A 90,859-nucleotide genomic window follows, 5' to 3' on the forward strand; every position below is an offset into this window, starting at 1 on the left:
CGTTTATGGATCAGAAATTCGCACGTTGGACTCGCGGCAACGATGGCGCGAATTTCTGATCCACGACACTAGGGCCGGGCATGCTGCAACTGCAATCTGCGTTCGGAATCCTCGCATTGATCATGATCGCATTTGCGCTCAGCGAGCGGCGTGGTGCGGTGTCGTGGACGCAGGTGGCTGCAGGCCTCGCCGTGACGCTCGTCACCGCCGTCGTGCTTCTGAAAATTCCCTACGCCGCCAAGGCATTTGCTGTCGTCAACGACGCCGTCGGAGCCGTTGCGGACGCGACGCGGGCGGGCACCTCGTTCGTGTTCGGCCACATCGGCGGCGGCCCCCTGCCCTATGACGTGAAATCGCCCGGCGCCGACTTCGTGCTCGCGTTCCAGGCGCTACCGCTCGTGCTTGTCATGAGCGTGCTGACGACGCTGCTGTTCTACTGGGGCATCCTGCCGCCGATCGTGCGCGGCTTTTCATGGGTGCTCGAGCGCACGCTGAAGGTCGGTGGCGCGGTCGGATTGTCGGCCGCCGCCAACATCTTTCTCGGCATGGTGGAAGCGCCGCTGTTCATCAAACCGTATCTGGCGAAACTGACACGCAGCGAACTCTTCCTGGTGATGACCGGCGGGATGGCGGGCATCGCCGGAACTGTGCTGGTGCTCTATTCGGTAATGCTCGCACCGCACATTCCGGACGCATCGGCACATTTCGTGATCGCGTCGGTGATCGGCGCGCCGGCGGCCATCGTCGTCGCCCTGATCATGGTGCCGGAGACCAGCGAGACAAAAACCGAGGGCGACCTCGTGACCCCGCCCCCGCCCGCGTCATCGACAATGGATGCCATCGTCCAGGGCACGACGTCCGGCCTGCAGTTGCTGCTCAACATCGTTGCGATGCTGCTGGTGCTGGTCGCGCTGGTGCACCTGGTGAACGCGGCGCTTGGCCTGCTGCCCGCCATCGGCGGTGCGCCGATCTCGCTGCAGCGCATTCTCGGCACGCTGATGGCGCCCATCTGCTGGCTGATGGGGATTCCGTGGGAGAAGGCTGTCACCGCCGGAAGCCTGATGGGCACCAAGACCATTCTCAACGAGCTGATCGCCTATCTCGATCTTGCAAAGCTCCCGCCGGACACGCTCGACGCCCGCTCCCGCCTGATCATGCTCTATGCGATGTGCGGCTTTGCCAATTTTGGCAGCCTTGGCATCATGATCGGCGGATTGACGACGATGGCGCCGGAGCGGCGCGAAGACATCATTTCGCTCGGCATGAAGTCGATCGTGTCCGGCACGCTGGCGACTTGCCTGATGGGAGCGATTGTTGGAGTGTTGACCTGATCGATTGGTGACGAACAAGAACAACAGCGGGAGCAGCGCAAAATGGCACGGTTCGATGGCAAGGTGATCCTGATCTCAGGCGGCGCGCGCGGACAGGGAGCGGCGGAAGCGCGGCTGCTCGTCGCCGAAGGCGCCAAGGTCGTGATCGGCGACGTGCTCGAAAAGGAAGGCAATGCGCTGGCCGCGTCGCTCGGCCGCGCCGCCGTGTTCCTGCGTCAGGACGTGACGAGCGAAGCCGACTGGGACAAGGCGGTGAAGGCAGCGGAAGCTTGCGGCGGTCTGCACGGGCTGATCAACAATGCCGGCATCTACCAGCCGAAGTCGCTGCTCGAGACCGACACGGAGCTATGGGAACGCCACATCCGCATCAACCAGCTCGGCTGCTTTCTCGGCATGAAGGCCGTCGTTCCGGCAATGGAGCGTGCAGGCGGCGGTTCGATCGTCAACATCTCCTCTGGCGCGGGCTTGCGCGGCTCGCCGCAGGCCTTCGCCTACAGCGCGACCAAGTGGGCGTTGCGCGGCATGACGAAGTCGGCGGCTATCGACCTCGCGCGGAAAAGCATCCGCGTGAATTCGGTGCATCCGGGACCGATCGACACGGAGATGCTGAACGTGCGCACGCCGGAGCAGAACCAGGCGCGGCTGAAGATGGTGCCCATGAAACGCCAGGGGACGGCCGAAGAGGTCGCCCAACTCGTGCTGTTCCTGCTCTCGGATGAGAGCACCTACATCACCGGCGCCGAAGTCGCCATCGACGGCGGCGTCACGGCCTAGGCGGTCGACCAGAGCTCTCCACCGCCATGCCCGTGAAGGCGGGCTTGCGATCAAGGCTCATGAGCGCTCAAAGACGGTGCAGCAGGCGTCGTCCCGCTTTCGCGGTGACGACGTCCAGAGTGTGGTTGCGGCCTTCCCAGCTCAATCGTGGATCGCGGGCGCAACATCGGCGCCCGCCTGCGGCTTGTCTTTCTTCAGGAACAACACCAGCGGCATCGCGACCAGCGCCGCGATCATCAGGAACTTGAAGTCGTTGATATAGGCGATGACCGCCGCCTGTCCGGTGACGAGCTGGTCAAGCGCCGCGCGGCCAGCCGCGGTCCACGGGCTGAGCGTGTTCAGCACCGCCGGATTTTCGAAGGCGCGGTTGAACGGATTGACGTAGTCGGCAATCGTCGCATGATTGACCTGCGTGTTACGCGTCAACAGGTAGGTGACGATCGAAATGCCGACCGCGGCGCCCGTGTTGCGGGACAGATTGTACATTCCCGCCGCCTCGCCACGGCTCTGCGGCGGCAGTGTCGCAAAGGTCACGGTGGTCAGCGGCACGAACAGGAAGCCGAGGCCGGCGCCCTGCACGAAGCCCACCCAGGCGATGGTCCACTCCGACACCGCAGGCGTCCAACCGGTCATGGTGTGCATTGACCACGCCGTGAGGCCGAGGCCGATCAGCAGCAGAATGCGGGTGTCGACCCTGCCCATCATCCGTCCGACCACGAACATGCAAACCATGGTGCCGAGCCCGCGCGGTCCCATCACGAGCCCTGCGGTGACGATCGGATATCCCATCAGCGACTGCAGATACGGCGTCATTAGCGCCATCGAGGCAAGATACGAGATGCCGATGATGAAGATGAACACGACTCCGATGGCGTAGTTACGGTCAAGGAACAGCTTCGGGTTCACAAACGGATTGTTCGCCGTGAAGATGTGCACGAGGAAGATGTACAGCGCGCCTGCTGCAATCACCGCCTCGATGAGGATCTCGAGCGACGAGAACCAGTCGAGCTGGCTGCCGCGGTCGAGAAAGACCTGCAGCGCGGCGAGAAACACACTCAAAGAGCCGAAGCCGAGCCAGTCGAATTTCGGCGTGGTGCGGCTTCTCGTTTCGTACATGAAGATCGAAATGCCCGCGAAGGCAAGCGCGCCGAGCGGAAGGTTGATGTAGAAGATCCAGCGCCAGTTGAGATTATCCGTCAGCCAGCCGCCGATCACCGGTCCCGCCACCGGACCGACCATCACCGCGACCCCGAACACGCCCATCGCCGCGCCGCGCTCCTTCACCGAGAAGATGTCGAGCAGCACCGCTTGCGCAATCGGCACCAGCGCCGCGCCGAAGCAGCCTTGCAGCAGGCGGAACAGGACAATCTCGGTCAGCGACTGGGCTGCGCCGCACAGCATCGAGGTGACGATGAAGCCGCCGACCGAGATCAGGAGAACGCGCTTGCGGCCGAACCGGCTGGTGAGAAAGCCGGACGGCGGCGTCATGATCGCGGCGGCGACGATATAGGAGGTCAGCACCCAGCTGATCTGGTCGGCGCTTGCCGCCACGCTGCCCTGCATATGCGGCAGCGCGACGTTGGCGATGGTGGTGTCCAGCGCCTGCATGATCACGGCCAGGATGACGCAGCCGGTGATCGCGATACGATTGATCCCCGGCGGAATGACGCCTTCATCGTAGACGGCGCCGGCCATAGCTATGCTCCGGCCTCACCGAAGCCGAACAGCTGCTTGAGTGCCACCGGCACGCCGCGCGGGTGGCCGGTCTCGATGCTGAGCTCGACGCTCATGCCCATGCGCAGTTGCGGCTTGTCGGGCGCGCTGTCGAGCCGCACCCGCATCGGAATGCGCTGCACCACCTTCACCCAGTTGCCGCTGGTGTTCTCCGCAGGCAGCAGCGAGAAGCTCGACGCCGAGGCCGGGCTGACGCTCTCCACCGTGCCGGTCCATTGCACGCCGGGATAGGTATCGACCTCGACGACCGCTTTTTGTCCCGGCCGCACATAGGTCAATTCGGTTTCCTTCGGCGACGCCTGCACCCACAGCCGGTCGGTCGCGACGATGGCGATCGCGCTCGTGGAAGCGGCCAGATACTGGCCCGGCTGCAGCGACGGCACCTTGGTGGCAATGCCGGCGATCGGCGCGCGCACGGTCGTATGGTCGAGCTGGCGCGCAGCCTCATCGCGGGCGGCGAGCATTTCCTTGTACTTCGGATAGTCGTCCACCGCGGCGCTCGGCGCACCGTTCAGCGAGGCGGCGATACCCGCGAGCTGCTGCTGCAGCGATACGAGCTTCTGCTGGGCCACCTGTAGGTCCCGGCGCGCATTATCGAAGCTCGCCTGCGGCGTGAAGTTGTTCGCGGCGAGCTGCTGCTGCCGCTTGAAGGTCGCGCTGGTGTAGTCGATGTCGGCCTGCGCCTGAAGGATCTGCGCCTGCATGTTGCGGTAGTTCGCCTGCGCGGCGAGCAGGTCGTTGCGTGTCGAGCCGAGCTGCGCGTTCGCGCGGTCAAGCGCCAGTTGAAACGGTTTCTTGTCGAGCGTGAACAGCACGTCGCCGACCGCAACCTTCTGGTTCTCCTTCACCGCGACCGAGCTGACGATGCCGGCGACGTCATTGGCGACGCCCACCATATCCGCTTGCACATAAGCATTGTCGGTCGTCATCGTCGCCCCGCCCGTCACATAAAGATAGGCGCCGACGACGAGCGCGACGGGAAGCAGCGCGAACAGGACCGGCCGGATCGGAAACGACCGGCGCGACGGGCCTGGCGCATCAACGGTCGCCGCCTCCTCCGCCGGCGATTGCCGCGCACGGGCATGCGGCTGGCTCGCCTCCGGCTGGCTTTCGGCCACGGAGTCGTCCCGCGCTGACGCCGGCGTCAGACGACGCACGTTTTCGTCCGCCGCACTTACATCCTTGATTGCACTTTTCTCGGTCTTAGCCATTGCTCGCTCGCTCTTGCACAGGCGGCGTCGCACAGGCACTCGCCAAGTTGCTCTTGAGTGTGGTGAGAAGTTTCAGAAGGCGCTCGCGGTCCGCTTCGGCGATGCCGGACAGCGCTTCGCTGCGGGTGCGGTCGCCGAGCACCTTCAGTTCGGCGAGCTTGGGCTTCGCCTTCGCCGTCAGGCGCAACAGCCAGATCCGCCGGTCGGATGCGTGCGGCAGCCGCTCGACCAGCCCCATCGCTTGCAGCTTGTCGACGATGCGGCCAAGCGTGATCGGCTCGATTTCGAGCAGCTCCGCCAGCCCGCCCTGATGAATGCCCTCGTTGCGGTCGAGATAGGCCAGAACCTGCCATTGTGAGCGGGTCAGCCCGGAGCCGCGTGCGTTCTGCTCGAAGCGCTTGCGGAGCAGCCGTGCAACATCGTGCACCAGAAAGCCGAGTATCCGTTGGTGGTCGTGCATGAATTCAGGCCCCGGCGCGCAACCGGAGCAGCCGGGGCGCCATGGAAAAATGATAAGCATGCTTATAATCAGCGTCCTTAGGGACGACAAGCGGGAATGACGTCGGGTGGGAATCACGTTTTTATGACCACGAAACGCCTCGAATCCCCTGCAAGTCCGGCAATCGCGCGAGCGGCAGACACAGCATGGATGATGAGATGCAATTCGAGAGTGAAGGATGGGCGCTGTTGCCCCGCTTCCTCGATGCGAGCGGACTCGCAGAGCTCGCACCGGCTGTCGACAGGGTCCTCGCCCTCCAACGGCCGTCCTGCATGCAGCGTCCGGGAAACGATCTTGTGCCGCTGCGATGGAACGACGAGATCGTCGCGAGCGTGCTCGGGGCCGAGCACCTGATCGCAGCGATCCGCGACTTGCTTCGGACAAGGCAGCTTGCATGGATCTCCGGATACGTCTCGACCAAAGAGCCGCACAGTCCGGCGCTGTGGTGGCATCAGGACTGGTGGTGCTGGGATCATCCGGTCAGCTACACCCGGCCGGCCAGCCAGATCGCGCTTCTTTGCTATCTCGGCGAGACGGATGAGATGAGCGGCGCACTGCGCCTCCTGCCCGGCTCACACCATCGAAGCGTACCGCTGCATGCAACATTGCCGGAAGCGCATGGTGGCGACGCCAACGCGCTATCGTCCGCTCATCCGGCGCTGAATGACGATCCCGGACAGGTGACGGTCAATGTTCGGGCGGGAGATGTGGTCATCATCGACTACCGGCTGCTGCACGGTACCCATCCGAACGCGAAGCCGTTGCGCCGCGATTGCATCCTGTTGTCGTTCGTTCCGGACTGGGGGCGGCTGCCCGACGACATCAAGGCGCACCTCGCGATGCACCCGGCGCTTCCAACCGATGCCGAGCGTCAGCGCAGCGACGCATCCTCATATGGCGGTTTGCTGCCGGATTACGGTGGCACGCCGGCGAGCCTGGCGGTGAACCGCATGGCGCCGGCGGCCTTCGCTGCGAGCTAACGCCGCTACTGCAGGCGGAATACGCCGTCGACCGCCTTGAAGTCCGCCGGCCTGACCAGCCGCGAATGGGCAACCGTGACCGAGAACAACGGGCCGTCCAGCTTCTGCTGCCAAAAAGCGAGAAACTCCTGCAACTTCGGAAATGAAGGAAAGAGATCGTAGTTTTGCCAGATGTAACACTGCAGAAGCCACCTGCGGTCCGGCCGACGGTAGACGATCTCCGCGGTCGTCAAACCGTATCCTTGAAGCTGCTGGGTGAACTCCCTCGACGCAACGCCACCGGACGCCGTCGAGCCTTTCGAACCAACGTCATTCCCAATCATGCCAACCTCCGTTCCGGCATGAGAAAATACTGACGCAGTATCCGGGTTCATTCCAAGTAAAAAAATGTAATAAGCTGTTGATTTTCAAGGCATTAGCAGCACCTTCGGGCAGCTGCTAGCACTTCGCTGTCAGTCAGCTTTTTCCGGAGCGCGCTTTCACTTGGCGGTCACGGTTTGGCCGTTAAGAATGATCACAGGAAAGGCTGGCAACCGCAGCCGCCGAGTGCCAAAAAATTTCGCGATCCTCTTGATCGTTCCCAGCAACTGGCTTATCTCAAGAATAGTTGGCACTCACCATAGGTGATTGCTAACACCAGTCAAAATTCAAGCAATCACAACATCTTAGGAGAACAGCGATGAAGTTTCGTCCGCTTCACGATCGCGTCGTCGTCAAGCGCATCGATGCCGAAGAGAAGACCGCTGGCGGCATCATCATCCCTGACACGGCCAAGGAAAAGCCCTCCCAGGGCGAGGTGGTCGCAGTCGGTCCGGGCGGCCGCGATGAGGCCGGCAAGCTGATCCCAATCGATATCAACGTCGGCGACCGTGTGCTGTTCGGCAAGTGGTCCGGCACCGAAGTGAAGATCGACGGCCAGGACCTTCTCATCATGAAGGAGAGCGACGTTCTCGGCGTCCTCGAAGGGGAAGTTTCGAAGAAGAAGGCGGCGTAAGTCATCGCCAATCCTCATCCTGAGGAGCCGGCGAGACCGGCAACTTGATGGATGAGGCTCATTTTCAGCAAGCACGTCATCCTTCGAGATGCGGACAAACGCCCGCTCCTCAGGATGAGGTTTCGGTAAATCGAGAGGAACGAAAGTAATGTCAGCCAAAGAAGTGAAATTCTCGGTCGACGCGCGCGACAAGATGCTGCGCGGCGTCGACATTCTCGCCAACGCCGTGCGCGTCACGCTGGGCCCGAAGGGCCGCAACGTCGTCCTCGACAAGTCGTTCGGCGCGCCTCGCATCACCAAGGACGGCGTCACCGTCGCCAAGGAGATCGAGCTCGAGGACAAGTTCGAGAACATGGGCGCACAGATGGTGCGCGAGGTTGCCTCGAAGTCCGCTGACGCCGCCGGCGACGGCACCACGACGGCCACCGTGCTCGCCCAGGCGATCGTCCGCGAAGGCGCCAAGTCGGTCGCCGCCGGCATGAACCCGATGGACCTCAAGCGCGGCATCGACCTCGCGGTCGAGGCCGTGGTCGAGCACCTGAAGGCGAACTCGAAGAAGATCACGTCCAACGACGAGATCGCCCAGGTCGGCACCATCTCGGCCAACGGCGACAAGGAAATCGGTGACTTCCTCGCCAAGGCGATGGCCAAGGTCGGCAACGAAGGCGTCATCACCGTTGAAGAGGCGAAGTCGCTCGACACCGAACTCGACGTCGTCGAGGGCATGCAGTTCGACCGCGGCTACATCTCCCCCTACTTCGTCACCAACGCCGACAAGATGCGCGTCGAGTTTGAGGATGCGTACATCCTGATCAACGAGAAGAAGCTCTCCTCGCTGAACGAACTGCTGCCGCTGCTCGAAGCGGTCGTGCAGACCGGCAAGCCGCTCGTCATCGTCGCTGAAGACGTCGAAGGCGAAGCGCTCGCCACCCTCGTCGTCAATCGCCTGCGCGGTGGCCTCAAGGTCGCGGCCGTCAAGGCTCCGGGCTTCGGCGATCGCCGCAAGGCCATGCTGCAGGACATCGCGATCCTGACCGGCGGCACCGCCATCTCCGAGGACCTCGGCATCAAGCTCGAGAACGTCACGGTAAACATGCTCGGCCGTGCGAAGAAGGTGATGATCGACAAGGAAAACACGACGATCGTCAACGGCGCCGGCAAGAAGAAGGACATCGAGGACCGCGTGGCGCAGATCAAGGCGCAGATCGAGGAGACCACCTCGGACTACGACCGTGAGAAGCTGCAGGAGCGTCTTGCCAAGCTCGCCGGCGGCGTCGCGGTGATCCGCGTCGGCGGCGCGACCGAGGTCGAGGTGAAGGAGCGCAAGGATCGCGTTGATGACGCGATGCATGCGACCCGTGCGGCGGTCGAGGAAGGTATCGTTCCGGGCGGCGGCGTCGCCCTGTTGCGCGCCACCGAGGCGCTGAAGAAGCTCCGCACCCAGAACGACGACCAGAAGACCGGTGTCGAGATCGTGCGTCGGGCTCTTTCGACGCCTGCACGCCAGATCGCGATCAATGCAGGCGAGGACGGCTCCGTCATCGTCGGCAAGATCCTCGAGAAGGACCAGTATGCTTATGGCTTCGACTCGCAGAACGGCGAGTACGGCAACCTGGTCTCCAAGGGCATCATCGACCCAACCAAGGTCGTGCGCGCGGCGATCCAGAACGCGTCTTCGGTCGCGGGCCTGCTCATCACCACCGAGGCGATGATCGCTGAGCTGCCGAAGAAGAACCAGCCGGCGGCGATGCCTCCGGGCGGCGGCATGGGCGGCATGGACTTCTAAGTCCGGCCGATCAAGCGGTACAAGAATGCAAAACCCCGGCAGCAATGCCGGGGTTTTCGTTTGGTGGCCCTCGTTGCGGAGCCCCGCCCCTTCGCCACTGGAAACGTTCCATCCGCCGGTACAACGACGTTTGCGATTTCGCATGGGCCTACGGCAGCACTGCCGACACCGTTTGCCTTGCGTCCCCGCAGACGCGGCTACAAAAATAGCGCCACAACAATCGAGTCAGAACAGCCCGGCGGGACAACGGCAAGGAAACAGCAATGGCAGATACATCGGCAGCAACCCAGCCAGTTCAAGCGCCGGAGCCGGCAGAAGCCCGTCCATCCCGGATCCGGAACTTCGATCCGCTGAAGCCGCCGACCGACAAGCCGCAGTCCTACTACGACGACATCAAGAAGAAGTTCGCCGAAGAGCGCGATATTCGCCTCGGCTACCGTCCCGAAGGCAAAGCGCAGTTCATCACCGACCTGGAGAAGGACACGGACCTCGCGAGATATGAGGTCGATCCGTTCGCCGACAAAGTCGCCGACCGCGCCCCACTCACCGACCATGTCGAAGTTCTCTGTATCGGCGGCGGCTTCTCGGCACTCCTGACAGCAGCGCGGCTGCGCGAGCGCGGCGTCGAGAGCATTCGCATTGTCGAGCGCGGCGCCGATGTCGGCGGCACCTGGTACTGGAATCGCTATCCGGGCATTGCCTGCGACACGCCCTCCTACGACTACATTCCGCTGCTTGACGAGATGGGAAAGATTCCGCCGAGCTATTACGCCAAGGGACCGGAAATCTACGCGCACTGCCAGGACATCGCGAAGAAATACGACCTGTACAAGCTGGCCGTGTTCCAGACGACGGTGAACTCAACCGTATGGGACGAGAAGGCGAAGCTCTGGCGCGTCGGCACCGACCGCGGTGACAGCATGACGGCACGCTTCGTCGTCATCGCGAACGGCACCCTGTCGCAGCCGAAGCTCTCCAACATCGAGGGCATGAAGAGTTTCAAAGGCTACTCCTTCCACACCTCGCGCTTCGACTACGACTACACGGGGCACGATCTTTCGAAGTTGAAGGACAAGGTCGTCGGCATCATCGGCACCGGCGCCTCCGCCGTGCAGATCATCCCGCGCGTCGGCGCAGCCGCGAAGGAGCTCTACGTCTTCCAGCGCACGCCGTCGGCGATCGACATCCGCGACGACGTGCCGACCGATCCGCAGTGGGCGGCGAGCCTGCAGCCAGGCTGGCAACGTGAACGGCGCATGACCCACATGCGCGGGCCGCAGCGTACCGAGGAAGAGCTGATCGAGCTCGCCAAGCTGCCGCGCGAGGAGAAGATCCGGCGACAGGAGAACTTGAATATCGAGCACATGATGCGCATTCACCGGCGCGTCGACGAGATCGTCAAGGACAAGGCGACGGCAGACGCGCTGAAGCCCTGGTACATGCACCGCTGCAAACGGCCGACCTATGACGACGTGTATCTGCCGGCGTTCAACCTGCCGAACGTGCATCTCGTGCACACGAAAGGCCAGGGCATCACCGAGATCAACGAAAAGGGACCGGTGTTCGAGGGCAAGGCATATCCGCTCGACTGCCTGATCTACGCCACCGGCTTCGTCGTGCAGAAGACCGGCATCTACAACGAGATCCGCGGCGTCGGCGGGCTCGAACTGAACGACAAGTACAAGGACGGCATGCGCACCGTGTTCGGCGTGCATTCGAGCGGCTATCCGAACCTGTTCATCATGGGCGGCTATCAGGCCTCGTTCCAGTTCAACCTGACCTTCATGCTGCAGACCCAGGCCGACCACATTGCTGAATGCATCTCCTACGTCCGCGACAAGGGCCACGCCCTGATCGACGCGGCGCCGGAAACCGAACAATGGTGGGTGGACGAGGTCATCAAGAACCGCGGCCGGACCAACCGCAGCAAGGACTGCACGCCCGGTTACTACAACTTCGAGGGCGAGGACCAGCGTCGGCAGGACGGCAACTACAACGGCACGTTCCTGCAGTATTACGAGCACATGACCTTCCTCAAGAAGGACATGGAGAAGCACTATCAATTCGGGTGAACGCCGTCATCGCGGGTGAAGGGAAGCGGCAAGCGTCATTGCGAGCGTAGCGAAGCAATCCAGCTGCGCGCCGGCAGGCGCGCTAAAAGAAAGCTGAGTCGCGGCGACGTGCGCGTTTCTTAGCTTGCGCGCTTCGCGCGCGCTGGATTGCTTCGTCGCTTTGCTCCTCGCAATGACGAAAGCGCCCTCACTTCACCCGTCGCCAGAGCGGCTTTCGCGCGCGCACCGGATCGAGCAGCGACAGGTCGCCCTGCTCTACCATGTGGCCTTTCGGGAACGGCGCCCGCGGCTCCTGGCCGAGCGCGTGCATCACCCGGTCGTCGCGGTAGTAGCAGAGCAACACGATGCGAACGAGCGAGGCGAGCGGAGTTCCGCCCTTCTCACGAAAATCAGTGGCGACGTCCTTACGGCGTTCCGGTGTGAGATCAGCGAACGATCCGTCTGAGTATCGCCTCAGGTCCGCCAGTGCGCGGCGCACGTCGTCGATGTCGCGTTCGAGGCTCTTGCAGATGTCGCCGAAGATCAGATCGTCGTCAGCGCCCGGCACGCCGTAGGTCGCACTCGAAGGGATCATGTATCCGGCAAGCGCGCGCAGGTCGCGGGCTTCATCGGCGGTCAGATCGTGGTTTCGCATCTTCGGTCTCAGTCGAACAGGTTGGCGTTGGCGAGCCGCTGCTTGATGCTGTCGGCAATGTAGAGCGCCAGCGCCTGAATGGTCGAGGTAGGGTTCACGCCGCCCGACGTCACCCAGATGCTGCCGTCGACGATGAAGAGGTTTTTCACGTCGTGGCAGCGCCCCCACTCGTTGACCACCGAGCGTTCGGGATCAGTGCCCATGCGCGCGGTGCCAAGCAGGTGCCAGCCGCCGTTCAGGATCGGCACCTCGCCGCCGAAGATGGTGGCGCCGGCGGCCGTCAACACCTCCTTGGCGCGGGCGATCGAGTGCTCCATCATCTTCAAGCTGTTCTCGCTGATCGTGTAGTCGATCTTCGGCGCCGGGATTCCGTTTGAATCCTTCAAGGTGGGATCGAGCGTGACGCGGTTGTGCTCTTCGGGCAGGTCCTCGCAGATCGCCGACATGCTGATGCGATGGTTCAGAAGCCGCCGGTAGACGCGATGGTGGTCGTCGCCCCACGGCAAACGGCCGGCATTCGTGGAAACGATCGCCTCGAGAATCGACGGCACGCCACGGCCGAACTGAAACGTATACCCGCGCACGAAGTCACGGCTCGGATCGGTCTCGTAGAATTCCTGGCTCCACAGACAGAGCGGCGGGCCATGATTGCCGTCGAGCGGCTCATCGACGTAGCCGTATGTCTGCGCATAAGGATGAAGCATCAGGTTTTTGCCGACGAGGCCGGACGAGTTGGCTATTCCGTTTGGAAACTTTCCCGAGACGGAATTCAGCATCAGTCGCGGCGTACCGACGCCGTTGCAGGCGATGATGACGACTTCGGCGCCCTGGAAATGCTCCTTTCCTTCGCCGTCGTAATAGACGACGCCTGTCGCCATGCCTTGCTCATCGACCGTGATCTCGCGCACCCGACAGAGCGTACGCAACTCGATGCCCGCGCGGAGCGCATGCGGCCAATAGGTGATGTCGGTGGAGGCCTTGGCGCCCTGCGCGCAGCCGGGCGTACAGTGGCCGAGGTTGATGCAGCGTCCGCGACCATCGTAGTCCACGGTGGCTATGGTCGAGTCCGAGACCCACCAGTGCCAGCCAAGCTGGTTCATGGCCTTGCCGAAGCGCGCGCCGGACTTGCCGAGCGGCAGTGGCGGCATCGGCGGCTCCTTGGGCGGATAGGCAGGGTCACCCGCCAACCCCGAAACGCCCATCATCCGGTCGTTCTCGGCGAAGAAGGGTTCCAGCGTTTCGTAGTCGATCGGCCAGTCGTCAGCGACGCCATCGAGCGTGCGCACCTTGAAGTCCGACGGGTGCAGGCGCGGATAGTGCGCCGTATACATGATGGTGCTACCGCCGACCCCATTGAAATTGACGATCTTGATCGGCGAGTTGTCGTCGTTGATCGGATAGTCCGTCGGCCGCGCGCGGCGGTTCGGGCTGGTGGCGAAGTCGCTGAACAGCCGTGCCTCCCAGTCCCGCCCGTTGCTTGGATAATCGGTGGACTTCACCCAGTCGCCCTGCTCCAGGCAGAGAATCCGCATCCTGGTTTCGGCAAGGCTCCAGGCAACAGCTGCGCCCGATGCCCCGGACCCGATAATCAGCACATCGACTTTGTCGTGCATGGCGTTTCCCCCGGCGCCTTGTCGTCGACCATTATCATGAGTGCGCCGGCGGTCGCACACATTTCATTGCAAGCTTTTGGTCAATGCAAACTGTCTTGCGCTGCCATCACTGCGGCTCGATCGCTCTCAGGTCCGCTTCCCAGAATTTCGCGTCGGCCTTGAAATGCTCCGCGATCTTGTCCGGCGCGATGACCCACGGATCGTTGCCCGCGCCGCGTATCTTCGCCACGTAATCCGAATCCTTCGAGGCCTCGGTAATCATCGCCTGAAGCTTCTCGACCACCGGCTTCGGCGTATTGGAGCGTGCAAACAGTGCGACCCAGGCCTCCCCTGTGACGGACGGCATTCCAAGCTCCTTGAAGGTTGGAATATCCGGCGTCAGCGCCGAGCGTTCGTCGGTCGCGATCGCGATCGGTTTCAGCTTGCCGTCCTTCAAAAACGGTGCGCCGGCCGAATAGGCGAAGAAGCTCATTTGAATGTCGCCGGTCAGTAGCGCCGTGGCGAGCTCGGCCGCGCCCTTGTAAGGGATCTTCTCGATCTTCAGTTTCGACGCGCGCAGGAAGCGATCGGCAAGCAACTGGACCTGCCCGCCCGGTGACAGCGCGCCGATATTGAGCTTGTTCGGATTCTTCTCGGCATAGGCGACGAGCTCGGCGAGGTTCGAAACCGGCAGACTTGCGGGTACGAACAGGATGTAGGGATGCCGTGCAACCGGTCCGACCGCGACGAAATCCTCGGCCTTGTAGCCTGGATTTTTCATCAGGATGAGGTTCGCGGTGATCGGCAGGGTTGCTATCAGAAGCGTATGTCCATCGGCCGGCGCATTGAGCACGTGCTGGATGCCGACCAGCGTGTTGCCGCCAGGCTTCGCTTCGACGATCACCGGATGGCTCAGCTTCTGCTTGCGCAAGGCCTCGCTCATGAAGCGGGCGAGGATGTCGTAAGGGCCGCCCGCCGTGTACGGGGTGACCAGTGAAATCGACCGTGTCGGGAAATCCTGTTTCGAGAAGTCCTGGGCCGCCGCACCGACCTGTCCCGATATCAAACCCACCGCAGCCGCAGCAGCAGCAAGCCAGTGAACAACGCGCATGTAACCTCCCTTGCGACCGCTTTCAGGCCATTCTTTTGCGAGACGATGCTATCGCAGGCACGATTTTTGGAAAGGCCAAGAATCGGCAGGCTTGTGCCATAGATCGGAACGCAAGCCCCGTTGGTGATAGCTAGGAAACAAGGAGAACATGTTCAGGGACGATGAGGTCGGCGCACCGCTGCGTCAAAGCCTGTTCCGTCGTATCTGGCTCGCCAGCCTGCTGTCGAACTTCGGGTCGTTGATCCAGGGCGTCGGCGCGGCCTGGGCGATGACGCAGATGGCCGCGTCCGCGGAGCTGGTAGCGCTGGTGCAGACTGCAGCGATGCTGCCGGTCATGCTGATCTCGATCCCGGCAGGCGCGATCGCCGATATGTACGATCGCCGGCTGGTTGGGCTCGTCGCGCTGGCGATGACGTTTGCAAGTTCCATTGCCTTATCGGTGCTCGCCTGGTTCGACATGCTGACGCCGATCAGCCTGCTCGTGTTCTGCTTCCTGATCGGGAGCGGGATGGCGATGTTCGGGCCGGCCTGGCAATCGTCGGTCAACGAGCAGGTGCCGCCGAAGATGCTGCCGGCGGCGATCACGCTGAACAGCATCAGCTTCAACATCGCGCGCAGCTTCGGCCCGGCGATCGGCGGCGTGATCGTTGCGGCCGCCGGCGCGGTCGCCGCATTCGCGGCAAACGCCCTTGCCTACATCCCCATTCTCGCCGTGCTCTACTTCTGGCGGCGCAAGCAGGTGCCATCGCGGCTGCCGCCGGAGCGGCTGGACCGCGCGATCATCTCCGGCGTCCGTTACATCGTTCATTCGCCGGCGATGCGCACCGCGCTGATGCGCTGTACGCTGACCGGCGCCCTCGGCGGCTCGATTTTCGCGCTGCTACCGCTGCTGGTGCGCGACGTGCTTGACGGCGGCGCGCAATCCTACGGCGCAATGCTTGGCGCGTTCGGCATCGGCGCGATTCTCGGCGCATTCTACGTCAGCGATATGCGCGGCAGGTTCGGCAGCGAGGCCTCGCTGCGCGCGGCGTTGCTGGCGATGGGCATCGGTACAGGCATTGCCGCGCTGAGCCGCATCCCTGCGCTGACAGCTCTTGCGCTGGCTCTCGCCGGCGCCGGCTGGATGATGTCGATGGCGCTGTTCAACATTTCGATACAGATGGCCGCGCCGCGCTGGGTGTCCGGCCGCGCACTCGCCGGCTTCCGTTCCTCGAACTCGGCCGGTCTTGCGATCGGAAGCTGGGCCTGGGGCTACCTCGCCGTGCACACCAGCATCGACACGGCGATGCTGGTCTCCGCCGTTGCGATGCTCGCCTCGCCGCTGGTCGCGGTCTGGCTGCGCATGCCCGAGGTCGATGCCGCCACGCAGGATGCGTCGCGGCCGGTCGTCGATCCCGAGGTGCGACTCGACCTGACGCCGCGCAGCGGCCCGGTCGTGGTTGAAATCGAGTACCGCATCGCGCAGTCACGGGCGCGCGCGTTCTTCGAGATCATGCAGCAGGTGCAGCTCAACCGGCAGCGCAACGGCGCCTATGGATGGTCGATCGCTCGCGACGTCACAGATCCTGAACTATGGACCGAACGGTACCACTGTCCCACCTGGTACGATTACTTGCGCCAACGCAGCCGACCGACCGACGCCGAGCGCGCGCTGCAAAAGACGGCATCCGACATGCACATCGGCCCCGAGCCTGTCCGCATCCGGCGGATGCTGGAACGGCCGTTCGGCTCGGTGCGCTGGAAGGACGACACGCCGGAAGTCGGGGCCGCCGCCAACGTCATCCCGATCGCGGCGCAGACGCCATCCACCAGCGGGACGTGACCGGCATGTCGCCAATGTCCTCGCCGTAACCGTGCCAGCCATGACCGTGTTAAGAGGGACTGCGCTACGTTCGCACACCCCAAAAATGCCAACGACCACGGCACGATCCCATCTCGCGCGTACATCCGGCGCAGGGGATCAGAGCGTGGTCGTCCCGGCGACAGAACTTCTCAAAGCATCACTCCGCTTTTCAAAGCATCGACATCGCCGTTAGATGCCATATGGTCATGGAATTGCGGTTTTCAAGAGGCGACGATGGCAAAAAGTTCCAGCACGACGAAGGCGCCCAAAAAAGCCATCAAGAAGAAGACGGTCAAGGCCGCAGCCAAACCGGCGCCGAAGACCGCAAGCGCTAAACCCGTGGCCAAAGCCAAGGTCGCCGCTGAAGTCGTTGCGCCCGCGTCCACACCGAAACCTCAGACGATTGCCGGCGGCGGCAACGTCTACACCGGCATCGGTGGCTGGACATTCGAACCGTGGCGCGGCGTCTTCTATCCCGATGGTCTGCCACATACCAAAGAGCTGGAATACGCGGCAGCCTGCCTCACCTCGATCGAGATCAACGGCACCTTCTATCGCACGCAGACGCCGGCAACCTTCCACAAATGGGCTTCGGAGGTGCCGAACGGCTTCAAGTTTTCGGTCAAAGGCGTGCGCTATGTCACCAACCGCAGCGTGCTGGCCGAGGCCGGCGACTCGATCAAGCGGTTCATCGATTCCGGTGTCCTCGAGCTAGGCGACCGGCTCGGGCCCCTGCTCTGGCAAATGAACCCGTACAAAAAATTCGACGAGGCCGATTTCGGCAAGTTTCTCGAGCTTCTGCCGCCAAAGGTCGGCGACCAGCAGCTGCGCCACGTGGTCGAGGTGCGGCATGACAGTTTCAAGACACCCGCCTTCATCGCGCTCCTGCGCCAGTTCAATGTCGGCATCGTTTACTCCGAGCACGAGACGTACACCGAGATCGCCGACATTACGTCCGACTTCGTCTATGCCCGGCTGCAAAAGGGCGACGACAATCTCGTGACAGGGTATCCACCGGCCGCGCTGGACGCGTGGGCCGAGCGGCTAAAGGTTTGGGCGCAGGGCGGGCAGCCGGACGATCTGCCGCGCGTCGACGGCACGGATACGCCGCGAACACCGCGCGACGTCTTCGCCTACGTGATTCATGAGGGCAAGGTGCGTGCGCCTTCGGCCGCAATGGAACTGATCAAGCGGCTGGCGTGAGCGAATACTTCCGGAGCGATTGCGATGGCAAAGAATTCGAGAACGAAGCGCCTCTTCACCATCGGCTATGAGCAGACGCCTCCAAAGGCCGTTCTCGATGAGATCGAAAACGCCGGCGTAAAGCTCCTGGTCGACGTGCGCGCAGTCGCCTCCTCGCGGCGACCGGGATTCTCCAAGGGGCAGCTCGCCTCCGGCTTGAAAGAGCGCGGCATCGGCTATCTGCATTTGCGTGGGCTCGGCACGCCAAAGGAAGGACGGCTGGCTGCACGTTCCGGCGACATCAAGGCGCTTGAGAAGATTTATGCGAAGCACCTGAAGACACCGCAGGCGCGAGAAGGGATGGACGAACTCGCAGCGCTCGTCGACAAGTCAGGTCCGGTCTGCATTCTCTGCTACGAGCGCGATCATACAAACTGCCATCGCAGGTTCATTGCCGAGATCATCGAGGCGCGCGATGGCGTGGCGATCGAGAACCTGGTCGCGCCGCAGATTTAGTGCTGTGCCGCCCAAGTCATTGCGAGGCGCGCGGCGACGAAGCAATGACAAAAAGCGGCTAAGCGAGCCGCCAGACCGCCACCGGCTGGTCATAGCCGCGTACGGCGATTTCGCCGAGCGATACGGCGTTCCCGCTTCCGTCGCGCGCCGCCGCGTAGACGTTCGAGGACACCAGGAGCTGCGAGCCGTACTCCTTGTTCAGCGCTTCGAGCCGAGCCGCAAAATTTACCGTATCGCCAATCACGGTGTACTCCTTGCGCCGAGACGAGCCGACGTTGCCGGCCACGACCTCGCCGATATGAATGCCGATGCCGAGTCTGAGCGGCCAGTCGCTCGCAGCATTCTCCCGCTCCATCGCCTGCAGGATCTCCCGCGCCGCGGTGACCGCGCGATTGCCCGCATCCGGATCCTCGAGTGGCGCGCCGAACAGCGCGAGAAAGCCGTCGCCGAGGAACTTGTTGACGATGCCGCCATTACGATCGATGACATCGACCAGCACTTCGAAGGCGCGGTCGAGACGCTGCACCACCTCCTCCGGCTTACGCTGGCGGGCCGCCGCAGTGAAGCTGCGGATATCGACGAACATCACCGCCACGTTGTGTCGGTCAGCCGCATCATCGGATTTCGCGGTCAAAAGCCGCTCGACGACCTGCGGCGACACGTGCTGGCCGAACAGGTTGGTGACGCGGTCGCGGGCCGTCGCGGCCGCGATGCTGGAGGCGAACTGCCGGCGAAGCTGCGCCGCGACGGCACCCGCAAGCACACCACCTCCAAGCAGTACGACGCTTCTGGCAACGTGGAAACCAACCTCTGACCACGGATCGTAGGCCGACGCATGGAACGCCGGAAAGAACATCGCCATGGCGAACATCTCCGCGGCCGCGACGGCGCCCGTGAAGGTCGAAAGCCAGAAGTCGAGCCGCAGCGTCGAAAGGGTGATGAACATGAAGTAGAGCATCGGCACGATGAAACCGAGCGCGCGTTCGTCGCCCATATGCATCATCTGTACGCCGAGCACGATGGTCGGCAGGCTGGTTTCGACCAACGCGTTCAAATAACGCCGAATGTAGGGAATGTCGTGGCGGTGATCGCGCTCCCACGAGACGACAGCGAGCGCGATCGACTCGACGATGATGAACGGCACGAAGATCGCGTAGAGATAGAACAGACTGAACTGCTTCTTCCAGACTTGCTCGACGAACTGCGGGTGCAGCCAGGACACGGTCGTCACCACCGCGAGCCCAATCACCGAAGTGACAATCAGCGCCTTCATGCGCACACGTTCGGTGTTCAGCACCTCGCGCACGAACGCCCGGCTGAACTCCGGTGACACCTCGCCTCGCCATGCGGCCTGCGGCCGCCACCAGCTTCGCAGCCTGTCCGATGGATGTGCGATCGAGATCAAGTCTCGGGCCCTCAATCAAGGGTGCGGCGGAAACGCGTCACGGCGATCGTCATGGCGAAGAGGGTCAGCCCCAACAGCATCAGCGAATCGTACCGAAGATTCTCAAGCGTCGCTCCCTTCAGCATGATCGCCCGGACGATACGGAGATAATGCGTCAGCGGCAACGCTTCGCCGATCCACTGTGCCCAGCCGGGCATACCGGCGAACGGAAACATGAAGCCGGACAAGAGGATGTTCGGCAAAAAGAACATCATCGACATCTGCATCGCCTGCAGCTGGTTCTGCGCCAATGTCGAGAATGTGTAGCCGACCGCAAGCATCGAGGTAATGAACAGCGTCGAGAGCAGGGCCAGCGCCATCAGGCTGCCATAGATCGGCACGCCGAACAGCGACGTCCCGAGCCCGATGATCAGCGCCGCCTGCACGAATCCGATCAATACGTAGGGTATGATCTTGCCCATCATCACCTCGACCGGCCTGATCGGCATCGACAGCAGTGCCTCCATGGTGCCGCGTTCGAGTTCGCGCGTCACCGAGAGCGCGGTGAAAATCAGCATGGTCAAGGTCAGGATCGTGCCGGTCAGACCCGGCACGATGTTCAACTGCGACGCGCCGGCCGGGTTGTAGCGTGCGTGCGCCCTCACCTCGAACGGCGGCGGCACCACGTCCCCGGCGACACGGTCGTGCATCAGCGCGGTCTCGGTTATCCTGCCCAAGGCCGCCATCGCCGAGCCGGAGGCGACCGGGTCGGTCGCATCTGCTGCGACCAGCAGGGCCGGATGCTCGCCGCGCCTCACCGCACGTTCGAAACCGCGTGGAATCTCCACCCCGAACAGCACCGTGCCTGATTGCAGAAGGTTGTCGAACTCCTCGACCGTGCGCACCTGATGTGTGAAACGAAAATAAGCCGTGTTCTGCAGCGCCTTCAGCACCGAGCGTGCGAGGTCGCTGTCCTCCTGCAGCAGCACCGCGGTCGGCAAATGACGCGGTGTCGTATTGATGGCATATCCGAATAGCAAGAGCTGCATCACCGGGATCATCACGATCATCGCAAACGAGACGCGATCGCGCTTGAGCTGGATGAACTCCTTCACCAGCATCGCGAACGTGCGACGCAGCGCACCGAACGGCGGCTCGCGTCGCTCAGCCATGCGGGGCGTTATGCTCATCGGAAGTTGTCCTGCGCGCGGTTCATCAGCTCGATGAACACGTCCTCGAGCGACGGCTCGCTGCGCTCCCAGGTGAGATCGCTGCGCGCGCGATAGTGAGCAATGCTGGCCTCCAGCGCCTGCTCGTCGCGCCCTGACACGTGCAGGCTGTTGCCGAACGGCGCGACCATGTCGATGCCGGGCTTGCCGGCGAGCTCCGCCTGCAACCCGTTCAACTGCGCGCCGTTGACCGTGTAGGTGATCAGCGCCGAATGCGCGATCACCTCTTGCACCGTGCCGTGGGTGAGCAGCTGGCCGTAGGCGATGTAAGCGATTTCATGGCAGCGTTCGGCCTCGTCCATGTAGTGGGTGGACACCAGCACGGTCAGACCGTCCGCCGCCAGCGCATGAATCTCGTTCCAGAATTCACGGCGCGCCTTCGGATCGACACCCGCGGTCGGCTCGTCCAGCAGCAGCAGTTTCGGGCTCGGCAACGTACAGGCGCCGAGCGCCAGCCGCTGCTTCCAGCCGCCCGACAGCTCGCCCGCGAGTTGCTCCTCGCGGCCGTTCAGGCCGAGCCGCGTGATCATGTCGCGTGCAGCGCGGCGCGGACTTGTAAGCCCGTAAAGCCGGGCCACGAATTCGAGGTTCTCGCGTACCGAAAGGTCCTGATAGAGGCTGAACCTTTGCGTCATGTAGCCGACATGCCGCCTGATTTTGTCGGCCTCGGTGCGAATGTTGTAGCCGAGGCAGGTGCCTTCGCCACTGTCCGGCGTCAGCAGGCCGCACAGCATGCGGATCGTCGTCGTCTTGCCGGAGCCATTCGGGCCGAGGAAGCCATAGATCGCGCCGCGCTTGACCTGCATCGACAGGTCGCTCACGACCTTGCGGCTGCCGAACGATTTCGAAAGGCCGTGGACATCGATGGCGATGTCGGTGGCAGGGGTTTCGAGAGTCGCAACGCTCTGCATGGCGGGACCTGCTATTTGTCGCTCTCGCGTTTTCGCTTTTCGGTCTCGTCCTTGCCCGTCTCGGACGCGGCAATGGCGGCACCGATCGGAGTGATGCTCACGGGCTGGCCGACCCGCAGCAGATCAGGCTTGTTCGGACGCGCCTGCACCAGATAGACGAGCTTGTGCCGCTCCTCGAGGCTGTAGATGACAGGCGGTGTGTATTCCGCCGTGGTCGAAAGGTAATAGATCTTTGCGGTCAGATCGTCCGCGCATCCGTCGCAGGTGACGCGCACGTCCTGGCCGACGGCAACTTTTGCAAGCTCGGTTTCGGAGACAAAGAAGCGCACTTTCATGTTGCCGGGTGGCAAAATCGACAGCACCGGACGTTGCTGCTGCACCATCTCCCCTTCGCGAAAGTAGATCTGATGTATGGTGCCCGCGACCGGCGCGTTGGCGGTGCGGCGCGCCAGCCGCGTCTGCTCGCTGTTCACCCGCGCTTCGGCGATCCGCAAGGCCGAGACGGCCGCATCGTAATTGGCCTGCGTTCCGGAGCCGGTCTTGCTCAGCCACTGCGCGCGATCGAACGTCTGCTGCGCGTTGGCACGGGCTGCATACTGCTGATTGAGATCCGCCCGTTGCAGATCGTCGTCGAGGGCGTAGAGCGGCGCGCCGACCTTGACGATGTCGCCTTCGCGCACCGACAGCCGGGTCACCCGGCCCGCCTCGTCCGGGCTGACGAAAATAAGATCGGCCTCGACCCAGCCCTGGTAGCCGGCATTCTTGGGCTCGGCACACGCCGCGACGATCAGGCACAGCGCGGCGGCGGCGATGGATCTTGCGACATTCATACCGAACTCCTTCGGCCAAATATCAAATCGGCGTGGAGCTCGAGCATCGCGCTCACGTCCAACGGAGCGAGCTTGCCGAACAAGCCGTTCCAGATCACCGCGAGCATCGCCGGCGCGACCATGAGATGCGGGTATTTGATGATGTCGGGATTGACGATCTCCCCGCGCGAGATGCCGTATTGAATGAGCATCTGCATGCCCGCGACCCCGCGGCTGACCACCTCGCGATAATAGAACTCGGCAAGTGTCGGAAAGCGCGCGCCTTCGGCGACCATCAGGCGGATGATGTCGCCGCGCCGGGTCTGGTAGATCTCCTTCAGGAACATCTCGATGAACCGCTCGAACAGCATGCGGGCCGACATGCCGGCGGGCGGCGTGCCGAGACGGCCGACGATCGGGACGATCGCCGTGCGGACCAGCTCCTGAAACAGCGCCTCCTTGTCTGCGAAGTAGAGGTAGATCGTCCCTTTGCCGACGCCCGCGCGGGCTGCGATGTCGTCGAGCCGTGCCGCCGCAAAGCCATTGGCGGCAAACTCCTCCAGCGCGGCGTCGACGATCGCCTGTCGCCGCTCGGCGGCGCGAATGGCTCGCTTCGACGGTCTGACCGGCGCGTCCGGCTCGCCCGCCCGAGGCCTGGGGGGTCGTTCACGTCCGGAGCCATCTGACGTCCGCCCAGCGCCTCGGCTACCGCCTGTCTTCGATTTCGTTTTGGAGGTCGAGTCTTTCATTGCGATAATTATGACTGACTGGTCAGTCATTTTCAAGAGCAAAAAAGACGAAGGCCACATCCGCCTTCGGACCAGGTAAACGATCAAATTTGAGAAGAGTTTCCCGCTTTTTTTGCTGCGGCGCGACTTAACCGCGTGCGTCGCAGGCCCAGGCGCGGATGACACATTCCTTGCCGCCGAACCTGTAGCAGTTGCGCATCGCGCTGTTCTGGGCCGAGGAGATGCGCGGCTCGACGGCGTAGCCGTGGGCGCCGCACGGGTTCGCCATGTCGATCGACAATGCCGCACAGGCGCGCCGCATCGAAACGGTCTTGCAGTCGCCCTTGCACTGCTTGCGAGCCGCAACCATCGCCGCATTGGCGTCGCGGAAATCAAACGCGTGGCCGTACGCCCCGCATTTCCCGACGGCAAGCGCGCCGGCGGCGTGCGCCTCGATAGCACACCCGATCACCAGAACTGGAAATGCGACAGCCATAACCGTTCGAAGAACGGCGTCGCTTTGCTTGCCCATAGCCGTTCGAAGAACGGCGTCGCTTTGCTTGCCTATAGCCGTTCGAAGAGCGGCGTCGCTTTGCTTGCCTATGGCTGTCCGAAGAATGGCATCACTTCGCTTGCCTTTGACAAGCCGCGCAAAGAAGCCCGACACGAGCGCCCCCTCCCCCGAGTTGACGACGCGAAGCTAAGCGACAGCCGTTGCTGATTGGTGAACGACGAAGATCGCAACCTGTCACGGCGAGGACTTTTTCTTCGACGATCTTCCGGTTCGCAATCCGCCCCTCTTGTGCACCTTCGAACGGGGCTCGACCGACGTCGCGTGACTCCCACCAGGACCCAGAAGTCCGTTCAATGCGTTGGTGGCAGCGAGCCCGAAAAAGCTCGACCGGCTCATGCCGAGCTCCGCGGCACGCCGGTCGACCCGGCCGATCAGGCTCTTGGGAAGAAAGACGTTCACCCGCTCCGACTGGTCCGGCGGATCCACGCCCACGATAAAATAAGCAAGAAACTTGCAGCCCTTCGGGAGCACGACCTGCTCGATCGGCGTCGCCGCTGGAAGCGGCCTGTCATGCTCGACCAGCACGTCAACCGCTTGCGCCAGCGCGTTCTCTGCCTTCTCGATCGTTTCGTCCTGCGACTTTCCACCGGCAACACATCCGGGAAAATCGGGAAACCATGCACCGAACGTTCCCTTCGGACCGCGTTCGAGAACCGCGGGATAAAGCCTTTTCTTCATTTGGCCTCTTCACCTAGGTGTGCTATTTCACACACCAATGTGTTAAATGACACACCTATTATCATCCGCCCGCATACAGCGAAAGGCAACCGATGGATCGGCAGGGCGAACTCAGCATCATCCGGGCGGCCTACGCCAAGCAGATTCTGGCCGCGGCGCGGGTCGACGACGACCGCCTCGGCGCAGCGTTCAGCGCAATACGTCGGGAGGATTTTCTCGGGCCCGGTCCGTGGCCCGTCCTTCGCTGGTTCAGGGATTACGCGCTTACGCCCGATACCGACCCCGTTTATTTGTACACCGATGATGTCGTCGGCATTCTCCCCGAGCGACACATCAACAATGGACAGCCGTCGTTGCATGCGCACCTCATGCATCGTGCGTCACCGGCCACAGGCGAGCGCGTCGTGCATGTCGGGACCGGCACCGGCTATTACACCGCGATCCTTGCTCACCTCGCCGGGCCGTCAGGCCGGGTCACCGGCATTGAACATGATCCCGAACTTGCCGTACGTGCGAAAGTCAATCTCGCGCCCTGGCCGCACGTTGAAATCATCGAGGGCGACGGCGCCCAGGTTTCGTTCGGAGAAGCCGACGTCATTTACGTCAATGCGGGCTGCACGCGACCAGCCCAAAGCTGGCTCGATCGGCTGGCCGATGGCGGGCGTCTGATCCTGCCGATGACGTCAGATCAGGGCTTTGGCGCGAGGCGGTCGCCGGAACAGATCGCAAGTGCCGGGGCAGTTTTTCGCATCGAGCGTCGCGGGCACGACTATTTCGCAAGGTGGATTTCAGGGGTTGCGATTTTTCCCTGCGCCGGAAGCCGCGATGAGGTGTCCGAACGCGCGCTGGCCGAAGCCTTCGCGAAGCAGGGCTGGCAACAGGTCACACGCCTCTACCGCGATCAGCAGATTCCCGAAGACCGTTGCTGGCTTCGTGGATCGGGCTGGTGTCTCGCCTACAGCTAGCCTGTAGCCCGCATGAGCGAAGCGATATGCGGGGTTCTTGTCACAAAGTCTGTCCCCGCATGTCGCTACGCTCATGCGGGCTACGATCACCAGGACACCGAAAGGATCACCCCCTCGCCAACGCCAGCGCCTCCGGCGTGTCGATGTCGAGGAAGGCGCTCTGCCCGTCCGTCTCGACCTCGACGACCGCCTCGGCATGGCGCGCGATCATGTGACGCGCGCCGACATCGCCCTCGAGTGTCATCAGCTCATCGAAGAAACGGCGCGACCACAGCACCGGATTACCGCGGCGGCCTTCCGCGGCCGGCACTGCGATCAGCGCGCCCTTGTCCGGCGCAAGCGCGTCGATCAGGCGGTCAATCAGGTTGGCGTCCACGCGCGGCATGTCGCCGAGGCAGATCACTGCGCCATCGGCCTCGGCAGGCACGGCGGCGATGCCGACCTTCACCGAACTGGCAATTCCCGCGGCGAAATCCGGATTGGCCACGAAGTTGACGTTCAGCCCCTGCAGCGCCGCGCGGACCTTGTCGGCCTGGTGCCCGGTCACGACAATGACTGTTCCGGCGTGCGAGGCGAGCGCCTGCTCAGCGACGATCCGCACCAGCGGCTTGCCATGCAAGGTCTCCAACAGCTTGTTCGGCCCGCCCATCCGGCTCGAGCGCCCGGCTGCGAGAACGACCGCGGTCACATTGCGATTGCTGTCTGCGCCGGAAACGACGCGCGGCTGCGGACGAGTGACGATCTCCATCAACAACCCGCCGACCCCGAGACCCGTAATGTCCTCGCGCGTCACAGGAAGTCCCGCCAGGAGGCGCATGAGAATCCAGTCGAAACCGTTTTCCTTCGGTGAGCGCGCGCAGCCTGGCGCGCCCAGCACCGGCGCGCCGTTCACCTGCCCGACCAGCATCAGATTGCCGGGATCAACCGGCATGCCGAAATGTTCGACCGTGCCGCCGGCACGCTCGATCGCAGCCGGAATCACGTCGCGCCGGTCGGCGATCGCCGAGGCACCGAACACGATCACGAGCTCGGCGCCCGCGGAGAACATCTCGGCGATCGCAGCGGTCAATTCCTTCTCGTCGTGCGAGATGCGCTTCTCGGCGACGATGCCGGCCCCCGCGGGCGCCAGGCGCTGCGCCGTGACCTGCAGGGTCTTCTCGACGACCTTCGCCGCAAGCCCGGGCAGCAGTGTCGAGACGATGCCGACCTTCCTGATGCGATAAGGCGCGATCCGAAGCGCCTCGCGCGTCGCCGCACTGACGGCTTCGTCGCGCAACTGCGCCGGCATGCCGAACGGTACAATCTTGACGGTGGCGATCATCTCGCCTTCGACCACCGGCTTGAAGTTCGGAAGAGTGGCCAGCGTGATCGCCTCGTCGACGCGATTGATGCGGTCGACCGCGGCGCGGTCGACAACAAGCACGCCGGGCGCAGCCGCGAACAGGTTGGAACGGCCGGTGAAGGCCCGTTCGACGGTGACCCCCTCGCCGCCGATCGCCTGCGCGATGCTGGCCGCCGCCTCGTCCTCGGAGATGTCACCCTGCTCGAGCTGCGCAACGACGATTTCGCCGACGCCGGCCTTCGCCAGTGCCTCCACTTCGGCCGCGCCGATCAGCGTGCCCTTCTTCAGCACAAGGCCGTTCTGGCGAATGCTATGGACCGTGACGCCGCCGATCGCTTCGGGCGGCTTCATCGCGCCGAACTTCATGCGGGTTCTTTCACTTTAGCTGCAGCCGCGTCCTTCGGCATGCGCAAAGTCGCCGTGATCTCCGCCATGATCGCAACGGCGATCTCGGCCGGCGAGACCGCACCGATAGCAAGCCCGATCGGCGCGTGAATGCGCGCCAGTGCGGGCTCGGAAACGCCCTGCTGCTTCAGTCGCTCGATGCGCTTTGCGTGAGTTTTGCGCGAGCCGAGAGCGCCGATGTAGAAGCACTTCCTTTCGAGCGCGTGCGTCAGCGCCGGATCGTCGATCTTCGGATCGTGCGTCAGCGCGACAAAGGCGGTGTAGGGATCGACGTTGAGCTGCGGCAGCGCCACATCCGGCCATTCGGCGATCAATGGAATATCGGGAAAGCGCTCGGGGCTTGCGAATGCCGTGCGCGGGTCGACCACGGTCACGTCATAGTCGAGCGCGCGCGCCATCGGCGCCAGCGCCTGGCTGATGTGAACCGCGCCGATCATCACGAGCTTCGCAGTTGGCGCATGCACGGTGATGAACAGCTTGCGACCGTTCACTTCGACCATGCCGCTTTTGCCCATGCGAAGATGCCGGTCGAGCTCGCCGCTGAGCTCGTCGGCGGCGATATCCTTCGCCTTCACCAGCCGCTGCTCGCCGCTGGCCATGTCGGTCACGACAAGCGCCGGCCGTCGCGCGGCGCGCTCCGCGTTCAATTGGGCGAGCGTTTCTGCCTTCACGACCCGACCTTCTCGACAAACACACGAATGGTGCCCCCGCAGGACAGGCCGACGTTCCACGCGGTCTCGTCGGCGACGCCGAACTCCAGCATCTTTGGCTGGCCGCTCGAGATCACATCCAGCGCCTCGGTGACGACGGCGCCTTCGACGCAGCCTCCGGAGACGGATCCAAGGAATGTCCCCTCGTCGTTGATGACGAGATGCGAGCCGGTCGGCCGTGGCGCCGAGCCCCAGGTCTCGACCACGGTCGCAAGTGCAACGCCGTGGCCGGCCTTCTTCCAGTCTTCTGCAATCTTCAGGATATCGTCGTCGCGGCTGAGCATTGCTCTCTCCCACTTTGATGCGTCATGCCCGCGAAGGCGGACATCCAGTACCCCGCAGCGTAGTGATCCGTCCGCTGACGCTCTGGAATACCGGGTCCCCGCCTTCGCGGAGACGACGATAAGAGTGATACGGCTTTCTCCCAAACTATCTTAGGCGGCGGACCTCTGATCGAACCGTCCGCGCGGGGGCGCGGCGGACAGCGCTTCGATCAATTCGCCCATCGACTTTAGATTGTGTACCGGGCGGAATTCGTCAACATGCGGCAGCATCATTTTGACGCCTTGCGCCTTCGGCTCGAAGCCGGAATAGCGCAACAGCGGGTTGAGCCAGACCAGCCGGCGGCAGGAGCGATGCAGCCGGTCCATCTCGAAGCCGAGCCGCTGGTCGGCCTCGCGCTCCAGCCCGTCGGTGATGAGCAGCACGATGGCGCCCTGCCCCAGCACGCGGCGCCCCCACAGTTTGTTGAATGCATGCAGCGACGGCGCGATGCGGGTGCCACCTGACCAGTCTTCCACTAGCGCCGAGCAGCGCGCCAGTGCGTCGTCCGGATCGCGCGCGCGCAACGCACGGGTGATGTTGGTCAGCCGTGTGCCAAAGAGAAAGACCGAGACGCGCTTGCGGGCATCGGTGACCGCATGCAGGAAATGCAGGAACAGACGCGTGTACTCGCTCATCGAGCCGGAGATATCGAGCAGCGCCACGATCGGCACCGGCTTCTCGACATGACCGAGGCGGTGAAAGTTGACGATCTCGCCGCCGGTCCGCAGCGAGCCGCGCAGCGTCCGCCTGAGGTCCAGCCTTCGGCCGTGCGGCGTCGGCTGGAAGCGCCGCGTTGGCTTTTCGGCGAGCGGCAGCGTCATCCGCTGCACGGCGCGGGTCACGGCCTCGATCTCCGCCGCGCTCATCTGCGCGAAATCCTTGGTCTGCAGAACCTCCTCGTCAGAGACGGAAAGCTGCATCTCCTCCACGGTGCTTTCGCGCTCATGCACCATGTCGCGCTGCGCCAATGCCTCCTGCACGCGGCGTGAGGCCGGCGGCGGCGGCTTTTGCTCGGGCTGACCCGGCAGCGGCACGCTGTCGACGAGTTGGTCCCAGTCCTGCATCGCGCGGAAGAAGATATCGAAGGCTTGCGCAAAGATCGCTGCATGCTCATGCCGCTTGACGAACACGCTTTCCAGCGCCGTGAACACATCGGAGCGGTTGCCGAGACCGACCACCTGCAGCGCCTTCAGGGCGTCTATCGTCGCGCCCGGCCCGACAGGCATGCCGGCAGCGCGCAACGCGCGCGCGAAACCAATGATGTTGTCGGCGATGACGCCTTTCGTCTGTGGTTCTGCGACGCCGTCCGGCATGCGCGACCTACCTGGATTTGCCGGCGAGCGCTGTCTCGAGCGTCTTCGTCAGGGCCTCGCCCTGCATGCGGGAGATGTCGTCCTGATACTTCAGCAGCGCGCCGAGCGAGTCGCCGACGACCTGCGGCGTCAGCGTTTTGGCGTCGAGCTCGCGCAATGCTGTCGCCCAGTCCAGGGTTTCCGCAACGCCAGGGGGCTTGAACAGGTCCTCTTCGCGCACCGCCTGGACGAAGGCAACGACCTGCTCCGACAGTCTGGCCGAGATCCCCGAGACGCGCGACTTGACGATGGCGATCTCGCGCTCGGCGGACGGATAGTCGACCCAATGATATAGACATCGCCGCTTCAGCGCGTCATGGATTTCCCTGGTCCGGTTCGAGGTGACGATGACGATCGGCGGCTTGGGCGCTTTGACGGTCCCGAACTCCGGGATGGTCACCTGAAAATCCGACAGGATTTCCAGAAGGAACGCTTCGAACGCCTCATCCGCGCGATCGAGCTCGTCGATCAGCAGCACCGGCGCGCCGGCCGCATCCGGCTCGAGCGCCTGTAACAGCGGCCGCTTGATCAGGTATTGCTCGGCGAACACGTCGTGCGACAGTCGCTCGCGGTCGGTTTCGCCGGTTGCCTCCGCCATCCGAATGGCGATCATCTGCGCTGCGCTGTTCCACTCGTAGACGGCGGATGAAACATCGAGGCCTTCGTAGCACTGCAGGCGGATCAATTTGCGCCCGAGTGCGACAGACAACACCTTTGCGATCTCGGTCTTGCCGACACCCGCCTCTCCCTCGAGAAACAGCGGCCGCCCCATCTTCAGCGACAGGAACGTCACCGTCGCGAGCGCCCGCTCGGCGAGATAGCCGTGCTTCAACAACAGGTCGAGCGTCGCATCGACCGAGTTCGGAACTGCGGATGCCGCAATCATGGTTCAACCTGCGACGCCGGAGCGCCGCCTCAAGCGTTCGCCGCCTCGACGGCGCGGCGCGCGATCACGCCGATCAGATGCGCACGATATTCGGCACTGCCGTGCAGGTCGCTATTGAGCCCGTCGGCCGAGACGGTCAGACCGTCGAGCGATTTTGGAGAAAAGCGCTTCTTCAGAGCCTCCTCGAACTGCGGCACACGGAACACGCCGTCGCCGCCGGCGCCGGTGACCGCGACCCGCACCTCTGACGGGCGCTTGGCGACGAACACCCCGACGAGCGCGTAGCGCGAGGCCTGGTTGCGAAACTTGATGTAGGCTGCCTTCTTCGGCACCGGAAACTGTACCCGGGTGATGATTTCGTCCGGCGCGAGCGCTGTCGTGAATAGTCCTTGAAAAAACTCCTCCGGCTTCAGCTTGCGCTTGTTGGTGACGACGGTGGCGTCAAGCGCCATCACAGCCGCCGGATAGTCCGCCGTCGGATCGTTGTTGGCGAGCGAGCCGCCGATCGTGCCCATGTGGCGCACGGCCGGATCGCCGATCATCGAGGCAAGGTTGGCAAGCGAAGGAATATTCGCCTTGACGATCGCCGAGTTTGCCACGCTCGCGTGACGAGCCATCGCGCCGATCACCAGCGAGCGCCCCTTCATCTCGATGGTATCGAGACCTTCGACCTTCGACAGATCGATCAGTTGTGCAGGCCGCGCGAGCCGCTGCTTCATCACCGGCACAAGCGTGTGGCCGCCAGCGATCAGCTTCGCATCCTCGGTCTTGGCCAGAAGATTTGCAGCCTGACGCACCGTGGCGGGACGGGAGAATTTGAATTCGTACATCGTCGTATCCTTGAAGGACGGCTCAGTCGGATGCGGACTTACAACTTACCTATTCACCTAGCATTTACGCCGGCTTTGCCATTGCCTTGGCGCCGGCGGCGATCGATTTGACGATATTGTGGTAGCCGGTGCAGCGGCAGAGATTGCCCTCGAGTTCCTCGCGGATCGTGTGGTCGTCGAGATCATGGCCCTTGCGATTGACCAGATCCACCGCCGTCATGATCATGCCGGGCGTACAGAAGCCGCACTGCAAGCCGTGGTTCTCGCGGAACGCTTCCTGCATTGGATGCAGCGGCGCGCCGTCCGCCGCCAGACCCTCGATGGTCAGCACGTCGGCGCCGTCCGCCATCACGGTCAGCGTCGTGCAGGACTTCACCGCCTTGCCGTTCACATGCACAACGCAAGCGCCGCACTGGGAAGTATCGCAGCCGACATGCGTACCGGTCAGGCGAAGGTTCTCACGCAGGAATTGAACGAGCAGCGTCCGCGGATCGATGTTCGCGGAATGAACAGTGCCGTTCACTGTAATCGAGACTTTAGCCACCAGCATCTTCCTCCCTGCGGCGCTCGGGACGCGCAGCAACTGATCTTCCGGCAATCCGGCTTTTGGAAAGAGTCTAAGCTATGATAGGGGGCAATTCGGCGCTGGGCAACCGCAGGTCACGGTTGCTTGCCCTGCACGGCTTCGGCGAAATTCGCGAAGAACTCATCCGCCAGTTTCTTGGCCGAGCCGTTGATCAGGCGCTGGCCGAGTTGCGCCAGCTTGCCGCCGATCTGCGCCTCCACGTCATAGGTCAGCGCGGTACCACCGTCCTTCTCGGCAAGCGCCACCGTCGCGCCTCCCTTGGCGAATCCGGCGACGCCGCCCTCACCCTCCCCAGAAATCTTGTAGCCGTTCGGCGGATCCAGATCGCTCAAGGTGACGCGCCCCTTGAAGCGGGCGGACACGGGCCCGACCTTCATTTTGGCCGTCGCGCGGAATTCGGTGTCGGAGACTTTCTCCAGCTCCTCACAGCCGGGAATACACGCCTTGAGAATTTCCGGATCGTTCAACTTGGCCCACACGACGTCCCGCGTGGCAGCGAGTTGATACTCGCCATTCATGGTCATCGCCATTGCGTCGGTCTCCGCCTCTGGTGCCGCCGATTGTCATCGCGCCGCGAGCAATCAGTCAATGGACCACTCGCCTCAAGAAAAGACAATCGCCGAAAAGTGTTGAGGGCAAATTTCTTCCACGATCTCCGCCACCGGCGAGACTGTCGACGTTCGGCGGGGTAGAATGGCGGCAACCGTTGAAAAAAACAGATTCGGGACGGAAGCAATCATGCCCATCATCGACGCCGACGGCTGTCCCCTCCATGTCGCCATCGACGGCCGGGAAGGCGGACCGACCGTCATCTTCTCCAACTCGCTTGGCTCGACGATCAGGATGTGGGAGCCGCAAGTAGCGGCGCTGGGCAGCCAGTTTCGCGTGATCCGCTACGACCGGCGCGGTCACGGCAGGTCCGGCACGGACGGTCCCTACTCGTTCGAACGGTTCGGACGCGACGTGATAGCGATTCTCGATGCGCTCAACATTCGCACTGCGCACTGGTGCGGTTTATCGATGGGCGGCATGGTTGGCCAGTGGCTCGGCGCCAATGCCGCCGAGCGGTTCGACAGGATCGTGCTTGCCAACACCACGTGCCACTTTGCCGACCCGGCGCGCTTTCAGGACCGCGTCAGGGCGGTGACCGAAAACGGCATGGCAAGCATCGCCGATTCGGTGATGGCCTCGTGGCTCACGAAGGATTTCCGCGAGCGCGAGCCCGGCATCACCGAGGAGATCCGGCGCATGTTCATTGCGACACCCGTGGAAGGATATGCCGGGTGCTGCGAAGCGCTGAGCCGCCTCGACCAGCGCGACCTGCTGCCGCGAATTTCGAGGCCTGTCTTGATCATTGCCGGCCGCCACGACACGAGCACGACCGTCGAGCAGGCCGAATTCATGCGCAAGGCGATCCCGAAAGCCAGCATGACGCTGCTTGACGCCGCGCACCTTTCGAACGTCGAGCAGCCTTACGCATTCAACGACGCGCTCATCGGCTTTTTGACGCAGCGGTAGGCCGAAGCCTCACTGCACCCCGCGCCATAATTTTGCGACTCGACCACGAGCAGCACCAGACCGCCGAGCAGCAGCAGGGACTCGGTCGCATGCAGACGCAAGGCGGCGGCTTCGGCAACGGCTGCCGCCGCCGCCATGCTTGCGACGCTGACGATGCTGCCGAATAGAAGCGCCAACGTCAGCACTTCGTCACCGCCGTCGTGCTTGCCGTTCTTGCCGGGGACGGTTTGCGCGGTGAACAGCAGGAGGCAAGCCACAACGACGAATTTCACAAGCGCCAGCAGCCAGGCAAAGCGTACGGTACCAAGCGTTGCGAGATGAAAAGTGTCGTTGACGAACAGCGCCGGACCGATGTTCGCGGGCGCGTAAATGCCGCGGATGGGAAACACGACAATCTTCAGCGCCGCATTGGTCCAGGCCGGTACGAAATAGAGCGCAAGCAGCAGACCATTGATCGTCGTGATGCGCCAGCCGTGAAGCATTTTCGTTGCCTGTTGATCGGACCGCCAGCTAGCGCCCGTTCAATTGGGCGGGCAATTTGAACCTTTCGTTTACCTTAACTGCGCCCGCCGATGTGGATAACCCGGCAGGCGCAAAAACAAAGGCCCCGCTCGTTGCAGGGCCTTCGTTTCAATTTCGCCTCGGGTCGCCGCCCTACTTCTGACGCGGCTCTTGCTGGCCCTGCTGACCGGGCTTGTTCTGCTCCTGCTGCTGCTGGCCGGGTTTCTGACCGCCACCCTGCTGCTGGCCGCCCTTGTGGCCGCCACCCTGCTGCTGCTGACCGGGTTTGCGATCCTGCTGATTCGGATTCTGGTTCATACGCAACTCCCTTGTTGAGTTGATGGTCAACGCGTCCACGCCACCTTGGTTGCTGAAACTGCCGGTTCCGCAGGCAATGGACCCTGGCGGAACCCGCCAGGAGGCTTGTTACCGTGGACAGTTCGACTACGCCCTTCGTCAAGGTTGCCGCTGAAAGTTCCCACTGTTAACAATTTTCCTGATCCGGACCTTCAGCGTCCGGCCAATCTCTCGCGGCGGCGCATGGAATATTTCGCACAGCAGCTCATCAACGGTGTCGCGCTCGGCTCCATCTACGGCCTCATCGCCATCGGCTACACGATGGTTTACGGCATCGTCGGCATGATCAATTTCGCCCACGGCGATATCTTCATGATCGGTGGCTTCATCGCGTTGATCTCCTTTCTGATCTTCGTCTCGATCGGTCTCACCGCCGTGCCGGTGATTTTGCTTCTGGTGTTGCTGGTAGCGATGGCAACTACCGCGCTCTACGGCTGGACGATCGAGCGGATCGCCTATCGACCCCTCCGCCAATCGTTCCGGCTGGCTCCGATGCTATCGGCTATCGGCATGTCGTTCGTGCTCGGCAACTTCGCGCAAGTCTCGCAGGGCGCCCAGGTTAAGCCGGTGCCGCCGATCATCACCGGCGGCCTTACCCTGTTCGAAAGCAACAATTTCGCGGTTCAGCTGTCCAACGTGCAGATCATCGTCGTGGTGACGACGGTCGTGCTGCTGACCATTTTCTCCTTCATCGTCGCCCGCACGAGACTCGGACGCGACATGCGCGCCTGTGCGCAGGACCAGACGATGGCGGCACTGCTCGGCGTCGATACCGACCGCACGATCTCGATGACGTTCGTGATCGGCGCGGCACTCGCGGCGGTCGCCGGCGTAATGTACCTGCTCTATTACGGCGTGGTCGATTTCTACATGGGCTTCATTGCCGGCATCAAGGCGTTCACTGCTGCCGTGCTGGGCGGCATCGGCTCACTGCCGGGCGCGATGCTCGGCGGCCTTGCGATCGGCCTGATCGAGACATTCTGGTCCGCCTACTTCTCGATCGAGTACAAGGACGTCGCGGCGTTCTCGATCCTGATCGTGGTGCTGATCTTCATGCCGACCGGAATTCTCGGCCGTCCCGAGATCGAGAAAGTCTGATGGCGACCGACACGGCCGCACCCATTTCCGTCCGGCCCACACCTGCGCTCAACGTCGGCTTCGTCTTCAAGAGGGCCTGCATCAGTGCGCTGATCGCATTCGGCATGTTCGCCTTGATGATCGGCGTACGCACAGAAGCCGGCGGCACCAGCGCGCAACTGGTCTACTGGACGCGGTTCGAGGAGCTTGCCGCCATCGTCGCTGCGGTGTTCGTGGGCAGCATCGTGGTCGAACTGCTGCGGCACCGATTCCGTCACTTCGAACCCGCGAACCTGGTTCCACGCGCTCTCGAAGGTCCGCTGGCGACGATCCGCCGCCTCATCGCGCCCGCCCTGCTCGGCTTCACCGTGCTGATACCGGTGATCTTCTACGATCAGCGGTACGTGCTCGACCTCAGCATTCTCGTGCTCACCTATGTGATGCTTGGCTGGGGGCTGAACGTTGTGGTCGGCCTCGCCGGGCTCCTGGACCTCGGCTACGTCGCCTTCTACGCCGTTGGCGCCTACTCCTACGCGCTGCTGGCAACGACGTTCGATCTCTCGTTCTGGATTTGCCTGCCGCTCGCCGGCATCCTCGCCGCCTTCTGGGGCGTGCTGCTCGGTTTTCCGGTCCTGCGGCTGCGCGGTGACTATCTGGCCATCGTCACGCTCGCCTTCGGCGAGATCATTCGGCTCATCCTGATCAACTGGCAGACGGTCACCGGCGGCCCCAACGGCATCACCGGAATTCCGCGCCCGACGTTCTTCGGCATTCCATTCACTGCCGCTGACGATGGATTTGCGGCGGTGTTCGGCATCGAGTTCTCGGCCACGCACCGCATCATCTTTCTGTTCTATCTGATCCTGGCGCTGGCGCTCTTGACCAACTGGGTCACCATCCGCCTACGCCGACTGCCGATCGGCCGCGCCTGGGAGGCGCTGCGCGAAGACGAGATCGCCTGTCGTTCGCTCGGCATCAACACGACGACGACGAAGCTCACCGCCTTCGCCGTCGGCGCGATGTTCGGCGGTTTCGCAGGTGCGTTCTTCGCCACGCGGCAGGGCTTTATCAGTCCGGAATCATTCTCGTTCCTGGAATCGGCCTTCATCCTCGCCATCGTCGTGCTCGGCGGCATGGGCTCGCAGCTCGGTGTCGCGCTGGCTGCAGTGGCGATGATCGGCGGTTTCGAACTGTTCCGCGGGCTCGAGCAGTACCGCATGCTGGTGTTCGGCATGGCGATGGTGCTGATGATGGTCTGGCGGCCGCGCGGCCTGGTCGGTCATCGGGACCCGACCGTATTCCTGCAACACAAAACCGCAATCTCGTCTTCGCTCGTCAAGGAAGGGCACGGATGAACGGCCCGAGCGACGCCATTCTCGAGGTGACGCATTTGTCGATGCGCTTCGGCGGCATCGTCGCGGTCGGCGATCTCAGCTTCAGTGCGGAACGCGGCAAGATCACCGCGCTGATCGGCCCGAACGGCGCCGGCAAGACGACGGTGTTCAACTGCATCACCGGATTCTACAAGCCGACCGCGGGCATGCTCCAGCTTACTCATGCCGACGGCAAGACGTTTCTGCTCGAGCGGCTGTTCGACTATCGGATCTCAAAGCTCGCCAAGGTCGCCCGCACGTTCCAGAACATCCGCCTGTTCGCCGGGATGACGCTGCTGGAGAATCTTCTGGTGGCACAGCACAACATGCTGATGCGCGCCTCCGGCATGACATTCCTTGGCTTGATTGGCGCACCGGCGTTCACCAGCGCCGAGCGGCGCGCGATCGATCTCGCGCGCTACTGGCTGGACCGGATGCACCTGCTCGATCGCGCCGACGAGGCGGCCGGCAACCTCGCCTACGGCGATCAGCGGCGGCTGGAGATCGCGCGTGCGATGTGTTCGGAGCCGGCTCTGTTGTGCCTCGACGAACCTGCCGCAGGATTGAATGCGCGAGAGAGCGGCGCGTTGAACGAATTGCTGCTGGCTATTCGTGCCGACCACGGCACGTCGATCCTGCTGATCGAACACGACATGTCGGTCGTGATGGAAATCTCAGATCACGTCGTGGTGCTCGATCATGGCGTGAAGATTGCCGACGGAACGCCGGAGCATGTGCGGAATGACCCGAAAGTCGTCGCCGCCTATCTCGGCGTCGCCGACGAGGCCACCGCTGTCGCCGTCATGGAGGGCCAGCGATGAGCGCCCTCCTCAAAGTCACAGGCCTGCGCGCCGCCTACGGCAAGATCATCGCCCTGAAAGGCGTCGATCTCGAGGTCAACCGCGGCGAGATCGTCGCGCTGATCGGCTCGAACGGCGCAGGCAAGTCGACGTTGATGATGTCCGTCTTCGGCCGGCCGCGCGCGCAGGCCGGTCACATCATCTTCGACGGACAGGACATCACGCAAGTTCCGACCCATGCCATCGCGCGGCTCAGGATCTCCCAATCGCCCGAAGGGCGCCGCATCTTTCCGCGCATGAGTGTGATGGAGAACCTGCAGATGGGCGCCGACGCCGCTGACGGCGGCGGCGACACGCGCGCCGACCTGGACCGGGTGCTCTCGCTGTTTCCGATCCTTCAGGAGCGGCTGACCCAGCGCGGCGGGACGCTGTCCGGCGGCGAGCAGCAGATGCTGGCGATCGGCCGCGCGCTGATGAGCCGGCCGCGGCTGTTGATGCTCGACGAGCCCTCGCTCGGCCTTGCCCCGCTGATTACGCGGCAGATTTTCGACGCCATCCGCCAGCTCAATCGCAGCGACGGACTGACCGTGCTGATCGTCGAGCAAAACGCCAACCACGCGCTGCGGCTCGCCCATCGCGGCTATGTCATGGTGAACGGCCTGATAACGCTGAGCGGAACCGGCGGCGAATTGCTGCAGCGACCGGAAATCCGCGCCGCCTATCTCGAGGGGGGACGCCACTGATGCCCCAGCTCTACGCGGAAGGTTCGTTCCTGCACGTGCTGTTCCTCACCTTCGTGCTCGGCTTCGGCTGTGCCTGGGCCGCCGGGCGCGCCATTGCACTGTCGTGGCGGCCGGCGTGGATTGCCACCGCCGCGATGCTGCCGTTGGGTTTCGCGTTGCGGTTCCTGCATTTTGCGCTGTTTGATGAAACGCTGCTGGAGCCCATGACCTGGATCTTCGAAACCGGCTGCCTGATCGCCGTCGCACTGTTGTCTTGGCGTTATGCGCGCGCCGGCCAGATGGTCCGGCAGTACTATTGGCTCTACGAGCCGGCCGGTCCGTTGAACTGGCGACTGCGCCAAGATGTACCGGCAAAAGCCCCCTGATGCCCAAAGATTGTCGGTGACTTGCGCCAAAAACCGTCCGACAATGTGATCCATCTTGCGTCGGAATTCGATCCGACGCGTGCTGCAAGGAGAGGCGAATGAGACATCTCAAATTGGCCGGCCTGGCGTTCGGCGCATCGGTCGCCCTGACGACTTGGACGGCCGCTTGGGCGCAGGACACCAGCATCGCAGTCGTGGGACCGATGACAGGCGGCGAAGCGGCGTTCGGACGTCAGATGAGGAATGGCGCCGAGCAGTTCGTCGCCGACTTCAACACTGGTCCCGGCCTGATGGGCAAGAAACTGAAACTGGAAGTGGGTGACGACGCCTGCGATCCGAAACAGGCCCGCTCGGTCGCCGAGAAGATGGCGGGCATGAAGATCCCGTTCGTCGCCGGACACTTCTGCTCGTCGTCATCGATCCCCGCCTCCGAAGTCTATTCGGAGAGCAACGTTCTGCAGATCACGCCGGCCTCGACCAACCCGCTGTTCACCGAGCGCAAGCTCGCGAACGTGCTGCGGGTCTGCGGCCGCGATGACCAGCAGGGCATCGTCGCTGCCGACTACATCGCGAAGCACTTCAAGGGTAAGAACGTCGCGATCCTGAACGACAAGACGACCTACGGCAAAGGCCTCGCCGACGAAACCAAGAAGGCGCTGAACAAGGCGGGCATCAAGGAGAAGATGTTCGAGTCCTACAACAAGGGCGACAAGGACTTCGCTGCGATCGTCTCGCGCCTGAAGCGCGACAACATCGACCTTGTCTATGTCGGCGGCTATCACCAGGAAGGCGGCCTTCTGATGCGCCAGATGCGCGATCAGGGCCTCAAGACCGTGCTGATGGCCGGCGACGCGCTGAACGACAAGGAATATGCTTCGATCGCCGGCGCAGCCGCCGAAGGCACGTTGTTCACCTTCGGTCCCGACCCGCGCAACAAGCCGACCGCCAAGGCCGTGGTCGACAAGTTCAAGGCGAAGGGCATCGATCCGGAAGGCTACACGCTCTACACCTACGCTGCGATGCAGGTGTGGACGCAGGCCGTGGCGAAGGCGAACACCACTGACGCCAAGAAGATTGCCGATACGATCAAGGGCGGCACCTGGGATACCGTGCTCGGCAAGCTGTCGTTCGACCCCAAGGGCGACCTCAAGCTAATCGACTATGTCGTCTACAAGTTCGACGCCAAGGGCGGCTACGCCGAGGTCAATCCCGGCAAGGGCTCCTGAGCGAACTTGGCGCGCAAACATCAAGCCGCCCCTCCGGGGCGGCTTTTTTTCTGCCACTATCCGAACTTGGCCAGCGCCGGAAACGTCTCCAGCATCCAGATGCTGACATGGGTGATGGTGCCGGTGAGAAACGCGATGCCGGTGACGAGCATCAGCACGCCCATCGCCCGCTCGACGTTGACGAGTTGATGCTTGAAACGCGCAAGCAGCTTGGAGAACCGCTCGATCGCTAGCGCCGCAAGCAGGAATGGAATGCCAAGGCCCGCTGAATAGACCGCGAGCAGTCCCGCCCCCTTGGCGACCGTCGCCTCCGAAGCTGCCACCGCGAGGATCGCCGCCAGAATGGGACCAATGCACGGCGTCCATCCGAACGCAAAAGCAAGCCCCATCGCATACGCGCCCCACAGCCCGACCGGCTTGGCCATGCCGAGCCTGCCCTCGCGCATCAAAAGGTCGATGCGCGTCAGGCCGAGGAAATGCAGGCCCATGACAATGATGATGATGCCGGCGACGATCGACAGCTCCGCCGACCAGGCCCGCACCAGCGCGCCGACGACGCTGGCGCTTGCGCCCAGTGCGACGAACACGGTGGAGAAACCGAGCACGAACATCGCCGCCGCGATCATCACCGCGCGGCGCGAGCACGCGCGCGGCTCCCCGGAAGCGACGTGCTCGACGGTGGCGCCGGTCAGGTACACGAGATACGGCGGAACCAGCGGCAGCACGCAGGGCGACAGGAAGCTGATGACGCCCGCGACCAGCGCCGCGAGGATGGAAACGTCGGAAATCATAGGGCTAGATGCGACGTAACGGGCTTGCTGCGCAAGAGCGCCTGCTCATCTTCCGCGCGTTGTGAAGGGCTCGTGATCTCGCATGGTTGACCGGCAAGCTGCCATGCGCTCATCTGCGGGTCGAAGGTGGAACAGATGAACAACCTCCTCACCGATATCGAAGGCGTGCGCGTCGGCCATGTCGAGGATCGCAGCCTCGGATCCGGCACCACAGCCGTCATTTTCGATGAGCCTGTCGTCGCCTCGATGGACGCGCGTGGCGGCGGCCCCGGAACACGCGACACCACGTTGCTGGAGCCCGGCTACACGGTCGAGGCCATCCATGGGCTTACGCTTTCGGGCGGCTCGGCCTTCGGCCTCGATGCCGGCGGCGGAGCGATGGCCTGGCTCGCCGAACAAGGCCGCGGCTTTCCGATGGGTCCGGTGCGCGTGCCGATCGTGCCCGGCGCCGTCATCTTCGACCTGCTGAACGGCGGCAACAAGGATTGGGGCCGGTTCTCGCCCTACCGCGACTTCGGCTATGCCGCCGCGGCGGCCGCGCGCGACGGCGTCTTCGCGCTTGGGAGCGTCGGCGCCGGGCTCGGCGCAACGACGGCCAATCTCAAAGGCGGTGTCGGATCCGCCTCCGCCACGACAAGCCGCGGCGTGCAGGTGGGCGCGCTTGCAGTGGCAAACGCGGCCGGCAGCGTCGTGGTCGGCGATGGCCCCTGGTTCTGGGCTGCACCGTTCGAGCTGAACGGGGAGTTCGGCGGTCGTGGGCAGCCGGCATCGTTCACCGCCGACATGCACGCGCCGCGCCTGAAGGGCGGCCCGCGTGCGACACCCTTGCAGAATACCACTCTGGCGGTGGTCGTCACGGACGCTCAGTTGACGAAGGCCGCGGCCCGGCGGCTGGCGGTCGTGGCTCAGGTGGGGCTCGCACGCGCCATCAATCCAGTCCACGCACCGCTCGACGGCGACGTGGTGTTTGCCGTAGCGACTGGCAAGAAACCCATCGACGGGCCGGTCGACATGAATGAGCTCGGCATGCTGGCCGCAAACGTCGTCGCCCGTGCGATCGCGCGCGGCGTTTACGAGGCGACGGCCCTGCCCTTCCCCGGCAGCCTGCCCGCATGGAAAGACCGGTTCGCCCGCTAAGCCTGACGGATGCATGAGCCAAAGCCGTTCGCGCGCAACACAAGCAGCTGTCCACGCCGTTTTGCGACTGCGTCCGGGAGCTTACATTGCCCCTCCGCGACGCCCATGTTAGGCGGTCCGTGACATCCGGAGAGGGTCAAAAATGCTTCGCCCGCTGGTCATCGCACCGTCAATTCTTGCCTCCGACTTTTCCAAGCTCGGCGAGGAAGTCCGCAACGTCGATCGCGCCGGCGCCGACTGGATCCATCTCGACGTCATGGACGGCCACTTCGTTCCGAACATTTCGTACGGCCCGGACGTCATCAAGGCGATACGACCGTATTCGAAGAAAATCTTCGACACGCATTTGATGATCGCCCCTTGCGATCCCTATCTCGAAGCCTTCGCCAAGGCCGGCTCGGACATCATCACCGTACATGTTGAGGCCGGCCCGCATCTGCACCGTTCGCTGCAGGCGATCCGCGCGCTGGGCAAGAAAGCCGGCGTCTCGCTCAATCCGGCGACGCCCGCACTCGCCATCGAGCACGTGATCGACCTCGTCGATCTGGTGCTCATCATGTCGGTCAATCCGGGATTCGGCGGGCAGACGTTCATCCCCTCGGCAATCGAGAAGATCGCAGCCGTTCGCGCGCTGGCCGCGGGTCGGCCGATCGACATCGAAGTCGACGGCGGCGTGACCGCAGACAATGCCGCGGCGATCGCGGCGGCAGGAGCAAATGCTCTGGTCGCCGGCTCCGCCGTGTTCAAGGGAGGAAACGAAGCCGCCTACAAGGCCAATATCGCAGCGATCCGGCATGCTGCGGCCGGTCCACGCGGCGAAGCCGTCTGAACGACGTGACGCTGCAACCCATCGTCGACCGTGCGTTCGAACCCGTCAGAGGGGCGATCGCGGAACGATGCATCCCGGGCGCCGTGCTCGGCCTCGTCGACGCAGCGGGCGACCGCGTGGTGGCGTTTTCCGGCCAGGCGCAAATCCAGCCGACCGCGATCGCAATGCGGCGGGAAACGGTGTTTGATCTCGCCTCGCTGACGAAGGTCATCTTCACCACGACGACGATCCTGCGGCTTGTCGAACAAGGTCGCGTGGCGCTGGACCAGCCGCTATCCGAATTGATTCCGGATCTGCGGCAGTACGACCTCGACGCGGCCGAACGCACTCTGACGGTTCGCCAGTTGCTTGCGCACCAGACGTTCCTGCCGGCGGTCGAACCCCTCTATACCTACGGCCAGGATCCGCAGACCTTGCGCGCGTTTGTCCTGCAACGCGTGTGGAAGCACGGGCCGCCAGTTTACTCGGACATCAACTTCCTCCTCTTAGGTCTCGCAATCGAGCGCGTCACAGGCGCGCCACTGAAGAGCTATCCGCTGCATGCCGGATTCACGTTCGCGCCCGATGCCTCGGCCTGCGCGGCGACGGAATACTGCCACTGGCGCGAGCGGATGTTGCGCGGCGAGGTGCATGACGAGAATGCCTTCGCGCTTGGCGGTGCATCAGGGCACGCGGGACTGTTCGGTGCCATCGACGCCGTGCTCGACTTCGCAGCCTCGATGCTGAACAACACGGCATTGCAACCCGACACCATCAGCCTCTTGCGCACGCGGCAAAGCCCGCAGCGCACGCTCGGCTGGGAGATGAAATACGACGGCTGGTCTGGGGGCGCAGCCTGCTCCGAAGAGACGATCGGCCACACCGGCTTCACCGGGACCGGCCTCTGGATCGATTTTCCCCGGCGCATCGCCTGGTCGCTCCTCACCAACCGCGTCCATCCCACCCGTCATGTCGAAACGGGGATCGCTCAACTGCGTCAGGCGGTCGGGCGGCTGGCCGGCGACTTCAGCCCAGCGACGCGCCAGGGCGTCGACGCGAAACGCTCGGTGAGGAAATCGAGAAACACCCGCACCTTGGGCAGTCGGTGACGGCCCTCGAGATACACGGCCGACAGCCGCAGAGGCTCGGCGTAGTGGACGTCGGTCAGTAGCGGCACGAGCGATCCGTTGGCGATCAGTTCGGCAACGATCATGTCGCCCAGGCGGATGATGCCGCCGCCGTTCAGCGCAAGGCGCAGCGCGGCCTCACTGTTGTCGACCGCGACGCGCCGTGTCGTCTCCCTATGCACGATCCCGTCCGCTGTACGGAAAGGCCATCCACGCCCGGCCTGACTGGCGATGACAATGCAGACATGGTTCGCAAGATCTGCCGGCGTACGCGGCGTGCCTTCACGCGCGAGATATGCGGGCGACGCGCAGACCACGCGCTCGAAATCGGCGATCTTGAACGAGAGTGCCGCGACATCGCCCACCGGGCCCGCGCGGACGATCACGTCCGCCGGATCGGTGCCGATATCGACGATGCGGTCGGTGATCGAAAGATCGATCTCGATATCCGGATAGCGCGCGATGAAATCCGGCAACGCCGGCGCGAGCTGATGGATGCCGAAGCCGTTGCTGGTATTGATGCGCAGGCGCCCACGCGGCGCGCCCCGCGACCTTGTCACCTCAATCTCGGCCTCGGCGATGTCGGCGAGGATTTGCCGGGCGCGAGCCAGATAGACGTCCCCTTCCGAACTGAGCGAGAGACGCCGCGTCGTGCGATGGAGAAGCTGCACGCCGAGCCGGTCTTCCAGACGCGTCACAAGTTTCGAAACCGCGGACGGGCTCAATCCCAGGGCTGCCGCGGCGCCGGCAAAACTCTGGTGCTCGACCACCGTCACAAATGCGCGCATTTCGCCGATCGCATCCATTACTCATTCCTATAATTCATGAATGTGCACTAAAATGAGATAATTATGCCGCCGGCAAGCGCAAATAACATGCACGGCAACTCAAGTCCTGGATGCGCGCCATGTGCTTGCCTTCCTACGTTCGCCGCAACGCCGACGGATCGATCGACTTCGATCACTACCGCCGCGCCGCTGCACGCGAGCGGACGCGAACGATCCGCCATACGTTCGGCCGCTGCGGCGCGGCCCTCGGGGCCGTCGCACTCGCTGGCCGCCGATTGAAGCGCGCGTTGTCCGGGCGGCCGTCGCGCACGCTGGCCAATCGACCGTCGCGCTTTCCTTCATGAGTGCACACGCTCGGACATCAGAGCACGCGCTGCGCCCTGGCACTCGAATCATTTATTGACAAAACACGCTTGCGGATCAGGCATCTTCCAGCTCCGGGAATCCCCAATTGCCGCCGCTTTCCCCCTCTGCTACAGGCCTCTTTTAAGCGAGAGAGCCGCCCATGATCCCCCGCTACTCCCGACCTGAAATGGCTGCCATCTGGGAGCCCCAGACCCGTTTCCGCATCTGGTTCGAGATCGAGGCGCACGCCGCCGATGCGCTGGCCGAGATCGGCACAATTCCCAAGACCGCCGCGAAAACCGTCTGGGACAAGGCCAGGAACGCAACCTTCGACGTGGCGCGGATCGACGAGATCGAGCGGGAGACCAAACACGACGTCATCGCCTTCCTGACCCATCTCGCCGAGATCGTCGGGCCTGAGGCGCGCTTCGTGCATCAGGGCATGACATCGTCCGACGTGCTCGACACCTGCTTCAACGTGCAGCTCGTGCGGGCGACCGATATCCTGATCAAGGACGTCGATGTCTTGCTGGCCGCGCTCAAGCGGCGCGCCCTCGAGCACAAGATGACGCCGACCATCGGCCGTTCGCACGGCATCCATGCCGAACCGGTCACCTTCGGTCTCAAGCTTGCACAGGCCTACGCGGAGTTCGATCGCGCCAGGCAACGGCTGATCGCGGCGCGCGAGGAAGTTGCCACCTGCGCAATCTCCGGCGCCGTCGGCACCTTCGCCAATATCGATCCGCGCGTCGAAGAGCATGTGGCGAAAAAGATGGGCCTCGCCGTCGAGCCGGTCTCGACGCAGGTGATTCCGCGCGACCGGCACGCGATGTATTTCGCAACCCTCGCCGTCGTCGCTTCGTCGATCGAGCGGCTGGCGACCGAAATCCGTCATCTGCAGCGCTCGGAAGTCTACGAGGCGGAGGAGTTTTTTTCGGAGGGGCAGAAGGGCTCCTCGGCGATGCCGCACAAGCGCAATCCGGTGCTCACGGAAAATCTCACCGGCCTTGCCCGGATGGTGCGGGCCTATGCGACTCCGGCGATGGAGAACGTCGCGCTGTGGCACGAGCGCGACATCTCGCACTCCTCGGTCGAGCGCATGATCGGTCCCGACGCAACCGTGACACTCGACTTCGCGCTGATGCGGCTCGCCGGCGTCGTCGACAAGCTCCTGGTCTATCCCCAGAACATGCAGAAGAATCTCGACCGCCTCGGCGGGCTGGTGCACTCGCAGCGCGTGCTGCTGGCGTTGACGCAGAAGGGCGTCAGCCGCGAGGATGCCTATCGCCTCGTGCAGCGCAACGCCATGCCGGTATGGCGCGGCGAAGGCGACTTCCTGGCGCTCTTGAAGAAGGACGCGGAGGTAAAGGCCAAGCTGTCCGACGCGGAGCTCGAAGAGCTTTTCGACCTCGGCTATCACCTCAAGCACGTCGATACGATCTTCAGACGGGTATTCGGGACGGCGTGACGCCCTGCCGGTGTCAGAAGTTGGATCAGAGCCGTCGCAATTTGATTACTGAATGGTAACCGCGGATCGGGTAGATAGCTTCCCGTGGCGCAGCTTCCCACCATCCTCGTCTTCGATTCCGGCCTTGGCGGTCTGACGGTGCTGCGCGAGATCGTCGAGATGCGGCCCGACGTGCGCTGCATCTACGTCGCCGACGACGCCTTTTTCCCCTATGGGCACCATGCCGAGGATGTGCTCGCCGCCCGCGTCGTGCCGCTCATCGGCGAACTGATCGAAGTCCACGATCCCCGTCTCGTGGTGATCGCCTGCAACACAGCTTCCACGCTGGTGATGGCGCACCTGCGCGCGGCCTACAGCACGCCGTTCGTCGGCACGGTGCCGGCGATCAAGCCGGCCTGCGCCTCCTCCAGGACGAAGCGTGTGTCCGTGCTCGGGACCAGGGGCACGGTGGCCCGCGAATACACACAGCGGCTGATCCATGATTTCGGCCAGGGCTGCGAGGTGACGCTGGTCGGCGCTGCCAATCTGCCGTCGCTGGCCGAAGCGGCGCTTCGAGGCGAGCCCGTCAGCGACGCCGACATTGCCGCCGAGATCGCGCCCTGCTTCCTCGACGGCCAAGCGCTGACCGATACGGTCGTGCTTGCCTGCACGCACTTTCCGCTGCTGAAAGACAGGTTGACGCGGCTCGCGCCGTGGCCGGTGGACTGGGTCGATCCGGCGCCCGCGATCGCCCGGCGAACCTCGGACCTGCTCGGGCCTCCCCTCGGCAGCGAACCGGCGCCCCCACCGCGGATGCTGTTCACGTCCGGCCGTCCCGCGCTGCCTGATCCGGTGCTGGCACCGTTCATCAGGGCGCGCGTCCCGGCTTGATCGCGGGGCATGCACCGGGCGCGCGGCATCGTGGATGTTGATTGACCCTCCTGCCGTTTTGCCCTAGAAGCCACCTCGCTCGCGGGCCGTTTCGGCCCGCGTTGCGTTTCGCGACCCGTGGTTCCATCCTTTGCAGGCTTTAGGATTGGAACCTGTCGGCGCCGGATACCATTCCGGGGCAACAGGAGGGCGCGTTTCCTCAAATCTATCAATGTCTTAAGAGGACGCGATGACAAAGCGCAGTGAGTCGAAATACAAGATCGACCGTCGTATGGGCCAGAACATCTGGGGCCGCCCGAAGAGCCCCGTGAACAAGCGCGAATACGGCCCCGGCCAGCACGGCCAGCGCCGCAAGGGCAAGCTCTCCGACTTCGGCGTGCAGCTCCGCGCCAAGCAGAAGCTCAAGGGCTACTACGCCAACATCTCCGAGCGGCAGTTCCACGGCATCTATGTGGAAGCGACCCGTCTCAAGGGCGACTCGGGTGAGCACCTGATCGGCCTGCTCGAGCGCCGTCTCGACACGGTCGTCTATCGCGCCAAGTTCGTGCCGACCATGTTCGCCGCACGCCAGTTCATCAACCACGGCCACATCAAGGTGAACGGCAAGCGCGTCAACATCGCGAGCTACAAGGTGAAGCCGGGCGACGTCATCGAGGTAAAGGAAGCCTCCAGGCAGCTCGCGATCGTGCTGGAAGCGAATGCACTCGCCGAGCGCGATGTGCCGGACTTCCTCGAGGTCGATCACTCCAAGCAGTCGGCGAAGCTGGTGCGCATTCCGAACCTTTCGGAAGTACCCTTCCCGGTCATGATGGAACCGCACCTGATCGTCGAATACTATTCGCGCTAACGACGCGGCATCGGAAATTTGCTCGAAGGCCCCGGCGCAATCCGGGGCCTTTTTGTTTAGTCTCGCCATTTCGGATTGCTAAGGTCGCTTGCACGAGGTCGCCATGGTCTACGCCCCTGTCCCGTTCGAGACGAACGCCGCTCCCGTTCGCATCAACATGCTGTCGGATACCCAGAGCCGGCCGACGCCGGCAATGCGGGAGGCGATCGCACGCGCGGAAGTCGGCGACGAGCAGATCGGCGGCGACCCGACGATCAATCGCCTCTGCGAGCGTGTCGCCGATCTGCTCGGCAAGGAAGCTGCGGTTTTCCTGCCGTCGGGCACCATGTGCAACGTCGCGGGCATCCTCGCGCATTGCCGGCCGGGTGATGAAATCCTGGCGCACGCGACCGCGCATATTCTGACCAGCGAGGGCGGCAGTCATGCGGCGCTTGGCGGCTTTCAGATCACGCCGCTTGGCGGCGACAACGGACAATTCTCCATCGACGGCCTGCGCGCCGCTTTTCGCGTGCCGAGCCGCTATGCGCCGCCGCAAACTCTGGTCTCTGCCGAGCAGACGGCGAACATCGGCGGCGGCACGATCTGGCCGAAGGCTGTCCTCGACGAGATCGCGCGCGTGGCGAAGACGCAGGGCATGGCGACGCACATGGACGGCGCGCGGCTGCTCAATGCCTGCGTCGCGACCGGTATCTCCGCTCGCGAGATGGCCGCGGGCTGGGACTCGGTCTGGATCGACTTCACCAAAGGCCTCGGCGCACCGATCGGCGCGGCGCTGGCCGGCTCGCGCGACTTCATCGACCAGGTATGGCGCTGGAAACAGCGGCTCGGCGGCGCCTTTCGCCAGGGCGGCATCGCCGCCGCCGGCTGCCTTTACGCCCTCGATCACCACGTCGAGCGACTTGCGGACGATCACGCCAACGCGCGAGCACTGGCGCGCGGTCTCAGCCAGATTGAAGGCCTTCAGGTGCAGCAGCCGGAAACCAACCTAGTCTACATCGACACGCGCGGGTCAGGCCTCGCCCCGACGAAACTCCAGTCGGAGCTGCTCGCACGCGGCGTGCTGGTCTCCCTGCTCGGCGGCCGCATTCGCGCCTGTACCCACCTCGACGTCAGCGCCGCGATGGTCGAGGAAGCGGTCGCTCTCACACGCGAAATCGTGCGCGGAAACGGATGACGCAAAGCCTCGTCATTGCGAGAGCAACGCCACTCCGTTCCTCGGACGGCTGCCGCTCGTCGTCGAACGTCCAATGTCAGTTCGGCTTCTCGAGCGCGGTGTAGACGAGGTTCTTGATCACGTTGCGATAGCGCAGGCGCTGGGTCGGGCTCTGCATCATCATCACCGCAAACATTTCCTCCTTCGGGTCAGCCCAGAAGAAAGTGCCGCCGGCGCCGCCCCAGTACAGTTCGCCGATCGATCCTGGCACCGCGCTCGCCCCCTGCTCGACCCTCACGCCAAAGCCGAGGCCAAATCCGAACCCTGGGCCGGGCAGAAACGTCCTCGTGGTCAAGATACCGGTCGAAGGACCGATGTGGTTCGACGCCATCCAGGCGAAGATCTTTGGGCTGAGATAACGACGGCCGTCCAGAGTGCCGCGATTGACGATCATCTGCGCAAAGCGCGCATAGTCGTGGATGGTTGAAATGAGGCCACCGCCGCCGCTTTGCCAGGGCTTTTCGATACGAGGATTGAACAAGGCGTTCGCACCCGAGCCGCCGTCATTCGCCAGCGGTTCGGCGATCAACGCCTGCTTGGCAGCATCGGTCACATAGAACGACGTGTCCTTCATGCCGAGTGGATCGAACAGCCGCTCCTTGAACACCTGGATCAGTGGCTTTCCTTCGACGACCTCGATCACACGTCCGAGCACGTCGGTGGAATGGCTGTACTCCCAAGTCGTGCCGGGCTGATGCGCCAGCGGCAATGCGGCGATCCGCTCCACGAACTCCTCATTGGTCGGTCGCGTCACCTCGAAACGCTGCTCCCCATAGCTGGCGTAGACGAGGCCATGGCCTGAAAACGCGTATGTGATGCCAGACGTGTGGCGCAGCAGATCCTGAATGGTCATCTGCTTGCGTACCGGCACCAGATTGAGGACCGGTTTGCCATCTTCGCCAGGCTGCTCGACGCCGACCTGCGACTTTCCGAAGCTCGGAATGTACTTCGCGACCGGCTCTTCGAGCGAAAGCTTGCCGTCCTGCACCAGCATCAGAGCTGCGACCGACGTGATGGGTTTGGTCATCGAATAAATGCGGAACAGTGTGTCCGCCGTCATCGGCGCCTTGGTCGCGGCGTCACGCACGCCAAAAGCCTCGAAATACGCCGGCCGACCGCGCCGCTGCACCAGCACGATCGCCCCGGGCACCTTGCCGGCGGTGACCTCGTCCTGGAAGAAGTTGGTCAGTGTCTTGAGCCTCTCGCGCGAGAAACCGAGTTGCTCCGGCTGGCTCTCGCCGATGCCTTCGGCGGCGACAGGCCCCGCCGCAAGCAGCAATGACAGGGCCGACGCGATCGCAAATGAACGCATTGAAATCCTCCCCTTCCTTCCGGCTCGGTTCGAGATGTCAGTCACCGGTTTTGCGTCAAGCGTAGCTGCACTTTGCAACAGCGCAAGGACGAAGGTTGCATCAAATGCGATGCAGAGCGTCGCGATGCAGGCGCTCGCCCGCGTCCGAAAAGCAGCAGAAGATCAAGTGTTTGATGGACGACGCTGCGCCGATGGCTTCAGATGAAGTTTTCACTGCAATCATTGCGGCGCGATCGGGCGGGAACGCATAGATCCCGGTTGAGATCGCTGGGAAAGCGATCGAGGCGAGCTTGTGCTCTTCTGCGATCTCGATCGCCCGCCGATAGCACGACGACAACAATGCGTCCTCGTCATGACTGCCGCCGTGCCACACCGGCCCGACCGCATGGATCACATGCTTGGCCGGAAGCCTGTAGCCCTTTGTAATTTTCGCGTCGCCCGTCGCGCAGCCGCCGAGTGTGCGGCATTCCTTCAGCAGTTCGGGACCCGCCCTGCGATGGATGGCGCCGTCCACACCGCCGCCGCCAAGCAGCGAGGTGTTGGCTGCATTGACGATGGCATCGATGGCGAGCGTCGTGATGTCGGCGACAACGACCTCGAACTGGGTGCCACCGATGATGCGCGTCGGGGTCATTTGGCGGCTGCGGCAGGCGCCGACGCAAACGCCCTGCACGCCTTTGCCGCCTCGACATAGGCCGCTGCATCGGCGAGCAGCAACAGCCGGTCAGCCACAAGCCGATCCACACAAGCCTTCACTTGCGACACGTAGTCGTCCAGTGACCGATAACGCTCGGCAAGCGAAAGCCTGGTATCGGCGGTGGCCTCGCGCTCAGCCTTGGTGCGCGCGAACAGCACGAACGAGCCGTCGCGGTCGGCAAACTCGTCCGGCAGATCGCGGAAAACGTTCCAGCCGGTAAAGGTCGCGAGTGGCACCGCCACCGGCGGCAGGCGGATGCCGGCTACCTCGTTGCCGTCCGGATCGACGGCGGAAACCAGGGTGACATAGGCGCCGTCGGCCTTCCCGCTTTCATTGTCGGGGCTGCCGGGCGGATCGATCCAGTCGACCGGGGTCGTGCGGTTGCTGCCATGGACGCAAGGGAGCGCGAAATCCGGCGCGGTCGGAAAGCGTATCGTGGCGGGATCAACGGCCGTGCCATCCGCAATCGACGGTACATGGCTTTCCGGCGGCGCGATGCCTCGCACCACCCAATCCTCCATGGCGACCAGCAACGCGCGCACCGCCGGCAGCGGGCTCTGCCAGTTGACGGCGTTGGCGTTCGGCCCGCGCGGCGCGGTCGGCAACGCGCCGGCGTGCTGCGTGCCGGCGATCAGATAGGTCCGGGTCGTCGCAGGCATGACGAGATCGGTCTTGCCGAGGCCGTCGATCGTGAGCAACGATGCCCCCTTCTCCCAGTACTCGGCCGACGTATTGCTCTGGATCAGCAGCGGATCGGTCCCATCGCCTTGGAACAGCGAGCCGGTCCTGCCGCTGAAGGGATCGGTGCCAGGTGCCGCAGCGAACGGAAACCAGGCTTCGGGATATAAGTGATCCACATGTTGTGAGATCGTGCGGTTCGGTTCGGCAAACGAGTGATTGATGAACGTCTTGCCGTCACCGCCAGTGTGCGCATGCACGCCATCGAACACCCGCCGGCCGGCGAGATCGCGGTTCATGTGCAGATCAAGAAAGTGCCGAAGGTATCGTCCGCTTTGAGAAATGCCGAAGGCGATGGCGTGGCGCGGCTTGCTCGCAGCCAGCGGCGAGTCCGGCGCGTAGCGCAGGAACGACACGAGATCGCGCACGGCAGTGAATGCGATTCCGGCGACGTGCGAGTTGGTTGCCTCGTACCAGAATTCGTAGATCGTCAACGGCGTTGGCTGTGTCTCCTCAGGCAGCAGACGAACATGTCGCGCGTCGGCGAATTCCCACTGGTCGCGCGGGATTTCGATGCGCTTGTCCGTCTCGCGCCGGCGCATCATCAGCCGCGCCCTGTCCTTGTCGAGTGAGGCCGCCGGATAGGTCAGCACGATCGAATCCGAGGACGGGATGCGCTTGCCGACCTGGAATTCCTCGCGAATGCGCCGAACCATCGGCTTGCCGTCCTCGAACGCAAGCGGAAAGCGGACTGTCATCAACGCATTGCGGCTGGCCAGGGTCGGGTCCCAACCCGACCAGATGAGTGTCAGGCCGCGCTCGAACAACAGGCCAGTGCCTGCATGCGCGCGTGAAACCGGATCGTTCAGTTCAAAAGGATTTGCGGGATCCGCCGGCGTCACGCCGTTGAGCCGACCGATCAGCTTGTTGCCGCGATTGGTGACCTCATAGAGAATGACACCGTTGCCGCGCTCGGGTTCGATAGGCCGGAGTATCTCAAGGTCGATCTCATAGACGACGCGGCCGTTGGCATCGCGCGGCGCCTTCTCCAGATCGACGATTGGTGTGTTCTGCGGGTCGTTCGGATCGAGGGTGCCGTGCGCGACACCCTTCAGCCGTTCATAAACGCCGGTTTTGCCGAAAGCATGGCCCTCGGCAAATGGCTGTATGCTATCGATCCTGATGTCCATCCCGCGCCTCCCCAGTGCGCTGGATCTGACGTTCGCACCAGCCTTTGCCCATCGTTAGAAGCCGGACGCGAGCGTCCGGCCCCGCGACAAACTACTCGGCGGCCTGGCGGGTGGCGATGCCCTTGTCGGCGAACAGCTTCTGCAACTCGCTCGCTTGAAACATCTCGCGGATGATGTCGCAACCACCGATGAACTCGCCCTTCACGTAAAGTTGAGGGATCGTCGGCCAGTTCGAATACGCCTTGATGCCGTTCCGCAGCTCATCCGAGTCCAGCACATTGAGGCCTTTGTACGGTACGCCGACGTGGTCGAGGATCTGCACCACCTGACCCGAGAATCCGCACATTGGAAACTGTGGGGTGCCCTTCATGAACAGCACCACATCGTTGGATTTCACTTCATTGTCGATGAATTGTTCGATGCTCATGGCTCGTCCTTAACTAGACGCCCGGCTGATGCCGCGTGTCGTGTCATGCTGACAATATATGTCACCATGATCATATATGCAGCATCTTAGCCTGAAACATTCCGGCATCCCAAGCGAATTTGAGGGCGGGCAATGGGTTTGAAATGACGGCCACCATATTGCCGTTAACGACGAATCGCATGTCAGCCGGCCAGGCCTGAACGTTGAAACCAAGTCTTTCTCCGGAACGCATCTGCGAGAACGACGTTCTTCTGTCAAAATGGGGTTCCGTGTGACGAATATAGCTGCGACCGCCAAGGCGTCCCCGATAGGGCCGGCGGCAGACGAACAAAGCAAGGCGGAGCAGTTGGTGGACGCTTTTCGTGCGGTTCGCGCGGAGACCGAGCGCCGCGCCGCTCCGCTTTCGGCCGAGGACCAACTTGTCCAGTCGATGCCCGACGCAAGTCCTGCGAAGTGGCACCGTGCGCACACAACCTGGTTCTTCGAGCAGTTCCTGCTCGTGCCGCATGTCAGCGGCTACAAGCCCTTCCATGCGGACTTCGCCTTTCTCTTCAACTCATATTACGTCACCGCCGGCCCGCGATATGCGCGCACGCACCGCGGCGTCGTCACGCGCCCCTCTGTCGCCGAAGTGGCGGCCTACCGTGCCCATGTCGATGCTGCCATGGAAACGGCGCTGCGATCGGCGGACGACACCCTGCTCGCGACGCTGGCGCCATTGATCGAGGTCGGCATCAATCACGAGCAGCAGCATCAGGAGCTGATGCTCACCGACGTCCTGCACGCTTTCTCGCTCAACCCTGTGGCACCGGCTTACGACCCACAATGGCGTTGGCCCACGTCCAAACGCAGCGGTGGTGCCCTCGATCTGCCGGAAGGCATTCACACCGTCGGCCACAGCGACGAAAGCTACTGCTTCGACAACGAGCGGCCAGCACACCGCGCGCTGGTCGGTCCGGTCAAGATCGCACGCGACCTCGTCACCAACCGTGAGTGGCTCGCCTTCATGCAGGACGGCGGCTACGCCACCGCAACGCTCTGGCTGATGGACGGCTTGGCGACGGCGACATCAGAGGAATGGAATGCACCCGGTCACTGGCGCGAGATCGACGGTGAATGGCACGTGATGACGCTGGCCGGGTTGAAAAAGCTCGATCCGGACGCGCCCGTCTGCCACGTCAGTTACTATGAGGCCGACGCGTTCGCGCGCTGGAGCGGCAAGCATCTTCCGACCGAAATGGAGTGGGAGGTGGCCACCCGCACGGGCCAGCTCAACGACGCCTTCGGCATCGTCTGGCAATGGACCCGCAGCGCCTATTCGCCCTACCCTGGCTATGCGGCCGTCGAAGGCGCGCTCGGCGAGTACAACGGCAAGTTCATGGTGAACCAGCTCGTGCTGCGCGGCAGCTCGCTGGCGACACCCGCCGGACACAGCCGCCTCACCTACCGCAATTTCTTTTATCCGCACCAGCGCTGGCAGTTCATGGGACTGCGGCTTGCGGATTACGGCTCCTGAACCCTTCCATCATACGTCGTGTCGCATTGAGGACTCACGCATGAATCTTCATATCAATCGATTGCAACGCACGCCGCAGCGCGAGCAGCAGAATTCCGCATTTGCGCTCGATGCGCTGGAGGGCCTCACGCGAGCGCAGAAAAGCTTGTCGCCGAAATATTTCTACGACGCGACAGGCTCAAATCTGTTCGAGCAGATTACGCTGCTGCCGGAATACTATCCGACGCGGACCGAGCTCGGCATTTTGCGCGATCAGGGAGCCGATATCGCGGCGCTCATTCCGAAGGGCGCGGCCTTGGTCGAGTTCGGCGCGGGCGCGACCACCAAAGTTCGCCTGCTCTTGGAGAAGTGCTCGTTCGCCGCATATGTGCCGGTCGACATCTCCGGCGAGTTTCTCAAATCGCAAGCCAGCGGGTTGCGGAAGGATTTTCCGGAGCTGGCCGTGCATCCGGTAGCCGCGGATTTCACGCAAGGCTTCGAACTGCCGGCCGAGGTCCGCGAGCTGCCAAAGGTCGGCTTTTTTCCCGGCTCCACGCTCGGCAATTTTGAACCCGAGGAAGCATCACGCTTCCTTTGTCGGGCGGCAGAGATCCTCGGCAAGGGTGCGCTCCTGATTCTTGGCGTCGATCTCGAAAAGGATGAGAACTTGCTGCAAGCTGCCTACAACGATGCGGCGGGCGTCACTGCGCAGTTCAATCTCAACCTTCTGGTGCGGATGAATCGCGAGCTTGGAGCAAACTTCGACGTATCGTCGTTTGCGCACCGTGCGATCTACAATCGCGAAAAGCACCGCATCGAAATGCATCTCTTCAGCAGCAAGGCGCAGAAGGTGCGGCTGTGCGGACGGACGATCGCCTTTGCGGCCGGTGAAAGCATCCACACCGAGAACAGCTACAAGTACAGCGTCGCAAGGCTCGGCGCTCTTGCGCGCGCGTCGGGCTGGAGACTCGATACGTCCTGGACCGACACGAACCGCATGTTCTCGGTTCATGCACTACGGGCGAATCTCTGAGGTCACCTCAAGCGTTCGTTTGTCGCCGATCGAGATCGCTTCCCACACGGCCACGATCAGCAGAATTGCGGTCGTGACCGATGACAGGATCAGCGGCGACAGCAGCCGGCCGACCGGCGCCACCACGATCAGCGCTGCAATCCCCACCAGATGCGACAGCTGCAGCCGGCCATGGATCGTGCGCTTGAACAGGATCACGCCCACAAGAAACAGCAACGGCCCACCGACGAGGCTCATCACCGCCTTCACATCCGAGTGTCCTGATGGATGGGCGAGCACAAGTTCGTCACCGACAGCGACCATGACGATGCCCGCGACGATCGGCATATGCAGATAGGTGTACGCCAGCCGGGCGACCCGGCCCGGATTCTGCGCATGCGAAATGCTATGCGCGCCCGCCTCTGCGCCTTTATGGAAGTAGATCCACCACATCGCCAGGCTGCCGACGAAAGCGACAAGGAAAGCGCCGACCGCCTCTGGCGTCCAGGTAAGCTTGGAAAAGGTCGCGCCGGTCACAAGGATCGATTCGCCGAGCGCGATGATGATGAAGAGCGCACACCGCTCTGCCATGTGACCGCCTTCAACGGTCCAGTCCTGCGCGGATGAGCGGCCAAGGCCCGGCGTCCAGAAGCCGGCCGCAGGCGACACATACTCGATCGCGAGCGCCAGCCCCCACAGCAGCAGGCGATTTTCGCCGTGGGCGAAACCTCCGGCAATCCAGAGAACGCCGCTCGCCGACAGCCAGACCAGAATGCGGAGGAAGTTGCACTTCAACGCCGGTTGCGTGTCGGGGACGGACAGGTACATGAAAAGCGTTCGGCCGACCTGCATCGCCGCAAACGCAATGCCAAAAGCAAGGCCGCGCTCCTCGAACGCTTTCGGAATGGATGTCGAGAGCACAAGGCCTGCCAGCATCAGCACGAAAAGGCCGATGCGTACCGGGGTCCGCTCGGGGTCGAGCCAGTTGGTGATCCACGACGTGAAGATCCAGACCCACCACACGGCCAGGAACAGGACAGCGACCTCGATCACGCCGAGCGGCGTGAAGTGTTCCAGCAGTGTGTGGGAGATCTGCGTGACCGCAAAGACGAACACGAGATCAAAGAACAGTTCGACATAAGTGACACGATGATGGCCGCCGGCCGCGCGCTCGCGCATCAGCGTGGCGCGGGTAGTCATGTCCGTCATCGCCTGCTCGCGTTACTTTTCCGGCGCGCTGGTCTGCAGCGCCAGTGCATGCAACACGCCGCCCATCTGGCCCTTCAGCGCCTGATAGACGATCTGATGCTGCTGCACGCGCGACTTGCCACGGAACGATTCGGAAATCACGGTCGCGGCATAGTGATCGCCATCGCCGGCCAGGTCGCGAATGGTAACTTCCGCGTCCGGGATCGCGGCCTTGATCATGCTTTCGATATCCCGGGCATCCATCGGCATCAGTGGGACCTCCTGTGATTGGACTTTACAGCCACTATATTCGCTTAAGGTTCCCTTGGACACAGGATGCATCATGAAAACTCCCGGCCCCGATCACCCGATCACGATTACACCAAATCCGCGGCGGGTCCGCGTCATCGTCGGCGGCAAGGTCGTTGCAGATACAACATCGGCGCTGGCGCTCAAGGAAGCGACCTATCCGGTCGTCAACTACATTCCGCGCGAGGACGCCGATATGTCGGTATTGAAGCCGACGGCACATTCAACGCACTGCCCCTACAAGGGCGACGCGCGCTACTTCAGCATCGAGGTCGACGGCAAGTCGATCGAGAACGCGGTCTGGAGTTACGAGGATCCTTTTCCAGCGATGACCGGAATCACGAAATATCTCGCCTTCTATCCCAACAAGGTCGACAAGATTGAAGAGCTGTCGGCGTAGGCTCTAGGGCCGTGGATGAGTGGGAAGCTGCGCCCGCCGGAGCCTGGAATGGGCAGCTTGCACCTGACTGGCACCGAACCTGCATGAGGCCCGGGCGGGCTCACATGCAGGAAACCATCTCATGTTCACAGGTATGGCAGGCCTTTTGGTGGGAATGGCGCTCACCCTCACGCTCCTGGTGGCGATTGCCGACATGGACGTGAGCTAGGCCGTCTCGCCCCGCATGTAGGCAGGGAACCAGTGTTCGAACGTCCGCTTCAGGGTCGCGACCGCAACCGGATGTTCCCCGGCGACCGCGAGCGCGTCGCCGCCCGTGGCGCCGATCCGCACGCAGGGCACGCCGACAGCCGTGGTCTTGGTCAGGATCGTTTCGACCTGATCCTCCGCCACCGTGATCACGTAGCGGCCCTGATCCTCACCGAACCACCAGGCGTGCGGGACGATTGACGGTGGCGGCGCGTCGAGCGTAGCGCCGATGTTGCCGGCGATTGCCATTTCGGCCAGCGCCACCAACAGACCGCCATCGGAGAGGTCGTGCACGGCTGTCGCAGTGCCCGCATGGATCATGCCGCGTACCACTTCGCCATTGCGCCGCTCGGCGGCAAGATCGACCGGCGGCGGCGCACCCTCCTCGCGCCCACAGACCTCGCGCAGCCAGATCGATTGACCGAGCCAGCCCTGCGTTTCGCCGATCAGGAGGATCGCCTCACCGGCGCGCTTGAAGGCGAGCGTCGCCGACTTGGTGAAGTCGTCGAGCAGGCCGACGCCGCCGATGGTCGGCGTCGGCAGAATGCCGCGGCCATTGGTTTCGTTGTACAGCGAGACGTTGCCGGACACGACGGGGAAATCGAGAACCTTGCAGGCCTCGGAAATGCCGCGCAGGCAGCCGACGAACTGGCCCATGATCTCAGGCCGCTCGGGATTGCCGAAGTTGAGATTGTCGGTCAGCGCCAGCGGGCGTCCGCCGACCGCAGTGATGTTGCGCCACGCCTCCGCCACCGCCTGCTTGCCACCCTCGAATGGATCCGCTTCGCAGTAGCGCGGCGTCACATCGGCGGTCAGCGCCAGCCCTTTCGGCCCGTCCAGCACCCGCACCACGGCGGCATCGCCGCCGGGGCGCTGCACCGTGTTACCGAGAATGACGTGGTCGTACTGCTCCCACACCCAGCGCCGCGAGCACATGTCGGGCGAAGCGATGATCTTCTCCAACGCATCGACGTTCGGCAGCGGAGCCTCGATATCACGCGCGTGGATGACCGGCAGCTTCGGCGTATCGATGAACGGGCGATTATAGACGGGCGCCTCGTCGCCAAGCTCCTTGATCGGAAGGTCGGCCATCACGTCGCCGCCGTGCTTGACGACGAAGCGTTTGGTCGGCGTCGTGTAGCCGACGACAGCGAAGTCGAGCCCCCATTTGCGGAAGATCGCCTCGGCCTCCTGCTCCTTCTCCGGCTTCAGCACCATGAGCATGCGCTCCTGGCTCTCCGACAGCATCATCTCGTAGGCGCTCATGCCGAGTTCGCGGGTGGGCACCTTGTCGAGATCGAGATCGACGCCGAGATCGCCCTTCGCGCCCATCTCTACCGCCGAACAGGTGAGGCCTGCAGCGCCCATGTCCTGGATCGCGATCACGCAATCCTTGCGCATGATCTCGAGGCAGGCTTCGAGCAACAGCTTTTCGGCAAACGGATCGCCGACTTGCACGGTCGGCCGCTTTTCCTCCGAGGAATCGTCGAATTCGGCGGACGCCATTGTTGCGCCGTGGATGCCGTCGCGGCCGGTCTTCGAGCCGAGATAGACGATCGGCATATTCACGCCCGAGGCGGCCGCGTAGAAAATCTTGTCGCTCTCCGCGAGACCGACCGCCATTGCATTGACGAGGATGTTGCCGTCGTAGCGCGTGTGAAAGCGGACCTGGCCACCCACCGTCGGCACCCCGAACGAGTTGCCGTAGCCGCCGATGCCGGCGACGACACCTGACACGAGATGGCGCGTCTTCGGATGCGAGGGCGCTCCGAAGGAGAGCGCATTGAGGCAGGCGATCGGCCGCGCGCCCATGGTGAACACGTCGCGCAGGATGCCGCCGACGCCAGTGGTGGCGCCCTGATACGGCTCGATGAAGCTCGGATGGTTATGGCTCTCCATCTTGAACACCACCGCCAGCCCGTCGCCGATGTCGATCACACCGGCGTTCTCGCCCGGACCCTGGATCACCCAGGGCGCCTTGGTCGGCAGTCCGCGCAGATGGATGCGGGACGACTTGTACGAACAATGCTCGTTCCACATCGCCGAAAAGATGCCGAGCTCGGTGAAGCTCGGCACGCGACCGATCAGCTTCAGGATGCGCTCATATTCGTCCGGCTTCAGGCCGTGAGAGGCGACGAGATCGGGGGTGATTTGGGGCTCGTTCTTGCTCATCAGTCCCTGTCATTTCGGGCGGGTAGGCCTCCACATTCCAGGTTCGCGAGACCTGGAACATCAGCCTGGAAAGGCCCTTACTGCACGTCGAGCCCTGCAACCGCAAGCGTCCGTTGCGCGCAAATCACACTCCAGATCCGCAAATCCGGCGCCATTGCCTCCGGTGGCCGGAAGCCTCTAAGACGGGCTCGAAACCCATTGCGCCGTCAAGGAGATCCGTCGTGAATGCCGTTCCTCAAAATGCCGTTCCCCGCCACGACGGGGCCGTCCAGGCGGCCTCCGGCGAATTCGCCGGCTGGTGGACCTGGACCCGCGATCATTTCGAGGTCGCCAACGGTCCATTCTGGCACCGGGAGGAGAACGGCCAGATCCGGTGCGCGTTCCGCCTCGAAAAGAAGCACATCAACGGCTCGGGCGCCGTGCATGGCGGCTGCCTCATGACGTTCGCCGACTACTGCCTGTTTGCGCTCGGTAACAAGGCGCTCGAGGGCGGACGCGGCGTGACGCTATCGTTCTCCTCGGAATTCATCGATGCGGCGTATGAAGGCGAATTGATCGAGGGACATGGCGAGGTGGTGCGCGCGGGCCGCTCGATCGTATTCCTGCGCGGGACTCTCACCAGCACCGGGCGGCCGATCTTGAGCTTTTCGGGCACGGTGAAACGGATCAACGCGCCGCGGAAGCCGGCCTAGCGCAAGACTTCGGCGGAGAACATGCAGCAGCGCGACCCGTTCGCAGATTATCTGACACGCTGGCGTCTCGTGCCGGACGGCGCGCCGATCGTCACGCCCAGAGCGCAGCTCCTTCCTGTGCGCCGGAATGGCGAACCGGCGATGCTCAAGGTCTCCACCGAACCGGAAGAGATGTTCGGCGCGCGGCTGATGAGCTGGTGGAACGGCGAAGGCGCAGCGCGCGTGCTGGCCTGCGAGAACTGGGGGCTACTGCTCGAGCGGGCGACGACGGGACGCGCTTTGTCCGATCTCGTGCGCGGCGGACAGGATGATGAGGCAAGCCGGATCACCTGCCGTGTCATCGCCCAGTTGCACGCGCCGCGGCGCGAACCACCGCCCGATCTCGTGCCACTGGCACACTGGTTTCGCGATCTGACCGAAGCCCCGCAGGAGGGATTGCTGGCGCGCGCCAAGGCGCTGGCGCTTGTCCTTCTGTCGGAGCCGCATCAGCCGACGGTCCTGCACGGCGACATCCACCACGACAACATCCTGGATTTTGGCGAACGCGGCTGGCTCGTCATCGATCCGAAGCGGCTGATCGGCGACCGCTATTTCGACTACACGAACCTGTTCTGCAATCCGGATTTGGCGTCTGCGACAAATCCAGAGCAGTTCGCGCATCGCCTCGCAATCGTGTCCGAGGCCGCTGGCCTCGACCGCACGCGGCTGCTGCAATGGCTACTCGCGTGGTGCGGGCTTTCAGCCGTCTGGTGCCTGAACGATCCTCAGAGCATCGACGTCACCGACAAGGACAGATTGGACATCGATCTGAAAGTCGCCGAGCTGGCCGCAACCGAGCTCGATCGCTGAAAGGGCTATGCCGCGCTTTTCAGATGCTCGGCAAGGCCGGCAAACAGCCCGCGCCCGTCGGTGCAGCCCATGATGTCTTCGACGTGGTTTTCCGGATGGGGCATCATCCCAAGCACATTGCCCTTCTCGCTGACGATGCCGGCAATGGAGTTGGTGGCGCCGTTGATGTTGGAATCCTCGCCGAGCTCGCCCTCCGGCGAGCAATAGCGGTAGAGCACTCGCCCCTCGCCCTCGAGACGTTTGACGGTTTCATCGTCCGCTTCGTAGTTGCCTTCGCCATGGGCGACCGGCACGCGGATCACCTGTCCGGCGTTGTAGCCGCGAGTAAACGGCGAATCCGAGCGCTCGACACGCAGATGGACATCCTTGCAGATGAACTTCAGTCTCGAGTTGCGCATCAGCACGCCCGGCAAAAGCCCCGCCTCACAGAGGATCTGGAAGCCATTGCAGACGCCGAGCACAAGCCCGCCTTGCGCGGCATGGGTGCGGACCGCATCCATAATCGGCGCTCGCGCAGCAATCGCGCCACAGCGCAGATAATCGCCATAAGAAAAGCCGCCGGGCACGACCACGAGGTCGGTGTCCGCCGGCAACGCCGTGTCCGCGTGCCAGACCATTGCCGGTTCGCGACCCGAGGCGAGCGTCAGCGCGCGCGCCATATCCTGTTCGCGATTGATTCCCGGAAACACGAGAACTGCGGATTTCATCGGTCCCCTAGCCCACGACCTCGACGCGATAATTCTCGATCACCGTGTTCGCCAGCAGCTTGTCGGCAGCGTCCTTCAGCGCCGCCTCCGCTTTGGCCTTGTCGGCACCGGCGATCTCGATGTCGAACACCTTGCCCTGCCGGACGCTGGCGATGCCGTCGACCCCGAGCGACTTCAAGGCTCCCTCGATCGCCTTGCCCTGCGGATCGAGAATTCCGGATTTCAACGTAACGGTGACGCGCGCTTTCATGTCCGTTAATCAGCCCTTAACCAGCACCGGGCCGGTTCCCGTCGGACGCTCGTTCTCGGCCATGATACCGAGACGCTTTGCGACTTCAGTATAAGCCTCGAGCAGCCCGCCGAGGTCGCGACGGAAGCGGTCCTTGTCGAGCTTTTCGTTCGACTTGATGTCCCACAGCCGGCAGGAGTCCGGCGAAATTTCGTCGGCGACGACGATCCGCATCATCTCGTTCTCGAACAGACGGCCGCATTCCATCTTGAAGTCGACGAGACGAATGCCGATGCCGAGGAACAGGCCGGACAGGAAGTCGTTCACACGGATCGCCAACGCCATGATGTCGTCGATCTCCTGCGGCGTCGCCCAGCCGAACGCGGTGATGTGCTCCTCGGAGACCATCGGATCGTTGAGCTGGTCGTTCTTGTAGTAGAACTCGATGATCGAGCGCGGCAACTGCGTGCCCTCCTCGATCCCGAGCCGCTGCGACAAAGAGCCCGCTGCGACGTTACGCACCACCACCTCCAGCGGCACGATCTCGACCTCGCGAATCAGCTGCTCGCGCATGTTGAGGCGGCGGATGAAATGGGTCGGCACGCCGATGTCGTTCAGGTGTTGAAAGACATATTCCGAGATCCGGTTGTTGAGGACGCCCTTACCCTCGATCACCTGGTGCTTCTTGGCGTTGTAAGCGGTCGCATCGTCCTTGAAGTGCTGGATCAGGGTGCCCGGCTCCGGGCCTTCATACAGAACCTTCGCCTTGCCTTCGTAGATGCGACGCCGACGGCTCATTGGGATGTACCGTGTGTTGTTGAAGTCCATGGATTGGGTGTTGCTCCGCTTATTGGACACGACCCGCGACGGAGCTGCCGCGAAAGGCCCGGAACCGAAGGAAACGAAACGCGAACCAGCCCTGCCGGCAACCTACCCGATTGACCCGATCAGCACAATCGACGGAACGCTGTTTTACAGCCTTCCTGCGACCGCCCGGCAGTTGCTCCACAACGGGAAAGCCCTATATGGAATTCGCCAAGTTCCGCAGGGCTGCCCTTCATCTGAATGGAAAGAGATATATGACAACTTTCGACAAGCGCGAGGAAGGCTTCGAGAAAAAGTTCGCTCTGGACGAAGAGCAGAAGTTCAAGGCGGAGGCGCGGCGGAACAGGCTTCTGGGAATGTGGGCGGCTGAAAAGATGGGTTTGAGCGGCGATGCCGCGAGCGCCTACGCCAAGGAAGTCGTGGCCGCCGATTTCGAGGAATCCGGTGACGACGACGTCCTGCGCAAGGTCGAGCAGGATCTTTCGGCCAAGGGCCTCACCGTCGCGCAGGCGGAGATTCGGGCCAAGATGAACGAGCTTCTGCTCGAGGCTGTCGCCCAGGTGAAGGCCGGGAAATAGGCCGGAGCCTGGCTTCTCATCGCGAGCCAACGGGACACGCGAAGCGCCCCGTTGGCCCGCACAGGCTCACCCCTCCTTGAATCCATACTCCGGTACGTTGCCGGTTGCGCCGTAGTACTTGTACGGCAGAAACTTGCCAGACATCGTGATCTTGACGCGGTCGCCCTTGGGGTTCGGCAGGCGCTCCATCACGAAGTCGAAGTCGATCGCCGACATGATGCCGTCGCCGAACTCCTCCTCGATCAGCGCCTTCCACGCCGGACCGTTGACCATCACCATCTCGTAGAATCGATAAATCAGCGGATCGGTCGGCGGCATCGGCGTGCCGGCGCCGCGCATCGGGATTTCGTTGAGCAGCGCGACTTCGGCTTTCGACAGCCCGAACAGTTCGCCGGCATTTGCGGCCTGCGGCTTGGTCAGCTTCATCTGGCCAAGGATCGCGCCGACGATCAGCACTTCCGAATAGCCGCCGATCTTGTCGCAGATATGCTTCCACGACCAGCCCTTCTCGCGCTTGATGTCCAGAAGCTTTTCCGTGAGATCGCTGCGTTTCATTTTGGTTCTCCCGATTTGCAATGCGTGGTCGCCGAGCAGCCGATCAGGCGGCGGGCTCGTTGATGATGGCAGGCTCAGGTAGCGCCGGCCGGACGACCGGCACATGGCGCGGGTCGCGCCCTGTGACCGTCTGCGCGAACGTCTTGCTGCGGCTGACCAGGAAATCGATGATGTGGTTGCGCAGGCCGTAGTAGTGCGGATGGCGGTGGATATCGATGCGTGCCCTGTTCTTCGGCAGAGGATTTTCCAGGATCTCGGCCAGCACCGCGCCGGGGCCGTTGGTCATCAGAATGATCTTGTCGGCGAGATAGATCGCCTCGTCGACGTCATGGGTGATCATGAACGTCGTCTGGCCGGTCTCCAGGCAGATGCGCCGTACCTCGTCCTGCAGGGTGCCGCGCGTCAGCGCGTCGAGCGCCGAGAACGGCTCGTCCATCAGCATCATCTTCGGCGTGATCGATAACGCGCGGGCGATGCCGACGCGCTGCTTCATGCCGCCGGACAGTTCTGACGGTCGCTTGTGCTCGGAGCCGGTCAGGCCGACCAGGTCGATGAACTTCTGCGCCTGTTCACGCACCTGCTCGGCCTTCCAGTTGCGCCACTTCGACGACACGGCGAAAGCCACATTGCCCATCACCGTGCGCCACGGCAGCAGCGCGTGGCTCTGGAAGATCACCGCGCGGTCGAGACTCGGGCCCTCGATCGCCTGCCCGTCGACGATCACCGCGCCCTCGCTCGGCTCATCGAGGCCGGCGAGGATATTGAGCACGGTCGTCTTGCCGCAGCCGGAGTGGCCGATGACGCAGGAAAACTCACCACGCTTCATCGACAGCCACAGATCCTCGAACACCGCGGTCGACCCGCCTGCGGGGTTCGGGTAGCGCTTGGCGATCCCCTCGATGGAGATGAACTTGTCGTTCGACATTTTCACTATTCCGGAAAGGTGACCATGCGCGTGAAACGCGCGAGGATCTGATCAAGGATCATTCCGACCAGGCCGATCACGAGGATGGCGATGATGACGTTGGTGATCGAGAGGTTGTTCCACTCGTTCCAGACGAAGTAGCCGATGCCGGTGCCGCCCACGAGCATCTCGGCGGCGACGATCACCAGCCAGGCAATGCCGATCGAGATCCGCATGCCGGTGAGAATGGTCGGTGCCGCGGCCGGCAGGATCACCGTGAAGGCTCGGCGCACGGTGCCGACTTCCAGCGTGCGCGCGACATTGACCCATTCCCGGCGCACCGCCGCCACGCCGAACGCGGTGTTGATCAACATCGGCCACAGCGCGCAGATGAAGATGACGAAGATCGCCGACGTATTGGAATCCTTGATGGTGTAAAGGGCCAGCGGCATCCAGGCCAATGGCGATATCGGCTTGAGGATCTGGATGTACGGATCGAGCGCCTTGCTCATGAGCGGCGACATGCCGATCAGGAAACCCAGCGGGATCGCGACCGCGACCGCGATCACGTAGCCGAACAGCACGCGCGCGATCGAAAAGCCGAGCTGGATGCCGATGCCCTTGTCGTTCGGCCCCTTGTCGTAGAATGGGCTCTTGATGTGCTCCCAGAGCTTCGCGCCGACGTCGAGCGGCCCTGGCATCGCCGACTTGCCCTGCGTCGCGGTCGCCCCCATCAGCCGCGCATATTCGGGGCTCATATTGGCCGCCGGCCCCGTACCGCGGGTGGCGATGTGCCAGCCGCCGAGAAACAGAAGCAGCAGCGCGATCGAGACGACTGCCGCGCGGATCGAAAGCGAGTTCGCCACGGTCAGCTCGCCTTTCTGATCTTGAAGCTGTTCAAATACTCTTCCGGCTTGTTCGGATCGAACGCACGGCCCATGACCGAAAATGTCTTGGTGGTCGCGGCCGGCGGCGTGAGACCTGCCTCCTTCATCAGCTTCGTCGTGTCGGTTGCGAGATAGACCTGCCTGGCGACGCTTGCGTAATCGACATCGCCCTTGATCTGACCCCACCGCTTCATCTGCGTCATGATCCAGACTGCAAATGATTCCCACGGGAACGGGTCGAAATCGATCCGCTTGGCATCGGTTTTCACGCTGCCGAGGCCGTCGGCGAAGGTGCCCGTGAGGATCTGCTCCAGAACGATCTCGGGCTGGTTGATGTAATTTGCTGGTGCAATGGCCGCCGCGATCTGCTTGCGGTTCTCCGGTTTCGCCGCGAAGGCGGTCGCCTCGATGATCGCGCGCAAGAGGGCCGCGTAGGTGTTCGGCGCGGCGGCAATGAACTCCTTCGACGCGGCGAATGCGCAGCAGGGATGCCCTTCCCAGATATCCTTGGTCAGAACGTGGATGAAGCCGACGCCGTCATAGACGGCGCGCTGGTTCATCGGATCCGGGCCGAGAAAGCCGTCGATGTTGTCAGCGCGCAGGTTCGCGACCATCTCCGGCGGCGGCACGGCACGAATCTGCACGTCGGTGTCGGGATCGATGCCGTGCTCGGCGAGATAGTAGCGAAGCAGGTAGTTATGCATCGAGAAGTCGAAGGGTACTGCAAACTTGAATCCCTTCCAGCTCTTCGGATCGCGCTTGTCCTTATGCTTCACCGACAGCGTGATCGCCTGCCCGTTGATGTTCTCGATCGCCGGCACCGTGTACGGCACCGCGTTGGAGCCGACGCCCATGGTGATCGCGATCGGCATCGGCGAGAGCATGTGCGCGGCGTCGTATTCCTTGTTCAGCGTCTTGTCGCGGATCACCGCCCAGCCCGCCGTCTTGATGACTTCGACGTTCAGCCCCTGCTTCGCATAGAAGCCCATCGGGTGCGCCATGATGATGGGCGTCGCACAGGTGATCGGAATGAAGCCAACCTTGAGATCCTTCTTCTCGAGCGTCCCGCCTTGCGCAAACGCTTCGGTCGCGGTCTTGAGCGGAAAGAATTGCGAGATTGCCGCTAGCGCCGTGGACGCACCCACTGCCTTCAGGAAGGCGCGACGGCCTGCGTCCTGCGGAAACATCGCCCGCACCACAGCCGAGGCGACCACATTCTCGAAGCGCCTGTCCGCGCTTTCGACCGGCGCACATCGAAGCTCATCCCGCTTGTGGTCGGCTTCGGAGGCATGGCGGCCACAGCTGCAGCCGGCGTTGAGCGAACGGTCGGGATCGAAGGGGTTGTCGAACGTCGGCATGAGCTCTCTCCCTGCAGAGGCGGTTGCCTCAGGAATGAGCAAGGAGCGTGCCAGCCTCACGCACACGGAAATTCCGCAGCAATCCCAGCGCTGCTGCGACAAGTTGGCAGCTACGATTTATCGTGATACACGGGAAATCGTAGCACAAAATACGAAATCTCGTAGGAAAGCATGAACATCGGGCTGCTGCAGGGGGCGAGAATTTCCGCCGAAGAGACCGCCGCTCGTGTGGCCGCATTCGATTTCTCCATCGACGCGATGCTCCTGGTGGATCCGCACGCGGATGCCATCCTCGAAGCCAATGCCGCCGCCTGCACCCTGCTGGGTTACGACCGCGCCGCGCTCCGCCAGATGAAGCTGACCGCCCTGCATGCGGGCCAGATTCCGGCGCTGATCGTGTTCACGCAGGCGGTCATGGCGAAAGGGACCTACTGGACGACGTCGCTGAAACCGCGCCATGCCGCGGACAAGGGACTCACGCTCGAATATGCGGGCTCGCTAATTCCCCGGGACGGGACGCCGCTTATGCTCCTGACGCTGAGCGATCTGGAGCAGCGCCGCAAACGCGGGCTTGACGCGGTTGCCGAGGATCACATGCGCAGCGGCATTGCAGCCTGGCAGCGCATGGAGCGGGTGTTTCGCGACATCGAACGCGAGAACCAGCTGATTCTGCGAGCGGCCGGCGAAGGCATTTACGGCGTCAATTCCGAGGGCAAGACCACCTTTGTCAATCCGGCGGCGGAGCGCATGCTTGGCTGGTCGGCCGAAGAGCTCGTCGGCCGCGACATCCACTCCATCGTCCACCACACCCACCACGACGGGCGGCACTATCCGCACGAGGACTGCCCGATCTATGCGGCGTTCCGCGACGGCGCCGTGCACAAGGTCGATGACGAAGTGTTCTGGCGCAAGGACGGACAGCCGGTGTGGGTTGAATACACCTCCACACCGATCCGCGACCGCGGCATCGTTGTAGGTGCCGTCATCGTCTTTCACGACGTAACCGAACGACGCGAAAGCGAGGAGAAGCTCCGCGCGGCGCTGGCGGAAGTCGACCGCCTGCGCGAGCGGCTGGAGCAGGAAAACGCCTACCTGCAGGAAGAGATCCGCATCGAGATCTCGCCGCACGGCATCATCGGTCATAGCGCCGCGATCCAGAAAACGCTGCGGCAGGTGCAGCTGGTCGCCCCGACCGACGCGTCGGTCATGATCACCGGCGAATCCGGGACCGGCAAGGAGCTGATAGCCCGTGCCATCCACGAAGCCAGCGGGCGCCGCGACCGGCCGCTGATCCGCGTCAATTGCGCGGCGATCCCGCGCGAACTGTTCGAGAGCGAGTTCTTCGGCCACGTGAAGGGCGCGTTCACCGGAGCGCTGCGCGATCGCATCGGCCGGTTCGAATTGGCCGATGGCGGCACGCTGTTCCTCGACGAGGTCGGCGAAATTCCGCTGGAACTGCAGGGCAAGCTGCTCCGCGTGCTGCAGGAGGGGCACTTTGAGCGGGTCGGCGAAGAGAGCACGCGCGGCGTCGACGTGCGCGTGATCGCGGCGACCAACCGCGATCTGAAACAGGAGGTGCAGCGCGGGCGTTTTCGCGAAGACCTTTACTTCCGTCTCAATGTCTTTCCGGTCGAGACACTGCCCTTGCGCGAACGCCGCGACGACATTCCCCTGCTCGCCCAGCATTTCCTGTCCAAGGAGACCAGCGAGCGCAAAACAGGGCTGCGGCTCCTGGAAGCGGATGCGCGGCGGCTCTCACGCTACGACTGGCCGGGCAACGTGCGTGAACTGCAGAACGTGATCGAGCGCGCGGTGATCCTGTCGCACAACGGCCGCCTGCGCATCGACCTGCCCGACCAGACGACGCATGCACCTGTGGCGGCCCGCGACGTTGCGAAGGAGGCTTCCAGCGTGGTGCTCACCGACCACGAGGTGCGCGGCTATGAGCGCGGCAATATCATTGCGGCGCTGAAGGCGTCCGGCGGCAAGGTGTTCGGCCGCGGCGGGGCGGCTGAACTGATGGACATGAAGCCGACGACGCTGGCCTCCCGCATCAAGGCGCTGAAGATCGAAGTTTGAATCGTCATTGCGAGGCATTCGCTCGCCCATAGCCGTTCGAAGCAATCCGGCGCGGTGCTTGCGTAAACTCAGACTGGGTTGCTTCGCTGCGCTAGCAATGACGATTCATGGCGTCTCCAGATTCTTCTCAAGTCTTGCCAGCTCGCCTTCGAGATCGCCGACCACATCCGCCTCGCGCACGTCCACGACGCGATAGCCGCGCGTCTCGAGCCACGTCCGTCGTTCGCCACGATCCTTCGTGAGATCGTCAGGCTCGTTGGCGGCAATCAGTTCGATCGCGACGCGAAAGGGGAACGAGACGAAGTCCGGAATCTGCCGGCCCACCGGCGTCTGGCGCTTGAACTGTCCGGCGAAGCGCCGGTCCCTGGTCAGCGCCTTCCACAGCACACGCTCGGCGTCCGATGTGTTCCGCCGCAACAGCCGCGCGAGGCCACGCACCGGTCCCTGCTCGTCGGGCATGCGGCCCGCGCCGGTGGTCGCAAGCAGCGCCCGCAGGCGCGCCGCCTCTTCACCGTCCAGCACCCCGCCGCGCGCCGGCCCCTTGCGTCCCTCCGCGATCGCCTTGATCGCGCCATGCAGGGTCTGCATGTCCTGCTTCGTCGCTTCCATACGCGAGAAGATGTTGCGCAGGTTGACGATCATGGTGTCGCGCTTTTCCGGCGGCCGCAGGAATTCCACGCGGTCGAGCTCGGTGACCAGCGTGTCGAAGAACGCCTGCTCTTGCTCCTTGCTGGCGCGCACCGAGCGCTCTGTGGCCACAAACGGCAGAACGCCGCCCTTGGCGCATTTGAACCACTCGTAACCCATCAGCAGCACCGCCTGCGCGAGATTGAGCGAGGCGAACTCCGGATCGACCGGAAAGGTGACGATGCGGTCGGCCAGCGCGACCTCCTGGTTGGTCAATCCCCAGCGCTCGCGGCCGAACAGGATCGCGGCCCGTCCGGCGCCCGCGATCTCGCCGGCCAGTTCCCGCACCGCCGCCTCGGGCGCAAGCACAGGTTTTGCCTGATCGTGCGCACGCGCCGTCGTTGCGAGCACCAGCGAGCAGTCCGCAATAGCGGCGTGAACCGTGTCGAACAGCCTGGCACCATCGACGATGGCGTCGGCGCCGGCAGCCGCACGCTTTGCATGGACGTTCGGCCAGCCGTCGCGCGGATTGACGATGCGCAGCTCCTTCAAGCCGAAGTTGCCCATAGCCCGCGCCGCCATGCCGATGTTCTGACCGAGCTGCGGCTCAACCAGCACCACGACAGGCGCCTCGCGCAAGGCTGACCCGATGCTTTCAGTTCCAGACATCTTTCTTTCACTTTCGCGCCTATCCGATTGCGCTTTCGAGCGATTTTCTCAAGCGAATAATGCGCGGCGCGCACGCGACTGGAATAAGGTCGGGCAGCAACCCTCCTTCCAGGGCGCGCCCGCCGGTGCTATAGCGGCCCGGACCGGCCACGAATCCGGCGCCCCCCTCGCGTTTCATCCCAAGGTAAGGCCCTGTCCCAAATGGCAAAAATCAAGGTGACCAACCCGGTCGTCGAGCTCGACGGCGACGAGATGACCAGGATCATCTGGCAGTACATCAAGGACAAGCTGATCCACCCCTACCTTGACGTCGACCTGCTCTATTTCGACCTCGGTATGGAACACCGTGACCAGACCAACGACCAGGTCACCATCGATGCGGCGAACGCGATCAAGCAGCACGGCGTCGGCGTCAAATGCGCCACCATCACGCCGGACGAAGCGCGCGTGAAAGAGTTCAACCTGAAGGAAATGTGGAAGTCGCCGAACGGCACCATCCGCAACATCCTCGGCGGCGTCATCTTCCGCGAGCCGATCATCTGCAAGAATGTGCCGCGGCTGGTGCCCGGCTGGACCAAGCCGATCATCATCGGCCGCCATGCTTACGGCGACCAGTACCGCGCGACCGACATCAAGTTCCCGGGCAAGGGCACGCTGACGATGAAGTTCGTCGGCGAGGACGGCACCGTGATCGAGCGGGAAGTCTTCAAGACGCCCGGCCCCGGCGTCGCCATGAGCATGTACAATCTCGACGCGTCGATCGCCGACTTTGCGCGCGCCTCTTTCAACTACGGCCTGCAGCGCAACTATCCGGTGTATCTGTCCACGAAGAACACGATCATGAAGGTCTATGACGGACGCTTCAAAGATATCTTCCAGGACATCTTCGACCGCGAGTTCAAGAAGCAGTTTGAAGCGAAGGGTCTCACCTACGAGCACCGGCTGATCGACGACATGGTCGCCTCGGCGCTGAAGTGGTCGGGCGGTTACGTCTGGGCGTGTAAAAACTACGACGGCGACGTGCAGTCCGACACCGTGGCGCAAGGCTACGGCTCGCTCGGCCTGATGACCTCGGTGCTGCTGACGCCGGATGGCAAGACCATGGAAGCCGAAGCCGCGCACGGCACCGTGACACGCCACTATCGCGAGCACCAGAAGGGCAAGGAGACCTCGACCAATTCGATTGCCTCGATCTTCGCCTGGACCCAGGGCCTGTCGCATCGCGCCAAGCTCGACGACAACCAGGAGCTTGCGAACTTCGCCTCCACGCTCGAGAAGGTCTGCGTCGACACCGTCGAGTCCGGCTTCATGACCAAGGACCTGGCGCTCCTGGTCGGCGCCGAGCAGCGCTGGCTTTCCACTACCGGCTTCCTCGACAAGGTGTCGGACAACCTCTCCAAGGCGCTCGGCAAGACCTGAGCGTCGCAGTCGATCGCCCGCAACAAACGGCTCTGCGGGAAGCCATCTAGTGGGGCGTCGCGCCCTTCTTGATGGCTTCCTCAAACTGTTCGCGCATGACCGCAAGGCGGCGCGCAACGGCGTCCTCCGACGCACCCAGCATTTCCAGCGCACGGCCGCCCAGCTGCAGGCTGGCCTCAAGAGTCTCGGGCACGACCTCTACGGCCCCGAGACGAATGAATCTGCTGGCGCTCTGGTGATCCACCGCCCGCGCGAGCACCACCGCATCGGCGCGAAATTCCCGGATCGCCCTGATCATCCGCTCGGCGGGTTCGACTTCGTCGAGCGTCACGATAAACACGCGCGCGCGTTTTGCGCCTGCCCGTTCCAGCAATTCGGCCCGACTGGCGTCACCGAAATACACCGGCTGACCGGCCTTGCGCTGTTGCTCGACCACGGCCGCATTCACCTCGAGCGCGAGATATGGCACGTTCTCCGCCGACAGAAGCCCTGCGATCGTCTGTCCGACGCGCCCGAACCCGCCGATGATCGCGTGATCGGCGATGCCATCGTCATCAGGTAAGTCTCGCGGCGACGCGTGGTTCGCCTTCTGCTCCAGCCGTTTCCCCACCTGGCGCGCCGCCTGCGCAAGAGCTGGGGTCACAATCATCGTCAGTGCGATCGTTGCCGTCAGAAACTGAACCGGACCCGGCTCGATCACCCTTCCGGCGGCGGCCACGGCGAGCGCGACGAATCCGAATTCACCTGCTTGCGACAGCAGGAGCGCAATCTCAGTCGATTCCGCGCCATCGACACCGAATGCGCGCGCAGCACTCCACAGGATCACGGCTTTGACGGCGATCACCAGCACCGCGACGCCAAGGATCTGCGGGAGCCATTTGAACAGGAACTCGAGATCGACGGTCATGCCGACGCTGATGAAGAAGAGCCCTACCAGAAGTCCCTTGAACGGCATCAGATCGATTTCGATCTGGTGACGATATTCGGTCTCCGACAGAATGAGGCCGGCGAGAAACGCGCCAAGCGGCGCCGACAGGCCCGCGCGCGCCGTGAGAATCGAAAAGCCGACCAGCACCAGCAGCGAGATCGCCATGATCAGCTCGCGGCTGCCCGTCTGCGCCGCCATGCGGAAAACCGAGCCGAGAGCGTAGCGGCCGATAACGACAATCGCGGCGATCAGGGCAACGCCCTTCGCAAGGGTCCAGCCGAACTCGGCGAGCGTCCCGCCGCCCGCGCCGAGAAATCCCGTCAGGAACAGCGTCGGGGCTACCATCAAGTCCTGCAGCAGCAGGATCGACAGCGCGACACGGCCTAGGTGCGTCGCAGTTCGACCTTGGCTCTCGATGATCTGCATGACCACCGCCGTCGACGACATCGCCAGTGCGAGACCGATGACCGTCGCGGCGGCCGGGCCTGAGCCCAGCAGCGCTGCGCCGATGCCAATTGCCGCGGCGGACATGGCGAACTGGGCGCCTCCGACCAGCACCACGTATTTGCGCAGCAGGGCAAGGCGGCTCCACGACAGCTCGAGACCAATCAGGAACAGGAGCGCCATGATGCCGAGTTCGGCAAACGGTGCGACGCGCTCCGGATCATCCAAGGTCAGATCGCTGAACCACGGAAGGTCGCGGCTCAACCGCCCGAAGCCGAATGGCCCGACGGCTATCCCGAGCACGAGGAAGGAAAGGACCTGGCTGACGCCGAAGCGGTGGAGCAGCGGGACCGCCAGGCCCGCAACGGCGAGAAAGACTAGGAAGTCCTTGATCCAGGCGACATGTTCCACGTCAGGTGTCCTGCGCCGTGCAGCCAGCTCGCGCGGCGCCAGGCGACGCAGCAAGTGCGATTGTGGCGAAGGCGGCGAAAGACACAATAAGGCTCAGCGATAGGCACGCAAAGCGACGCCGATCTTTCGAACGGTTACGCCTCCACACCTATGACGCGAGCGCCGCAGAGATCGCATCGAGCGCCGCGTTCGCCTTCGAACCGTCGGGACCGCCGGCCTGGGCCATGTCCGGCCGACCGCCGCCGCCCTTGCCGCCGAGCGCCTCCGAACCCTTGCGCACGAGCTCCACCGCGTTCAGTCGCGCGGTGAGATCGGACGTGACACCGACGACCAGGCCTGCCTTACCGTCCGCGGTGACACCGACGATTGCGACGACGCCGGATCCGAGCTGCTTCTTGCCGTCGTCGGCAAGGCTCTTCAGATCCTTCATCTCGATATCCTGCACGGCGCGGCCTAGGAATTTCACGTCACCGATGGTCCGGATGTCTGATGCCGGCCCCCCTGCCGAGGCGCCGCCGCCCATCGCCAGCTTCTTGCGCGCATCCGCAAGATCGCGCTCGAGCTTGCGGCGCTCTTCGACCAGCGCGGCGATGCGCGCAGGCATGTCCTCGAGGCTCGTGCGCAGCTCGGCTGCGGCCGCCTTCGCCGTCTGAATGCTCGCGTTCGCGGCGTTACGGGCGACGTTGCCGGTGAGCGCCTCGATGCGCCGCACGCCGGAGGCAACCGCACTCTCGCCGGTAACCGAAATCATGCCGATGTCGCCCAGACGCTTGACGTGGGTGCCGCCACAGAGCTCGACCGACCAGCCGAGCGTGTTGCCGCCGGCTGCGCCCATCGACACGACGCGCACCTCGTCGCCATACTTTTCGCCGAACAGCGCGCGCGCACCCGAGGCACGGGCATCGTCCACGGCCATCAGCCGCGTGGTCACCTCACCGTTCTGCAGCATCACGTCGTTGGCGATGTCTTCGATGCGGCGCAGTTCGTCAGGGCTGATCGGCTTCGGATGCGCGAAATCGAACCGCAACCGTTCCGGCGCGACCAGCGAGCCGCGCTGGGCGATGTGATCGCCGAGCACCTGGCGCAGCGCCTCGTGCAGAAGGTGCGTCGCCGAGTGATTGCCGCGGATTGCCGAGCGGCGCGCATGATCTACCTCGAGCGACAGCGCGGCGCCCGCCTTCAGCGTGCCCTGCTCGACCTTGCCGATATGGGCGAACAGGTCGCCGGCCTTCTTCTGCGTGTCAGTGACGCGGAAGCGGACGCCCTCGCCGATCAGCAGGCCGGTGTCGCCGACCTGCCCGCCGGATTCGGCGTAGAACGGCGTCTGGTTCAGCACCACTGCGCCGGTCTCGCCGGCCTTCAGGCTGTCGACCTCCTTGCCGTCCTTCACCAGCGCCGACACAGCGCCTTCGGCCGTTTCGGTTTCGTAGCCGAGAAACTCCGTCGCTCCGAGCTTCTCGCGCAATGGGAACCAGATCGCTTCCGCCTGCGCCTCGCCAGAGCCCGACCAGGATGCGCGGGCCTTCTCGCGCTGCTTTTCCATCGCCACGTTGAAGCCGTCGGTGTCGACGGCAATGCCGCGTGCGCGCAGGGCATCCTGCGTCAGGTCGAGCGGAAAGCCATAGGTGTCGTACAGCGTGAACGCGGTCTCGCCCTTCAGCCGGTCGCCGGATTTCAGCGCGCGGCTTTCCTCGTCCAGAATCGACAGGCCGCGCTCCAGCGTCTTGCGAAAGCGCGTCTCTTCGAGCTTCAGCGTCTCGGTAATCAGGCTTTCGGCGCGCACCAGCTCCGGATAGGCTTGGCCCATCTCGCGCACCAGCAGGCGAACGAGCTTCCACATCAGCGGTTCGCGCGCACCGAGCAGCTGCGCATGCCGCATCGCGCGGCGCATGATCCGCCGCAGCACGTAGCCTCGGCCTTCGTTCGACGGCAGCACGCCGTCGGCGATCAGGAAAGATGATGCGCGCAAGTGGTCGGCGATCACCCGATGCGAGGCGCGCTGCGGGCCTTGCGGGTCGACGCCAGTCAGCTCGGCGATGTTGCCGATCAGCGCTGCGAACAGATCGATGTCGTAGTTGTCGTGCTTGCCCTGCAGCACGGCGGCAAACCGCTCCAGCCCCATGCCGGTGTCGATCGACGGCTTCGGCAGCGGCAGGCGCTCGCCCGGCGTCACCTGGTCGAACTGCATGAACACGAGATTCCAGATCTCGATGAAGCGATCGCCGTCCTGGTCGGCCGATCCGGGCGGCCCGCCCGGGATCTTGTCGCCATGGTCGAAGAAAATCTCCGAGCATGGCCCGCACGGGCCGGTGTCGCCCATCTGCCAGAAATTGTCGGAGGTCGGAATGCGGATGATCCGGGAGTCCGGCAGGCCGGCGATCTTCTTCCAGAGCTTGAACGCGTCGTCGTCCTCGGAGAACACCGTCGCCAGCAAGCGGTCTTTCGGCAGGCCGAAGTCCCTGGTGATCAGGTTCCACGCCAGCTCGATCGCGCGCTCCTTGAAGTAGTCGCCGAACGAGAAGTTGCCGAGCATCTCGAAAAAGGTGTGATGGCGCGCGGTGTAACCGACATTGTCGAGGTCGTTATGCTTGCCGCCGGCGCGCACGCATTTCTGCGATGTTGTCGCGCGCACGTAGGGCCGCTTCTCGATGCCGGTGAAGACGTTCTTGAACTGCACCATGCCCGAATTGGTGAACATCAGCGTCGGGTCGTTGCGCGGCACGAGCGGCGACGACGGCACGACCTCGTGGCCGTTCTTGGCAAAATAGTCGAGAAACGCCGACCTGATCTCGTTGACACCGCTCATTGTCGTCCAATCGCGTCCTGTTCAAAGGCAGGGCTCAAGTGCGGATGGCTCACGCATCCTGCCCAAACCCGGTGCTGTTCTGCCCATTATTTCCCTAGGCCAACGCTTTTAGCGATGGGGACTGGCGCTGTCCAGAAAACGCCTGCCGTCCAAGGGCTTGCAAGAACCGTTGATAAGCCGTTCCGGTTCATGCCGAGGATGGAAACGATCCTCTGACCCTGCTATATAGGGCCCGTGGCGGCACGCGGGTAGAACGTGTCCGTCATAGCCACGTCGGGAGAGTCCGGCAGCCTTGCAGGCAGTTTGCAAGCAAAGGTGTGCTGGCGCCGAAGGAGCAACCGCCCCGGAAACTCTCAGGCAAACGGACCGGCTGGCTATACGACATCTGGAAAGAGACGCGGCCGGCCCTCGGTATTCGCGTCCGCCGACGGGATAATACTCTCAGGCAAAGCGACAGATGGGGCTTCGATCGTGATGGGCGGAATGATTCCGCTCGCGCCATCCGGAGCCGCTCATGCTTGCATCCAACGATCAAGGCCTCAAGCGCACGCCATTGACTGCGCTCAATGTCGCGCGCGGCGGCAAAATGGTTCCGTTCGCGGGCTACGAGATGCCGGTGCAGTTCCCGCCCGGTGTCTTGAAGGAACACCTGCATACGCGCGCTTCCGCCGGCCTGTTCGACGTCTCGCACATGGGCCAGATCGCCCTTCGCCCCAAATCCGGACGCGTCGAGGACGCAGCGCGCGCTCTGGAGGCGCTGGTACCGCAGGATCTCCTCAGCGTCGCGCCGAACCGGCAGCGCTACGCGCAGTTCACCAACGCCGCGGGCGGCATCCTTGACGACCTGATGGTCGCAAATTTCGGCGACCACCTGTTTCTGGTCGTCAATGCCGCCTGCAAGGCAGAGGATGAGGCGCACCTGCGCAAACACCTCTCCGACAGCTGCGTAATCGAAGCTCTGGCCGACCGCGCGCTGATCGCGCTGCAGGGCCCCAAGGCCGAAAGCGTTCTTGAAAAGCACGCACCTGACGTCACCGGCATGAGCTTCATGGATGCGGGGCCGCGCAAGGTGATGGGGCTCGAATGCTTTGTCTCGCGCTCGGGCTACACCGGCGAGGATGGGTTCGAGATTTCCGTGCCGGCAAAGGATGCAGAGACGTTTGCCGCCGCACTGCTCGATGATCCGGCGGTGCTGCCAATCGGGCTCGGCGCGCGCGACAGCCTTCGCCTCGAGGCGGGACTTTGCCTTTACGGGCACGACATCGACACGACCACGACACCGGTCGAGGCCAATCTCAACTGGTCGATCCAGAAGAGCCGCCGCTCAGGCGGCGCCCGCGCCGGCGGCTTTCCCGGCGCCGATATCATCCTGAAGCAATTCGAGGCAGGCGCGCCGCGCAAGCGCGTCGGCATCAAGCCGGAGGGGCGCGCGCCGGTGCGCGAGAACGCCCAGCTCTACGCCGATGCGACATCGCGCGAGCAGATCGGCACGGTGACGTCGGGCGGCTTTGGCCCCAGCGTGAATGGTCCCGTGGCGATGGGCTACGTGCCATCGTCGCATGCCTCCGTCGGTACATCCCTGTTCGCCGAAGTGCGCGGCCAGCGGCTGCCGGTTCGGGTCGCGGCCCTTCCCTTCTCACCCCACACCTACAAGCGCTGAGGATCCCAGATGACCGTCCTTTACACCCCCGATCACGAATGGCTTCGCATCGAGGGCGATGTCGCAACTGTCGGCGTCACCGATTACGCGCAGACGCAACTCGGCGACGTGGTGTTCGTCGACCTGCCGAAGGTCGGCCGCGTGGTGAAGAAAGCGGAAGCCGCCGCCGTGGTCGAAAGCGTCAAGGCGGCGTCGGACGTCTACGCGCCGGTCAGCGGCGAGGTGCTCGAGGTGAACGAGACGCTCGGCGCCGATCCCTCGCTGGTGAATTCAGACCCGGCCGGCGGCGCCTGGTTCTTCAAGATCCGCATCAGCGACAAGAGCGAGCTCGACGGATTGATGGATGAGGCCGCCTACAAGGCGCACACGGCGTAAGCGTTTTCGCAAGGAGACCGACATGACTGCACTTCGCAAGAACTCGGCGGACGTCGCGACGGATTTCGTGCGCCGACACGTCGGCCCCTCGCCACGCGACATCGAAGCGATGCTCGAGGCCGTGCGCACCAAGAGCCTCGCCGCGCTGATGGACGAGACGCTCCCCGCCTCGATCCGCCAGAAGGCGCCCTTGAAGCTCGGTCCGGCGCTGTCGGAGACGCAGGCGCTCGCGCACATGGCCGACCTCGCCGCACAGAACCTTCAGTTCACCTCGCTGATCGGCCAGGGCTATTCGGGAACGATCCTGCCCGCGGTGATCCAGCGCAACATCCTGGAAAATCCTGCGTGGTACACGGCCTACACGCCGTATCAGCCGGAGATCAGCCAGGGCCGTCTCGAGGCGCTGTTCAACTTCCAGACCATGGTCTGCGACCTGACCGGGCTCGATGTGGCGAACGCCTCGCTGCTCGACGAGGGCACCGCCGCGGCCGAAGCGATGGCGCTGTGCGAACGTTCCGCGCAGGCGCAGGCGAAAGCTTTCTTCGTCGACCATGAAACGCACCCGCAGACGATCGCCGTGCTGCGCACCCGCGCAGAGCCGCTCGGCTGGTCGCTGGTCGTCGGCGACCCTGCGAAGGATCTCGACAAGGCGGAGGTGTTCGGTGCCCTGCTGCAGTATCCGGGAACGCATGGTGCGGTCCGCGACCTGCGCAGCGTCATCGCGACGGTGAAGGCAAAAGGCGGACTGAGCGTCATTGCCGCCGACCCGCTCGCGCTGACGCTGCTTGCTTCGCCGGGCGAGCTCGGCGCCGACATCGCGGTCGGCTCGACCCAGCGGTTCGGCGTCCCGATGGGTTATGGCGGCCCGCACGCAGCCTATATGGCCGTGCGCGATGCGCTGAAACGCTCGCTGCCGGGCCGCATCGTCGGCCTGTCGGTGGATTCGCGAGGCGCGCCGGCCTATCGCCTCGCGCTGCAGACCCGCGAACAGCATATCCGCCGCGAGAAGGCGACCTCCAACATCTGCACCGCGCAGGTGCTGCTCGCCGTGATCGCCTCGATGTATGCGGTCTACCATGGCCCCGAAGGCCTCAGTCACATTGCGCGCAACGTGCATCGCAGGGCCGCCGTGCTCGCCGCCGGCTTGAAGAAGCTCGGCTTTGCGCCGCTGCACAACAGTTTCTTCGACACGGTGACGGTCGCCACCGGCGACAAGCGCGACGCCATCGTCTCCCACTCGGCGCACGAGAAGATCAACCTGCGTCTCGACGCTGCGACGGTGAGCATCGCAGTGGACGAAACCACGACGCCGGAGATCGTCGAGGCTGTCTGGCGCACATTCGGCGGCAACCTCGCCTACGCCGACGTCGAGCGCGACGCGCGCGAGGCGCTGCCGGTGGCGCTTGCGCGCACGACGGATTTCCTCACCCACCCGGTGTTCCACAAGCATCGCTCGGAGACCGAGCTTCTGCGCTACATGCGCAAGCTCGCCGACCGCGACCTGGCGCTCGACCGCGCGATGATCCCGCTCGGCTCATGCACCATGAAGCTGAATGCGACCACCGAGATGATCCCGGTGACCTGGTCGGCGTTCGGCGGGCTGCATCCCTTCGCGCCGATCCAGCAGGCTGCCGGCTATCACGCGATGTTCGACAAGCTCGAGCAATGGCTGGCCGACATCACCGGTTATGATGCGATTTCGCTGCAGCCGAATTCCGGCGCACAGGGCGAATATGCGGGCCTCCTGGCGATCCGCGGCTACCATGCGTCGCGCGGCGAGAGCCACCGCACGGTGTGCCTGATCCCGTCGTCGGCACACGGCACCAATCCGGCGACCGCCAGCATGGTCGGCATGAGCGTTGTGGTGGTGGCTTGCGACGCCGAGGGCAATGTCGACGTGAACGACTTGCGGGCGAAGGCCAAGGCCAATGCCGACAAGCTCGCGGCCATCATGATCACCTATCCCTCGACGCACGGCGTGTTCGAGGAGGAGATCCGCGAGATCTGCGACATCGTCCACGCGCATGGCGGACAGGTCTATCTCGACGGTGCGAACCTGAACGCGCAGGTCGGCCTGTCGCGGCCCGGCGATTACGGCGCCGACGTCAGCCACCTCAACCTGCACAAGACGTTCTGCATTCCGCATGGCGGCGGCGGCCCCGGCATGGGACCGATCGGCGTGAAGAAGCACCTTGCACCGTTCCTGCCCGGCCATCCGGCGCTCGACGGCGGCACTGCGCCAGTCGGCCCGGTGTCGGCCGCTCCCTTTGGCTCGGCCTCGATCCTGGTGATCTCCTACATCTACATCCTGATGATGGGCGGCGACGGGCTGCAGCGGGCGACCGAGGTTGCGATTCTCAACGCCAACTACATCGCCGAGCGCCTGCATCCGCATTTCCCGGTGCTCTACCGCAACCACAAGGAGCGCGTTGCGCATGAATGCATCGTCGATCCGCGCGGGCTGAAATCGAGCGGCGTCACCGTCGATGACATCGCCAAGCGGCTGATCGACTACGGCTTCCATGCGCCGACGATGAGCTTCCCGGTCGCGGGCACGCTGATGATCGAACCGACCGAATCCGAATCGAAGGCCGAGCTCGACCGTTTCTGCGAGGCGATGATCGCGATCCGGCGGGAGATCGCCGACGTCGAAAGCGGCAAGTGGAAGATCACGGAGTCGCCGTTGCGGCACGCGCCGCACACTGTGCACGATCTCGCCGACGATACCTGGAACAGGCCCTACTCGCGCAGCGAGGCCTGCTTCCCGGACGGCGTCTCGCGCACCGACAAGTACTGGTGCCCGGTCGGCCGCGTCGACAACGTCTACGGCGACCGCAATCTCGTGTGCTCGTGCCCGCCCATCGATGCCTATGCGGAGGCGGCGGAGTAAACGGGACGTTCTTCGGTCGTCAGAACGAAGCGCCCCGCTATCGTCATCCCGCTATCATCATTGAGGCCCGGCTTCGCCCCGTACGGCGCCGGGCAGCGCTTCGCAGCCACCGACAGAGCGTAACGCCGCGTACAAACAGACGCGGCGGGCGCCGCGTGACGTCGGGCAACTCGACGCCACACGGCACCCGCCGGTTTTCTTGCGGCCCTGAAGCCCTCGCGCAATCTCGAAGGCTCAGCGCCGGCAACCTCGTCAACGGCCTGGCGCAGCGCGTCAGGTCGTCAGAGAAAACTATTCCTCACCGTCGCCGTCGTCTTCTTCCTCACCCTTCTCGGCGGCGAGGATCTGGTCGGCGATCAGACCCGAATTCTGGCGGATCGCCGCCTCGATCTTCGCAGTCATATCCGGGTTGGCTTTCAGGAAGGACTTGGCGTTTTCGCGACCCTGGCCGATCCGCTGGCTGTCGTAGGAGAACCAGGCTCCGGACTTCTCCACCACCCCCGCCTTGACGCCGAGGTCGAGGATTTCACCCATCTTGGAGACGCCCTCGCCGTACATGATATCGAATTCGACCTGCTTGAACGGCGGCGCCAGCTTGTTCTTCACCACCTTGACGCGGGTCTGGTTGCCGACCACTTCGTCGCGGTCCTTGATCGCGCCGATACGGCGGATGTCGAGACGGACGGACGCATAGAACTTCAGCGCATTACCGCCGGTGGTCGTCTCGGGCGAACCGTACATCACGCCGATCTTCATGCGGATCTGGTTGATGAAGATCACCATGGTCTGGGATTTGTTGATCGATGCGGTGAGCTTGCGCAGCGCCTGGCTCATCAGCCGCGCCTGCAGGCCCGGCAACGCGTCGCCCATCTCACCCTCGAGCTCGGCGCGCGGCACGAGCGCTGCGACCGAATCGACGATCAGAACATCGACAGCGCCCGAGCGCACCAGCGTGTCGGCGATTTCCAGCGCCTGCTCGCCATGGTCCGGCTGCGAAATCAGAAGCTCGTCGACATTGACGCCGAGCTTGCGTGCATAGATCGGATCGAGCGCGTGCTCGGCATCGACGAAGGCACAAATGCCGCCCTTCTTCTGGGCTTCGGCAACACAATGCAGCGCGAGCGTGGTCTTGCCGGACGACTCGGGTCCGTAAATCTCGATCACCCGTCCCTTCGGCAGACCGCCGATGCCGAGCGCGATATCCAGTCCGAGCGAGCCCGTCGAGATCGCCTCGATATCCATCGACTTGTCGCTCTTGCCGAGCTTCATCACCGAGCCCTTGCCGAACTGGCGCTCGATCTGTGACAGCGCGGCCGACAGAGCCTTCGACTTATCCATGGATGAACCTTCGACGATACGCAGGGCGGGCTGAGACATGGGAGAAGCTCCTTATGAACGGGATTCGCCGCCCCGACAACGAAACGGCTGGATGAGTTAAGGGCCAACGTTCGTAGGGACTCTTGTACACGATCTGTTCCATGTTCGCAATATGTTCTTATCGCGACTTGCGCCGTTCACACGCTATCCCCTAGGTATCCCCAGGATAACTCGCTGCCGCTCCTCATATTTCGAGCGGCGCCTTTTTTGTCGCATCCGACCCGTTGCCAATGGTTCCCCTTGCCGCAACTATCGGCGCGGGCTGGGGGGCACCTTTATGACGAACGATTTCGCGGCCGAGGCATGCATTGCACTCGTCTCGGTCGAACTTGAGCATAGCAGAGACGTCACGACTTACATCGTCGGTTGTCAAACGCCGGACGAAGCGAAAGCACTCGTCCTGCAGGAGTATGACTCGGAGCCGGACATCAAGATCTTCGCCTCGAAGCTGTCGGCGGCCGATGCGAGGGAGCTGCAGCTCAGGCCACGCGAGATCCGGCCCTGGCACTGACCGCGCACGAACACGCGGTTCAGCCGTCCGGCGTCAGCGTTCCAGGACCCGCAACTGCGGCCACCTCGATTGCCAACGTCTGCCGCAGACGCGCCGCATGACGACCTCCGGCCTGGTGCGAAACGCAGGCGTCGGCCGTGCGACCACGCCGATGAGATCGTCAATTCCGTGCGGCGCAATCAATTCGGTCCGGCCGAACTGCCGACGGACCGCGACGGCCGTCGCCGTCTCCGGCCAACAGGCGACAGCATCTTCCGTATCCAGGTAGGGCGCATCGCCGTTTCGGACATGCATCCTCGCCTGATTCTTGACGTCCCAGACTGTCCGCGGATCCGTCGCGCGCAGACGCGCTTCGAGCGCGGCATCGTTCGCGCCGCTCGCGTTCGCGGGATCGAAATACGCAACATCGACGTCGTTGCCCCCTTCTGCAGGCCTGCCGTGCAGCGCATCCCAGACGGCGTTGCGGACAAAGCCGGCCCCGATCCAGCAATCGGGCAGCGACAAGGCCTCGACGAGTTCGAGCACGCGCATCAACTCCGGTTGACGCTCGATGAAGCCAACGACGTCGTCGATCGATTTCATGACCCCGGCCATCGCCCGCGTGATGCGGGCTCCTGCCCTACAGCATTCGCCAGTCTACTCGATTTGAATCACATCGCAGCCATGCGAACCTGCGTGTGCACGATGCGGAACGCACGGCGGCAAATTCGCCCCGCCACTTGCCGACGACGATTTTCGTCTTACGCTGGTTACGACGTCAACATGAGTGAGCGCCGGCGATGCTGCCTGACTGGGAAATCCTCCTGCGCCTTGCCGCGGCTGCGGGTCTTGGCAGCCTGATCGGCTTTGAGCGCGAGCGATTGCTATGGGCCGCGGGCATTCGAACGCACATGCTTGTGTGCGTCGGGTCGTGCCTGTTCATGATCGTCTCCGCCTTCGGCTTCGCCGACGCGGTGAGAAACCCGAACGTTGTGCTCGATCCATCGCGCGTTGCGGCGCAGGTCGTCTCCGGCATCGGCTTTCTCGGCGCCGGATCCATTCTGTTGCGAAACGAGGTGGTGAAGGGGCTGACGACCGCAGCGAGCATCTGGAGCGTTGCGGCGATCGGACTTGCGGTCGGTGGCGGCCTATACTTCGCCGCCGCAGCGTCCACCGTCATCATTCTGGTGATTCTCGCGGGCGTGAAGCCGCTCGAGGAAGCCTACCGCGCCCGCAACCAGAGCTGCCGCATGCATATCGAGTGCGAAAAGGGCAACGGCTTCTCGGCGGAACTGCTCCGCCAAACGCTAAAGCTGCGGCCAAGCCAGATCAAGCGCTTCGTCGTGGAGCGGCAGGATCCCGACGGCGACACCGTCAGCGTGCTCGTCAGCAAGGTCTCGGCCGAGGATATCCGCTCCTTCGCCGCCCGCCTGAAGGAACTGGACAGCGTCCGCAACGTCGTCATGGTCGGCCGCAGTTAAGGGCGAGAAAGCGTCATCCGGCGGCGCTAACCGACACGGCAGCTCTTCGGACCGTCGTTGTCCCAGACCCAGCCGCACTTGGTGCATCCACCGGAGGACAGCGCGGCAAGCAAGACGAGCGTGAGCAGAATACGCATGCTGAAATCCCCCAGAGGGGCGATCCTATCGCCGACGAGGACGATCGCCAACGGGCTTCTTAAGCCGATCAATCCGAGTTCTTGACTCTCGCCACCTCGGGCCAGGCGATCAGTCGAGCGATCAGTCGAGCGCGCCTGTGGTGTTGAAGGTGTCGCTGATCGCCGAGCTCAAGGCGATAAGCGACGTCACGATCGCCAGCGCAATGCCCGAGGCGACCAGCGCATATTCGGCCGACGCAGCACCGGATTCGTCGGCAAGGAGATCGGTCAGGCTGCGCATCGGCTCCTCGATCGGCGCGGGATTTCGGCTTGGCTGGGTCAGGAAAAGTTAGCGCAATAAAGCCTAAGATTGACCCAACAAACACGATGAACGAGCCGTGAAGGCATCAGGGAACCGGCAACGCGAAGCTTGCAGCGTTGCGCACCATCGCCCCCCTGTTGACCGCTGTCGCATGAGCGTCATGCGACTTGCGAACGAGCCTGCCGCGGCATTAAGAAGGTGGCGGAGAAGAGGCACCCATGAAGATACTTTCGGCGATCGCCCTTTCACTCCTTCTGTCCGCAAGCTCCGTGGTGTCCGCCGGCCCCGTGCAGGCCCAGACCGTTTCCGATCTGATGGCGCAGATGCGGGCGAAATGGAACACGCCGACCGAGCCTTTCAGGGTCATCGACAACGTCTACTATGTCGGCACCGCCGGCCTGTCGTCGTTTCTTGTCACCTCGCCGGACGGCCATGTGCTGATCGACACCGGCCTCCCCGAAGCGACGCCGCTGATCAAGACGAACATCGACAAGCTCGGCTTCAAGCTCGCCGACATCAAGGTCCTGCTCAACACCCATGCGCATCTCGACCACACCGGCGGGCTGGCGGAGTTGAAGAAGGAGACCGGCGCGCAGATGGTCTCGAGCGCCGCCGACAAGCCGCTGCTCGAGGGTGGCTACTATCCGGGACGGGAAAACGACGCCGAGTTGAAGTTTCCGCCGGTCAAGGTGGATCGTATCGTCGGCGATGGTGAGAAAGTCACCGTCGGCAAGCTGACGCTGGTCGCTCACATGACGCCCGGCCATTCACCCGGCTGCACCACCTGGACCACGGTCACGCGCGAAAAGCGGTGGAACCACACGGTGGTATTCTTCTGCAGCGCGACCGTGGCGGCGAACAGGCTTGTCGGCAGCAACGTCACCTATCCAGGCATCGTCGAGGACTATCGCAAGACGTTCGCGAAGGCCAAGGGCATCTTCGCCGATGTCTTCCTCGCGCCGCATCCGGAAATGTTCAAGATGGACGAGAAACGGCCGCAGATCGGCAGGTCCGCCTTCAATCCTTTCATCAAGGCCGCCGAATTCCACGCCTTCATCCGTGACGCCGAGAAGGCCTTCGACGAGGGCCTTGCAAAGCAGAAGGCCGCAGCCGACGCCGGAGAGTAATGGCGAGTGCTCCGTTTCCGAAGTTCGATCCCTTCGCGGGACAACTCTCATGCGAAAGGCGGAAACATAAGGAGCACCAGCAACCTCATGTTTCTAGTTGCGCTCACGCGCGCTGCTTGAGCTTGCTTTTCGCAGCGACCGGCTTCTCCGCTGCGGCCCATTCCATCGTCGGCGCGTAGCGCTGTATAGAGCTGCCCGAGGCAAGCGGCGGCGCGCCGGGCTTGATCTCCACGCCCATGACGATCCGGGTGGGCCCGAGGCTGATGACGACGATGTCGCGCGTACGCTGGCCGGGGCGCGGCTGCGCATCTTCGATCACCAGAAGGCCGGGCTCATTGACGCGAAATACGCCTGCGCGATACCACTTCCTTGCGCGCGCTTCCCGAAAATCGTCGACCGGCTCGCTGGTGAAGGCGATCTGCGCGACCGAAACGCGATAGCCATAACGCGCGATGTGCCCGACGATCTCGGCGTCGGTCATCTGCAATCGTTCGCGTGCTTCATTCATTGAGCAGCTCGGACTATCGCTTACGGTTTCAGGCAATCAATGCTGCGAACTTGACAGCGATCTCCGAGGAATCCGTTACCGCGTGTCAAATATATTTCGCGGCGGAACCGACCGGCCCGCATGGTAAATGAGTGTTTAACGCGCCGGGCTGCATTTGATGATCAGGCCGAACGTTCTTTTTCGCTGTCGCACTTAAGCGTCGTTCGCGGGCAAGCAGCACAGCCGATGCCATCGGCGATCAACCTCGCTTGCGGTCGGGAACGGGACGTGGCTGAAATCGGTAACGCCGCACATGCGGGCGGAGGCAACAGAGAAGTTCTGCGCGCGCAGCACGGCGGCGCGGCAGCCGCGCTCGGCGCATACCCGGCGCTTCGCGACCTGCCCGCCGGCGATTGGCTAGCGCTTGCGGCCCATGCGGTCGAACCGAACGGCTACTTCCTTCCAGACTGGCAATCGGCGGTCGACGTCTCGGCGCGCGGACGCCGCCACGTCTTTGCACTCGCCGCACGCAACGAGGCGCGCGATCTCACGGCGCTGCTTCCCGTCGTTTCCGCCTGGCGCGCCTTCAAGATTCCGCTGCCGGTGCTGGTCTCCGCCGATCCTTACGGGGATCTCGGCACGCCGCTGCTCGACGGCCGCGCGCCGCTCGATGCGGCGCGGGCGATGATCGTCCAGGCGCGAACGGCCGGCGCCCACGCGATCGTGCTTCGCGACGTCACGCTGCAAGGCCCCGCCATCGACGCGATCATGGCCGCGCTGCGCGAGACCGGAGCAGTTCCACACGTGCTGCGGGCCGAACAGCGCGCCTGCCTCGATGCAACCGCCGACGGCGAGCAACTGCTGCGCGACGCGCTCGGGTCCAAGAAGCTGAAGGAGCTGCGACGTCAGCATAACCGTCTCGCCGAGCACGGCCCCGTCGTATTCACGGTCGCAAAAACGCCCGAGGATGTCGCACGCGCAATCGAAATATTTCTGGCGCTCGAAGCGAGCGGCTGGAAGGCCAGCCGCGGCACCGCGCTGGTGCAACACCAGGGCGACGCAGCTTTCATCCGTCGCGCCACTGTGGCACTGGCGGCCCGCCGCCAATGCGAGGTCGTCACGCTGTCCGCGGGAGAAACGCCGATCGCGGCCGGCATTGTGCTGCGGCATCTCGATCGGGCGTTCTGGTTCAAGCTCGGTGTCGATGAGCGCTTCGCGAAATTTTCCCCAGGAGTCCAGCTCACGCTGGAACTCACAAGGCATCTCTGCGCCGATCCGGAGATCGCGCTCGCCGATTCCACAGCCGCGCCCGGGCAGCCAATGATCGAGCCCATCTGGCGCTCGCGGCTGCCGATCGGCGACCTCGTCATTCCGCTGAGGCGCTACGATCCGGTCGTCGCGCTGACGATCGGCGCCCTGCGACTGCGCGCACAGATCCGCACCCGCGTGCGCCAGCTCTTCCGGCTCTTGCACTCGTCATTGCGAGCAAAGCGAAGCAATCCAGTCTGAGGTTGCGCCAAGCGCCGCGCCGCTCGCGGTCGGGGAGTCGGCTCGCGCTGTCGGCTATTTCTCCTGGCCCAGTGCCGCGACCTGGCGGATCGCACTGGCCAGTTGCTCCGCCGGCTGTGCGCCGGAGACGCCATACTTGCCACCGAGAATGAAGGTCGGCACACCGCTGATGCCCGCATTGGCCGCAGCCTGCGCGGCCTGTGAGATCGTCTCGACGTCCTCATTGCTCGCAAGGCGCGCACGGATCTCCTGGCCATCGAGCCCGCAATCGACGGCCGCCTGAACCAGCACGTCGGTGTCGGTCAGATCGGCCCCGTCCTTGAAGTACAGGTCCATCAGCCGCTGCTTCATTTCCCCGGACGCCCCTTTCTGCTCGGCCCAGAAAATCAGGCGGTGACAATCGATGGTGTTGGGCTGACGGTTGATCGTTTCCGAGTTGTAGGTGAGCCCTTCGGAAGCTGCCGCCTGCGCGACATTCGACGCAATACGCTTGTAGGCGTCGACCGAGCCGAACTTCGCTTCGAGATACTTGTCGCGCGCGATGCCTTCGCGCGGAATCCAAGGATTGAGGAAGAACGGACGCCAGCGCACGCTGACATCGACGTCATCGAGCAGCGCAAGCGCGCCCTCCAGCCTTCGCTTGCCGATGTAGCACCAGGGGCAAACGACATCCGAGACGACGTCGACATGCAACCGCAGTTTCTCGCTCATCGGCAGGCTCCGGGTTTCGGCCAATGTCGTGCCCTGCTTCACGCCGGGTATGACGGACAGCAGGCGCCAGAGGTAAGCCCGCGAGGCAAGTGACACAAGTGGCTACTCGGCGGTTCCTGTCGTTTCCGGCGCGGTGACGACCGCGACGACTGCGGATCACATCTCGCGGCGGCGAACCCTTCAGCATCACAGTTCGTCCACAGGCGCCCAGTGCGGCACGTGGCTCGCGAGCTTGTCGAGCAGGCGTTCGAACTCGTTGCGTTCGGATCGCGTCAGGCACGACAGCATCTCCCGCTCGCGCTCGCGCAAGTGCGGGATGTACTGGGCATAGAGCGCCCGTCCAGCCTGCGTGATGAACAGGAGTTGCCGCCGATTGTCGGCCTTGTCGGCCTCGCGGCGCAACAGCTTCTTCTTCTCCAGTGCAATGATCCCGCGACTGATGTTGGCCTTGAGATGGCCGGAAAACTCGCAGATGTCGCTCGCAGTCACGCCTTCGCGGAAATTGAGGAAGATCAGCGTGACGATCTCCGGGCGTGTGATGCCGAGCTCCATCTCGATCTTCCGGAATGACGGCTCCCGGTAGAAGTTCAGCACATAACCCATCTTATAGGCGATCTTGATCTCGGTGCTGCCGAGCACGCCGGCGATCTCGCTTTCCTCCGGCTGTCGCACCTCACGCGCGCTTGCGGACTTCTTCGCGCCCCTCAATAGTCTCATATGTGACTTTCTGCTTGCATCCACGGCAACGCCATCCTAGTGTCGAGGATCAGAAATTTGCGCCATCGTTGCCGCGAGTCCATCGTGCGAATTTCTGATCCATAAACGACACTAGAATCATAAACTTGCTAGTGTCCTGATCGAATCCGAAGTTCGCTCTGAGCTCGCTGCAAAGTAC

The 90,859-nt window shown here is 63.5% G+C and carries 90 protein-coding genes and 1 riboswitch; of the genes, 40 read left to right on the forward strand and 50 right to left on the reverse strand.

Annotated elements, in window-relative coordinates:
* Positions 1-80: 80 nt before the first annotated feature.
* Positions 81-1,331 carry a nucleoside transporter C-terminal domain-containing protein gene (locus tag RCO31_RS28810; protein ID WP_308971741.1) on the forward strand — a complete coding sequence of 417 codons (1,251 nt, stop codon included), beginning with the start codon at positions 81-83 and terminating at the stop codon, positions 1,329-1,331.
* Between the two features lie 42 nt (positions 1,332-1,373).
* Positions 1,374-2,105, forward strand: a complete 732-nt coding sequence (locus RCO31_RS28815) for a glucose 1-dehydrogenase (RefSeq protein WP_308971742.1) — start codon at positions 1,374-1,376, stop codon at positions 2,103-2,105.
* A gap of 141 nt (positions 2,106-2,246) precedes the next feature.
* On the opposite strand, the gene RCO31_RS28820 is transcribed toward RCO31_RS28815, so the two are convergent.
* From RCO31_RS28820 to RCO31_RS28830, 3 genes are read right to left on the reverse strand one after another with little or no spacing between them, the layout of a single operon-like run.
* Positions 2,247-3,800 carry a DHA2 family efflux MFS transporter permease subunit gene (locus RCO31_RS28820; RefSeq protein WP_308971744.1) on the reverse strand — a complete coding sequence of 518 codons (1,554 nt, stop codon included), beginning with the start codon at positions 3,798-3,800 and terminating at the stop codon, positions 2,247-2,249.
* 2 nt (positions 3,801-3,802) lie between these two features.
* Positions 3,803-5,050, reverse strand: coding sequence for an HlyD family secretion protein (locus tag RCO31_RS28825; protein ID WP_308971745.1), 1,248 nt, complete (start codon positions 5,048-5,050; stop codon positions 3,803-3,805).
* A complete protein-coding gene (locus RCO31_RS28830; RefSeq protein WP_308971746.1) occupies positions 5,043-5,510 on the reverse strand; it encodes a MarR family transcriptional regulator in 468 nt (155 codons plus the stop codon). Before RCO31_RS28830 ends, RCO31_RS28825 begins: the two co-directional genes overlap by 8 nt.
* Positions 5,511-5,707: 197 nt before the next feature.
* Here RCO31_RS28830 and RCO31_RS28835 point away from each other — a divergent pair, with 197 nt between their 5' ends.
* Positions 5,708-6,529, forward strand: a complete 822-nt coding sequence (locus RCO31_RS28835; protein WP_308971747.1) for a phytanoyl-CoA dioxygenase family protein — start codon at positions 5,708-5,710, stop codon at positions 6,527-6,529.
* 5 nt (positions 6,530-6,534) lie between these two features.
* Here the strand turns inward: RCO31_RS28835 and RCO31_RS28840 are convergent, their stop codons facing one another.
* On the reverse strand, positions 6,535-6,852 hold the full coding sequence (locus tag RCO31_RS28840; RefSeq protein ID WP_308971748.1) for an usg protein: 318 nt from the start codon (positions 6,850-6,852) through the stop codon (positions 6,535-6,537).
* 356 nt (positions 6,853-7,208) lie between these two features.
* Between RCO31_RS28840 and groES the strand changes: the two genes are divergently transcribed.
* From groES to RCO31_RS28855, 3 genes are all read left to right on the forward strand, one after another.
* Positions 7,209-7,523, forward strand: coding sequence for a co-chaperone GroES (groES, locus tag RCO31_RS28845; protein WP_308971749.1), 315 nt, complete (start codon positions 7,209-7,211; stop codon positions 7,521-7,523).
* A 148-nt stretch (positions 7,524-7,671) separates the two neighbouring features.
* A complete protein-coding gene (gene groL / locus RCO31_RS28850; protein WP_308971750.1) occupies positions 7,672-9,309 on the forward strand; it encodes a chaperonin GroEL in 1,638 nt (545 codons plus the stop codon).
* Positions 9,310-9,572: 263 nt separating this feature from the next.
* Positions 9,573-11,381, forward strand: a complete 1,809-nt coding sequence (locus RCO31_RS28855) for an NAD(P)/FAD-dependent oxidoreductase (RefSeq protein ID WP_308971751.1) — start codon at positions 9,573-9,575, stop codon at positions 11,379-11,381.
* A gap of 187 nt (positions 11,382-11,568) precedes the next feature.
* Here the strand turns inward: RCO31_RS28855 and RCO31_RS28860 are convergent, their stop codons facing one another.
* The 3 genes from RCO31_RS28860 to RCO31_RS28870 form a co-directional block, all read right to left on the reverse strand.
* Positions 11,569-12,015 (reverse strand): hypothetical protein, encoded by a 447-nt coding sequence (locus RCO31_RS28860; RefSeq protein WP_308971752.1) that lies wholly within the window; start codon positions 12,013-12,015, stop codon positions 11,569-11,571.
* An 8-nt stretch (positions 12,016-12,023) separates the two neighbouring features.
* Positions 12,024-13,628 (reverse strand): GMC family oxidoreductase, encoded by a 1,605-nt coding sequence (locus tag RCO31_RS28865; RefSeq protein ID WP_308971753.1) that lies wholly within the window; start codon positions 13,626-13,628, stop codon positions 12,024-12,026.
* 106 nt (positions 13,629-13,734) lie between these two features.
* On the reverse strand, positions 13,735-14,718 hold the full coding sequence (locus RCO31_RS28870; RefSeq protein WP_308971754.1) for a tripartite tricarboxylate transporter substrate binding protein: 984 nt from the start codon (positions 14,716-14,718) through the stop codon (positions 13,735-13,737).
* A gap of 148 nt (positions 14,719-14,866) precedes the next feature.
* Here RCO31_RS28870 and RCO31_RS28875 point away from each other — a divergent pair, with 148 nt between their 5' ends.
* The 3 genes from RCO31_RS28875 to RCO31_RS28885 all read left to right on the forward strand — a co-directional run bounded on the left by RCO31_RS28875 (position 14,867) and on the right by RCO31_RS28885 (position 18,259).
* The gene (locus RCO31_RS28875) at positions 14,867-16,540 is read left to right on the forward strand and encodes an MFS transporter (protein ID WP_308971755.1); all 1,674 of its coding nucleotides are present in this window, start codon (positions 14,867-14,869) and stop codon (positions 16,538-16,540) included.
* 255 nt (positions 16,541-16,795) lie between these two features.
* Positions 16,796-17,764: a DUF72 domain-containing protein gene (locus tag RCO31_RS28880; RefSeq protein WP_308971756.1), complete on the forward strand. Its 969-nt coding sequence runs from the start codon at positions 16,796-16,798 to the stop codon at positions 17,762-17,764.
* A gap of 24 nt (positions 17,765-17,788) precedes the next feature.
* Positions 17,789-18,259, forward strand: a complete 471-nt coding sequence (locus tag RCO31_RS28885) for a DUF488 domain-containing protein (RefSeq protein WP_308971757.1) — start codon at positions 17,789-17,791, stop codon at positions 18,257-18,259.
* Between the two features lie 58 nt (positions 18,260-18,317).
* On the opposite strand, the gene RCO31_RS28890 is transcribed toward RCO31_RS28885, so the two are convergent.
* The 7 genes from RCO31_RS28890 to RCO31_RS28920 all read right to left on the reverse strand — a co-directional run bounded on the left by RCO31_RS28890 (position 18,318) and on the right by RCO31_RS28920 (position 24,572).
* Positions 18,318-19,634 carry an adenylate/guanylate cyclase domain-containing protein gene (locus RCO31_RS28890; RefSeq protein WP_308971830.1) on the reverse strand — a complete coding sequence of 439 codons (1,317 nt, stop codon included), beginning with the start codon at positions 19,632-19,634 and terminating at the stop codon, positions 18,318-18,320.
* Positions 19,635-19,675: 41 nt separating this feature from the next.
* Entirely contained in the window at positions 19,676-20,833 is a 1,158-nt protein-coding gene (locus RCO31_RS28895) for an ABC transporter permease (RefSeq protein ID WP_308971758.1), read from the reverse strand.
* Positions 20,830-21,783 (reverse strand): ABC transporter ATP-binding protein, encoded by a 954-nt coding sequence (locus RCO31_RS28900; protein WP_308971759.1) that lies wholly within the window; start codon positions 21,781-21,783, stop codon positions 20,830-20,832. The genes RCO31_RS28895 and RCO31_RS28900 overlap by 4 nt, the downstream gene beginning before the upstream one ends.
* A gap of 11 nt (positions 21,784-21,794) precedes the next feature.
* Positions 21,795-22,613: an efflux RND transporter periplasmic adaptor subunit gene (locus RCO31_RS28905; RefSeq protein ID WP_308971760.1), complete on the reverse strand. Its 819-nt coding sequence runs from the start codon at positions 22,611-22,613 to the stop codon at positions 21,795-21,797.
* Positions 22,610-23,341, reverse strand: a complete 732-nt coding sequence (locus RCO31_RS28910; protein ID WP_308971761.1) for a TetR/AcrR family transcriptional regulator — start codon at positions 23,339-23,341, stop codon at positions 22,610-22,612. The genes RCO31_RS28905 and RCO31_RS28910 overlap by 4 nt, the downstream gene beginning before the upstream one ends.
* A gap of 127 nt (positions 23,342-23,468) precedes the next feature.
* Positions 23,469-23,816 carry a DUF4189 domain-containing protein gene (locus RCO31_RS28915; RefSeq protein WP_308971762.1) on the reverse strand — a complete coding sequence of 116 codons (348 nt, stop codon included), beginning with the start codon at positions 23,814-23,816 and terminating at the stop codon, positions 23,469-23,471.
* 252 nt (positions 23,817-24,068) lie between these two features.
* On the reverse strand, positions 24,069-24,572 hold the full coding sequence (locus RCO31_RS28920; RefSeq protein WP_308971763.1) for a type II toxin-antitoxin system HicB family antitoxin: 504 nt from the start codon (positions 24,570-24,572) through the stop codon (positions 24,069-24,071).
* A gap of 92 nt (positions 24,573-24,664) precedes the next feature.
* On the opposite strand from RCO31_RS28920, the gene RCO31_RS28925 reads away from it, so the two are divergent.
* Complete coding sequence (locus tag RCO31_RS28925; RefSeq protein WP_308971764.1) at positions 24,665-25,537, forward strand: methyltransferase domain-containing protein; 873 nt, start codon at positions 24,665-24,667, stop codon at positions 25,535-25,537.
* A 106-nt stretch (positions 25,538-25,643) separates the two neighbouring features.
* On the opposite strand, the gene RCO31_RS28930 is transcribed toward RCO31_RS28925, so the two are convergent.
* From RCO31_RS28930 to RCO31_RS28965, 8 genes are all read right to left on the reverse strand, one after another.
* On the reverse strand, positions 25,644-27,245 hold the full coding sequence (locus RCO31_RS28930; RefSeq protein WP_308971765.1) for a molybdopterin-binding/glycosyltransferase family 2 protein: 1,602 nt from the start codon (positions 27,243-27,245) through the stop codon (positions 25,644-25,646).
* Entirely contained in the window at positions 27,242-27,955 is a 714-nt protein-coding gene (locus RCO31_RS28935; RefSeq protein WP_308971766.1) for an XdhC family protein, read from the reverse strand. The genes RCO31_RS28930 and RCO31_RS28935 overlap by 4 nt, the downstream gene beginning before the upstream one ends.
* Positions 27,952-28,278 carry an XdhC family protein gene (locus RCO31_RS28940; protein WP_308971767.1) on the reverse strand — a complete coding sequence of 109 codons (327 nt, stop codon included), beginning with the start codon at positions 28,276-28,278 and terminating at the stop codon, positions 27,952-27,954. The genes RCO31_RS28935 and RCO31_RS28940 overlap by 4 nt, the downstream gene beginning before the upstream one ends.
* A gap of 150 nt (positions 28,279-28,428) precedes the next feature.
* A complete protein-coding gene (locus RCO31_RS28945) occupies positions 28,429-29,631 on the reverse strand; it encodes a VWA domain-containing protein (protein WP_308971768.1) in 1,203 nt (400 codons plus the stop codon).
* 7 nt (positions 29,632-29,638) lie between these two features.
* Positions 29,639-30,556 (reverse strand): MoxR family ATPase, encoded by a 918-nt coding sequence (locus RCO31_RS28950; RefSeq protein ID WP_308971769.1) that lies wholly within the window; start codon positions 30,554-30,556, stop codon positions 29,639-29,641.
* 29 nt (positions 30,557-30,585) lie between these two features.
* Entirely contained in the window at positions 30,586-31,386 is an 801-nt protein-coding gene (locus RCO31_RS28955; protein ID WP_308971770.1) for a xanthine dehydrogenase family protein subunit M, read from the reverse strand.
* Positions 31,387-31,450: 64 nt separating this feature from the next.
* Positions 31,451-31,930: a 2Fe-2S iron-sulfur cluster-binding protein gene (locus tag RCO31_RS28960; RefSeq protein WP_308971771.1), complete on the reverse strand. Its 480-nt coding sequence runs from the start codon at positions 31,928-31,930 to the stop codon at positions 31,451-31,453.
* A gap of 116 nt (positions 31,931-32,046) precedes the next feature.
* On the reverse strand, positions 32,047-32,502 hold the full coding sequence (locus RCO31_RS28965; RefSeq protein ID WP_308971772.1) for a carbon monoxide dehydrogenase subunit G: 456 nt from the start codon (positions 32,500-32,502) through the stop codon (positions 32,047-32,049).
* 208 nt (positions 32,503-32,710) lie between these two features.
* On the opposite strand from RCO31_RS28965, the gene pcaD reads away from it, so the two are divergent.
* Positions 32,711-33,490: a 3-oxoadipate enol-lactonase gene (pcaD, locus tag RCO31_RS28970; protein ID WP_308971773.1), complete on the forward strand. Its 780-nt coding sequence runs from the start codon at positions 32,711-32,713 to the stop codon at positions 33,488-33,490.
* Here the strand turns inward: pcaD and RCO31_RS28975 are convergent.
* Both RCO31_RS28975 and RCO31_RS28980 read right to left on the reverse strand, forming a co-directional pair.
* Positions 33,445-33,972, reverse strand: coding sequence for a hypothetical protein (locus tag RCO31_RS28975; RefSeq protein ID WP_308971774.1), 528 nt, complete (start codon positions 33,970-33,972; stop codon positions 33,445-33,447). The genes pcaD and RCO31_RS28975 overlap by 46 nt on opposite strands.
* A 172-nt stretch (positions 33,973-34,144) precedes the next feature.
* On the reverse strand, positions 34,145-34,309 hold the full coding sequence (locus tag RCO31_RS28980; RefSeq protein WP_308971775.1) for a hypothetical protein: 165 nt from the start codon (positions 34,307-34,309) through the stop codon (positions 34,145-34,147).
* A gap of 222 nt (positions 34,310-34,531) precedes the next feature.
* Between RCO31_RS28980 and RCO31_RS28985 the strand changes: the two genes are divergently transcribed.
* The 6 genes from RCO31_RS28985 (at position 34,532) to RCO31_RS29010 (ending at position 39,932) form a co-directional block, all read left to right on the forward strand.
* Positions 34,532-35,446, forward strand: coding sequence for a branched-chain amino acid ABC transporter permease LivH (locus RCO31_RS28985; protein WP_308971776.1), 915 nt, complete (start codon positions 34,532-34,534; stop codon positions 35,444-35,446).
* Positions 35,446-36,780: a high-affinity branched-chain amino acid ABC transporter permease LivM gene (gene livM, locus RCO31_RS28990; RefSeq protein ID WP_308971777.1), complete on the forward strand. Its 1,335-nt coding sequence runs from the start codon at positions 35,446-35,448 to the stop codon at positions 36,778-36,780. The genes RCO31_RS28985 and livM overlap by 1 nt, the downstream gene beginning before the upstream one ends.
* Positions 36,777-37,619: an ABC transporter ATP-binding protein gene (locus RCO31_RS28995; protein ID WP_308971778.1), complete on the forward strand. Its 843-nt coding sequence runs from the start codon at positions 36,777-36,779 to the stop codon at positions 37,617-37,619. Before livM ends, RCO31_RS28995 begins: the two co-directional genes overlap by 4 nt.
* The gene (locus RCO31_RS29000; RefSeq protein WP_308971779.1) at positions 37,616-38,341 is read left to right on the forward strand and encodes an ABC transporter ATP-binding protein; all 726 of its coding nucleotides are present in this window, start codon (positions 37,616-37,618) and stop codon (positions 38,339-38,341) included. The genes RCO31_RS28995 and RCO31_RS29000 overlap by 4 nt, the downstream gene beginning before the upstream one ends.
* On the forward strand, positions 38,341-38,706 hold the full coding sequence (locus tag RCO31_RS29005) for a DUF6867 family protein (RefSeq protein WP_308971780.1): 366 nt from the start codon (positions 38,341-38,343) through the stop codon (positions 38,704-38,706). The genes RCO31_RS29000 and RCO31_RS29005 overlap by 1 nt, the downstream gene beginning before the upstream one ends.
* 98 nt (positions 38,707-38,804) lie before the next feature.
* Positions 38,805-39,932, forward strand: a complete 1,128-nt coding sequence (locus RCO31_RS29010; RefSeq protein WP_308971781.1) for a branched-chain amino acid ABC transporter substrate-binding protein — start codon at positions 38,805-38,807, stop codon at positions 39,930-39,932.
* Between the two features lie 56 nt (positions 39,933-39,988).
* Here RCO31_RS29010 and RCO31_RS29015 read toward each other — a convergent pair whose 3' ends face one another.
* Positions 39,989-40,723 carry a cytochrome c biogenesis protein CcdA gene (locus RCO31_RS29015; protein WP_308971782.1) on the reverse strand — a complete coding sequence of 245 codons (735 nt, stop codon included), beginning with the start codon at positions 40,721-40,723 and terminating at the stop codon, positions 39,989-39,991.
* A gap of 135 nt (positions 40,724-40,858) precedes the next feature.
* On the opposite strand from RCO31_RS29015, the gene RCO31_RS29020 reads away from it, so the two are divergent.
* The 3 genes from RCO31_RS29020 to RCO31_RS29030 all read left to right on the forward strand — a co-directional run bounded on the left by RCO31_RS29020 (position 40,859) and on the right by RCO31_RS29030 (position 43,777).
* Entirely contained in the window at positions 40,859-41,860 is a 1,002-nt protein-coding gene (locus tag RCO31_RS29020) for a P1 family peptidase (protein WP_308971783.1), read from the forward strand.
* A gap of 142 nt (positions 41,861-42,002) precedes the next feature.
* Positions 42,003-42,689 carry a ribulose-phosphate 3-epimerase gene (gene rpe / locus RCO31_RS29025; protein WP_308971785.1) on the forward strand — a complete coding sequence of 229 codons (687 nt, stop codon included), beginning with the start codon at positions 42,003-42,005 and terminating at the stop codon, positions 42,687-42,689.
* Positions 42,690-42,694: 5 nt separating this feature from the next.
* The gene (locus tag RCO31_RS29030) at positions 42,695-43,777 is read left to right on the forward strand and encodes a serine hydrolase domain-containing protein (RefSeq protein WP_308971786.1); all 1,083 of its coding nucleotides are present in this window, start codon (positions 42,695-42,697) and stop codon (positions 43,775-43,777) included.
* On the opposite strand, the gene RCO31_RS29035 is transcribed toward RCO31_RS29030, so the two are convergent.
* Complete coding sequence (locus tag RCO31_RS29035; protein ID WP_308971787.1) at positions 43,666-44,601, reverse strand: LysR substrate-binding domain-containing protein; 936 nt, start codon at positions 44,599-44,601, stop codon at positions 43,666-43,668. The genes RCO31_RS29030 and RCO31_RS29035 overlap by 112 nt on opposite strands.
* Before the next feature lie 101 nt (positions 44,602-44,702).
* Here RCO31_RS29035 and RCO31_RS29040 point away from each other — a divergent pair, with 101 nt between their 5' ends.
* From RCO31_RS29040 to RCO31_RS29060, 5 genes are all read left to right on the forward strand, one after another.
* Positions 44,703-44,927, forward strand: coding sequence for a hypothetical protein (locus RCO31_RS29040; RefSeq protein ID WP_308971788.1), 225 nt, complete (start codon positions 44,703-44,705; stop codon positions 44,925-44,927).
* 161 nt (positions 44,928-45,088) lie between these two features.
* A complete protein-coding gene (purB, locus tag RCO31_RS29045) occupies positions 45,089-46,396 on the forward strand; it encodes an adenylosuccinate lyase (RefSeq protein ID WP_308971789.1) in 1,308 nt (435 codons plus the stop codon).
* Positions 46,397-46,480: 84 nt separating this feature from the next.
* The gene (gene murI / locus RCO31_RS29050; protein WP_308971790.1) at positions 46,481-47,266 is read left to right on the forward strand and encodes a glutamate racemase; all 786 of its coding nucleotides are present in this window, start codon (positions 46,481-46,483) and stop codon (positions 47,264-47,266) included.
* A 229-nt stretch (positions 47,267-47,495) separates the two neighbouring features.
* On the forward strand, positions 47,496-48,113 hold the full coding sequence (gene rpsD, locus RCO31_RS29055) for a 30S ribosomal protein S4 (protein WP_308971791.1): 618 nt from the start codon (positions 47,496-47,498) through the stop codon (positions 48,111-48,113).
* A 103-nt stretch (positions 48,114-48,216) separates the two neighbouring features.
* Positions 48,217-49,287, forward strand: a complete 1,071-nt coding sequence (locus tag RCO31_RS29060; protein WP_308971792.1) for a threonine aldolase family protein — start codon at positions 48,217-48,219, stop codon at positions 49,285-49,287.
* Positions 49,288-49,363: 76 nt separating this feature from the next.
* Here RCO31_RS29060 and RCO31_RS29065 read toward each other — a convergent pair whose 3' ends face one another.
* The 4 genes from RCO31_RS29065 to grxD form a co-directional block, all read right to left on the reverse strand.
* Positions 49,364-50,638, reverse strand: coding sequence for a serine hydrolase domain-containing protein (locus tag RCO31_RS29065; protein ID WP_308971793.1), 1,275 nt, complete (start codon positions 50,636-50,638; stop codon positions 49,364-49,366).
* Between the two features lie 100 nt (positions 50,639-50,738).
* A complete protein-coding gene (locus RCO31_RS29070) occupies positions 50,739-51,272 on the reverse strand; it encodes an O-acetyl-ADP-ribose deacetylase (protein ID WP_308971794.1) in 534 nt (177 codons plus the stop codon).
* A complete protein-coding gene (locus RCO31_RS29075; RefSeq protein WP_308971795.1) occupies positions 51,269-53,203 on the reverse strand; it encodes an alpha/beta hydrolase domain-containing protein in 1,935 nt (644 codons plus the stop codon). Before RCO31_RS29075 ends, RCO31_RS29070 begins: the two co-directional genes overlap by 4 nt.
* A 91-nt stretch (positions 53,204-53,294) precedes the next feature.
* Positions 53,295-53,630 carry a Grx4 family monothiol glutaredoxin gene (grxD, locus tag RCO31_RS29080; RefSeq protein WP_308971796.1) on the reverse strand — a complete coding sequence of 112 codons (336 nt, stop codon included), beginning with the start codon at positions 53,628-53,630 and terminating at the stop codon, positions 53,295-53,297.
* Between the two features lie 259 nt (positions 53,631-53,889).
* Here grxD and egtB point away from each other — a divergent pair, with 259 nt between their 5' ends.
* Together egtB and egtD are read left to right on the forward strand one after the other, a co-directional pair.
* Positions 53,890-55,146 carry an ergothioneine biosynthesis protein EgtB gene (gene egtB / locus RCO31_RS29085; RefSeq protein WP_308971797.1) on the forward strand — a complete coding sequence of 419 codons (1,257 nt, stop codon included), beginning with the start codon at positions 53,890-53,892 and terminating at the stop codon, positions 55,144-55,146.
* Positions 55,147-55,186: 40 nt separating this feature from the next.
* On the forward strand, positions 55,187-56,158 hold the full coding sequence (egtD, locus tag RCO31_RS29090; RefSeq protein WP_308971798.1) for an L-histidine N(alpha)-methyltransferase: 972 nt from the start codon (positions 55,187-55,189) through the stop codon (positions 56,156-56,158).
* Here egtD and RCO31_RS29095 read toward each other — a convergent pair.
* Both RCO31_RS29095 and RCO31_RS29100 read right to left on the reverse strand, forming a co-directional pair.
* Positions 56,141-57,337, reverse strand: a complete 1,197-nt coding sequence (locus RCO31_RS29095; RefSeq protein ID WP_308971831.1) for a low temperature requirement protein A — start codon at positions 57,335-57,337, stop codon at positions 56,141-56,143. The genes egtD and RCO31_RS29095 overlap by 18 nt on opposite strands.
* A gap of 21 nt (positions 57,338-57,358) precedes the next feature.
* Positions 57,359-57,595 carry a BolA family transcriptional regulator gene (locus tag RCO31_RS29100; protein ID WP_308971799.1) on the reverse strand — a complete coding sequence of 79 codons (237 nt, stop codon included), beginning with the start codon at positions 57,593-57,595 and terminating at the stop codon, positions 57,359-57,361.
* Between the two features lie 73 nt (positions 57,596-57,668).
* Between RCO31_RS29100 and RCO31_RS29105 the strand changes: the two genes are divergently transcribed.
* On the forward strand, positions 57,669-58,034 hold the full coding sequence (locus RCO31_RS29105; protein ID WP_308971800.1) for a DUF427 domain-containing protein: 366 nt from the start codon (positions 57,669-57,671) through the stop codon (positions 58,032-58,034).
* A 204-nt stretch (positions 58,035-58,238) separates the two neighbouring features.
* On the opposite strand, the gene purL is transcribed toward RCO31_RS29105, so the two are convergent.
* Entirely contained in the window at positions 58,239-60,452 is a 2,214-nt protein-coding gene (gene purL, locus RCO31_RS29110; protein WP_308971801.1) for a phosphoribosylformylglycinamidine synthase subunit PurL, read from the reverse strand.
* Between the two features lie 221 nt (positions 60,453-60,673).
* Between purL and RCO31_RS29115 the strand changes: the two genes are divergently transcribed.
* Both RCO31_RS29115 and RCO31_RS29120 read left to right on the forward strand, forming a co-directional pair.
* Entirely contained in the window at positions 60,674-61,144 is a 471-nt protein-coding gene (locus RCO31_RS29115; protein ID WP_308971802.1) for a PaaI family thioesterase, read from the forward strand.
* Between the two features lie 21 nt (positions 61,145-61,165).
* A complete protein-coding gene (locus tag RCO31_RS29120) occupies positions 61,166-61,993 on the forward strand; it encodes an aminoglycoside phosphotransferase family protein (RefSeq protein ID WP_308971803.1) in 828 nt (275 codons plus the stop codon).
* 5 nt (positions 61,994-61,998) lie between these two features.
* On the opposite strand, the gene purQ is transcribed toward RCO31_RS29120, so the two are convergent.
* Genes purQ through purC form a run of 3 tightly spaced genes read right to left on the reverse strand, consistent with a single transcriptional unit; the run spans position 61,999 to position 63,727 of the window.
* On the reverse strand, positions 61,999-62,700 hold the full coding sequence (purQ, locus tag RCO31_RS29125) for a phosphoribosylformylglycinamidine synthase subunit PurQ (RefSeq protein WP_308971804.1): 702 nt from the start codon (positions 62,698-62,700) through the stop codon (positions 61,999-62,001).
* 7 nt (positions 62,701-62,707) lie between these two features.
* Positions 62,708-62,950: a phosphoribosylformylglycinamidine synthase subunit PurS gene (purS, locus tag RCO31_RS29130; RefSeq protein ID WP_308971805.1), complete on the reverse strand. Its 243-nt coding sequence runs from the start codon at positions 62,948-62,950 to the stop codon at positions 62,708-62,710.
* Between the two features lie 9 nt (positions 62,951-62,959).
* Complete coding sequence (purC, locus tag RCO31_RS29135; protein WP_308971806.1) at positions 62,960-63,727, reverse strand: phosphoribosylaminoimidazolesuccinocarboxamide synthase; 768 nt, start codon at positions 63,725-63,727, stop codon at positions 62,960-62,962.
* 281 nt (positions 63,728-64,008) lie between these two features.
* Here purC and RCO31_RS29140 point away from each other — a divergent pair, with 281 nt between their 5' ends.
* On the forward strand, positions 64,009-64,332 hold the full coding sequence (locus tag RCO31_RS29140) for a DUF1476 domain-containing protein (RefSeq protein ID WP_308971807.1): 324 nt from the start codon (positions 64,009-64,011) through the stop codon (positions 64,330-64,332).
* 66 nt (positions 64,333-64,398) lie between these two features.
* On the opposite strand, the gene cynS is transcribed toward RCO31_RS29140, so the two are convergent.
* Genes cynS through RCO31_RS29160 form a run of 4 tightly spaced genes read right to left on the reverse strand, consistent with a single transcriptional unit; the run spans position 64,399 to position 68,036 of the window.
* On the reverse strand, positions 64,399-64,887 hold the full coding sequence (gene cynS, locus RCO31_RS29145) for a cyanase (RefSeq protein ID WP_308971808.1): 489 nt from the start codon (positions 64,885-64,887) through the stop codon (positions 64,399-64,401).
* A gap of 43 nt (positions 64,888-64,930) precedes the next feature.
* On the reverse strand, positions 64,931-65,812 hold the full coding sequence (locus RCO31_RS29150; RefSeq protein ID WP_308971809.1) for an ABC transporter ATP-binding protein: 882 nt from the start codon (positions 65,810-65,812) through the stop codon (positions 64,931-64,933).
* 5 nt (positions 65,813-65,817) lie between these two features.
* Positions 65,818-66,663 (reverse strand): nitrate ABC transporter permease, encoded by an 846-nt coding sequence (ntrB, locus tag RCO31_RS29155; protein ID WP_374991547.1) that lies wholly within the window; start codon positions 66,661-66,663, stop codon positions 65,818-65,820.
* Positions 66,660-68,036 carry a CmpA/NrtA family ABC transporter substrate-binding protein gene (locus RCO31_RS29160; RefSeq protein WP_308971811.1) on the reverse strand — a complete coding sequence of 459 codons (1,377 nt, stop codon included), beginning with the start codon at positions 68,034-68,036 and terminating at the stop codon, positions 66,660-66,662. The genes ntrB and RCO31_RS29160 overlap by 4 nt, the downstream gene beginning before the upstream one ends.
* A gap of 171 nt (positions 68,037-68,207) precedes the next feature.
* Between RCO31_RS29160 and RCO31_RS29165 the strand changes: the two genes are divergently transcribed.
* Entirely contained in the window at positions 68,208-70,115 is a 1,908-nt protein-coding gene (locus RCO31_RS29165; RefSeq protein WP_308971812.1) for a sigma 54-interacting transcriptional regulator, read from the forward strand.
* A gap of 105 nt (positions 70,116-70,220) precedes the next feature.
* Here the strand turns inward: RCO31_RS29165 and RCO31_RS29170 are convergent, their stop codons facing one another.
* Positions 70,221-71,411: a TrmJ/YjtD family RNA methyltransferase gene (locus RCO31_RS29170; protein ID WP_308971813.1), complete on the reverse strand. Its 1,191-nt coding sequence runs from the start codon at positions 71,409-71,411 to the stop codon at positions 70,221-70,223.
* Between the two features lie 201 nt (positions 71,412-71,612).
* On the opposite strand from RCO31_RS29170, the gene RCO31_RS29175 reads away from it, so the two are divergent.
* On the forward strand, positions 71,613-72,830 hold the full coding sequence (locus tag RCO31_RS29175; protein ID WP_308971814.1) for an NADP-dependent isocitrate dehydrogenase: 1,218 nt from the start codon (positions 71,613-71,615) through the stop codon (positions 72,828-72,830).
* A gap of 46 nt (positions 72,831-72,876) precedes the next feature.
* Here the strand turns inward: RCO31_RS29175 and RCO31_RS29180 are convergent, their stop codons facing one another.
* Both RCO31_RS29180 and alaS read right to left on the reverse strand, forming a co-directional pair.
* On the reverse strand, positions 72,877-74,613 hold the full coding sequence (locus RCO31_RS29180; protein WP_308971815.1) for a cation:proton antiporter: 1,737 nt from the start codon (positions 74,611-74,613) through the stop codon (positions 72,877-72,879).
* A 148-nt stretch (positions 74,614-74,761) separates the two neighbouring features.
* On the reverse strand, positions 74,762-77,419 hold the full coding sequence (gene alaS, locus RCO31_RS29185) for an alanine--tRNA ligase (RefSeq protein ID WP_308971816.1): 2,658 nt from the start codon (positions 77,417-77,419) through the stop codon (positions 74,762-74,764).
* 264 nt (positions 77,420-77,683) lie between these two features.
* Positions 77,684-77,798: riboswitch (glycine riboswitch) on the forward strand.
* Between the two features lie 135 nt (positions 77,799-77,933).
* Here alaS and gcvT point away from each other — a divergent pair.
* The 3 genes from gcvT to gcvP are packed head-to-tail and all read left to right on the forward strand — an operon-like array spanning position 77,934 to position 82,344.
* On the forward strand, positions 77,934-79,079 hold the full coding sequence (gcvT, locus tag RCO31_RS29190) for a glycine cleavage system aminomethyltransferase GcvT (protein WP_308971817.1): 1,146 nt from the start codon (positions 77,934-77,936) through the stop codon (positions 79,077-79,079).
* Positions 79,080-79,088: 9 nt separating this feature from the next.
* The gene (gene gcvH / locus RCO31_RS29195) at positions 79,089-79,454 is read left to right on the forward strand and encodes a glycine cleavage system protein GcvH (protein ID WP_308971818.1); all 366 of its coding nucleotides are present in this window, start codon (positions 79,089-79,091) and stop codon (positions 79,452-79,454) included.
* Between the two features lie 22 nt (positions 79,455-79,476).
* Positions 79,477-82,344: an aminomethyl-transferring glycine dehydrogenase gene (gcvP, locus tag RCO31_RS29200; RefSeq protein ID WP_308971819.1), complete on the forward strand. Its 2,868-nt coding sequence runs from the start codon at positions 79,477-79,479 to the stop codon at positions 82,342-82,344.
* Between the two features lie 291 nt (positions 82,345-82,635).
* Here the strand turns inward: gcvP and recA are convergent, their stop codons facing one another.
* Positions 82,636-83,721: a recombinase RecA gene (recA, locus tag RCO31_RS29205; protein ID WP_308971820.1), complete on the reverse strand. Its 1,086-nt coding sequence runs from the start codon at positions 83,719-83,721 to the stop codon at positions 82,636-82,638.
* Between the two features lie 277 nt (positions 83,722-83,998).
* Here recA and RCO31_RS29210 point away from each other — a divergent pair, with 277 nt between their 5' ends.
* A complete protein-coding gene (locus RCO31_RS29210) occupies positions 83,999-84,232 on the forward strand; it encodes a hypothetical protein (protein WP_308971821.1) in 234 nt (77 codons plus the stop codon).
* Positions 84,233-84,265: 33 nt separating this feature from the next.
* Here the strand turns inward: RCO31_RS29210 and RCO31_RS29215 are convergent, their stop codons facing one another.
* Entirely contained in the window at positions 84,266-84,814 is a 549-nt protein-coding gene (locus RCO31_RS29215) for a nucleotidyltransferase family protein (protein ID WP_308971822.1), read from the reverse strand.
* Positions 84,815-85,011: 197 nt separating this feature from the next.
* Between RCO31_RS29215 and RCO31_RS29220 the strand changes: the two genes are divergently transcribed.
* A complete protein-coding gene (locus RCO31_RS29220; protein WP_308971823.1) occupies positions 85,012-85,692 on the forward strand; it encodes an MgtC/SapB family protein in 681 nt (226 codons plus the stop codon).
* A gap of 26 nt (positions 85,693-85,718) precedes the next feature.
* Here RCO31_RS29220 and RCO31_RS34800 read toward each other — a convergent pair whose 3' ends face one another.
* Both RCO31_RS34800 and RCO31_RS29225 read right to left on the reverse strand, forming a co-directional pair.
* Complete coding sequence (locus tag RCO31_RS34800) at positions 85,719-85,829, reverse strand: peptidylprolyl isomerase (RefSeq protein WP_374991546.1); 111 nt, start codon at positions 85,827-85,829, stop codon at positions 85,719-85,721.
* Between the two features lie 121 nt (positions 85,830-85,950).
* Positions 85,951-86,109, reverse strand: coding sequence for a Flp family type IVb pilin (locus RCO31_RS29225; RefSeq protein WP_308971824.1), 159 nt, complete (start codon positions 86,107-86,109; stop codon positions 85,951-85,953).
* Positions 86,110-86,348: 239 nt separating this feature from the next.
* Here RCO31_RS29225 and bla point away from each other — a divergent pair, with 239 nt between their 5' ends.
* Complete coding sequence (gene bla / locus RCO31_RS29230; protein ID WP_308971825.1) at positions 86,349-87,257, forward strand: subclass B3 metallo-beta-lactamase; 909 nt, start codon at positions 86,349-86,351, stop codon at positions 87,255-87,257.
* Between the two features lie 103 nt (positions 87,258-87,360).
* Here bla and RCO31_RS29235 read toward each other — a convergent pair whose 3' ends face one another.
* Positions 87,361-87,765, reverse strand: a complete 405-nt coding sequence (locus tag RCO31_RS29235; RefSeq protein WP_308971826.1) for a hypothetical protein — start codon at positions 87,763-87,765, stop codon at positions 87,361-87,363.
* A gap of 267 nt (positions 87,766-88,032) precedes the next feature.
* Between RCO31_RS29235 and RCO31_RS29240 the strand changes: the two genes are divergently transcribed.
* A complete protein-coding gene (locus RCO31_RS29240; RefSeq protein WP_308971827.1) occupies positions 88,033-89,253 on the forward strand; it encodes a GNAT family N-acetyltransferase in 1,221 nt (406 codons plus the stop codon).
* A gap of 54 nt (positions 89,254-89,307) precedes the next feature.
* Here RCO31_RS29240 and RCO31_RS29245 read toward each other — a convergent pair whose 3' ends face one another.
* Complete coding sequence (locus tag RCO31_RS29245) at positions 89,308-89,964, reverse strand: DsbA family oxidoreductase (protein ID WP_308971828.1); 657 nt, start codon at positions 89,962-89,964, stop codon at positions 89,308-89,310.
* Between the two features lie 186 nt (positions 89,965-90,150).
* Complete coding sequence (locus RCO31_RS29250) at positions 90,151-90,681, reverse strand: MarR family winged helix-turn-helix transcriptional regulator (protein WP_308971829.1); 531 nt, start codon at positions 90,679-90,681, stop codon at positions 90,151-90,153.
* Positions 90,682-90,859: the final 178 nt, after the last annotated feature.

This window comes from Bradyrhizobium sp. LHD-71 (genome assembly GCF_031157255.1).
Lineage (GTDB): Bacteria > Pseudomonadota > Alphaproteobacteria > Rhizobiales > Xanthobacteraceae > P52-10.

What these genes read in the sequence shown, in the direction of transcription:
- RCO31_RS28810 (WP_308971741.1), top strand. Translation starts at nt 81, where the DNA reads ATGCTGCAACTGCAATCTGCGTTCGGAATCCTCGCATTGATCATGATC.
- RCO31_RS28815 (WP_308971742.1), top strand. Translation starts at nt 1,374, where the DNA reads ATGGCACGGTTCGATGGCAAGGTGATCCTGATCTCAGGCGGCGCGCGC.
- RCO31_RS28820 (WP_308971744.1), bottom strand. Translation starts at nt 3,800, where the DNA reads ATGGCCGGCGCCGTCTACGATGAAGGCGTCATTCCGCCGGGGATCAAT.
- RCO31_RS28825 (WP_308971745.1), bottom strand. Translation starts at nt 5,050, where the DNA reads ATGGCTAAGACCGAGAAAAGTGCAATCAAGGATGTAAGTGCGGCGGAC.
- RCO31_RS28830 (WP_308971746.1), bottom strand. Translation starts at nt 5,510, where the DNA reads ATGCACGACCACCAACGGATACTCGGCTTTCTGGTGCACGATGTTGCA.
- RCO31_RS28835 (WP_308971747.1), top strand. Translation starts at nt 5,708, where the DNA reads ATGCAATTCGAGAGTGAAGGATGGGCGCTGTTGCCCCGCTTCCTCGAT.
- RCO31_RS28840 (WP_308971748.1), bottom strand. Translation starts at nt 6,852, where the DNA reads ATGATTGGGAATGACGTTGGTTCGAAAGGCTCGACGGCGTCCGGTGGC.
- groES (WP_308971749.1), top strand. Translation starts at nt 7,209, where the DNA reads ATGAAGTTTCGTCCGCTTCACGATCGCGTCGTCGTCAAGCGCATCGAT.
- groL (WP_308971750.1), top strand. Translation starts at nt 7,672, where the DNA reads ATGTCAGCCAAAGAAGTGAAATTCTCGGTCGACGCGCGCGACAAGATG.
- RCO31_RS28855 (WP_308971751.1), top strand. Translation starts at nt 9,573, where the DNA reads ATGGCAGATACATCGGCAGCAACCCAGCCAGTTCAAGCGCCGGAGCCG.
- RCO31_RS28860 (WP_308971752.1), bottom strand. Translation starts at nt 12,015, where the DNA reads ATGCGAAACCACGATCTGACCGCCGATGAAGCCCGCGACCTGCGCGCG.
- RCO31_RS28865 (WP_308971753.1), bottom strand. Translation starts at nt 13,628, where the DNA reads ATGCACGACAAAGTCGATGTGCTGATTATCGGGTCCGGGGCATCGGGC.
- RCO31_RS28870 (WP_308971754.1), bottom strand. Translation starts at nt 14,718, where the DNA reads ATGCGCGTTGTTCACTGGCTTGCTGCTGCTGCGGCTGCGGTGGGTTTG.
- RCO31_RS28875 (WP_308971755.1), top strand. Translation starts at nt 14,867, where the DNA reads ATGTTCAGGGACGATGAGGTCGGCGCACCGCTGCGTCAAAGCCTGTTC.
- RCO31_RS28880 (WP_308971756.1), top strand. Translation starts at nt 16,796, where the DNA reads ATGGCAAAAAGTTCCAGCACGACGAAGGCGCCCAAAAAAGCCATCAAG.
- RCO31_RS28885 (WP_308971757.1), top strand. Translation starts at nt 17,789, where the DNA reads ATGGCAAAGAATTCGAGAACGAAGCGCCTCTTCACCATCGGCTATGAG.
- RCO31_RS28895 (WP_308971758.1), bottom strand. Translation starts at nt 20,833, where the DNA reads ATGAGCATAACGCCCCGCATGGCTGAGCGACGCGAGCCGCCGTTCGGT.
- RCO31_RS28900 (WP_308971759.1), bottom strand. Translation starts at nt 21,783, where the DNA reads ATGCAGAGCGTTGCGACTCTCGAAACCCCTGCCACCGACATCGCCATC.
- RCO31_RS28905 (WP_308971760.1), bottom strand. Translation starts at nt 22,613, where the DNA reads ATGAATGTCGCAAGATCCATCGCCGCCGCCGCGCTGTGCCTGATCGTC.
- RCO31_RS28910 (WP_308971761.1), bottom strand. Translation starts at nt 23,341, where the DNA reads ATGAAAGACTCGACCTCCAAAACGAAATCGAAGACAGGCGGTAGCCGA.
- RCO31_RS28915 (WP_308971762.1), bottom strand. Translation starts at nt 23,816, where the DNA reads ATGGCTGTCGCATTTCCAGTTCTGGTGATCGGGTGTGCTATCGAGGCG.
- RCO31_RS28920 (WP_308971763.1), bottom strand. Translation starts at nt 24,572, where the DNA reads ATGAAGAAAAGGCTTTATCCCGCGGTTCTCGAACGCGGTCCGAAGGGA.
- RCO31_RS28925 (WP_308971764.1), top strand. Translation starts at nt 24,665, where the DNA reads ATGGATCGGCAGGGCGAACTCAGCATCATCCGGGCGGCCTACGCCAAG.
- RCO31_RS28930 (WP_308971765.1), bottom strand. Translation starts at nt 27,245, where the DNA reads ATGAAGTTCGGCGCGATGAAGCCGCCCGAAGCGATCGGCGGCGTCACG.
- RCO31_RS28940 (WP_308971767.1), bottom strand. Translation starts at nt 28,278, where the DNA reads ATGCTCAGCCGCGACGACGATATCCTGAAGATTGCAGAAGACTGGAAG.
- RCO31_RS28945 (WP_308971768.1), bottom strand. Translation starts at nt 29,631, where the DNA reads ATGCCGGACGGCGTCGCAGAACCACAGACGAAAGGCGTCATCGCCGAC.
- RCO31_RS28950 (WP_308971769.1), bottom strand. Translation starts at nt 30,556, where the DNA reads ATGATTGCGGCATCCGCAGTTCCGAACTCGGTCGATGCGACGCTCGAC.
- RCO31_RS28955 (WP_308971770.1), bottom strand. Translation starts at nt 31,386, where the DNA reads ATGTACGAATTCAAATTCTCCCGTCCCGCCACGGTGCGTCAGGCTGCA.
- RCO31_RS28965 (WP_308971772.1), bottom strand. Translation starts at nt 32,502, where the DNA reads ATGGCGATGACCATGAATGGCGAGTATCAACTCGCTGCCACGCGGGAC.
- pcaD (WP_308971773.1), top strand. Translation starts at nt 32,711, where the DNA reads ATGCCCATCATCGACGCCGACGGCTGTCCCCTCCATGTCGCCATCGAC.
- RCO31_RS28975 (WP_308971774.1), bottom strand. Translation starts at nt 33,972, where the DNA reads ATGCTTCACGGCTGGCGCATCACGACGATCAATGGTCTGCTGCTTGCG.
- RCO31_RS28980 (WP_308971775.1), bottom strand. Translation starts at nt 34,309, where the DNA reads ATGAACCAGAATCCGAATCAGCAGGATCGCAAACCCGGTCAGCAGCAG.
- RCO31_RS28985 (WP_308971776.1), top strand. Translation starts at nt 34,532, where the DNA reads ATGGAATATTTCGCACAGCAGCTCATCAACGGTGTCGCGCTCGGCTCC.
- livM (WP_308971777.1), top strand. Translation starts at nt 35,446, where the DNA reads ATGGCGACCGACACGGCCGCACCCATTTCCGTCCGGCCCACACCTGCG.
- RCO31_RS28995 (WP_308971778.1), top strand. Translation starts at nt 36,777, where the DNA reads ATGAACGGCCCGAGCGACGCCATTCTCGAGGTGACGCATTTGTCGATG.
- RCO31_RS29000 (WP_308971779.1), top strand. Translation starts at nt 37,616, where the DNA reads ATGAGCGCCCTCCTCAAAGTCACAGGCCTGCGCGCCGCCTACGGCAAG.
- RCO31_RS29005 (WP_308971780.1), top strand. Translation starts at nt 38,341, where the DNA reads ATGCCCCAGCTCTACGCGGAAGGTTCGTTCCTGCACGTGCTGTTCCTC.
- RCO31_RS29010 (WP_308971781.1), top strand. Translation starts at nt 38,805, where the DNA reads ATGAGACATCTCAAATTGGCCGGCCTGGCGTTCGGCGCATCGGTCGCC.
- RCO31_RS29015 (WP_308971782.1), bottom strand. Translation starts at nt 40,723, where the DNA reads ATGATTTCCGACGTTTCCATCCTCGCGGCGCTGGTCGCGGGCGTCATC.
- RCO31_RS29020 (WP_308971783.1), top strand. Translation starts at nt 40,859, where the DNA reads ATGAACAACCTCCTCACCGATATCGAAGGCGTGCGCGTCGGCCATGTC.
- rpe (WP_308971785.1), top strand. Translation starts at nt 42,003, where the DNA reads ATGCTTCGCCCGCTGGTCATCGCACCGTCAATTCTTGCCTCCGACTTT.
- RCO31_RS29035 (WP_308971787.1), bottom strand. Translation starts at nt 44,601, where the DNA reads ATGGATGCGATCGGCGAAATGCGCGCATTTGTGACGGTGGTCGAGCAC.
- RCO31_RS29040 (WP_308971788.1), top strand. Translation starts at nt 44,703, where the DNA reads ATGTGCTTGCCTTCCTACGTTCGCCGCAACGCCGACGGATCGATCGAC.
- purB (WP_308971789.1), top strand. Translation starts at nt 45,089, where the DNA reads ATGATCCCCCGCTACTCCCGACCTGAAATGGCTGCCATCTGGGAGCCC.
- rpsD (WP_308971791.1), top strand. Translation starts at nt 47,496, where the DNA reads ATGACAAAGCGCAGTGAGTCGAAATACAAGATCGACCGTCGTATGGGC.
- RCO31_RS29060 (WP_308971792.1), top strand. Translation starts at nt 48,217, where the DNA reads ATGGTCTACGCCCCTGTCCCGTTCGAGACGAACGCCGCTCCCGTTCGC.
- RCO31_RS29065 (WP_308971793.1), bottom strand. Translation starts at nt 50,638, where the DNA reads ATGCGTTCATTTGCGATCGCGTCGGCCCTGTCATTGCTGCTTGCGGCG.
- RCO31_RS29070 (WP_308971794.1), bottom strand. Translation starts at nt 51,272, where the DNA reads ATGACCCCGACGCGCATCATCGGTGGCACCCAGTTCGAGGTCGTTGTC.
- RCO31_RS29075 (WP_308971795.1), bottom strand. Translation starts at nt 53,203, where the DNA reads ATGGACATCAGGATCGATAGCATACAGCCATTTGCCGAGGGCCATGCT.
- grxD (WP_308971796.1), bottom strand. Translation starts at nt 53,630, where the DNA reads ATGAGCATCGAACAATTCATCGACAATGAAGTGAAATCCAACGATGTG.
- egtB (WP_308971797.1), top strand. Translation starts at nt 53,890, where the DNA reads ATGGGGTTCCGTGTGACGAATATAGCTGCGACCGCCAAGGCGTCCCCG.
- egtD (WP_308971798.1), top strand. Translation starts at nt 55,187, where the DNA reads ATGAATCTTCATATCAATCGATTGCAACGCACGCCGCAGCGCGAGCAG.
- RCO31_RS29095 (WP_308971831.1), bottom strand. Translation starts at nt 57,337, where the DNA reads ATGACTACCCGCGCCACGCTGATGCGCGAGCGCGCGGCCGGCGGCCAT.
- RCO31_RS29100 (WP_308971799.1), bottom strand. Translation starts at nt 57,595, where the DNA reads ATGCCGATGGATGCCCGGGATATCGAAAGCATGATCAAGGCCGCGATC.
- RCO31_RS29105 (WP_308971800.1), top strand. Translation starts at nt 57,669, where the DNA reads ATGAAAACTCCCGGCCCCGATCACCCGATCACGATTACACCAAATCCG.
- purL (WP_308971801.1), bottom strand. Translation starts at nt 60,452, where the DNA reads ATGAGCAAGAACGAGCCCCAAATCACCCCCGATCTCGTCGCCTCTCAC.
- RCO31_RS29120 (WP_308971803.1), top strand. Translation starts at nt 61,166, where the DNA reads ATGCAGCAGCGCGACCCGTTCGCAGATTATCTGACACGCTGGCGTCTC.
- purQ (WP_308971804.1), bottom strand. Translation starts at nt 62,700, where the DNA reads ATGAAATCCGCAGTTCTCGTGTTTCCGGGAATCAATCGCGAACAGGAT.
- purS (WP_308971805.1), bottom strand. Translation starts at nt 62,950, where the DNA reads ATGAAAGCGCGCGTCACCGTTACGTTGAAATCCGGAATTCTCGATCCG.
- purC (WP_308971806.1), bottom strand. Translation starts at nt 63,727, where the DNA reads ATGAGCCGTCGGCGTCGCATCTACGAAGGCAAGGCGAAGGTTCTGTAT.
- RCO31_RS29140 (WP_308971807.1), top strand. Translation starts at nt 64,009, where the DNA reads ATGACAACTTTCGACAAGCGCGAGGAAGGCTTCGAGAAAAAGTTCGCT.
- cynS (WP_308971808.1), bottom strand. Translation starts at nt 64,887, where the DNA reads ATGAAACGCAGCGATCTCACGGAAAAGCTTCTGGACATCAAGCGCGAG.
- RCO31_RS29150 (WP_308971809.1), bottom strand. Translation starts at nt 65,812, where the DNA reads ATGTCGAACGACAAGTTCATCTCCATCGAGGGGATCGCCAAGCGCTAC.
- RCO31_RS29160 (WP_308971811.1), bottom strand. Translation starts at nt 68,036, where the DNA reads ATGCCGACGTTCGACAACCCCTTCGATCCCGACCGTTCGCTCAACGCC.
- RCO31_RS29165 (WP_308971812.1), top strand. Translation starts at nt 68,208, where the DNA reads ATGAACATCGGGCTGCTGCAGGGGGCGAGAATTTCCGCCGAAGAGACC.
- RCO31_RS29170 (WP_308971813.1), bottom strand. Translation starts at nt 71,411, where the DNA reads ATGTCTGGAACTGAAAGCATCGGGTCAGCCTTGCGCGAGGCGCCTGTC.
- RCO31_RS29175 (WP_308971814.1), top strand. Translation starts at nt 71,613, where the DNA reads ATGGCAAAAATCAAGGTGACCAACCCGGTCGTCGAGCTCGACGGCGAC.
- alaS (WP_308971816.1), bottom strand. Translation starts at nt 77,419, where the DNA reads ATGAGCGGTGTCAACGAGATCAGGTCGGCGTTTCTCGACTATTTTGCC.
- gcvT (WP_308971817.1), top strand. Translation starts at nt 77,934, where the DNA reads ATGCTTGCATCCAACGATCAAGGCCTCAAGCGCACGCCATTGACTGCG.
- gcvH (WP_308971818.1), top strand. Translation starts at nt 79,089, where the DNA reads ATGACCGTCCTTTACACCCCCGATCACGAATGGCTTCGCATCGAGGGC.
- gcvP (WP_308971819.1), top strand. Translation starts at nt 79,477, where the DNA reads ATGACTGCACTTCGCAAGAACTCGGCGGACGTCGCGACGGATTTCGTG.
- recA (WP_308971820.1), bottom strand. Translation starts at nt 83,721, where the DNA reads ATGTCTCAGCCCGCCCTGCGTATCGTCGAAGGTTCATCCATGGATAAG.
- RCO31_RS29210 (WP_308971821.1), top strand. Translation starts at nt 83,999, where the DNA reads ATGACGAACGATTTCGCGGCCGAGGCATGCATTGCACTCGTCTCGGTC.
- RCO31_RS29215 (WP_308971822.1), bottom strand. Translation starts at nt 84,814, where the DNA reads ATGAAATCGATCGACGACGTCGTTGGCTTCATCGAGCGTCAACCGGAG.
- RCO31_RS29220 (WP_308971823.1), top strand. Translation starts at nt 85,012, where the DNA reads ATGCTGCCTGACTGGGAAATCCTCCTGCGCCTTGCCGCGGCTGCGGGT.
- RCO31_RS34800 (WP_374991546.1), bottom strand. Translation starts at nt 85,829, where the DNA reads ATGCGTATTCTGCTCACGCTCGTCTTGCTTGCCGCGCTGTCCTCCGGT.
- RCO31_RS29225 (WP_308971824.1), bottom strand. Translation starts at nt 86,109, where the DNA reads ATGCGCAGCCTGACCGATCTCCTTGCCGACGAATCCGGTGCTGCGTCG.
- bla (WP_308971825.1), top strand. Translation starts at nt 86,349, where the DNA reads ATGAAGATACTTTCGGCGATCGCCCTTTCACTCCTTCTGTCCGCAAGC.
- RCO31_RS29235 (WP_308971826.1), bottom strand. Translation starts at nt 87,765, where the DNA reads ATGAATGAAGCACGCGAACGATTGCAGATGACCGACGCCGAGATCGTC.
- RCO31_RS29245 (WP_308971828.1), bottom strand. Translation starts at nt 89,964, where the DNA reads ATGAGCGAGAAACTGCGGTTGCATGTCGACGTCGTCTCGGATGTCGTT.
- RCO31_RS29250 (WP_308971829.1), bottom strand. Translation starts at nt 90,681, where the DNA reads ATGAGACTATTGAGGGGCGCGAAGAAGTCCGCAAGCGCGCGTGAGGTG.